Raw genomic sequence first — 105464 nt, 5'->3', positions numbered from 1 at the left:
GGTGGGGGGGGGGGCGGGGGGGGGGGCGGGGGGGCCGGCGACGGCGGGGGGGGGGGGGGGGGGCGGGGGGGGGGCGGGGGGGCCCGGGCGCGCCCCCCGCGCCCGCTCAGTCGCCGACGACGATGCGCGTCGCCTCGGCGACCACCTCGTTGTTGCGGGTCGCGTTCGGATCGTCGGTGCGGGTGAGGATCACCAGGGTCAGCGGCCGCCGCCCCGCACGCCACAGCACGCCCGCGTCGTTGACGACGCCGTAGGAGCCGCCGCCGGTCTTGTCGGCGAGTTCGTACGGCGGTTGCAGCCCGGCCCGCATGCGCGCACCCGAGGTGGTGTTGCGCAGCATCCACTCGCGGAGCCTGGCCCCCGCCAGTACGCCGGCCGCGTCGTCGAGCAGCAGCGCCTCGTAGAGGCGGGCGATGTCGTCGGGCGTCGTGGTGTCGCGCGGGTCGCCGGGCACCGCGGCGTTGAGGTCGGGCTCCCAGCGGTCGAGGCGTGTGCGGTCGGCGCCGAGCGACGCCGCGAACGCCGTGATCGCGCCGGGGCCGCCGAGTTCGCGCAGCAGCAGGTTGCCCGCCGTGTTGTCGCTGAACCGCAGGGCGGCGTCGGCGAGGAACCCCGGCGTCGCCTGCTGCGGATCGAGATCGTCGAGCACGATCGAGTCGGTGACGACGTCGGCGTCGGTGAACGGGATCGGCGTGCTCCAGTAGGTCTCGTCGTAGCCGCGGGCCTGCACGAGCGCCGCGACCGCCAGCGTCTTGAACAGCGAGCACATGGGGAAGACCGAGTCGGCCCGGTAGCGGAACGCCCGTCGGTCACCGTGCTCCCGTGCGACGACCCCGATGGTGACGGATGTCGCGCGCTCGAGCGCGGCGAGCTCGCGCGCCATCCGGGCCGACCCGCCGCCCGAGAACGCGTCCGCCGCCCCAGTCGGCACAGCGAGGGCGGGCGCCGCCGAGAACGCCGCGAGTGCGGCTCCAGCGGTCGTCGCGCCTCCGAGCGCGAGCAGCGAACGACGGGAGATCGAAGTGGATTCAGGTGTTGGAATCATGCATCGCAGTCTTGCGACGCATGACGGATGCAGGCAAAGCACGAAACGCCCCTATTCATGCCAGAATCGCATCCATGCCCCGCAACTTCGACCTGCTGTCGGCCTGCGAGGCCTTCGTTTCCGTGGCCGAGCGCGAGAGCTTCACAGCCGGCGCGATGGGCACCGGAGTGACGCAATCCGTCGCCAGCCGCCGCATCGCCGCCCTCGAGAGCCACCTCGGCGCACGTCTGTTCGAGCGCTCGTCGCGCCGAGTCGCGCTCACCGCATTCGGTCGCAGCGTGCTGCCGGGAGCGACGCGCCTCGTCGTCGCCGCCCAGGAGTTCACCGACGACGCCGACCATGCGCGCGCCCTGCCGGTCACGGTCGCGGTCCCGCGTCATCTCTCCCCCGCCGCCGCCGCTCGGGTGTGCGCGGCCGCGGCCGACCAGGCGCTCACGGTCGAGCTGCTCGAGGGCGCCCCGCGCGAGCGCGCCGAGTGGATGAGCTCGGGCCGCGCGCAGCTCGCGCTCCAGCACGTCGAGCCCGACCGGGCCGACTGGCTGACGCCGCTCGGCGTCGGGTTCGCGCGCGGCGCCGACAGCGGTGACGAGCCGTTCTACCTCGCCGAGCTCCGACCCAGACGCGGCACGCCCGAGCGGCGCCTGCTCTGGCTGCAGCCCGAGGACGACGTGCCGAACGTGCGCGACCGCCTCGAGCGAGTGCGCAACGGCGCGGGGCTCGCCGCCGGGCACCTGCGCCTCGCGACCTCGCTGGTCACGGCGATCGCCAAGGCCATCGGCAACGGCGACCTCGTGCTCTGCACCAGGTCGGAGGCCGACGAGGCGGATCTCGCGTGGCATCCGCTCGGCGACCTGCACCTCATGCGCGGCTACACCCTCGTCTCCCGCGACGGCGACCTCGCCGCGCGGTTCCTCGACACGACCGGCCCGCTGCTGCCCGGCCTGCTCGGCACCGCCCCATCGGCGACCGCGGATTCGCATGCGTCCTGACCGACTCGTGCTGCGCGACGCGGCCGAGACCCTCGAAGACGCGGGGCTGAGCGCGTCGATCACGGTGCGCGATCTCGGCACCGGGCGCGAACTGGCCCTCGAACCGGATGCCGCATTCCCGCTCGCCTCGGTCGTGAAGCTGCCGCTCGCCCTCGCCGTGCTTCGCGCCGCCGCCGCCGGATCGCTCGCGCTCGACGACGCCGTCGACCTGGATCCGTCGACGCGGACGCCGGGGCCCACCGGACTCTGCAGGTTCGAGCATCCGACCCGCGTCGCCGTGGAGGACCTGCTCTCCCTCGCGATGAGCGTGAGCGATGACACCGCCGCAGACGCCCTCTTCGCCCGCTGCCCGCCCGCCGAGGTCACGGCGCTCATGCGCGAGCTCGGCCTCGCCGAGATCACGGTGCGCCACACGATCCAGGACCTGCACGAGACGCTCGCCGCGCGGCTCACGCACGACGAGATGCCGCAGGCGCTCGCCCTCGCCATCCGGGCCTCGACGGATGGCGGCGGTCACCTCGTGCCGCAGCTCGACGTGACGCACGCCAATGCGGGCAGCTCGCGCGCGTTCGTCGACCTGCTCGAGCGGATCTGGACCGATCCTCGGCTCGCCGCCGAGCGGGAGCCCCTCCGCCGCCTGCTCGGGTCGAACCTGATGCGGCACCGCCTCGCACCCGACCTCGAGTCCGACGATGCGGAGTGGTTCTCGAAGACCGGCACGTTCCTGCACCTCCGGCACGAGGTCGGCGTGCTCGAGCACGCCGACGGCGGGGTGTTCGCGATCGCGGTGCTCAGCCGGTCGACGATCCCGGCGCGACGCCAGCCGGGCGCCGAGCAGGCGCTCGGCCACGCCGCCCGCCTGCTGCACGACCAGGTGCGTGCGACCCGCACGCCGCGCTGAGAACGGACGCGGCCCGGTTCAGGCCGTCGACGGCGCGTCGACCGCACCGCCGAAGCGGCGGTTGCGCGACGCGTAGAGCTCGATCGCCTGCCACAGGTCGGTGCGCGAGAAGTCGGGCCAGAGCTGGTCGAGGAACACCATCTCGGCGTACGCCGACTGCCACAGCAGGAAGTTCGACGTGCGCTGCTCGCCCGACGAGCGCACGAACAGGTCGACGTCGGGCATCTCGGGCACGTAGAGCCGCTTGGCGATGAGCTTCTCGCTCACGGCCGACGGCCTGATGCGCCCCGAGGCCACGTCGTCGGCGATCGAGCGCACCGCGTCGGTGATCTCGTTGCGGCCGCCGTAGTTCACGCACATCGTGAGCGTGAGGGTGTCGTTGCCGGCGGTGAGCTTCTCTGCGTACTGCAGCTCGTTGATGACCGAGGCCCAGAGGCGCGGCTTGCGGCCGGCCCAGCGGATGCGCACGCCCCACTCGTTGAGCTGGTCGCGGCGACGGTGCAGCACGTCGCGGTTGTAGCCCATCAGGAAGCGCACCTCGTCGGGCGACCGCTTCCAGTTCTCGGTCGAGAACGCGTACACCGAGAGGTGCTTGACGCCGGCCTGGATCGCGCCGGCGACGACGTCGAGCAGCGCGACCTCGCCGGCCTTGTGGCCCTCGATGCGGGTCAGGCCCCTCCGGTTCGCCCAGCGCCCGTTGCCGTCCATGACGATGGCGACGTGGTTCGGCACGGCGCCCTTCGGGAACGCGGGCGGATACAGGCCCGTCCAGTCGAGCGGCCGGTACGCGACGGCGTCGCGGTGCGTGTAGGGCTTGGGCGTCACGGTGCGGTGGTCTCCCTCGAGACGTGCGGCAGCGAACGGAGTCCCCGTTCGAGGTGCCACTGGGTGTAGGCGGCGACGATGCCGCTGGCCTGGTTGCGGTCGCCGGCGGCCGAGGCGTCGACGAACGCCCAGTCGCCCGCGAGCAGGGCTCCGAGCAGCGCCACCGTCGATCGCGCGATGCGCGGGGTTCCGGGTGGGGCGCACTCCTCGTCGCACACGACGCCGCCGAGCTGCACGACGACCGCGGTGTGCTCGCCGGGGCGCCCGCAGCGCGAGCAGTCGTCGAAGCTCGGCGCCCAGCCCGCGAGGGCGAGGGCGCGCAGCAGGTACGAGTCGAGCGTGAGCGTCGCCCCGTGCTCGCCGCGCGCGAGCGAGCGCAGCGCCCCGACGAGCAGCAGGTACTGCTGCAGCGACCCCTCCGACTCGGTGAGCTTGTCGGCCGCCTCGACCATCGCGCTCGCGGCCGTGTAGGCGGCGTAGTCGGCGCTGATCTCGGCGCCGTACGAGCCGAGCGACTCGGCCTGGGTCACGACGTCGAGGGTGCGGCCCTCGTAGAGCTGCAGATCGGCCACCATGAACGGCTCGAGCCTGGCGCCGAACTTCGAGCCGGTGCGACGCACGCCCTTCGCGACCGCGCGGATCTTGCCGTGCCGTCTCGTGAGGAGCGTGAGGATGCGGTCGGCCTCACCCAGCTTGTGGGTGCGCAGCACGACGGCTTCATCTCGGTAGACGGGCACCCTTCATTCTCCCACCCGCCGCCGACGGCACGGCGCACCGCGCGGATGGCCCGTACGCGGCATCCGTCTGGTTCACTTGCCTCGTGGAAACCCAGTTCTTCATCCCCCTCTGGCTCGATCTCACCGCCGTCGGCCTCGGCGGCGTGCAGGGCGCCCTGTTCGCCTCCGGCTTCCAGGGGCAGCGCCGACTCGACCTGCTCGGCGTCGCCCTCGTGGGCATCGTGATGGGGTTCGGCGGCGGCATGATCCGCGACCTGCTGCTGAACGAGCCGCTGCGCGCGCTGCAGAGCAACTGGTACCTGGTCGTCGCGATCGCGGCCGCGCTCGTCGGCATGCTGCTGGCCGGACCGCTCACGAGGGTCAACGGCGTCATCGTCGGGCTCGATGCGATCGTGATCGGCATGTTCGGCGCGCTCGGCACCTCGAAGGCGCTCGCGCTCGGCCTGCCGTTCCTGCCCGCCGTGTTCGTCGGCGTGGCCGCCGCGGCCGGCGGCGGCGTGCTCCGCGACATGCTGATGGGCCTGCCGATCGCGATCATGCACGTCGGGTCGCTCTACGCGGTCGCCGCCGGAGCCGGATGCATCGTGCTCGCCGTGCTGCACCTGTTCGACGTGCAACTGTTCATCGCCGGCATCGTCTGCGTGGGCGTCACGGCCGTCATCCGCTGGCTCGCGGTGATCTTCGACGTGTCGCTCCCCGAGCAGCGCATGCTCTACCGCCGCAAGGTCGCCACCGAGACGGGCATGCTGCCGATCATCCGCAACTGACCGCGCCGCGCTCGCCTCGAGTGCGACGGTCGTGGCCTGAGAACGGCGGATGCCGCGTGCCGACGTGGGCACGCGGCATCCGCCGTTCGATCGGGTCGGTCAGGTCAGGCGCCGACGACCTCGAGCTCGACGACCTCGACGCGCGAGCGGATCGCGCGGTTGACGGCCGAGACGACGGCCTTGAGCGACGCCGTGGAGATGTCGGCGTCGATGCCCACGCCCCACAGCACCTGGCCCTCGACCTCGAGCTCGACGTAGGCCGCGGCCTGGGCGTCGCCGCTCGCGGTGAGCGCGTGCTCGACGTAGTCGCGGAGCTTCACGTCGACGCCCTCGGCGCCGAGCACCGACAGGAACGCCGAGATCGGGCCGTTGCCGCTCGCGTCGGCGTCGACGCGCTCGTCGCCGTCGCGCAGGCCCACCCGCACGTTGACCACGCCGTCGAGCGCGCTCTCGGTGCGCATCGACAGCAGTTCGAACCGGCCCCACTTGTCGTCGGCGCGGTCGGCGGCGGCCGGCAGGTACTCGTCGGTGAAGATGCGCCAGATCTCGTCGCTCGAGACCTCGCCGCCCTCTTCGTCGGTCTTGGCCTGCACGACGCCCGAGAACTCGATCTGCAGCTTGCGCGGCAGGTCGAGCGCGTGGTCGGTCTTCAGCAGGTAGGCGACGCCGCCCTTGCCCGACTGCGAGTTCACGCGGATCACGGCCTCGTAGCTGCGGCCCAGGTCGCGCGGGTCGACGGGCAGGTAGGGCACGGCCCACTCGAGCTCGTCGACCGTCACACCACGACGCTCGGCCTCGACGGCCATGGCCTCGAAGCCCTTCTTGATCGCGTCTTGGTGAGAGCCCGAGAACGCCGTGTAGACGAGGTCGCCGGCCCACGGGCTGCGCTCGTGCACGGGCAGCTGGTTGCAGTACTCCGCCGTGCGCTTGACCTCGTCGACGTCGCTGAAGTCGATCTGGGGGTCGATGCCCTGGGTGAACAGGTTGATGCCGAGGGCGACCAGGTCGACGTTGCCGGTGCGCTCGCCGTTGCCGAAGAGGCATCCCTCGATGCGGTCGGCGCCGGCCATGTAGCCGAGCTCGGCCGCGGCGATCGCGGTGCCTCGATCGTTGTGAGGGTGCAGCGAGAGGATCACGTTCTCGCGGTGGGCCAGGTGGCGGCTCATCCACTCGATCGAGTCGGCGTAGACGTTGGGCGTGGCCATCTCGACCGTCGCGGGCAGGTTGATGATGACCTTGCGCTCGGGCGTGGGCTCGAAGATCTCGATGACCTGGTTGCACACGTCGACGGCGAACTCGAGCTCGGTGCCCGTGTAGCTCTCGGGCGAGTACTCGTAGTACACCTCGGTGCCCGGAACGGTCGACTCCATCTCGCGGCACTTGCGCGCGCCGTGCAGGGCGATGTCGATGATGCCCTGCCGGTCGGTGCGGAACACGACGTCGCGCTGCAGGATGCTCGTGGAGTTGTAGAGGTGCACGATCGCCTGCTTCGCGCCCCGGATCGACTCGTACGTGCGCTCGATGAGGTGGTCGCGCGCCTGCGTCAGCACCTGGATGGTGACGTCGTCGGGGATCGCGCCCTCCTCGATGAGGCTGCGCACGAAGTCGAAGTCGGTCTGGCTCGCGCTCGGGAACCCGACCTCGATCTCCTTGTAGCCCATCTTCACGAGCAGGTCGAACATGATGCGCTTGCGCTCGGGGCTCATCGGGTCGATGAGGGCCTGGTTGCCGTCGCGCAGGTCGACGGCGCACCAGCGGGGTGCCGACTCGATGCGCTTCGAGGGCCACGTGCGGTCGGGCAGGTCGACGACGATCTGCTCGTGGAACGGGCGGTAGCGGTGCACGGGCATCGCCGAGGGCTTCTGGGTGTTCTTCATGGGGTGCTCTTCTCGCTTCTCGGGGTTTTCAGCCGACGACGAACTCCGCAGCGAGGGAGGCCTGGAAACTAGGACTCGCTGCGGCAGCTAAGAAGAAGCAGGCCGTAAGACACACACCAAGGCTAACACTGCTCGAGCGTCTCGCGCACGAACACGACCTGCGCGACCCGGCTGCGACCCGCACGAGCCGTATGACCGGGCGAGCGCGGCGATGGCACGGGCGACGCCACGGGGCGGCGATGCGGGCGGAGCCTCCCCCGAGGCATCCGCCCGCACCGTTCCCCCGTTCCGCGCCCCCGCGCGGAACGTCGGTACCCCCGGTCTAGTCGATCGCGAGCGCGACGACGGGCGACACGCGGGCCGCCCGCCGCATGGGCGCGACCGAGGCGACGAGCGTCAGCACCGCCGCGGCGCCGACGACGATCGCCACGATCGGCCAGGGGATCACGGGTGCGACGATGCCGGGGCCGCTGCCGACCGAGCCCAGCATCGACTGCGCCCCGACCCAGCCGTACGCGATGCCGAGCACGAGGCCGACGAGCGTCGCCGCGACCGTGAGCGCCGCGGCCTCGACGAGCACCATGACCCGCAGCTGCGTGCGATCGAAGCCGAGCGCACGCAGCAGCCCGAGCTCCCGGGTGCGCTGCATGACGCTGATCGAGAGCGTGTTCACGAGGCCCACCGCCGCGATGACCGCGCTGAAGCCGATGAGCGTCGAGAACACCGCGACCGTTCCGTCGATGACCGGGCCCAGTGCCTCCTGCATCTCGGGGCGGTCGGCGGTCGCGAGCAGCACCATCTCGCGGTAGGTCTGCATGGTGACGGCGAAGGTCGTCACAAGTGTCACGCCGATCACCAGGCCGATCGTCATGCGCGACGAGCGCTCGGGGTGGCGCACGGCGTTCTCGGCCGCGAGGCGGGCCGCCGGGCGGTCGCCGAAGAGGCGGCCCACGAGTCGCAGCACGGGCGGCATCATGCGGTGCGAGGCGAGCACGATCGCCGTGAACGAGAGGATGCCCCCGACGAGGCCGATGACCACGCCCTCGGGGCGCACGAGTCCGACGATCACGCCGAGCGCGAGCAGCCCGACACCGAGCACGCCGAGGATCCAGGCTGCGACCGCGCGGCCGCGGCGCGAGGCGACCTCGTCGAAATCGGCCTCGGTCGCGTTGCCGAGCGCCTGCGCCGGGCGCACCGCGAGCACGCGCCGCGATCCCGTCCACGCGGCCAGCCACGTGGTGAGCACGACGGCCGCCATGGGCGCGAGCAGCACCGCGTCGAAGAGCTCGTAGTCGGCGCGCGGAACGGTGCCCTGCGCCATCCCGAACTCGCCGAGGCCCCAGGCGACGGCCACGCCGACCGCGCCGCCGACCACCGCGCCGACGAGCCCGATGAGCAGCCCCTCGCGGGCGACCGCCGCCCGCTGGGCGCGGGCGCTCGACCCGATGAGCCGCAGCAGGGCGATGAGGCGCGTGCGCCCCGCGACGACGGTCGCGACCGTGTTGGTCGTGACGACTGCGCTCACGTAGACCGCGATCGTGATGAACACGCCGGCGACGAGCGAGAGCATGAGCTGCACCGTGCCGCTGTCCTCGAGCCCGTCCTGCGAGGTGATCACCGCCGTCAGGATGCGCGTGACCTGCAGCAGGGCCACGCCGAAGGCCGAGGCGAGCGTCGCGACGAGCAGCGTCGGCACGAGATCCTTCGCGCGAGTCACGCCGCCGTCTCCATCGAGAGCATGTACGAGCCGATCTCCTCGGCCGTCGACCGCGCGGCGTCGCGCACGATGCGGCCGTCGGCGAGGAACAGGATGCGGTCGGCGTGGCTCGCCGCGACGGGGTCGTGCGTGACCATCGCGATCGACTGGCCGTACCTCGACGACGCCGAGGCGAGCAGCGCGAGCACCTCGCGGCCCGTGCGCGAGTCGAGGTTGCCGGTCGGCTCGTCGGCGAACACGAGATCGGGCCGGGTCGCCAGCGCGCGGGCGATCGCGACGCGCTGCTGCTGTCCGCCGCTCAGCTCGTGCGGGCGGTGGCGCTCGCGGGAGGCGAGGCCCAGCACGTCGAAGAGCTCCTCGATCCACGTCTGCTCCTCGTGCGTCGGGCGACGCCCGTCGAGCTCGAACGGCAGCAGCACGTTGCCGCGCACGTCGAGCGTGGGCACGAGGTTGAACGACTGGAACACGAACCCGATGCGCCGACGACGGAGCAGCGTGAGCTGCGCGTCGGGCAGGTCGGTGATGTCGGTGTCGCCGAGCCACGCCCGACCCGACGTCGGCGAGTCGAGCCCCGCCATGATGTGCATGAGCGTCGACTTGCCGGAGCCCGACGGGCCCATGATCGCGGTGAACTCGCCGCGACGCAGGCCGAGCGACACGTCGTCGAGCGCGGTGACCTGCCCGTCGCCCGAGCCGTAGCGCTTGCCGAGGTTGGTGACGCGGGCGATGAGTCCGAGGTCTGAGGGTTGGATCTGCATGCCTCCGACGCTACGGACGGCAGCGCGCCCGGTCGTCGGGCGCCGGGATGGTCGTGCGTCATCCCGGAGTATGATCAGGCGTCGCCCGGGAGTCCGAGGTCGTGCTCGTACGCGAACACGACGAGCTGCACGCGGTCGCGGAGGCCGAGCTTGGCGAGGATCCGGCTCACGTGCGTCTTCACCGTGGCCTCCGAGAGGAACTCGGACGCCGCGATCTCGGAGTTCGACATGCCGCGGGCCGCGAACCCGAAGATCTCCCGCTCGCGCGGCGTCAGCTCGCCCCACGTCGAGGGCGCCGGTCGCCGGCCGCTCCCCCGGGCCAGGTGCGCGAACAGCTCGCGCGTCGCGCTCGCCGCGATCACCTGATTGCCCTGGTGCACCGTGCGGATCGCCGCGAGCAGGAACTCGGGGTCGGCGTCCTTCAGCACGAACCCGCTCGCCCCCGCCCGGATCGCCTTCGCGGCGTTCTCGTCGAGGTCGAAGGTCGTGAGCACGACGATGCGCGGCGCACGGCGCCCGTCGCGCTCCGCCTCCGCGAGGATCCGCTCGGTCGCCTGGATGCCGTCGAGCAGCGGCATGCGCACGTCCATGAGCACGACGTCGGGCCGCGTCGTGGCGGCGAGGGCCGCGCCCGCGAGCCCGTCGCCCGCCTCCCCCACGACCTCGAGGTCGGGCTGCGACTCGACCAGCATGCGCACGCCCGATCGGAAGAGCGCCTGGTCGTCGATCAGCGCGACGCGGATCGCGGTCATGGGGTGCTCCTCGAGTCGGGGGTCCTGGGCTGCGCGGGAATGCGCGCGACGACGTGGAAGACGCCCTCGGCGCCGGGTTCGGCGCTCAACGCGCCGCCCACGAGCTGCGCGCGCTCGCGCATGCCCGTGATGCCGTGCCTCGTGGCGGGCGGCGGCGACCCGGCGGGAACGGCACCGGTCGCCTGCGGGCCGCCCGCGGCATCCGCCGTCATGCGGTTGGAGATCGCGAGCCCGATGCCGTCGTCGGCCCAGTCGAGCCGGACGTCGACCGGCGCCGACGTGTCACCGTGTCGGAGCGCGTTCGTGAGCGCCTCCTGCACGATGCGGTAGACGGCGATCTGGTGGCCGGTGCCGAGCTCGCGCCGCTCGCCCGTCTCGACGAGCCGCACGTCGAGCCCGGCGTCGACGACGCCCGAGATGAGCCCGCCGAGGTCGTCGAGCACCGGCTGCGGGGCTCCGCCCTCTCGATGGCGGAGCTCCGCGAGCAGCACACGCACATCGCCGAGCGCGCCCCGGGCGACGCCCGAGATGGTCGAGAGCGCCTCCGAGGCCGCTTCGGGACGCGTGCGCGCCGCGAACCTCGCGCCGTCGGCCTGCGCGATCACGACCGCGAGGGAGTGCGCGACCACGTCGTGCATGTCGCGCGCGATGCGGTTGCGCTCCTGCTCGACGGTGTAGCGGTACTCGGCCAGGGCCCGCTCGCGGTTCGCGACCTCCTCGCGTCGGCGCACCTCGCGCCCGTCGCGCACCGACCGGGCGAGGAGCCCGGCGGTCCACGCGAGCACGAGCACCGCGACCGAGGCGACGAAGATGAACGCCGCCGCGAGCAGGTTCTCGGGGCCGAGGCCGCCGCGTCCGTCGAACACCGGCATGACGACCTGCAGGTACAGCGTCGCGATGAGCGCGCCGGCACCGGCCGACACCAGCCCGAGCCACTTGACCAGCCGGCCGCCGTGGGCCGCCGTCGAGTAGAGCACGCCGAGCACGGCGAAGTCGTAGAACTGCAGGTCGCGCAGCGCCGCCATCTGCACCGTCGCGGCGGCCCAGGCGATGCCGAGCGACCACGCCGGGGCGAGCCTGCGCACCGCGAGGGCGCCGACGAACAGCGCCATCGCGGCGAGGTCGGCCCAGTTGCCCATGAGCGCGAACGGCAGCGACATCAGGCCGAACACCAGGGCCAGCACGATGTCGGTCGTCAGCTTCGCGCGGCTGATTCGGTACTCGGGCACCGATCCACCGTACGCGCTGCGTGCTCCGGATGCCGCGTCAGCGCGCCCGAATCATCCTTGAGTCGTACGGGCCGGCGGAGCGGTTCCGCGATCCGCGACGCGGCGAGGCCGGCGCGCCCGCGGCGTCAGAAGCCGAGCCGGCCGAGCAGCTTGGGATCGCGCTGCCAGTCCTTGGCGACCTTGATGTGCAGGGCGAGGTAGACCTTGCGACCGAGCAGGGCCTCGATCTGCGCGCGTGCCGTGGCTCCGACCTCGCGCAGCCGCGAACCGCCCTTGCCGATGATGATGCCCTTCTGGCTGTCGCGCTCGACGTAGAGGTTCGCGTAGATCTCGAGGAGGTCCTTGTCCTCCCGCTCGACCATGTCGTCGACGACGACCGCGATCGAGTGCGGGAGCTCGTCGGTCACGCCCTCGAGCGCTGCCTCGCGGATGAACTCGGCGATGCGCTCCGACGTGTCCTCGTCGGTGAGCGTCTCGGCCGGGTAGAGCGGCTGGTCGGAGGTCGGCAGCAGCTTCAGCAGTTCGTCGACGAGCACGTCGAGCTGTTCGCCGCGCGGGGCGGACACCGGGATCACGGCGTCCCAGTCGCGCAGCTCGGAGACCGCGAGCAGCTGCTCGGCGATCTTCGCCTTGCCCGCGGCATCGGTCTTCGTCACGATCGCGACCTTCTTGGCCCGCGGATACTGGTCGAGTTGCTCGTTGATGAACCGGTCGCCCGGGCCGATCGGCTCGTTGGCGGGCACGCAGAAGGCGATGACGTCGACGTCGCCCAACGTCGACTGCACGAGCGAGTTCAACCGCTCGCCGAGCAGCGTGCGCGGGCGGTGCAGCCCCGGCGTGTCGACGAGGATGAGCTGGCCGTGGTCGCGATGCACGATGCCGCGGATCGCGCGGCGCGTGGTCTGCGGCTTCGAGCTCGTGATCGCCACCTTCTCGCCGACGAGGGCGTTCGTGAGGGTGGACTTGCCGACGTTCGGCCGCCCGACGAACGACACGAATCCTGCGCGGTACTCAGCCACGGTGCTTCCTTCCGTCTGCGTCGCCGGTATCGAACGCCAGCTGGGCGTCGATCAGCGACTGGTCGCGTTCGACGAGGATCGTCGAGATGCGCTTGCGGCGCCCTTCGGTGCGCTCGGCGCGGAGCACGAGCCCCGACACCACGGCCTGCTCCCCGGGCTGCGCGAGCCGCCCGAGCTCCTTCGCGAGCAGGCCACCCGCCGAGTCGACGTCCTCGTCGTCGAGGTCGAGGCCGAACAGCTCGCCGAGCTCGTCGATCGGCAGGCGGGCGTTCACCCGGAAGCGCCCGGCGTCGAGCTCCTCGATCTGCGCGGCCTCGCGGTCGTACTCGTCGGAGATGTCGCCGACCAGTTCCTCGATGACGTCTTCGAGCGTGACGAGGCCGGCGATGCCGCCGTACTCGTCGACGACCATCGCGAGGTGGTTGGACTCGAGCTGCATCTGCCGCAGCAGCGCATCGGCCTTCATGGAGTCGGGCACGAACACGGCGGGGCGGGCGAGCTCGCCGACGGTGAGGTCGGCGGCGTCGATGGGGCGCTCGAACCCGAGGCGCGCCAGGTCGCGCAGGTACAGGATGCCGGCGACGTCGTCGGCATCTTCGCCGATCACCGGGATGCGGGAGTACCCGGCGTTCAGGAACAGCGCCATCGCCTGCGGCAGGTGCGCGGTCGACTCGATCGTGACCATGTCGGTGCGGGGAACCATGACCTCGCGGGCGACCGTGTCGTTGAACTCGAAGATGGAATGGATGAGCTCGCGGTCGCCCTCCTCGAGCACCTCGAGCTCGGTGGCCTCGTCGACCATGCTGAGCAGCTGCTCCTCGCTCGAGACCCCCGCGAACCGGATGCGACCGGGCGTCACGCGGTTGCCGAGCGACACGAGCGCATTGGCGAGCGGCCCGAGCAGCACGCGCAGGAAGTGCACGATCGGCGCGGTCAGCCGCAGCACCGTCGGCGCGTGCGCGCGGCCCACGCTGCGCGGGCTGGCACCGACGAGCACGAACGACACCGCCGTCATGATGAGCGCCGACCAGAGCAGCACCCACCACACGTTGTCGAGGAACGACACGAACGCGAGGGTGACGAGCACGGCGGCTGTCGTCTCGGTGATGATGCGCACGAAGTTCACGGCGTTGACGTGCGCACCCGTGTCGTCGGCGATGGCCAGGAGCGAACGCCGGGCGCGCGACCCGAGCGCGAGCTCGGTGACGTCGGCGCGGCTGGTCGCCCCGAGCGCGGCGTCGACGGCGGCCATGAGACCGCCGAAGGCGACGAACAGGAACGCCGCCATGAGGAAGAGCCAGGGCTGCATGGTCAGCGACGGCGCTCCTGCATGGTGAAGCCGACGAGGAGGTCGCGCTGCAGGCCGAACATCTCCTTCTCGTCTTCGGGCTCGGCGTGGTCGAAGCCGAGCAGGTGCAGCATGCCGTGCGTCGTGAGCAGCAGGAGTTCGTCGATGAGCGGATGCCCGGCCGTGCGGGCCTGGGCCTCGGCGACCTGCGGGCACAGCACGACGTCGCCGAGCAGCCCGGGCGGGGCGGGGTTGTCTTCGCTGCCCGGACGCAGTTCGTCCATCGGGAAGCTCAGCACGTCTGTGGGCCCCGGCTCGTCCATCCACTGCACGTGCAGCTGCTCCATGGCGCCCTCGTCGACCAGGACGATCGCCAGCTCGGCGTCGGCGTGCACGTGCAGCGCGTCGAGCACGTAGACGGCGAGCCGCTGCAGCACCGCCTCGTCGACCTCGACGGCGGATTCGTTGTTGACCTCGATGCTCACGAGTTGGTGCCCCTTCGAGGGAGATGGTCGCGCGGAGCCGAATGCCCGCGTCGTTCGGCACGGTTCGCGAACTCGCGCGCCTGGTCGCGTTCGAACCGCTGCGCCTGGGTGCGCTGGTCGTACTCGGTGTACGCGTCGACGATCTGGCCGACGAGCGTGTGCCGCACGACGTCGGCGCTCGTCATGCGCGCGAAGTGGATGTCGTCGATACGGTCGAGGATGCGGGTCACGAGCCGGAGCCCGCTCGCGCCGCCCGGCAGGTCGACCTGCGTGATGTCGCCCGTGACGACCATCTTCGAGCCGAATCCGAGTCGCGTGAGGAACATCTTCATCTGCTCGGGCGTCGTGTTCTGCGCCTCGTCGAGCACGACGAACGAGTCGTTCAGGGTGCGGCCGCGCATGTACGCGAGCGGGGCGACCTCGACGGTGCCCGACGCGAGGAGCTTCGGCACCATCTCGGGGTCCATCATCTCGTTGAGCGCGTCGTAGAGCGGCCGCAGGTACGGGTCGATCTTGTCGGTGAGCGTGCCCGGCAGGAAGCCGAGGCGCTCGCCCGCCTCGACGGCGGGACGCGTGAGGATGATGCGGCTCACCTCTTTGCGCTGCAGCGCCTGCACGGCCTTGGCCATGGCGAGGTAGGTCTTGCCCGTGCCGGCGGGGCCGATGCCGAAGACGACGGTGTGGTCGTCGATGGCGTCGACGTACGCGCGCTGGCCCTCGGTCTTCGGCCGGATGGTCTTGCCGCGCGCGGAGACGATGACCTGCCCGAGCAGTTCGGACGGTCTGGCGTTGGGATCGGCTTCGAGCATTCGGGCCGAGCTCCTCACTTCGGTGGGTGTCGGATCCTGGCCGGCTCGCACCAGCTCCAGGAGTTCTTCGATCAGGCGACGCACGCGCACGCGCTCGTCGGGGTTGCCGCGGATGCCGATCTCGTTGCCGCGCACGTGCACCTCGACGTCGGGGTACTCGCGCTGGATCGTCGTCAGCAGGCGGTCCTGCGGTCCGAGCAGGCGCACCATGGCGATGCCGTCGATGCTGAGGCGCTCTTCGTCGCCGCGCGAGGCCGGAGCCTCGGCGGTCGGTCGGTCGGTGCGTCGTTCGACGGGTGCATCCGCTGCGGGACGCACGCCGTCGTCGGGGTGGTCGGGGTGCTCGTCGTGCGGGTCAGCCGCCAAGCGATGCCTCCTCGAGGCCGCCGGCGAGCACGTGGGCGTGCACGTGGAACACGGTCTGCCCTGCTCCCGCGCCCGTGTTGAACACGAGGCGGAAGTCGCCGTCGGCCAGGTCGGCGGCGATGCCCCGGGCCACCTCGACGAGTTCGGCGAGCAGTGCGGGGTCGCCCGCGGCGAGTTCGACGACGTCGCGGTAGGCGCCGGACTTCGGCGTCACGACCACGTGCACCGGCGCCTTCGGCGCGATGTCGTGGAACGCGATGACGTTCGCCGTCTCGGCGACGATGCTCGCCGGGATCTCACGCGCGGCGATGCGCTCGAACAGGGTCGGCTCGGCGGTCTCGGTCATGCTTCCATCGTAGCGAGGGATGCCTCACCACCGCCCGAGGCGGGCGTTCAGCACGGCGATTGCGGCCGGCCCGGCCGTCGAGGTGCGCAGCACCGACCCGCCGAGCCGCACGGCCTCGGCGCCGGCGGCGACCAGCCGCTCGATCTCGGCGGGGGCGATGCCGCCCTCGGGCCCGACGACGAGTGCGAGGTCGCGGCCGTCGTCGTCGAGCGATGTGAGCGGGGTCGTGGCCGTCGGCTCGAGCAGCAGCACCCGCTGCCCCTCGAGCAGGGCCGCGAGTCGGGCGGTCGGGGTCAGCGGGCCGACCTCGGGCATCCACGCGCGGATCGACTGCTTGGTCGCCTCGCGCACGATGGTCGCCCAGCGGGCCCGGCCCTTCTCGACCTTCGGCCCCTCCCACCGCGACACCGAGCGGGTCGCGGCCCACGGCACGATGGCGTCGACGCCGAGCTCGGTCGCCGCCTGCACCGCGAGCTCGTCGCGGTCGCCCTTGGCGAGGGCCTGCACGAGCGTGATGCGCGGGCCCGGCGCCGGCGAGGTCACGACCTCGCCGAGCTCGAGCACCAGCTCCCGAGGGGCGGCTTCGATCACGGTCGCCGCGGCGAGCGAGCCACGGCCGTCGCCGACGGAGAGCTGCTCTCCGACGCGCACCCGCGAGACCGTCACGGCGTGACGCGCCTCGTCGCCCGTCAGGCGCACGACGTCGCCCGTGGCGGCGCCCGCCAGGTCGAGCTGCTCGTCGAGGTAGTGATGGCTCATCGCGGCATCCGTCAGCCGAGGAACTTGTCGCGGAGCCGTGCGAACAGGCCCTGCTGGAAGTGCGCGAGCTCGGGCGCGGGCGCCTTCTTCGCCGCAGCGAACTGCTGCACCAGGTCGCGCTCCTTCGTCGAGAGCTTGGTGGGCGTGACGACCTGCACCCCGATGCGGAGGTCGCCGCGCCCGCTGCCGCGGAGCTTGGAGACGCCGCGGTCCTTGACGGTCAGGATCTCGCCGCTCTGCAGGCCCGCCTTGATCTCGACCTCGACGTCGCCATCGAGCGCCTCGATCGTCGCCGTGGTGCCGAGGATCGCGTCGGTCATCGAGACCGAGAGGGTCGCGAGCAGGTCGTCGCCGTTGCGGCTGAACACGTCGTGGTTCTTGACCTTGATCTCGAGGTACAGGTCGCCGTTCGGGCCGCCGGCGGGGCCGGCCTCGCCCGAGCCCGGCATCTGCAGGCGCACGCCGGTGTCGACGCCCGCCGGGATGTCGACGGGAACCGTGCGGCGGGCGCGCACCCGGCCCTGGCCCTGGCAGGTCACGCACGGCGTCGCGATGACGGTGCCGTACCCGCGGCAGGTGCCGCAGGGGCTCGAGGTCATGACGTTGCCGAGCAACGAGCGCACCGCGCGCTGGATCGAGCCCGTGCCGCCGCAGATGTCGCACGTGACGGGCGACGTGCCCGGCTGGCAGCACGATCCGTGGCACGTGCCGCAGACCACCGCGGTGTCGACCTCGATGTCGCGGTGCGTGCCGAAGACGACCTCGTCGAGGCCGACCTCGACGCGGATCAGCGCGTCTTGGCCGCGCTCGCGCCGCGACCTCGGACCGCGGCTCTGCTGGGCGCCGCCGAAGAAGGTCTCGAAGATGTCGCCGAAGCCGCCGAAGCCCTGCCCGCCGCCGAAGCCGCCCTGGTCGCCGAGGTCGTACTGCTGGCGCTGCTTCGGGTCGGAGAGCACGTCGTAGGCGTGCGTCACCGACTTGAACCGCTCGGACGCCTCGGCGCCGGGGTTGACGTCGGGGTGCAGCTCGCGGGCGAGGCGTCGGTACGCCTTCTTGATCTCGTCGGGGGATGCGTCGCGTGCGACGCCGAGGACCTCGTAGTGGTCTGCCACGGAGGGCGTGTCCTTTCGATAGCGGATGCCGGCGGGGGCCGGCTGCTCAGTTCTCGCCGAGCGTGCGGGAGAGGTATCGGGCGACCGCGCGGACGGCGGCCATGCTGTGGGAGTAGTCCATGCGCGTGGGGCCGACGACGCCGAGACGCGAGACGTCGCGCCCGGGGATCTCGAAGGCGCTCGAGAGCACCGAGGTCTCGCCGAGGCCGAACGAGGCGTTCTCGCGGCCGATGCGCACCGCGACGGCGTGCTCGTCGCCGGACATCTCGCCGAACAGGCGGAGCAGGACCACCTGCTCCTCGATGGCCTCGATCACGCCGAGGATGGAGCCCGCGAAGTCCTGCTCGGTGCGCACGAGGTTCGCGGCGCCCGCGACGACCAGGCGGTCCTGACGCTGGGCGCGTGCCTGGTCGGCGAGCGTCGCCGCGAGCGTGTGCAGCACGGCCGCGTCGGCCGGCGGGACGTCGGCGAACCCGGTCGACAGCGACTCCGCGGCATCCGCCATCGCCCGACCGCCGGCGAGCTCGTTGAGGCGGGTGCGGTGCGCGGCGAGCGTGGTCTCGTCGACGGGGAACGGCAGGTCGGCGACCCGCTGCTCGACCTGCCCCGAATCGGTGATCAGGATGCAGATCACGCGCTCGGGTGCGAGCGAGACGAGCTCGATGTGGCGCACGCGCGCGCTGCCGAAGCTCGGGTACTGCACGACCGCGAGCTGCTTGGTGAGCTGCGAGACCAGGCGCACCGTGCGCGCGAGCAGTTCGTCGAGGTCGCTCGACTCGCCGAGGAAGGTCTCGATGGCATGCCGCTGCGCGCGCGTCATGGGGCGCACCTCGGTGAGCTGGTCGACGAAGACGCGGTAGCCCTTGTCGGTCGGGATGCGGCCCGACGACGTGTGCGGCGCGACGATGAGCTCCTCCTCTTCGAGGAGGGCCATGTCGTTGCGGATCGTCGCCGCCGAGACCCCGAACGCGTGCCGTTCGACGATGGCCTTGGAGCCCACCGGTTCGCGCGACGCGACGTAGTCCTGCACGATCGCCCTGAGCACGGCGAGGCTGCGTTCGGAGACCATGTTCCTCGCTTTCGCCGTGCGGTTAGCACTCATCAGACCTGAGTGCCAATCATACCGCGGAACTCAGGGTAATCCCCATTGCCGACACTCCTGCCCGGCGCTACCTTTGGCATGATCCGAGGCATCTCACGCTGCGACCGCCCACCCCTCGCGGCATCGGGTCACGACCCCCGAACCCCGAAAGGCGCGCACCATGTCCGATCCCAACGCAGGCCCCGCTGATCCGAACCTGCCCCCCACGCCGCCGCAGCAGCCGGCCGCACCGCAGCCGGGCGCGCCCGCGGCACCGCTCTCGCACGAGCAGGACGTGCAGTGGGGCTCGTTCGCCCACCTCGGCGGAATCCTCGGCTTCCTGCCGTCGCTCATCATCTGGCTCGTCTTCAAGGACCGCGGGTCCTTCACGGACACCGAGGCGAAGGAGGCGCTGAACTTCCAGATCACGCTGGTGTTCGCGCAGATCGCGATCTTCATCCTCACGTCGATCATCACGATCATCACGTTCGGCCTCGGCAGCGTGCTCGGCCTGCTCTCGTGGGCCGTCTGGATCGTGGGCGTGGTCTTCTCGATCATCGCCTTCCTCCAGGCGAAGGAGGGTCGCAACTACCGCTACCCCTTCGCCATCCGCCTCATCAAGTAGCGCAGCGCACATCGCCCGCCGCGGGAGCGTCACCCTCCCGCGGCGGGCGTTGCTGTGCCAGCATGGTGGCGTCCGCAGTCACCGCGCCGGATCGGCGCATCCGAACAGGAGAAGACGATGTCCGACCTTCCCCCTCCCCCGCCGCCGCCGCAGAGCCCGTACGAGCAGAGCCCGCCCCTGAGCCCGAACGACGAGAAGCTCTGGGCGACGCTCGTGCACATCGGCGGCATCTTCTTCGGCTTCATCCCCGCGCTGATCGGATACCTGGTCCTCAAGGACAAGGGACCGTTCGTGCGCGCGCACACCGCCACGGCGCTGAACTTCCAGATCACGATGACGATCGCCGCGATCGTGAGCAGCATCCTGTGGCTCGTCGTGATCGGCATCTTCCTGTCGATCGCGGTCGCCGTCATCGTGATCGTGTTCAGCATCATCGCCGCGATCAAGGCGAACCAGGGCGAGGCCTACACGTACCCGCTCTCGATCAAGTTCGTGAGCTGAGCTCCACGAGCTGACCGAGGACGTCAGTCCTCGAGCAGGCGCCGCACGACGGCGTCCGCGAGCAGCCGCCCTCGCCTCGTGAGCGTGAGCCCACCGGCGAGGGCGGCTTTCGCGTCGACCAGGCCGTCGGCGATGAGGCCCGCCACGGCATGCCGGCCCCCCGCGTGCAGCGAGGCGATGTCGATGCCCTCGCGGATGCGGGTGAGCAGCAGCACGCGCTCGGTCTCTCGGGTCGGCGCGTCGAGCACCTCGCGACCGACGGCCGGCGAGTGCCCGGCGGCGAGCCGCTCCGCATAGGCTGACGGATGCTTCGCGTTCCACCAGCGGACCCCGCCGACGTGGCTGTGCGCGCCCGGTCCGACGCCCCACCAGTCGTCGCCCCGCCAGTACCCGAGGTTGTGCCTGGAGCGGTGCGCGGCATCCGTCGCCCAGTTGCTGACCTCGTACCACTCGAAGCCCGCGGTGCCGAACGCCTCGTCGGCGAGCTCGTACATGTCGGCCTCGAGGTCGTCGTCGGGCTGCGCGAGCTCGCCTCGACGAATCTGCCTGGCGAGCTTCGTGCCCTCCTCGACGATGAGCGCGTACGCGCTCACGTGGTCGGGCCGCTCGGCGACGACCGCCTCGACGCTGCGCCGCCAGTCGTCGAGCGACTCCCCCGGCGTTCCGTAGATGAGGTCGAGGCTCACGTCGAGGCCGGCGTCGCGCGCCCAGCGCACGACGAGCGGCACCCTGGCCGGGTCGTGAGTGCGGTCGAGCGCGGCGAGCACGTGCGGCACGGCCGACTGCATGCCGAACGAGACGCGGGTGAACCCGCCCTCCGCGAGACGGAGCAGGTCTTCGCGCCCGACCGAGTCGGGGTTCGCCTCCGTCGTGACCTCCGCGCCGCTCGCGAGCCCGAACTCGTCGCGGATCGCCCCGAGCATGCGCACGAGATCGTCGGCCGGTAGGAGCGTCGGCGTGCCGCCGCCGAAGAAGACGGTCTCGGCCACGCGATCCGGGACTCCGGATGTCGCGAGCACGCGCCGCGACATCCGGATCTCATCGATCGCCTGGTCGGCGTAGTCGACCTGGCGGGCACCGCGGAGCTCGCTCGCAGTGTAGGTGTTGAAATCGCAGTACCCGCACCGCACCCGGCAGAACGGCACGTGCACGTAGACGCCGAGCGCGCGGTCGCGGGCGTCGACCGCTGCGGAGGCGGGCAGCAGGCCGTCGAGCGGTGCCGGATCGCCGAGCGGCAGCGCGGAACCCACGCCTACACGCCGCCGGCGGGGTGGAGGGCGCGCAGCTGCAGGCGGGTCAGCTCGCGGCGGCGCCGACGCACCCACGGTGCGAGCACGCGCTTCGCGCCGCCGGCCGTCGCCCGGAACGAGCGGATCGTGAGCCACACCGTGTCGTCGTCGCGACGCTCGAGCACGAACGACTCCTCGCCGCTCTCGAGGCCGTCGCCCGTGGTGCCGAACGCGTAGCCCACGCGGTCGGGTTCGTCGATGACGTAGACGACCAGCACCGGCGTCGCGTGCGAGCGGAACCGCCCGCGGCGCACGAGCGTCGCCTGCATGCCCGACGCGATGTACGCGGTGCCGTCTTCGCCGAAGCGGTCCTCGGTGCGCGGGCCCGGCTGCTCGGCCAGCGGCGCGCCCTCGGCGTCGTACACGATGCCCGGATACTGCGCGCCGGTGCCGGCGGAGACATCCGTCACCTCGTAACCTGCGCCGCGCTGGATGCCCCAGGTCATGAGCGCCTCGGCCGCACGCTGGAAGCGCTCGACGCCGCTGCCGAGCCGAACCGTGTCTTCGGCGGGTCGGTATCCCGTCGGCGGGTAGCGCAGGAGATCGGGCTCGAGCGTCGCCCCGATCGAGCCGTACGTGACGGACTGATCGGTGAAGGTACTGCGTCGGGTCATCGGGAAACCTGCTACTTCTTGTCCTTCTTCTCGACGTCGCCGCTCAGCGCTGCGATGAACGCCTCTTGCGGCACCTCGACGCGGCCGACCATCTTCATGCGCTTCTTGCCCTCCTTCTGCTTCTCGAGGAGCTTGCGCTTGCGGCTGATGTCACCGCCGTAACACTTGGCGAGCACGTCCTTGCGCATGGCGCGGATCGACTCGCGCGCGATGATGCGCGCGCCGATCGCCGCCTGGATCGGGACCTCGAACTGCTGCCGCGGGATGAGCTCGCGCAGGCGACCGGTCATGAGCACGCCGTACGCGTAGGCCTTGTCGCGGTGCACGATGGCGCTGAAGGCGTCGACCTGCTCGCCCTGCAGCAGGATGTCGACCTTCACGAGGTCGGCAGCCTGGTCGCCGACCGGCTCGTAGTCGAGCGACGCGTACCCGGCCGTCTTCGACTTCAGCTGGTCGAAGAAGTCGAACACGATCTCGCCGAGCGGGATGTTGTAGCGGATCTCCACCCGGTCTTCGCCGAGGTACTCCATGCCGAGCAGCGCACCGCGGCGCGACTGGCAGAGCTCCATGATCGTGCCGACGTAGTCCTTCGGCGCGAGGATCGCGGCCTTCACCATGGGCTCGCGCACCTCGGAGATCTTCGCCCCGGTCGGGAACTCGCTCGGGTTCGTGACCGTCACGGTCTTCCTGTCTTCGGTGGTGACCTCGTAGACGACCGACGGTGCGGTGTTGATGATGTCGAGCCCGAACTCGCGGCGCAGGCGCTCGGTGACGATCTCGAGGTGCAGCAGGCCGAGGAACCCGGCGCGGAAGCCGAAGCCCAGCGCCACCGAGGTCTCGGGCTCGTACACGAGCGCCGCGTCGGAGAGCTTGAGCTTGTCGAGCGCCTCGCGGAGCTCGGGATAGTCGCTGCCATCGATCGGGTACAGGCCCGAGTAGACCATGGGCAGCGGCTCGGTGTAGCCCGCGAGCGCCTCGGTCGCGGGCTTCACGGCCGTGGTGACCGTGTCGCCGACCTTCGACTGGCGCACGTCCTTCACGCCCGTGATGAGGTAGCCGACCTCCCCGACCCCGAGGCCCTTGGTGGGCACGGGTTCGGGCGCGCTCACGCCGATCTCGAGGATCTCGTGCGTGGCCTTGGTCGACATCATCTGGATGCGCTCGCGCGGGTTCAACTTGCCGTCGACCATTCGCACGTACGTGACCACGCCGCGGTAGCTGTCGTAGACGGAGTCGAAGATCATCGCGCGCGGCGGTGCGTCGGCGTCGCCGACGGGGGCAGGGATGCGCTCGACGACGCGGTCGAGCAGGTCTTCGACGCCGAGGCCCGTCTTGCCCGAGACCTTGAGCACGTCATCGGGCGAGCCGCCGATGAGGTCGGCGAGCTCTCGGGCGTACTTCTCGGGATCGGCCGCGGGAAGGTCGATCTTGTTCAGCACCGGGATGATCTCGAGGTCGTTCTCGAGCGCGAGGTAGAGGTTCGCGAGCGTCTGGGCCTCGATGCCCTGCGCCGCGTCGACCAGCAGGATCGCGCCCTCGCACGCGGCGAGGGAACGCGAGACCTCGTAGCTGAAGTCGACGTGGCCAGGGGTGTCGATCATGTTCAGGGCGTACGAGGTGCCGCCGACCTGCCACGGCATGCGCACGGCCTGGCTCTTGATGGTGATGCCGCGCTCGCGCTCGATGTCCATGCGGTCGAGGTACTGCGCGCGCATGTCGCGATCGGCGACGACGCCCGTGATACCGAGCATGCGGTCGGCGAGCGTCGACTTGCCGTGGTCGATGTGCGCGATGATGCAGAAGTTGCGGATCAGCGCGGGATCGGTGGCGGCGGGCACCGGCGGGGTAACAGCTCTCGGAGACATCCCGACGATTCTCCCACGAGTTTCCTCCGCGCTCTCGCCTCGCACGTTCGCCTCGCACGTTCGCCTCGCACGTTCGCCTCGCACGTTCGCCGCGAATTCTCGCCTCGCACGTCCGCCTCGCACTTTCGACGGATGCCGCGCGCAGGCGGCCGCGGCTACGCTGACTCGCACCATGACCGCGTCAGCCGCACCCGCACCGCTCCCCGTCGTCGACTTCGGACGGGTGTCGCCCTCGGCACTGCGGCCGGTGTTCGTCACGCTCCGATTCGGGCTGCACGTGCTCGTCATCGGCCTCGCCCTGTTCGTGATGATCCGCGCGCTCCTCGCCGACGGCCCGACCGAGGTGCCCGTCACGATCCTCTCGATCGCGTTCCTCGCCTGCTACGGCGCCGGGATCGCGACCGGGCACCGGAACCTCCCGCAATGGGCGCGAGTGGTGTGGCTGACGGCGCTCCTCGCCCTCTGGGCGGCCATGTCGGCGTTGACCCCGGATGCCGCGTTCCTCGCGTTCCCCCTGTTCTTCCTCGAGCTGCACGTGCTCGCCGCTCCGCTCGCCGTTCCACTCGTGATCGTCACGTTCGGCCTCTCGGTGTGGGGCACGGCGACGCACCTCGGATTCGAGGTCGGCACGATCCTCGGGCCGCTCATCAGCGCGGGCGTCGCGATCGTGATCGGGCTCGGGTACCGCGCCATGGCGCAGGAGACGAAGGACCGCCAGGCGCTCATCCTCGACCTCATCGCCACCCGCGAGGAGCTGGCGACGGCCAGTCGCGAGGCCGGCACGCTCGCCGAGCGCGAGCGCATCGCGCGCGAGATCCACGACACCGTGGCCCAGGGGCTCTCGAGCATCCAGATGCTGCTGCACGCCGCCGAGCGCGACGTCGCCGACGATCGCACGCTCGACAAGCTGCGACTCGCGCGCGAGACCGCCTCCGAGAACCTCGCGGAGACCCGCCGCTTCATCCGCGAGCTCAGTCCCCCGTCGCTCGACGAGCAGACCCTGCCCTCGGCGCTCCGGCGCCTCGCCGCCGCGGTCGACGAGCAGGCCGCCCAGGCCGGGTCGGCGACCCGCGTCTCGTTCGCGACCAGCGGCGAGGCCGTGACCCTGCCCATGTCGATCGATGCGACCCTGCTGCGCATCGCGCAGGGCGCCCTCGCGAACGTGCTGCGACACGCCCGCGCGACCCGCGCCGAGCTCACGCTCAGCTACCTCGGCGACGAGATCGCGCTCGACGTCGTCGACGACGGCATCGGGTTCGACCCCGCCGCGATCGCGCGCGAGCCCGGCTCGGAGCTGAAGTTCGGCCTGCGGGCGATGCGGGAGCGCGCCGAGCGCGAGGGCGGCACGGTCGAGGTCGAGTCCGGCCCCGGCGACGGCACGGCCGTGTCCGTGCGCATCCCCGTGGTGGCGCCGTGAGCGCGCCGGAGGGCTCGCACGGGGAGCCCGCGGGCGGGGCCCTGTCGAACGGGGCCGAGTCGAGCGGGGCTGCGGCCTCGAGCGGGGCTTCGTCGAGCGGGGCGGTCGCCGGCGGTGACGACGTCGCGGGCGTGCGCCGCGGCATCCGCCTGCTGATCGCCGACGATCACCCGGTCGTACGTGCCGGAGTGCGCGCGATGCTCGAGGCCGAGCCCGACCTCGAGGTCGTCGCCGACGTCGATCGGGCGGACTCCGCCGTCCGGCGCGCGGCCGACGGGGGCGTCGACGTCGTGCTCATGGACCTGCAGTTCCCGTCGGACATGCAGGGCGCGGAGGCGACGCGGCACATCCGCTCGCAGTCCGACGCGCCGCGCGTGCTCGTGCTCACGAACTACGACACCGACGCCGACATCCTGAGCGCGATCGAGGCCGGAGCGAGCGGGTACCTGCTGAAGGACGCGCCGCCTGCCGAGCTCGTCGCGGCGATCCGCACCGCCGCGACCGGCGAGCCCGCGTTCGCGCCGGGCGTCTCGTCGCGGCTCGACGCGAACGGCGGCCTCGAGCGCCTGACCGGGCGCGAGGCCGAGGTGCTCGGGCTCGTCGCGAGCGGCCGCACGAACCGCGAGATCGGCAAGGCGCTCTTCCTCAGCGAGGCGACGGTGAAGTCGCATCTCGTGCACATCTTCGCCAAGCTGGAGGTGGGCTCGCGCACCGCGGCGGTCGCACGGGCGCGCGACCTCGGCATCATCCGCTCGAACTGAGCGTCGCCGGTCGCTGGTCGCCGAGTGCCGACCCGCCGACCCGCCGACTGGACCGGATCGGATGCCGCGGCCACCGCATTGGTGCCATGCACGCGTTGCTGGTATCGTTGTCTGTTGGCTTGCGTGTGGGTCCCACCCCGCACGATTCGCCGCGCGAGGCCCCTCTACCTTCGCTCGGCACATCCGGTACCCGCACAAGAACGAAAGACGAACCACGTGGCAAACATCAAGTCGCAGATCAAGCGCATCAAGACGAACCTGAAGGCTCAGGAGCGCAACAAGGCCGTCAAGAGCGAGGTCAAGAGCGCCGTCCGCGCCGCTCGCGAGGCCATCGCCACCGGTGACAAGGACAAGGCCACCGCTGCCGTCCGCGTCGCAGGTCGCAAGCTCGACAAGGCCGCCAGCAAGGGCGTGATCCACAAGAACCAGGCCGCGAACCGCAAGTCGGCCATCGCGAAGCAGGTTGCCGCCCTCTAAGGCGCACCACCTGATCGAACGCCCCGCACGCTCGTCGTGCGGGGCGTTCGTCGTCTGCGCGGCGGGTTCGGCGCCACGGCGGCCTGGCTGCCACCGCAGTCACGGACCCGCCGCCACGGCCCCACCTGCCGGCGACGGCGTTCGGCGCCGCCGACATCGCTGGACTGAGAACACCAGGGCCGCTATTCTCACTTATGCCGCATAACTGAGAACAGGGGAAGAGGTCCTCTCACATGGATGATCGGGCAGGCGACGCCGATCGATCGCAGAGCGAGATCGTCGTCCCGCCGCACGAGCGGCTCGAGGTGCCCTGGCGGCAGACCCACCGCGGCGGCACCGCGCAGGACCGCATGCTCGATCGCATCGAGGTGTCGATCCCGCCCGACCTCGGTGATCTCGACCTCCGCATCCCGAACCCGCTGCTCGCCGAGTGCGATGACGCGCTCCAGGCGATCGCCCGGCTCGATGAGCTGAGCGGCGACCAGCTCTCCCCGCTCGCCACCCTGCTGCTGCGGGCGGAGTCCGTCGCCTCCTCGAAGATCGAGCACGAGGACGCGAGCATCCAGGACTTCGCGCGGGCCATGCACGGGGTCAGGGCCAACTCGTCGGCGACGTCGATGGTCGCCGCCTCCGGTGCGATGGACCGCCTCCTCGACGGGCCGATCACCGCCGAGCGGATCGGCGATGCGCACCGGCTGCTGATGGCGCACGATCCAACGGAGCGCAGCTACGCCGGCCGTTGGCGCGACATGCAGAACTGGATCGGCGGCTCGAACCACTCCCCGCGCATGGCGCTGTACGTGCCCCCGCCGCCCGGCCGGGTGCCGCAGCTCATGGACGACCTCATGTCGTTCACGGGCCGCCGCGACCTTCCGGCCATCGTGCAGGCCGCGATCGCGCACGCGCAGTTCGAGTCGATCCACCCCTTCACCGACGGCAACGGGCGCATCGGACGGGCCCTCGCCGCGGCCGTCATCAGGCAGCGCGGGGTCGCGCGCCGCGTCGTGGTGCCGATCGCGTCGGCGCTGGTCGCGCGTCGGGAGTCGTACTTCGCGACGCTCGACCGGTATCGTGCAGGCGACGCGGGCCCGATCGTGCGGGCGTTCGCCCGATCGGCGGCCGTCGCGTCGGAGGAGGCCCTCGTCACTGGCTCGCGCCTGGCGACGATGCCGGAGCGGTGGGCCGAGGCGACGGGTCGGCCGCGGGCCGCGAGCGCGCCGTCGCGGGTGCTGGCGTCGCTGCCGACGACCCCGGTGTTCACCGCCGACGACCTCGAACGGCGGCTCGGGTTGTCGACGCCCGCGACGTACCGCGCCATCGAGCGCCTGGCCGGCGCGGGCGTCATCGCGCCCCTGACCGACCGCACACGCGACCAGATCTGGGGCGTCACCGACGTGCTCGACGAACTCGAGGACCTCGGGGCGCGCATCGGTTCCCGCGCCTCGCAGGTGATCGGCGACTGACCGTCGCAGACCGCACCCGGCGAAGACCAGGACTCAGGCGCGCCCGCGCGAGGCGATGACGCCGACGAGCCGTTCGAGGGCGAAGACGGGATCGCGCTCGGCGCCCTTGACCGCGGCATCGGTACGCGCGAGCTGCACGATGGCCTGCTGCAGGCCTTCGTCGGTCCAGCCGGCGAGGTCGCGCCTGGCCCGGTCGACCTGCCACGGAGCGAGCCCGAGCGAGCTCGCGACCCCGGCTCCCCCGCCGCGCACGCCGGACACCTTCGCCATCGTGCGGATCTTCATCGCGAAGGCCGCGACCATCGGCACCGGGTCGGCGCCGCTGTCGAGGGCGTGCCGCAATGCGACGAGGGCGTCGCCGTAGCGGCCCGCGATCGCCGCGTCGGCCACTTCGAAGGCGTTCGTCTCGACGCGCCCGCCGTAGTACTTGGCGACGACCGCCTCGGTGATGTCGCCCGGGGTGTCGGCGAGCAGCTGACGGCAGGCGGCGTCGAGCTCGGCCAGGTCGTCGGCGAAGGCCGCGACGAGGGCTCGCAGCGCCCTCGGGGCGATCGAGCGCCCGACCGCCCGGATCTCGGTCTGCACGAAGTCCTGCTTGTCGGCCTCGCGCTTGAGCTCCGCGCACACGATCTCGATCGCCTCGCCCTCGCCGGACCGGATCGCGTCGAGCATCTTCTTGCCGCGCACGCCGCCGCGGTGCCGCACGACGACCGTGACGGCCTCGGTGGGCTGGCCCACGAACTCGACCATGTCGAGGATCAGGTCGTCGGTCGCCTTCTCGGTGCCGTCGATGCGGATGAGCCGCGCCTCGCCGAAGAGCGAGGGGCTGGCGAGGGTGAGCAGCTCGCCGCGCTGGTAGGCGTCGCCCGAGATCTCGCTGACCTCGAGCGCGGGGTCTTCGGCGCGGAGGAGTTCGCGGAGCCGGTTCGACGCACGCTCGGCGAGCACGTCTTCGGGGCCCGAGACGAGCACGATCGGAGCCGGGCGAACCTGGTTGTACGACAGTTGCGGGATCGCCGCAGCCTTGGCCCGCGCGTTGCCGCGCCCACCGCCACCGGTTCGAGCTGCCACGGCACCTCCCTTTCGGCTCAAGTCTACGGGCGGGGTGCGACAGCGCCCGGGCCTCGCTCGGTCCAGAGCGCGAACCCGCCGTCACCGTTCGACGTGAGCAGGGCCGTACCGCTCCGATCGCTGCGCACCGGCACCGTGCCGGCCTGCGCGAGCAGGTCGAGCAGCCCATCGGTCGGGTGCCCGTAGCCGTTCTCGACGCCCACGCCGATGATGCCGATCGTCGCGGAGAGCTCCTCGTAGAGCCGCTCGCTCTGGTCGGCCGAACCGTGGTGCGCGACCTTCACGAGATCGACCGGTCCGATCGGTGCGGCCCTGAGCATGCGGGACTGCGCCTCCTCGCCGAGGTCACCGAGGAGGAGGGCGCGGCCGAAGGGGCCGTCGAGTTCGAGCACGACGCTGGCGTCGTTGCCCGGCATCGTCTCGGGCGGCGGCCAGAGCACCCGCCAGCGCGACGCGCCGAGCGCGCCGCGACGGCCGGACTCGACCTCGACCGCGTCGGCACCGCCGGCCACGAGCGGGTCGAGCACGCGGGCGGATCGCTCGCCGTCGAGCGGGCCGTGCACGACCGTCGACACCATGCCGACGACGGCGGGGCTTCCTGCGACGTGGTCGGCGTCCCAGTGCGTCAGGACCAGCAGGTCGATCGTCTCGACGTCGAGCAGCTCGAGGCACGCCCGCAGCGCCGACGGGTCGGGCCCGGTGTCGAACAGTGCCGTCGCCCCCTCGGAGCGCACGAGCACGGCATCGCCCTGGCCGACGTCGCAGTTCGCGACATCCCACCGGCCCGGATGCGTGGCCCTCGCGACCGCCGACGGACCGAGCACGACGCCGAGCGGCACCGCGACCAGCAGCACGAGGGCCGTGGCGACCGCGCGGCGCACCGCGGGCCTGCGGCGGCGCGAGAGGAGCAGCCAGAGGCCGGCGCAGGTCGCGAGGAGCATGGTGACGGCGCCCACGGCGTCGGGCAGCCACGGCAGGCGCCCTCCGGGCAGCGCCGTTGCGCCGTGCGCGACGAGCGCGATCCACGATGCGGGCACCCAGGCGACCTGCAGGAACGCGAACCCGACCGACGGCAGGAACGGCAGCACGAGGCATCCGAGCATGCCGACGATCGTGCCGACGGGGGCGGCGGGCGCGGCGAGGAGGTTCGCGGGCACGCCGTAGACGGCGACAGCGGGGTCGAGCAGCACGAGCACGGGCTGGCACGCCAGCTGCGCGGCCACCGGAACGGCGAGCGACACGGCGAGCGGAGCGGGCATCACGTCGGCAAGACGCCTGGCGAGCGGACCGGCGAGCAGGAGCAGACCCGCCGTCGCGGCCGCCGACAGCGCGAAGCCGTAGTCGCGCGCGAGCCACGGGTTCTGCGCGAGGACGAGCACCACCGCGAGCGACAGCGCCGACACCCCGCCCGACCGTCGGGAGGACGCGACGCCGACGAGGATCACCACGGCCATCGCCGCGGCCCGCACGACGCTCGCCTGCGGCGTCACCAGCACCACGAAGCCCGCAAGGGCGACCAGCGCGACCACGACCCTCGTGCGCCGACCGAACCCGCACGCGGCCGCGAGCCCGAAAGCCGCCGCCGTCACGATCGCGCAGTTCGCCCCGGAGACCGCGGTGAGGTGCGTGAGGGAGCTCGCCTTCATCGCCGCGTCGAGCTCGGCGCCGACCGCTGACGTGTCTCCGATCGCCAGCCCCGGCACGAGGGCCGCCCCGTCGCCGTCGAGCCCCTTCGCGGCATCCGCGAACCCGTGCCGGAGGGTGGACGCCCAGTCGAGCCACGGCGGCGGACCTCCGACGACCTCGACCCGATCGGGTGCGACGAGGCGGAACGCGTTCGGCTCCTCGGCCGGGAGCGGCTGCACGCGAACCCGGAGCGCGACCCGGGTACCCCACTCGACGCCCGTGGTCTCCGGAACGCCGACGGTGACCGGAACCGGCCCGACGGGCTCCCCGCCGACGCTCACGAGCACTCCGTCGATCTCGACCATCGGTTCGTCGGCCGCCCAGACCGCCGCGCGCATCGGCTGCGGGGCGTTGGTCGCCTCGACCACCACCGCGACCGTGCTCCTCGTCTCGGCGGCCGTCGCGAGCGGCGACCGCGCGCGCTCCGCGAGCTGCGTCGCCGCGCTCGTCGCCGCCATGGCCGAACACGAGAGAGCCACGAGCAGTCCGGCCGCCACGGCTGCGCCCGACACGCGCCGTCGGGCCCGTGCGGGTGGGATGCGGGCGAGAGCCGCATCTGAGCCGGTGGGATCGCACCCGCGCCGGCGACGCCCGAGCACCCGGCCCCCCGCGAGCACGACGAGCACCGCCGCTGCGGCGCCCCAGAGCGACCACGCGACCGCCTGCGCGTCGACGCCCGCCGACGGCAGGGTGATCGCCGCCCATGCGGCGACCCATGCGCTGCACGCGGGCAGCAGCAGGCGGAGGTCGTGCACTCAGAGCGCCACGAGGTCGGAGAGCCCGGAGAATACCGCGTCGCCGATGCCGGTGACGTCCATCAGCTGGTCGACGCTCGTGAAGGGCCCGTTGGCCTCGCGGTAGTCGAGGATGCGCTGCGCGAGCGCGGGCCCGATGCGCGGCAGCGTGTCGAGCTCGGCGACGCCCGCGGTGTTCAGGTGCACGAGTCCATCGGACGCCGCGCCGCCACCGCCCGCGGCACCCGCACCGGCGCCCGCCGCCTCGGCCGCGGGAACCTCGCCGATCGCGAGGACGACCAGCTGCTCGCCGTCGACCACAGGCCGCGCGAGGTTGACGCCGGCAGGATCGGCGTCGGCCGTGAACCCGCCGGCGGCTGCCACGGCGTCGACCACCCGGGCGCCCGCGTCGAGCTCGACCAGGCCCGGTCGTGCGACGGCGCCCAGCACGTGCACGAGCAGCGGCAGCGGCGCATCGACGGTTCCGCCCGGCAGCTCGTCGGCATCGGCACCGCCCGACCGACTCGCGGCGGCCGCACTCCCGGGCGCGTCGGAGCCACCGCCGTCGACCGCGGACGGCCCACCGATGACCTGCTGCACGCCGCCGCCGCCCGAGGAGAACGAGATGACGGCCGCCACCGCGACCGACGCCACGAACAGCACCACCGCCGCACCCACCGCGAGCCGCACCCTCGGCCCCGCGCGGCGGGCCGCGGGGTCGAGCGCGGTGAGGTCGAGCGATGCGACGTCGATCGCGCCGACCGCAGCACTCGGGACGGGCTCGGGCGCGTCTCGCGCGAGGGGTTCAGCGGGCATCCCCGCACGCTACCGACGGCCCGGACAGCACGGCGGCCGGCCGGGCCGGAGCCCGACCGGCCGCCGCCGATCGCCTGCTGGGGAGGAGCGGTCGCCCCTCCGGGGGCACGTCAGCCCTTGATGGCGATGTTCACCAGGTTCGGCGCACGCACGATGACCTTCACGATCTCGCGGTCTCCGATGGTGCGGGCCACCGCCTCCGACGCCCGCGCGAGTGCCTCGAGCTCCTCGCCCGAGATCTTCGGCGACACCTCGATGCGGTCGCGGACCTTGCCGCTGACCTGCACGACGGCCGTCACCGACTCCTCGATGAGGAGCGCGGGGTCGGCCTTGCGCCACGGCACGAGGGCGACCGTCGGCTGGTAGCCGAGCCGCTCCCACATGTCTTCCGCCGTGTACGGCGCGAACAGGTCGAGGATCATCGCCGTGACCTCCGCGGATTCGCGGACCGCCGCGTCGCCCGCACCGACGCCCGAGTCGATCGCCTTGCGGGTCGCGTTCACGAGCTCCATCAGTCGTGCGACGACGACGTTGAACTTGTACGCCTCGATCAGGCCGGGCGCGTCGGCGAGCAGCCGGTGCGTGATGCGGCGGAGCGCCGTGTCTCCGGTCTTCCACTCGACGTCGGGGCTCGAGGTGACCTCGCCGGCGATGCGCCACGCACGGGCCAGGAACTTCGCCGCGCCGGTCGGCGAGACATCCGCCCAGTCGATGTCGTCTTCGGGCGGCCCGGCGAACGCGAGCGTCACGCGCAGCGCGTCGGTGCCGTGGGCGCGCAGCTCGGACGCGAACTCGACGAGGTTGCCCTTCGACTTCGACATCTTCGAGCCGTCCATGAGCACCATGCCCTGGTTGAGCAGCGACGTGAACGGCTCGGTGAACCCCAGGTATCCGGCGTCGAAGAGCACCTTCGTGATGAAGCGCGAGTAGAGCAGGTGCAGGATCGCGTGCTCGACGCCGCCGACGTACTGGTCGACCGGAGCCCACTTCTCGGCCTCGGCCGGGTCGAAGGCGACGCCCTCGTCGGTCGGGTTGAGGTAGCGCAGGTAGTACCAGGAGCTGTCGACGAACGTGTCCATGGTGTCGGAGTCGCGGCGCGCCGCTCCCCCGCAGTTCGGGCACGAGACGTTGACCCAGTCCTCGGCCGCGCCGAGCGGGCTGGAGCCCTTCGGCTTGAGGTCGAGACCGGCGGCGTCGGGCAGCCGCACCGGCAGCTCGCTCTCGGGAACGGGCACCTCGCCGCAGTCGGGGCAGTGGATGATCGGGATCGGGGTGCCCCAGTAGCGCTGGCGGGAGATGAGCCAGTCGCGGAGGCGGAAGTTCTTCGCGGCGCGGCCGAGCTCGCGCTGCTCGAGCAGCTCGATGACGCGGCGGATCGCGTTCGACTTCGAGAGGCCGTCGAGCGGACCCGAGTTGATGAGGCGGCCCTCGCCCGTGAGCGCGACGCCCGTCTCGCCGGGGTTCAGCGGGGGCAGGTCGTCGGGCAGGTAGGGCACGCCGTTCTCGTCGAGCGGGATCACCGGGATCACGCCCGTGACGGGCTGGTTCGTGTCGACGACCACGCGCACCGGCAGGTCGAACGCGCGCGCGAAGTCGAGGTCGCGCTGGTCGTGCGCCGGCACGGCCATGATCGCGCCGTGGCCGTAGTCGGCCAGCACGTAGTCGGCGGCCCAGATCGGCATGCGCTCGCCGTTCACGGGGTTGATCGCGTACCGCTCGAGGAAGATGCCCGTCTTCGGGCGCTCGGTCGAGAGGCGGTCGATGTCGCTCTCGGTGCGCACCGAGTCGAGGTAGCCCTCGAAGCGGGCCTTCACCTCGTCGGATGCCCCGGCGGCGAGTTCTGCGGCCAGCTCGGAGTCGGGCGCGACGACCATGAACGTCGCGCCGAAGAGCGTGTCGGGCCGGGTCGTGAACACGGGGATGCGCTCGTCGCGCCCCTCGATCTCGAACTCGACGTCGGCACCGGCCGAGCGGCCGATCCAGTTGCGCTGCATCGACAGCACCTTCGAGGGCCAGGCGCCCTCGAGCTGGTTCAGGTCGTCGAGCAGGCGGTCGGCGTAGTCGGTGACGCGGAAGTACCACTGCGTGAGGGCCTTCTTCGTGACGACGGCGCCGCAGCGCTCGCAGTGGCCGTCGACGACCTGCTCGTTGGCGAGCACGGTCTGGTCGTTGGGGCACCAGTTGACCTGGCCGGCCTTGCGGTAGGCGATGCCCTTCTCGTAGAGCTTCAGGAAGAGCCACTGGTTCCAGCGGTAGTACTCGGGGTCGCTCGTGTGCAGCTCGCGGCTCCAGTCGAACGACGGCGCGTACTGGCGGAAGGAGCGCTTCTGCTGGTCGATGTTCTCGTAGGTCCAGCCGCGGGGGTCGACGCCGCGCTTGATGGCCGCGTTCTCTGCGGGCAGGCCGAACGAGTCCCAGCCGATGGGGTGCAGCACGTCGAAGCCCTGGTGCCGCCAGTAGCGTGCGACGATGTCGCCGTAGCCGAACGCCTCGGCGTGGCCCATGTGGAGGTCGCCCGAGGGGTACGGGAACATGTCGAGGATGTACTTGCGCGGCTTCGTGTCACCGGGGCGACCGGCCGCGAACGGCTTCGCCTCGTCCCACACCGGCAGCCACTTCTCCTGGATGGCGGCGAAGTCGTATGCTCCGGGGTCGACCTCGTGCTGATCGTGTGCCACGTGACTCTCAATCGTGTCGATATGCGGGCTTCCCGCAGTGCTTTCGGGGTGCGCCAGACGTCGACGCACCGGTCATCAAGCCTACTCACTCGCGATGGGCGCGCGCCCCACGCGAATCGGGCGCACCGCGAGGTGTCCCGACCGGCCCGTCAGCCGTTCGCGGCACCCTCGGCGCCGAGCACCGCGAGCAGCGCCCTGGCCTTGACCCGGGTCTCCTCGACCTCCTCGGCCGCGACCGACAGCGCCGTGATGCCGCCGCCCGTGCCGATCGAGGCGCCGGTCGGGCCCAGCACGATCGACCTGATGACCATCGCGAGGTCGAGCGAGCCGTCGACCGCGAGGTATCCGAAGGCCCCGGAGTAGACGCCGCGCGGGCCACCCTCGAGCTCGTGCAGGATGCGCATCGCGCTGTGCTTGGGCGCCCCCGTCATCGATCCGGCCGGGAACGCCGAGCGCACCGCGTCGACGGCGGTGAGCGGATGCCGGAGCCTGGCGCGCACGGTCGAGACGAGCTGGTGCACGTGCGGGTACTCCTCGACCGCGAGCAGACTCGGCACCTCGACCGTGCCGAGCTCGGCGATGCGCCCGAGGTCGTTGCGCATGAGATCGACGATCATCAGGTTCTCGGCTCGCTCCTTGTCGCTCTCGTGGAGCTCGCGTCGCAGGCGCCGGTCGCGCTCGGGGTCGTCGTGCCGCGGGCGCGTGCCCTTCATGGGCTTCGTCGAGACGACGCCGTCGGGCGTGACGTGGAGGAACAGCTCGGGCGACGCGCTGAGCAGGGCGTGGTCGCCCAGCCGGACGTAGCCGCCGTGGTGGGTCGGGCTGGAGTCGCGCAGCGCCAGGTACGTGCTCGCGGGGTCGGGCCGCACGTCGACGTCGACGCGGTTCGTGAGGCACAGCTGGTAGGCGTCGCCGCGGTGGATCGCCTGCTGGCACTCGCCGATGAGGCGCGCGTACGTCGCCGCGTCGTGGCGCCAGCGCGCGGGCACCGGCGCCGTCGGGCCTGGTCCGGGCACGGGCGACGGGCGCGCGGATGCCTCCGGCTGCACCGCCTCGTCGGCGACGCCGGGTTCGGCGGACGTGCGTGCGAGCCGCTCCCAGACGGCGACCAGCTCGTCGGCCCAAGCCCCGGCCGCAACACCGTCGCCGCCGTCACCGTCGCCGTCGCCGTCGCCGTCGAGCCACACCAGCTCGGCCTCGCGCTCGGCGTGGTCGAACACGACCGCCCGATCGACCCAGAGGAACGCGGCGTCGGGCGTCTCGGCGACGGCCGAGGGAACCCCGACCAGCTCGGCGCCGAGCTCGTAGCCGAACCAGCCGAACCAGCCGAGCGGGCGCACGGCGCCGCCGCCGTCGCGTTCGCCGATCGGGTCACCCGCGCTCGTCGGATGCTCCGCGAGACGCTCGGCGAGGGCCTCGAACAGGTCGCGCACGTCGGCGGGGCGCGTCTGCACGGCGGCGTCGGCCGACACGGGTCGCGACGACGAGATCGTGCCCGCCGCGACATCCGCCGTCAGGAGTTCGCTGCCGGGGTGCGCGACGGCGATGACGCTGATGCCCGAGGTCGCCTCGGCCCCGCCGTCGAGCCAGACGACATGGGTGGCATCGGTGCAGTGCGCGCGGAAGAGCAGGTGCGGATCGAGCCACCCGTCGAGCCGGCGGCGTCGGATTCGGCGCGGCATCCGTTCAGCCTACGTCGTCGAGCGGCCGTCGAGGCGCCCTCCCGTGATGGTGAACGCGCGGTCGACGAGGCGTTCGTCGACCGGCGCGTGCGAGATGACGAGCACGGTGCGGCCCGACTCGCGCGCCGCGGAGACGAGATCGTGCATGAGCGCGTCGGCCTGCGCGGCGTCGACGTTCGCGGTCGGCTCGTCGAGCACGAGCACCGGGAACCCCGCGAGCGTCGCCCGCGCGAGCGCGATGCGCTGCGCCTGCCCGCCCGACACGAGCGATCCCCGCTCGCCGACCTGCGCGTCGAGGCCGCCGCGGTCGGCCACCCACTCGCGCAGGCCGACCCGATCGAGTGCGTCGAGCAGGTCGGCATCGGTCGCGTCGTCGCGTGCGAAGAGCAGGTTCTGGCGCACCGACTCGTCGAAGAGCCACGGCCGTTGCTCGACGAGCCCGACGACCCGACGCAGCTCGTCGGGGTCGAGATGCGACGCCTCGACGTCGCCGATCCGGTACGAGCCCCCGTAGTCGAGGAAGCGCACGAGCACGTGCGCGAGCGTCGTCTTGCCCGCCCCCGACAGGCCGCGGAGCAGTACGCACTCCCCCGGAGCGAGGTCGAGGTCGACGTGCTCGAGCGCGGTTCCGGATGCCGCGTCGGGCCGGTTCGACGCGCCGTCGCCGCCCGTCGGGGCGTCGGGCCGGTCCACGAGCTCGGGCCAGCTCGCGCGGACGCCGCGGAGGCTGATGCCCGGCGGCACGGGGCCGCTCGGTGCGGTCGCGGGTTCGGCCGGCGCCGTCGGGATGCCGGCGGGCACCCCCTGCGGCACGGCCGACTCGACGCGCGCCGCACTCGCGCGGGCCTGGCGCCACGCGGTCGCCGCGAGCGGGATCGCCGCGGCGACCTCGGCGATCGCGAGCGGCACGAGCGCGAGCACCGCGAACTCGGGCCCGCCGAGTCGACCGGCCTCGAGCAACGGGGCGGCGGCGGCGAGGCTCGCGGCCACGGCGAAGCCGCCGATCGCCGTCATCGAGGCGGATGCCGCGCCCGACGCCATGACCCGCGCCCTCGTCGCCCTGGCCAGCCGCTCGCCGAGCCGATCGATGCGGTCACGACTCGCGTCGGCCGCGTCGAACGCGACGAGCACATCGACGGACTGGACGTGCTCGAGCATCGCCGCCTGCAGGTCGCCGCGGAGCGGGGCGAGCTCGCGCTCCGCCCGGATCGCGGCGGCACGCTGCGCCAGCAGGGTGAGCGCGATGCCGACGACGAGGCACACGAGGATCGCGAACGCCGATGCGGGGGCGAGCAGCGCCACGCCCACGATCGCCGCGACGAGCACGATCGCCGCGCTGACGAGCGGCTGCACGACGCGGAGCGGTACGTTCTGGAGTTCGTCGACGTCGTCGACGAACCGCGCGAGCAGGTCGCCGCGCCGTGCGCCTGCAAGCCCGTCAGGGGCGATCGGCAGCATCCGCTCGAAGACGCCGGTGCGGATCACGGCGAGCTGGCGGAACGACGCGTCGTGCCCGGTGAGCCGTTCGAGGTACCGGAACACGGCACGGCCGAGGGCGAAGGCCCGCACGCCGACGACCGCGACCGAGAGGTAGAGCACGGGCGGCTGCTCGGCGGCCCGTGCGATGAGCCATGCCGAGCACGCGAGCAGCGCGATCGCCGACAGGCCCGAGACCATGCCGGTGAGCACCGACGGGGCGAGCCTCGCCGCCGAGGGGATGGCGGCGCGAAGGGTGGCGGTGCCGCGCTCAGACATGCGCACCCGCCAGCTCGAGCGTGCGGTCGGCTGCGGCCGCGAGCGCACCGCGATGGGTCGCCACGACCACGACGCGTCCCTCGGCCGCGAGCTCCCGGAGTCCGGCGGCGATCGCGGTCTCGCGCGCGGGGTCCTGCGCGGAAGTCGGCTCGTCGAGCAGCACGACGCGGGCCCCGGTCGCGAGCGAGCGATGCAGCGCGCGCGCGATCGCGACGCGCTGCGCCTGTCCACCTGAGAGCCCGGTGCCGCCCGGGCCGACGGGGGTCGACGGGTCGAGGTCGACCGCGGCGAGCCGCATCGCCCGCGCGAGCAGCGCCCGGTCGGCGTCGTCGATGTCGGCGTCGTCGGCGCCGTCGGCGCCGTCGGCGCCGTCGGCGCCCAGCCGCACGTTGGAGCCGACCGTGCCGGCGAAGAGCGTGGCGCCCTGCGGCGACCAGGCGATCGAGGCGCGGGCCGTCGGCCCCGGCGGCACGCCGTCGACGAGCACGTCGCCCTCGATCGGCGCGTAGCCGAGCAGGCCGGCGAACAGGCTCGACTTGCCGATGCCGCTCGGACCGGTCACGGCGACCACCTCGCCGGGGGCGGCCGCGAGATCGAGCCCGTCGATGACGACCCGACCGTCGCGCAGCACCCGCGCGCCGGCGAGCCGGAGTCCGACGTGCGGGGCATCCGCGGCCCCGCCCACGCCCGCGTGCGGGGCGGCATCCGGAACCGCGGCCGTGCGGGCACCGCTCGGATCCTTGCGGCCCGACGATGCCGCCCCGCCCGGCGCGCCCGCGGCCCTGAGCAGCTCGAACGCGTCGTCGGACGCGGCGACCCCGGCCGACGACGCGTGGAACGCGGCGCCCACGTTGCGCACAGGCAGGAAGATGTCGGGCGCGAGGATCAGCACGAACAACCCGGGCAGCAGGTCGATCTCGCCCCAGACGAGCCGGAAGCCGATCGACACCGCGACGATCGCGACCGACAGGCTCGCCGCGAACTCGAGCACGAAGCCCGACAGGAACGTCACGCGCAGCACCGCCATCGTGCGCCTGCGGAACTCGTCGGTCACCGCGCGGATGCGCTCGACCTGGCGCCGCGCCCGGCCGAAGACGATGAGCGTCGACAGGCCGCCCACGACTTCGAGGAAGCCGTGCGAGAGCGAGGCGAGCGTGTCGTACTGCCTGCGCTGCACACCGGCGGTGGCCATGCCGATGAGCGCCATGAAGAGCGGGATGAGCGGCAGCACGATCACGAAGACGAGGCCCGACAGGGGGTCGGCGAGCCACGCGACCGCGATGAGGATCGGCGTCGCGACGACCGTCAGCACGAGCTGCGGCAGGTACGAGCCGAAGTAGGCGTCGAGCGCGTCGAGCCCGGGCCCGAGCAGCGTCGCGATGCGCGAGCTCGGGAAGCCGGGCACCCCGGCCGGGCTCGACTCCGTCGCCTCGAGCACGTCGCGCCGCAGCTCCTGCTTCACGCGCATCGCACCCGCCGATCCGACGAGCTCCCACGCCCAGAAGGCGAGGGCTCGGACGGATGCCGCGACGACGAGCACCACGAGCAGCGGCCAGGCCTGCGACATCCGCTCGCCCGCGATGAGGCCGGACACGAGCGAGGCGAGCGCGTAGGCCAGCGCGATCGTCGCGGCCGCCTGCACGAGTGCCAGCAGCGCACCGACGGCGAGGAACCTGCGTGCGGCGCGCGAACGCCGCACGAGTCGAGGATCGAGAGGTTTCACGTTCAGTGCGCGGGGGCGGCCTCGATCGAGGCCCGCGACACGCGCTTGCGGAACACCCAGTACGTCCAGCCCTGGTAGAGCAGCACGATCGGCAGGGTGAAGACCGCGACCCAGGTCATGACCGTGAGCGTGTACTCGGTGCTCGAGGCGTTCTCGATCGTGAGGCTGTTCGCCGGGTCGTTCGAGGCGGGCATCACGTCGGGGAACAGCGCGGAGAACAGCGCGAGCACGGCGGTGGCGATGGTGATCGCGAGCAGCGTGAACGCGATGCCCTCGCTGCCGCGGAGGTTCGCCAGCCACCCGCCGATGAGCGCGAGCGCGGCCACCGCGGCGAAGATCCAGAACCAGAGCGTGCCGAACGCGAGGCCCGTCCACAGCAGGAACGCCGCCGCGACCACGATCGTCACGAGCCCCGAGCGCACGGCGAGCTTCTGCGCACGCTCGCGCAGGTCGCCCTCGGTCTTGAGCGACGCGAACACGACGCCGTGCGTGAAGAAGAGCAGCAGGGTCGTGAGGCCGCCGAGCAGCGCGTACGGGTTCAGCAGCGTGAACAGGTTTCCCGTGAAGTTGTGGTCGGCGTCGAGGGGCACCCCCGCGACGATGTTCGCGAACGCCACGCCCCAGAGCAGCGCGGGCACGGCCGAGCCGACGACGATCATGCCGTCGAACCACGCCTTCCACTTCGAGTCGGGCCGCTTGTGCCGGTACTCGAACGAGACGCCGCGCGCGATGAGCGCGAGCAGGATCAGCAGCAGTGCGAGGTAGAAGCCCGAGAAGAGGGTCGCGTACCACTCGGGGAACGCCGCGAACAGCGCCGCGCCCGCGACGATGACCCAGGTCTCGTTGAGGTCCCACACCGGGCCGATGGTGTTGATGAGCACGCGACGGTCGGTGTCGTCCTTGCCGAGGAACGGCAGCGACATGCCCACGCCGAAGTCGAACCCGTCGAGCACGAAGTACCCGACGAACAGGAACGCGACGATCCAGAACCAGAGAGTTGCGAGATCCATTTCGGGGCCTTCCTCAGTACACTGTCGTGGCGGGTTCGACCTTGCCGGTCTCGGGATCGGGCGCCCCGACCTCGGGCGGCCCCTTGCGGATCGCCTGGATGATCAGGCGCACCTCGACCACCGCGAGGATGCCGTAGATGAGCGTGAACGCCACGAGCGAGATCAGCACGTCGAGCCCGGTCACGTAGGGCGAGACGCCCGACTCGGTCTTCATCAGGCTGAACACGATCCAGGGCTGTCGGCCCATCTCGGTGAAGACCCACCCGACGCTCATGGCGGCGAGCGAGAGCGGGAAGCTCCAGATCGCGACCTTCCAGACCCAGGCCTGCTTCGGCATGCGGCCCTTGCGCGTGAGCCAGAGGCCGACGACGGCGACGAGCACGTGCGCGAGGCCGAGGCCGATCATCCAGCGGAAGGCCCAGTACGTGACCCAGAGGATGGGCGCGTAGTCGCCGGGGCCGAACTGCTGGGTGTACTGCTGCTGCAGGTCGTTGATGCCCTCGACGCAGCCGTCGAACGTGTGCGTCGACAGGAACGAGAGCAGGTACGGGATGCGGATCGAGAACAGTTCGCTCGACCCGTCGGGCGTGCCGAGCGTGAAGATCGAGAACGACGCGTCGGCGCCGCAGACCGTGTCGAACGTGGCCTCGGCGGCGGCCATCTTCATGGGCTGCGTCGCGACCATCGCGAGGCTCAGCTGGTCGCCGAAGAGCGTGGTGAGCACGCCCGAGCCGACCATGAGCCACATGCCGAACTTGAGCGCCGGCCGCATGGTGTCGAGGTGCTGGTTGCGGGCGAGGTGCCAGGCGGCGGCGCTGATGATGAGGCCGGCTGCGACCATGAAGCTGGCCGCGATCGTGTGCGGGAATGCGGCCAGTGCGACCCGGTTGGTGAGCAGCGCCCCGATGTCGACGAGCTCGGCACGCCCGCTCTCGGCGTTCATCTCGTAGCCGACCGGGTTCTGCATGAACGCGTTGGCCGCGATGATGAAGTACGCCGAGAGGATCGTGCCGACGGCCGTCGCCCAGATCGTCGCGAGGTGCACGCCGCGGGGCAGCTTGTCCCAGCCGAAGATCCAGAGGCCGATCATGGTCGCCTCGAAGAAGAACGCGAGCAGGCCCTCCATCGCGAGCGGGGCGCCGAACACGTCGCCGACGAATCGCGAGTACTCCGACCAGTTCATGCCGAACTGGAACTCCTGCACGATGCCGGTCACGACGCCCATGGCGAAGTTGATCAGGAAGATGTTGCCGAAGAACCGCGTGATGCGCAGGTACTCGGTCTTGCCCGTGCGGAACCACGCGGTCTGGAACACGGCGGTGCTCGTCGCGAGGCCGATCGTGATCGGCACGAACAGGAAGTGGTAGACGGTGGTGAGGCCGAACTGCCATCTGGCCAACAGCAGCGGATCGAGCAAGTCGTTCACGGATGCCCCTTTCACGCGTGACAGCGTCGCGAAACGTTCTTCTACAGAGCGTAGAACATTCAGGCAGTCGGCGGTAGCCTTGATGCATGGCGAGTCTTGGCGAGTTGGAGCGCTCCGTGATGGAGGTGCTCTGGAACACCGACGCCGACCTGTCCGCGAACGAACTGCGCGACGCGTTGGCGCTCCGCGACGACGCCTCCGGCCGTGCGGTCGCGACGACGACGGTGCTCACCGTGCTCTCGCGCCTCGAGCGCAAGGGCTTCGTGTCGCGCACGCGCGAGCAGCGCCCGCACCGCTATCGCGCCCTGCTCTCGCGCGAGGAGCACACCGCAGAACTCATGCACGAGGTGCTCGACCGCTCGAGCGACCGCGACGCCGCCCTCGCCCGATTCGTCGGCACGGTCTCGGCGGGCGAGGCGGCGACGCTCCGCCGCCTGCTCGACGAACTCGCGAACCACTGACCATGATCGCCCTCGCGATCGCCCTCGGCGCACTCGCCGTCGCCCTGGCCTGGCCGGTGCCGATGGCCCTCTCGCGCGCCGCGTGGCCCGCCGCCTCGCCCGCGCTCGCGCTCGTGCTCTGGCAGGCCATCGCGCTCGCGGGCGCCGGCTCGATGATCGGCTCGCTGCTCGCCTTCGGCGCGTCGCCCGCCGGCTCGCTCGACGCCGCCATCGGGCACCTGGTGCCGTCGTTGCTGCACGGATCGATCCCGCCCGAGTACGCGGTGGTGCACCTCGCCGCGATCACGCTCGCGATCGGCCTCGCGGTGCACCTGCTGCTCAACCTCGGCCAGACGATGGTGCGGGCCGAACGCGAACGTCGCCGCCAGCACCAGCTCATCGCCCTGCTCGGCGACCCCATGCCCGGCGTCCCGCGCACCCGCGTGCTCGCGCACCCCGAGCCGCTCGCCTACTGCGTGCCGGGCATCCGCACGGCGACCGTGATCACCGACGGACTCGTCGACGCCCTCCGGCCCGACGAGCTCGCGGCGGTCATCGCGCACGAACGGGCGCACCTCGACCAGTTCCACCACCTCGTCCTGCTGTCGTTCCGCGCGTGGCACAGCGCACTGCCCTGGTTCCCGATCGCCAACCGCGCCGAGCGGGCGGTCGCGCTGCTCACCGAGATGCTCGCCGACGACGCCGCCAGGCGCGCGGTCGGCGACCCGACGCTCTACTCGGCGATGGTCCTCGTCGGCACCTCCGGCGAACCGGGCGCCTACGCCGACTCGGGCGGCGTCTCCCCCGATCGCGCCATGCTCGACGCGCGCCTGGCCCGCCTCGGAATCACCCCGTAGTCTGATGCACCGTTCAGCGGCCGCGGTTACGCTCGAACGATGAACGAGATCCTCGACTGGATCCTGAGCACGGTGCAGAGCGTCGACCCGATCGCACGCACGCTGCTCGCCGGCCTGGGCATCATGTTGGAGACCTCGGTGCTCATCGGGCTCGTGGTTCCCGGCGACACCATCGTGCTCGTCGCGTCGACCGCCGTCGAAGGCGTCGGCGAGTACCTCGCACTCACCGTCACGGTCATCATCGGCGCACTCGTCGGCGAGAGCATCGGGTTCGCGCTCGGCCGGTGGTTCGGCCCGCACATCCAGCGGTCGCGGCTCGGCCGCCGCATCGGCGAGCAGAACTGGCATCGCGCGCAGGTCTACCTCGCGCGTCGCGGCGGCCCCGCCGTCTTCGTCTCCAGGTTCCTGCCCGTGCTGCACTCGCTCATCCCGCTCACCGTCGGCATGAGCGACATGCGCTACCGCAAGTTCATGGCGTGGACCGTGCCGGCCTGCGTGATCTGGGCGTTCGCCTACGTCACGGTCGGCTCCGCGGCCGCCGGCGGCTACCGCGAGCTCAGCCGCGACCTGCACTGGGCCGGCTACCTCTTCGTGGCCGTCATCGTGGTGTTCCTCGTCGTCGTGTGGGCGGTCAAGCGCTGGCTGTTCCGCTCCGAGGCCCACCACATGACGGATGCCGCCGACGCCGCCGATTCCGACGCCGGCGCGGCCTCCGGCACCCCGAGCGACGACGAAGGACCGGATGCCACGGCATCCGGCCCCTCGAATCCGACGGTCAGCGCGTAGCGCCTCCCTCGTCGTCGCTCAGAAGAGCGCCTTCTCGGCGAGCCAGTCCGAAGCGATCTGCTCCTCGGACTGCTGCTCGTTCACGCTGAGCCCGTTCAGCGCCACGAGGTCCTCGGGCGTGAGCGCCGCGCTCACGGTGTTGATGATCTCGGCGATCTCATCGGTCACCTTGTCGCTGACGACCGGCACGACGTTCGACGCCAGGAACAGGCCCTTGGGATCGGCGAGCGTCACGAGGTCGTTCGCCCCGATATTCGGGTCGGCGCTGTAGATGTTGACCATCTGCACCTGGTCGTCGACGAGCGCCTTGAGCGTCAGCGGTCCGCCGCTGTCCTCGATCGGCGTGAACGCCACGTCGACGCCGTAGACAGACTTGAGACCCTCGGGCCCGTAGGGTCGCGTGGCGAGCTCGGAGTTGCCGCCGAGCGTGATCGGCGTGGTCACGCCGGCGAGGTCCTCGAGGCTCGTGACGCCGTTCGCGTCGGAGAACGCCTTGGTGACGTTGTACGAGTCCTGGTCGGTCGCGGGCGACTGGTCGAGCACGCGAATGCCGTCGGGGAGGGCATCGGTCAGGGCGGCGTACACGTCGTCGCTCGTCTTCGCCTCGGTGTCGGGCACGTAGTACTGGAGGAGGTTGCCCGTGTACTCGGGGAACAGGTCGATCGACCCGCTCTCGATCTCGGGGATGTAGACCTCGCGCTGGCCGATGCGGAACTGGCGGTCGACCGTGATGTCGTTCGCCTCGAGCGCCTGGGCGTAGATCTCGGCGATGATCGCGTTCGAGTAGTAGTCCTGCGAACCGATCACGATCGTGGGCGAGTCGCTCGAACCGCCCGATCCGCTGTCGAGCGGATCACCGGAAGCACACCCTGCCAGGGCCACTGTCGCCCCGACCGCGACCGCCGCGAGTGCGGCGAGCCGGCCTTTTCCTGCTGTGAACATTGCATTTCCCTTCGGTTCGGGTCACCCCGTGACCGCTCGGGGCCGGGCCGGCCTCGAACGGAGCTCTCTGGATCGCGTCGCCCGCACGCCCTTCGGCACGGCCAGGCGTTGGATCACGGCGAACGTGCCGTCGACCACGAGCGCGAGGGCGATCACCAGAATGGAACCGCCGAGCATCTCGGCGTAATCCCTTGTCTTCAAGCCTTCGAAGATGTAACGGCCCAGACCCTCGTCGGCGATGTAGGCGGCGAGGGTCGCCGTGGCGATGACCTGCACGGAGGCCGAGCGGATGCCTCCCACGAGGATCGGCAGACCGAGCGGCAGTTCGACGCCGCCGACGATCTGGATCTCGCGCATGCCCATCGCACGCGCTGCGTCGACGGTGCGTCGGTCGACCGACTCGAACCCGGCGTAGGCCCCGGCGAGCAGCGGCGGGATCGCGAGGATCACGAGCGCCAGGATCGGCGCCGTCAGCCCGATGCCGATCCACAGCCCGAACAGGGTCAGCACGCCGAGCGTCGGCAACGCCCGCAGCCCGCCGGACACGAGCACCGCGACCTCCCGACCCCGACCGGTGTGTCCGATCACGGCACCGACGGGCAGGGCGATGAGCGCGGCGATGACGAGCACGACGCCCGAGACCGCGAGGTGCTCGGCGAGGCGCTGCGGGATGCTTCCGGGGCCGACCCAGTGGGCGGGGTCGAAGATCCACGCGAAGCCCTCGGCGAAGACGTTCATGCGACGCCACCCGCCCCGGGCGCCCGACCGGGTGCGGCCTGGTCGATCGAGGCGCCGGCACGCGGCATCCGCCCTCGTCGCCGCACCTTGGGGGCTGTGGTCCACGGCAGCAGCAGCCGTCCGAGCAGCACCGCCGCGAGGTCGAGTACGACCGCCAGCACGATGGTCGCGACGATGCCGGTGACGATCTCGGCCTGGATGCCGCGCTGGAACCCGTCGGTGAAGAGGCTGCCGAGGCTCGGCACGCCGATGACCGCGCCGACCGTGGCGAGGCTCACCGTGCTCACGATGACGACGCGGAGGCCCGAGAGCAGCACGGGCCCGGCGAGCGGCAACTCGACGCCCCAGAATCGGCCGGCGGGCGAGTAGCCGAGCGCAGTCGCCGACTGGCGCACGTCGCGCGACACCGAGTCGAAGGCGTCGGCGGCGGTGCGCATCATGACGGCGACGCCGTAGATCGTCAGCGCGATCACGAGGTTGAGCGGCGACCGCACGCCGAACCCGGTGATCGCCGGCAGCGACACGAAGAGCGCCAACGACGGGATCGCGTAGAGCACGGCCGCGACCGACAGCAGCACGCCGCGCGACCAGGCGTACCGGTGCGCGACCCACCCGAGCGGGATCGAGATCACGAAACTCAGCATGATGGCGGGCACCGACAATGCCAGGTGCACGAGCATCAGCTCGCCGACGTGATCGAGGTTCGACCAGAACCAGGTCACGAGGCGAGCACTCCCGCCGGTCGCCCGTCGCCGTCGACGACGACCCGCCGGCCGTCGACCTCGGTCACGTGCAGGGCGCGCTTGCCCCGGTCGGCGCCGACGAAGTCGCTGACGAACGCGTCCGCGGGCGAGGCGAGGATCTCGGCCGGCGACGCCGCCTGCGAGATGCGCCCGCCCTGCTGCATGATCACGACCTGGTCGCCGAGCAGGAACGCCTCGTCGATGTCGTGGGTCACGAAGACGACGGTCTTGCCGAGCTCGGCCTGCAGGCGCAGCAGCTCCTGCTGCAGCTCCGCGCGCACGATGGGGTCGACGGCGCCGAACGGCTCGTCCATGAGCAGGATGTTCGGGTCGACCGCCAGCCCGCGCGCGACGCCGACGCGCTGCTGCTGCCCGCCCGAGAGCTGGGAAGGGTACTTGTCGGCGAGCGACCGATCGAGACCGACGGTATCGAGCAGCTCGAGCGCGCGGGCGCGGGCCGTTCGCCTCGACACGCCCGTCAGCACGGGCACGGTCGCCACGTTCTCGACGACGGTGCGGTGCGGCAGCAGGCCGGAGTTCTGCATCACGTAGCCGATGCCCCGCCGCAGCCGGACGGGGTCGAGCGTGGCGACATCCGTGCCGTCGATGAGCACCTGGCCCGCGGTGGGATCGACCATGCGGTTGATCATGCGCAGGAGCGTCGTCTTGCCCGAACCCGACGACCCGACGAGCACGGTCGTCGTACGGGGCTGGATCACGATGTCGACGTGCTCGATCGCGAGCGTGCCGTCGGGGTACTGCTTCGTGACACCGCGGAACTCGATCATGGCCGCCTCACACCCTGTTCGAACGATCGTTCGAACTGCAAGTCACCAGCCAAGCACCGAATGCGGTGTCAGGCAACGCGGCGGGCGCGCGCGTCGAAAGACGGCGTCACGGATGTCACGGCCGGCGCGTCGGGCGGAGGGCTCCGGGTACCGCGACGCGTCGGTGGGCCGCACGACGCCCCGGCTCACCGACGGCTCGCCGAGGGATCGCCGTCGCCGACCGAGCGTCAGGCGGCGTTGGTCGCCGCTCGCGGAGCCCCGAGGTGCTGGCGGAGGTAGGACTGCACGAGCGAGCGGGCCTCGTCGAGGTACCGCTGCTCGCCGTCGACCGAGCGCTCGAACGCCCGGTTGATGAGCGAGTCGGCGACCTCGAGCGCGATGCCGATGCGGAACCGCAGCTCGTCGGCCTCGAGGTCGATCTCGAACTCGTCGGCGATCAGCTCGGCCATGCGCGCGGCGAACTCGGGCTCGTGGTCGTCGCCGCGGTCGCGTCGACCGGCGTGCACGACTGTGAAGCCGGGCTCGTCGCGGTAGAGCGAGATGCACGCGTCGAGCGAGAGGTCGATGATGTCCCACCAGGTCGCGGGCGACTGCCGCGCGAGCTCGTCGGCGACCCGCTCGCGGAAGCGACGGATCGCCCGCTCGCGCAGGGCGTCGACCACCGCGACGCGGTCGGGGAAGTAGCGGTACACCGTGCCGATCGAGGCGCCGGCGCGCTCGGCGACCATCTGGGTCGTCAGGCGCTCGAAGCCGGACTCGTCGACGATCTCGGCCGCGGCGTCGAGCAGCGCGTCGAGTCGCTGCGAGCTGCGTCGCTGCGTGGGCTCGGTGCGGACTGAGCGTTTCCTGCTCGAATCGGCCCCGAGGATCAGGTCGACATTCGGCACGGAACCTCCTCAGTTTGCGGGCTCAACTCTACCGGCCGTCGAACCCGCCCGATGACCACGCAACCTGTGCGTTTCACGTACGTTCCATTGGGCATGACAGACTGAGGGGATGCCGGCGAATCCCCCAGATCCGGCCGGATCCCCTGAGCTGCAGGTCCGGCACCGCGCCGCGCGCGTCGAAGACTGGATCCACGACCTGCACGTGCGCTGGGCGCGCCGCCGTGGGCAGGTGCCCACGGTGGTTCCGTACACGGGCTACGGGTCGACCGAATGGGTGCGCGTGCTGTGCCGCGTGCTCCTCAGTAAGCCGATCTCGGCCGACGAGACGTCGCCGCGTCGTCGCAAGCGGCGCGAGCAGGGCATCCGCGGCTGGCGCAGCTTCACGAGCGCGCCGGTCGGCGACGTGCCCGTGACGATCGAGGTCGGCGGCCAGCGCATCGAGGTGCGCACCGATCGCGGCGGCGTCGTCGACACGCGGATCCCGGTGTCGTTGGCGCCCGGCTGGCACGAGGCGACGCTCAGCACCCCCGGCTCCGAGCGCGTCGGAGCACCGATCCAGATCCTCGATCCCGAGGTCTCGTTCGGCATCATCTCCGACGTCGACGACACGGTCATGGTCACGGCGCTCCCCCGCCCGTTCGTGGCGTTCTGGAACACGTTCGTGCTCGACGAGCACGCCCGCATGCCCACGCAGGGCATGTCGGTGCTCTACGAGCGCCTGGTGCGCGCCCATCCCGGCGTGCCGGTGCTCTACCTCTCGACCGGCGCCTGGAACGTCGCGCCGACGCTCAACCGGTTCCTCTCCCGCAACCTCTATCCCGCCGGCCCCTTGCTGCTCACCGACTGGGGCCCGACGCACGACCGCTGGTTCCGCAGCGGCCGCGCGCACAAGGAGGAGAACCTGCGTCGTCTCGCGAGCGAGTTCCCTGGCGTCAAGTGGCTGCTCATCGGCGACGACGGCCAGCACGACGAGGTCATCTACGCGGACTTCGCGGCCGAGCATCCCGACAACGTCGCCGCGATCGCGATCCGGCAGCTCTCCAAGGGCGAGGCCGTGCTCGCGGGCGGTCGCGGCAAGGCCTCGCAGGTCGAGGTCAGCGTGCCGTGGGTCTCGGCGAGCGACGGGTCGACCATGGCCGACCAGCTCGCCGAGGCCGGCATCCTCTAGCCGTCGCCGGCGGCCGACCCGCGGCGCGCTTCCGAGCTGCCACGACCCGAGGCTGCGACGGCTCCTAGGCTGCGACGACGGATGCCGCGGCGCCGCGTTCGCGACGGATGCGGGCGAGTCCGCGATTGATCTGGCGGCCCCAGAACGGACCGCGGTAGATGAACGCGGAGTAGCCCTGCACGAGGTCCGCTCCCGCGTCGAGGCGGGCCTGCACGTCGTCGGCCGTCTCGACGCCGCCGACCGAGATCACGCACATCGCGTCGGGCACGTTCGCCCTGACGAGGCGGAGCACCTCGAGCGAGCGCGCCGCCAGCGGTGCTCCGGAGAGCCCGCCCGCGCCGATGCGCTCGACCTCGGCGTCCGACGCGCGGAGCCCCTCGCGCGAGATCGTGGTGTTCGTGGCGATGATGCCGTCGAGGCCGAGGCGCGAGGCGAGCTCGCAGATGCGCACGACCTCGTCGTCGACGAGGTCGGGCGCGATCTTCACGAGCAGCGGAGTCGTCCCCGCTGCGGCACGAACGGCCTCGAGCAGCGGCGCGAGCGCGTCGAGCTCCTGCAGCCCGCGAAGGCCCGGCGTGTTCGGCGAGCTCACGTTCACGACCAGGTAGTCGGCGTACGGGGCGAGCACGCGCGTGCTCCGCTCGTAGTCGCCCACGGCGTCCTCGACGGCCGTGACCCGGCTCTTGCCGATGTTCACGCCGAGCACGGGCCGGTGCCGACGACGAGCCAGCCGCGAGAGGCGGCCGACCGCGGCATCCGCACCGCCGTTGTTGAAGCCCATGCGGTTCACGAGCGCGCGGTCGCCGACGAGGCGGAACAGGCGCGGACGCTCGTTGCCGGGCTGCGCGATCGCCGTGATGGTGCCGACCTCGACATGGCCGAAGCCCAGGTTGCCGAGCCCGCGCACCGCGAAGCCGTCTTTGTCGAAGCCCGCCGCGACGCCGAACGGCGACGGGAAGGTGCGACCGAGCACCTCGACCGCGAGCGCGGGATCGGGCTTCGTGAACTGCTCGACCACCCTTCCGAAGCCGAGCGCGGGCAGTGCGCGGATGACGCGGAACGCGAGGTGGTGCGCGTCTTCGGGGTCCATGCGGGACAGGAAGAGCGAGAAGAGGAGTCGGTACATACCGCCTGACAGGCTATCGGAGTTCGGAGCCCGTCGAACGCGCGCTACTCGACCGGTCGCGCCGGCAGGCGCCCGTGCGCCTCGCGCAGCTGGCCGATCGCGGCCTCGAAGTCGTCGAGCGACTCGAACGCCTGATACACGCTCGCGAACCGCAGGTAGGCCACCTCGTCGAGGTCGCGCAGCGGCGGCAGGATCGCCAGGCCGATGTCGTTCGCGTCGATCTGGGAGGTGCCCGTCGAGCGGATCGTCTCCTCGACCGTCTGCGCGAGCAGCGCGAGGTCGGAGTCGGTCACCGGGCGGCCCTGGCACGCCTTCTTCACGCCGAGCACGACCTTCTCGCGACTGAACGGCTCGGTGACGCCGCTGCGCTTGATGACCGAGAGGCTCGCGGTCTCGGTGGTGGAGAACCGGCCCCCGCACTCGGGACACTGCCGACGACGACGGATCGAGAGACCGTCGTCGCTCGTGCGGGAATCGATGACTCGGGAATCCGGGTGGCGGCAGAACGGACAGTACATGGTGGTTCCAGCCTAGCGGGGCGCGCGCGACCGGAACCCGAGCCGGTTACGCGGGCGGGGTCGTGCCCGTCGGAGCAGGTCGTGCGGTCGGCCCGTCACGCCTCCCGGTCGAACCGGGCCGTGACCGCCTCGCCGTGCGCGGGCAGGTCCTCCTCGGCCGACAACGTCGCGATCACGGGGGCCACCTCGCGGAGCGCGGCCGCGTCGTAGCGCACGACCTGCTGCGGTCGCAGGAAGGTCGCCGCCGACAGACCGGACACGTGCCGGGCGGTGCCGCCCGTGGGCAGCACGTGGTTCGAACCCGCCGCGTAGTCGCCGAGGCTCACGGGCGAGTAGGGGCCGACGAAGATCGCGCCCGCGTTCTCGATGCGCGCGAGGGTCGCGTCGACGTCGGCGACCTGGATCTCGAGGTGCTCGGCGCCGAACGCGTTCGCGAAATCCGCGGCCCGCTCGAGATCGTCGACCAGCACGAGCGCCGACTGCGGGCCCTCGACCGCCGTGCGCACGCGAGCCGAGTGCTTCGTGGCGACGACGCGCGCTTCGAGCCTGGCCAGCACGGCCTCGGCGAAGGCGGGCGAATCGGTCACGAGCACGGATGCCGCGAGCTCGTCGTGCTCGGCCTGGCTCACCAGGTCGGCCGCGACGAAGTCGGCGTCGGCGCTCGCGTCGGCGATCACGAGGATGTCGGTGGGGCCCGCCTCGGCGTCGATGCCGGTGACCCCGGCGACGAGGCGCTTCGCTGCGGCGACGAACACGTTGCCGGGCCCGGTCACGCGCTGCACGGGCAGCAGGCCGAGATCGGGCACCCCGTAGGCGAAGGCGCCGATCGCTCCGGCCCCGCCCATGGCGTAGACCTCGTCGACGCCGAGCAGCGCGGCGACCGCGGCGATGGTCGGGTGGATGCGCCCGCCGTGATCGGCCTGCGCGGGCGAGGCCAGCGCGATCGAGCGGACGCCGGCGACCTGCGCGGGAACCACGTTCATGACCACGCTCGACGGGTACACCGCCTTGCCGCCCGGCACGTAGAGGCCGACCCGCTCGACCGGCTGCCACCGCTGCTCGACGACGGCACCCTGCGCGAGCACGGTCTTGACCGGGGCCGGCACCTGGGCGGCGCTCGCGGCGCGCACCCGTTCGATCGTGGACTCGACCGCGGAGCGCACCTCGGGGTCGAGCGCCTCGAGCGCCGCACGCAGCTCGTCGGCCGGCACGCGGATCGCCTCGGGGCGCACGCCGTCGAAACGCTCGGCCTGCTCGAGCAGTGCCCGCTCTCCGTGCTCGCGGACCTCGTCGATGATGCGCGCAGCCGGTGCCAGCGCTGCGGAGACGTCGGTCTCGGCGCGCGGGACGAGCGCGAGCAGCTCGGCAGTGGTCGGACGGGATCCGCGGAGGTCGATGGTGCGCAGCATGATGCATCCAGCGTACCGATCGGGCCGGGTGGCGCCCGACCCGGGCGTCACAGGAGGCAGCCGGGGCCGAGCAGGCTCTTCAGCTCGCCGTAGAAGTCGGCGGTCACCTTGACGGGGTACTGGCCGACCTCGAAGACGCGGCCGGTGCGACCCTTCGTGAGGGTGATCCGCACCTCGGTGTCGCCCTGATGGCGCACGAGCACCTCGCGCAGCGCCTCGGTGGTCTCGTGCGTCGCACGGTGGTCGGGGATCGTGATCCTCACGATGCCGGTGTCCTCGTCTTGACCGAGCTCGGGGGTGATCACGCTGTACGCGTGCAGGTTCATGCCGTCGTCGCGCATGCTGACCCGACCGCGCACGACCGCGATGGAGTCGGACTGCAGGCCCGGCGCGAACTCCTGGTACGCCTTGCCCATGAACATCACGGTGATCTCGCCCGAGAAGTCCTCGACGGTGATCATGCCGTACTGGTTGCCCGAGGCCTTCGCGATGCGATGCTGCACGCTCGTCACGAGTCCGGCGACCGTGACCGTGTCGCCGTCCTGCGTCGAGTCCGAGCTCGTGAGGTCGAGGATCGTCGTGGAGGCGTGCTTCGCGAGCGGCGCCTCGAGTCCGTCGAGCGGATGCTCGGAGACGTAGAGCCCGAGCATCTCCCGCTCGAAGGCGAGCTTCTGCTTCTTCGGCCACTCGGGGCGATCCGGCACGAGCGACGGTGCGGCGTCGCGCTCGTGGTCCTCGAAGAGGCTGTCGAAGTCGAAGCCGAAGTCGCCGACCTCTTCGGCGCGCTTCTCCTTCACGACCGACTCGACGGCGCCTTCGTGGACCTCGACGAGCGCCCGACGCGTGTGGCCGAGCGAGTCGAACGCGCCCGCCTTGACCAGCGACTCGACCGTCCGCTTGTTGGCGACCTGGAGCGGGGACTTCTTCAGGAAGTCCTGGAACGACTCGAACCGCCCCTTGGCCTCGCGCGCGCCGCGGATGGCGTCGACGACGTTGAAGCCGACGTTGCGCACGGCGCCGAGGCCGAATCGGATGTCCTCGCCGACGGCGGCGAAGTAGCCGATCGATTCGTTCACGTCGGGCGGCAGCACCTTGATGCCCATGCGACGGCACTCGTTCAGGTAGAGCGCGAGCTTGTCGCGGGCGTCGCCGACGCTCGTGAGGAGCGCCGCCATGTACTCGGCCGGGTAGTGCGCCTTGAGGTAGGCGGTCCAGTAGCTCAGCACGCCGTACGCGGCCGAGTGCGCTTTGTTGAACGCGTAGTCCGAGAACGGGAGCAGGATCTCCCAGAGCTTGCCGATCGCCTCCTCGGAGTAGCCGTTGGCCTTCATGCCTCCCGAGAAGCCCTCGTACTGCTTGTCGAGCTCGGACTTCTTCTTCTTGCCCATGGCGCGGCGCAGGATGTCGGCCTGGCCGAGCGAGAATCCGGCGACGCGCTGGGCGATCGCCATGACCTGCTCCTGGTAGATGATCAGGCCGTAGCTGGTGTCGAGGATGTCCTTCAGCGACTCCGCGAACTCGGGGTGGATCGGCGTGATCTCCTGCAGCGCGTTCTTGCGCAGGGCGTAGTTCGTGTGCGAGTTGGCGCCCATCGGGCCGGGACGGTACAGGGCGATGACGGCCGAGATGTCCTCGAAGTTGTCGGGCTTCATGAGCCGCAGCAGCGCTCGCATTGGCCCGCCGTCGAGCTGGAACACGCCGAGGGTGTCGCCTCGCCCGAGCAGTTCGTACGCGCCGGCGTCGTCGAGGTCGAGGTCTTCGAGCACCGGACGGAATCCGCGGTTCGCCTCGATGTTGTCGAGGGCGTCGTCGATGATCGTGAGGTTGCGCAGCCCCAGGAAGTCCATCTTGATGAGGCCGAGCGACTCGCACGCGGGGTAGTCGAACTGCGTGACGATCTGGCCGTCCTGCTCGCGCTTCATGATCGGGATGATGTCGATCAGCGGATCGCTCGACATGATCACGCCCGCCGCGTGCACGCCCCATTGCCGCTTCAGGTTCTCGAGGCCGAGCGCCGTCTCGAAGACCGTCTTCGCCTCGGGGTCGGTCTCGACGATCGCGCGGATGTCGCCGGCCTCCTTGTAGCGCGGATGCTTCGTGTCGAAGATGCCCGTCAACGGGATGTCCTTGCCCATGACCGCCGGCGGCATGGCCTTGGTGAGCTTCTCCCCCATCGAGAACGGGAACCCGAGCACGCGCCCGGAGTCCTTCAGCGCCTGCTTGGCCTTGATGGTGCCGTAGGTGACGATCTGCGCGACGCGCTCGTCGCCGTACTTGTCGGTGACGTAGCGGATGACCTCGCCGCGGCGACGCTCGTCGAAGTCGACGTCGAAGTCTGGCATCGAGACGCGGTCGGGGTTCAGGAACCGCTCGAAGATGAGGCCGTGCTGGAGCGGGTCGAGGTCGGTGATGCGCATGGCGTAGGCGGCCATCGAACCCGCGCCGGAGCCACGGCCCGGACCGACCCGGATGCCGTTGTTCTTCGACCAGTTGATGAAGTCCGCGACGACGAGGAAGTAGCCGGGGAACCCCATCTGCGAGATGACGCCGACCTCGTAGTCGGCCTGCTTGCGCACCGCGTCGGGGATGCCGTTCGGGTAGCGGAAGTGGAGGCCCTTCTCGACCTCCTTCACGAACCAGCTCTGCTCGTCTTCGCCGTCGGGCACCGGGAACCGGGGCATGTAGTTGGCGCTCGTGTTGAACTGCACGTCGCACCGCTCGGCGATCAGCAGCGTGTTGTCGCAGGCCTCGGGGTGGTCGCGGAACACCTGGCGCATCTCGGCCGGGGTCTTCAGGTAGAACTCGTCGGCGTCGAACTTGAACCGGTTCGGGTCGTCGAGCGTCGAGCCCGACTGCACGCAGAGCAGCGCGGCGTGGCTCTTCGCGTCGTGCGCGTGCGTGTAGTGCAGGTCGTTCGTCGCGACCAGCGGCAGGTCGAGCTCCTTCGCGAGCCTGATCAGGTCGCCCATGATGCGGCGCTCGATGCCGAGGCCGTGGTCCATGATCTCGGCGAAGTAGTTCTCCTTGCCGAAGATGTCTCGGTAGTCGGATGCGGCCTTCAACGCCTCGTCGTACTGTCCGAGCCTGAGCCTGGTCTGCACCTCGCCCGACGGGCAGCCGGTCGTCGCGATGAGGCCCGACGAGTACGTCGAGAGCAGCTCGCGGTCCATGCGCGGCTTGAAGTAGTAGCCCTCGATCGAGGCGCGGCTCGAGAGCCGGAACAGGTTGTGCATGCCCTCGGTGCTCTGCGAGAGCAGGGTCATGTGCGTGTAGGCGCCCGAACCCGAGACGTCGTCTCCCCCGCCGTTGCCCCACCGGATGCGGGTCTTGTCGCCGCGGTGCGTGCCGGGGGTGATGTAGGCCTCGGTGCCGATGATCGGCTTCACGCCTGCGTCGGTCGCCTGCTTCCAGAAGTCGTACGCGCCGAACACGTTGCCGTGGTCGGTGACCGCGACGGCCGGCATGCCCTGCTCCGCGGCTGCGGTGACGAGCTCACCGACCCGGGCCGCACCGTCGAGCATCGAGTACTCGCTGTGCACGTGCAGGTGGACGAAGGAATCGGTGGCCACTGGGCTCCTCTTCGGATGCTGCGGGGGTGGTTCAGGGGTGCTTCGAGTCTAGGCCGACCCACCGTCGGCACGGCCGCGTCGAGGCGGCCAGGTCACTCGCCGCGGAGCGTCTCGAGTGCGGCGGCGAGGTCGGCGGGGTACTCGGATTCGAACGTCACCCATTCGCCCGAGCCGGGGTGGGTGAGCGAGAGCCGGTGGGCGTGCAGCCACTGCCGGGTGAGGCCGAGTCTGGCCGAGATCGTCGGGTCGGCGCCGTACATGGCGTCGCCGACGCAGGGGTGCCGCTGCGCCGCCATGTGCACGCGGATCTGGTGCGTGCGCCCGGTCTCGAGGTGCACCTCGAGCAACGACGCGAAGGGGAACGCCTCGAGCGTCTCGTAGTGGGTCACCGCGTGCTTGCCGTCGGCGGTCACCGCGAACTTCCACTCGGAGCGCGGATGCCGGCCGACGGGGGCGTCGATCGTGCCCGCGAGCGGGTCGGGGTGCCCCTGCACGACCGTGTGGTAGACCTTCTCGACTTCGCGATCGTGGAACTGGCGCTTGAGCTCGGTGTACGCCCGCTCGGACTTCGCGACGACCATGAGGCCGCTCGTGCCGGCGTCGAGCCGATGCACGATGCCCTGGCGCTCGGGCGCGCCCGATGTCGAGATGCGGAACCCCGCGGCGGCGAGTGCGCCGACCACGGTCGGGCCCTCCCAGCCGAGCGAGGGATGCGCCGCGACGCCGGCGGGCTTGTCGACGACCACGAGGTCGTCGTCGTCGTGCACGATGCCGAGGTCGGGCACGGGGATCGCGACGACCTCGACGGTGCGCGGCGGCTGCCAGCTCACCTCGAGCCAGCCGCCCGCGCGGAGGCGATCGGACTTGTCGAGCGTGCGGCCGTCGAGCACCACGCCGCCGGCCGCGGCGATCTCGGCCGCCTGCGTGCGCGAGAAGCCGAGCAGCTTCGCGATGCCCTGGTCGACGCGGATGCCCTCGAGCCCGTCGGGAACGGGCACGGAACGGGATTCCATGACGCTCAGGCCTCGCGGACGACGGGTGCGACGCCGCCGGCGGGCGACCCGCCGTCGGTCGCCCCGTCGTCAGGAGCGCCGTCGGCGCGTGCGGCCGACTCGGCCTTCGCGCCGCCCTTGACCTCGCGCGTGCCGTCGAGGCCAACGCCGCGGATCGTGAGGATCATGAACAGCACCATGCTCGACACGATCGCCATGTCGGCGACGTTGTAGATCGCGGGGATGAGCCACGGCGTCGAGATGAAGTCGACGACGTGCCCGAGCCCGAAGCTCGGCTCGCGCAGCAGGCGATCGGTCAGGTTGCCCAGCACTCCGCCGAGCAGGAGCCCGAACACGAGCCCCCACGCCTTCGATCGGATGCGACGGGCGAACCAGATGATGAACGTGATCACCCCAGCGGCGAGGATCGTGAAGATCCACGTCATGCCGCTCGCGAGCGAGAAGGCCGCGCCGGGGTTGCGCACGAAGTGCCATTGGAGCAGGTTGCCGAGCACCGGCACCGTCTCCCCCTCGGTGAGGTTGGAGACGACGAGGAACTTCGTCAGCTGATCGAGCCCGTAGACCGAGAGGGCACCGATGGCGAGAACGACGAGTGCGGTCGAGGTTCCGGCCTTCGTGCCCCGCTCAGACTCCAAAGCCCTGGAAGGTGGGCGTGGGAGCCTGCTCGGCCGAGATGCCCGACGGAGCCTGGAAGCCCTGGTTGTCGGAGACCTGCACCGGAGCCGCCGTGTCGAGGTCGCGGAGCTGACCCTCGATGTAGCTCTTCAGCTTCTGGCGGTACTCGCGCTCGAAGAGGCGGAGGCCGTCGACGCGCTTCTCGAGCGCCTGGCGCTCCTGGTCGAGCACGCCGATCTGCGCGCGCTGCTTGGCCTCGGCCTCGGCGACGACACGTGCGGCGGTCGCGTGGCCCTCGGCGATGAGCGCGTCGCGCTTCTCGATGCCCTCGCGCACGTGCTCCTCGTGGAGACGGCGCGCGAGCTGCAGCAGGTTCGTGGTGCTCGTCTGCTCGTCGATCTCGGACTGCACGACGGGCGCGGGCACCTGCACGGCGACGGTCGCGGGCTGCGGCGCCGGCTCCGTGTACGAGGGTGCGGCGGCGGCCGGCGCGGACGCCGCGGCCTTGGCGGCCTCTGCGGCGCGTGCCTCCGCGGTCGAGACGCGCTGACGCAGCTCCTCGTTCTCCTGATTCAGTCGACGAAGCTCGACGACGACCTCGTCGAGGAAGTCGTCGACCTCATCCTGGTCGTACCCCTCGCGGAATTTCGTCGCCTGGAAGCGCTTGTTGACCACATCTTCCGGAGTTAGCGCCATGGCTTCTCACCCTCACATCTTCGAACTGTTCGTTGCGTTCTGCTAAACGGTAGCAAAGTCCACCCCGTTCCCCCAGTGCCGCCCACAGGCGTTGCACCGGGTTCGCAGGAGATCGTCAGGCGACGGCCGCGAGCCAGGAGACCACGGTCATCGCGACGATGACGACGAGCATCGCGAGCGACCACCCGAGGTCCAGTGCGACCTGCCCGATGCGGATCGGCGGGATCAACCGCCGGAACAGCCGCACGAGCGGGTCGGTCACGGTGTACACGAGCTCGACCACGACCAACCAGCCGCCCTGGGGGCGCCAGGACCGATTGAAGGTGCGGATCAGGTCGAGCACGAAGCGCGCCCACATCACGAAGAAGTAGAGGACGAGCAGGGAGTAGAGGATGTTCCAGACGACGGACAACGCGCCTACCGACGACTACGCGTGCGTGAAGAACGACGCGTCGACGTCGCCTTCGGCCTCACCGGTCTCCCCCGAGACGACCACGTGCGACGGCGAGAGCAGGAACACCTTGCTCGTGACCCGCTCGATCTTGCCGTGCAGCCCCTGCGAGAGGCCGCTGGCGAAGTCGATGAGCCGACGGGCGTCGCCGTCGGACATCTGGGAGAGGTTGATGATGACCGGGACTCCCTCGCGGAAGGACTCGGCGATGACCTGCGCGTCACGGTACTGACGCGGGTGCACGGTGAGGATCTCGTTCATCTCCGCCTGCGGGGTGCTCGGTTGGATGTGGGCCTTGCGGAGCGGCGTGACGGCCGCGCCGGTCTTGGGAGCCGGTGCTGCGTGCACGACCGGCGTCGCCGGTGCCGGCGACTCTCTGGGCTCGGCCTCGAATTCCTCGTCTGCGAGGCCGAGGTAGACCATGGTCTTCTTGAGCGGGTTGGACATCGCTGCCTCCGTCTGTGTTCCGTCTCTTCGAGGCTAACCGGCGATCGGCCGATTGCCGGTGATTGCCGTGCCGATCCGCAGGTGTGTCGCACCTTCGGCGACGGCCTCCTCGAGGTCGTGGCTCATGCCCATCGACAGCGAGGCGGCTTCCGGGGCCGACGGCAGCACGAAGCGCTCGGAGAGCGCTCGGACCCGCGCGAAGGCCGGGCGCGCCGGCTCGTCGAGCGGCGCGACCGCCATGAGGCCCTGCAACCGCAGGCCGGGCGTCGCGAGCACGTGGTCGACCAGGGCGCCGAGGTCGTCGGGGGCCACGCCTCCGCGTCCGGGGTCGTCGGTGAGGTTCACCTGCACGAAGCAGTCGACCGAGGTCTCCTCCGAGCGCAGGGCGTCGACGAGCGCCGGTCGGTCGATGGAGTGGATCGCGGCGGCGTAGGCCCGCACCTGTCGGGCCTTCTTGCTCTGCAGTTGTCCGATGAAGTGCCAGTCGAGGCCGAGGTCGGCGAGCTCGAGGGCCTTCGCCTGGGCCTCCTGGTGCCGGTTCTCGCCGACATCCGTGACGCCGAGCGAGGCGAGGTCCCGGACCAGCGACGCGGGGTGGAACTTGGTCACGACGATCGTGCGGATGCCGGCCGGGTCGCGGCCGGCGAGGCGGGCCGCCTCGTCGACGCGCGACGAGACGGCCTGCAGTCGCGCTCGCAGGTCGTCGACTCCCGCGGAGCGCTCGTCGGTCACTTCAGGAAGTCGGGGATGTCGAGGTCGTCGTCGGCTGCGTCGAACGCCGGGTCGGAGACGATCTGGTCGGCCGTCGAGGTCTCGGCACCGCCCCAGTTCGCGGTCTCCACCAGCTCGTCGATGTCGATCTCGCCGATGACGTCGGCGGAGTCGGCCGTGCCGCCCGCCGAGGAGCCTGCACCGACGCCGACCGAGGCCGCCGCGGGCACCAGTTGCTCGCGACGCACCTCCACCGGCTTGGCGTTGGGCTCGCCGCCGTCGAATCCGGCCGCGATGACGGTGACGCGCACCTCGTCGCCGAGCGTGTCGTCGATGACGGCGCCGAAGATGATGTTGGCCTCGGGGTGCACGGCCTCCTGCACGAGCCGTGCGGCGTCGTTGATCTCGAAGATGCCGAGGTTCGATCCGCCCTGGATGGAGAGGAGCACCCCGTGGGCGCCGTCGATCGAGGCTTCGAGCAGCGGGCTCGCCACGGCGAGTTCGGCCGCCTTGATCGCCCGATCGGCCCCGCGCGACGAGCCGATGCCCATGAGCGCCGAGCCCGCTCCCTGCATGACCGACTTGACGTCGGCGAAGTCGAGGTTGATGAGGCCCGGCGTCGTGATGAGGTCGGTGATGCCCTGCACACCGGCGAGGAGCACCTGGTCGGCGGTCGCGAAGGCCTCGAGCATCGAGATGCCGCGGTCGCTGATCTCGAGCAGGCGGTCGTTCGGCACCACGATGAGGGTGTCGACTTCTTCTTTCAGGCGTGCGACGCCCTGCTCGGCCTGGGTCTGGCGGCGCTTGCCCTCGAAGCCGAACGGCTTGGTGACGACACCGATGGTGAGCGCGCCGATCGACTTGGCGATGCGCGCGACGACGGGCGCGCCGCCCGTGCCGGTGCCGCCGCCCTCTCCGGCGGTGACGAAGACCATGTCGGCGCCGGCCAGCGCCTCTTCGATCTCTTCAGCGTGGTCTTCTGCCGCGCGGCGTCCGACCTCGGGGTCGGCTCCGGCGCCGAGGCCGCGGGTCAGGTCGCGTCCGACGTCGAGCTTGACGTCGGCGTCGCTCATGAGCAGCGCCTGCGCGTCGGTGTTGATCGCGATGAACTCGACGCCGCGAAGGCCGAGCTCGATCATGCGGTTGACGGCGTTGACGCCACCGCCGCCGATGCCGACCACCTTGATGACGGCGAGGTAGTTCTGGTTAGTCGACATCTCCGGCCCTCCGTGCGAACTCTGAACTTTGAACCTCAAGTCGAAGGTTAAAGTCTTGCCGAGTATGCAATTCCTGTGTTCGAAGGTAAGCGGATCGCGCACCTCGTGCGTCAAGGCACGCGGGCGTGTCGCGAAGACCCTCGCTCGATTGGCGCGCTCGACGAAGCAGAAGCCCGATCGAGCCTCCGATCACATCGTGACCGGACTCGTCGGCGCTGAGACATCGTACAGCGACACCGACCCCGGTGGCGCCGCGGCCAGGAGCGCGGCCAGCACGTCGGCCTTGAGGCCCGACTCCTCGGCGCTGCCCCACACGACTCTGGCGTCGCCGATCTGCAGCGTGACGTCGTCTGCCGTCTCAGCCGAGGCCGCAGTGACCTGGGCCCTGACGTCGGCGGGCAGCGCGCGCACGACGCTCGCGACCGCGCGGAACCCGTCGCCCGCTACTCCCCCGTCGACCGTGATGATCGGCTGACCCTCGGGCCTCGTCTCGGGGCGGTCCATGACCACGCCGGCGGCGTCGACGAGTTGCAGGCCGTCGTCGCCCTCGATCACCCCGACCGGCGTGCGCTCGACGATGCGCACCACGAGCGTGCCGGGGGGCACGGCCTCAGTCTGGTAGGTCTCGATGAGCGGGAACCCCGACATCGCCTGCTGCACGCTCGCGCGGTCGACGAGGGCGAGCGGCGTGCCGAGCATGGGCTCGAACGCCGCGGCGACCTCCGTGGCCGGCACCCTCGACGCCCCTTCGACCCGGACGTCGCGCAGCGCCATGATCGGCGAGTAGGCGCCGATCAGCACCACCGCGACGAGCAGCCCCACGGCCCCGAGCGAGACGCCCCAGGCCAGCCTGCGCCGACGGGATCGCACCGTGAAGCGCCGCACCTCGGCACGTTCGTACCGGCGGCGGGCTCGCGTGGCCTTGGCCAGCGCCCGCCGTGCCACCCAGCCGCCCGACGACGCGGCCGATGCAGCGGACCCGTTCGCGCCCGTGTCGGCGATGACGCGATCGCCCTCGGTCGCTCCGGTGATGACGTCATCGGGGTCGGCGACGCCTCCCGGCCCGACGCGAGGCCCGCGGGATGCGGCCTCCGGCATGCGCACCGGCTCGATGCGCTCGGTCGTGGCCGCCGATGAGGCCGGACCCGACGTACGCCGCCCCCCGGCCGCGGACCGGCGCGATGCGGCATCCGCCCGACGACCGGCGGCGGACGCGTCCGCGCCCGGACCGGCCGCCGTCGGTTCGGCGGACGGAGGTGTGCGCGAGGGCGTACGCGAAGCCGCGCCGGGAGCGGCCTGACGAGGTTGCGCCGGCCGTTCGAACCCCTGGGGCCGCTTCACGCGGCGGGAGCCCTCATCCGAGCTCGCGTTCGAGCGAACCGAGCAGCTGCGGCACGATGCGGTAGACGTCTCCGCAGCCGAGCGTGATGACGAAGTCGCCCGAGCGCGCGATGTGCGCGGTGTGGTCGGCCGCGGCCTGCCAGTCGGCGATGAACTCGACGTGCTCGGGGTGCGCGAAGCGCTCGCTGACGAGCGCCCCCGTGACGCCGGGCACCGGGTCCTCCCTGGCGCCGTAGACGTCGAGCACGACGGTCTCGTCGGCGTACTGCTCGAGCACCTCGGCGAACTCCTTCGCGAATGCCTGCGTGCGGCTGTACGTGTGCGGCTGGTGCACGGCGATGATGCGTCCGTCGCCGACGACCGTGCGCGCTGCGGCGAGGGCCGCGGCGACCTCGGTCGGGTGGTGTGCGTAGTCGTCGTAGACGCTCACGCCGCCGACCTGGCCGTGCAGCTCGAACCTGCGACCCGTGCCGGCGAAGCGCGCGATGCCCGCGAGGGCGGCCGCCGGGTCGAATCCGAGGCCGGTGAGCACGGCGAAAGCGCCGGCCGCATTGATCGCGTTGTGGTGCCCGGGGATGGCGAGGCGGGCCTCGTAGGTCGCCCCCTCGTAGTCGACGGCGAACGCGACGGGGCCGTCGGTGACGACCGAGTGCACGCGCACGGTGGCGTCGGCCGCCTCGCCGAACGTGACGACGCGCTCGTGCGACAGTCGTTCGTGCACCCGCACCGCGCCGGCGTCGTCGCTCGAGATGACGACGAGCTCGCGGGCGCGATCGGCGAACTCGACGAACGCCTGCTCGAACGCGTCGCGCGAGCCGTAGTGGTCGAGGTGGTCGGGATCGACGTTCGTGATGAGCGCGACCGAGGTGTCGTAGAGCAGGAACGAGCCGTCGGACTCGTCGGCCTCGACGACGAAGAGCTCGCCCTCGCCCGAGGCGGCGCTCAGCCCGAGGTCGGCCAGCACGCCGCCGTTCACGAAGCTCGGGTCGGCGCCGAGCGCGAGCAGGCCGGTCACGATCATGCCCGTCGAGGTCGTCTTGCCGTGCGCACCCGCCACGGACACGAGCCGCTGCCCGGCGATGAGCGCCGCGAGGGCCTGCGATCGGTGCAGCACGGGCAGTCCCCGCGAGAGCGCGAGCTGGTACTCGGGGTTGTCCTGCCAGAGCGCCCCCGTCACCACGACCGTGTCGATGTCGTCGCCCAGGTTGGCGGCGTCGTGCCCGATCGCGATCTCGGCGCCGAGCTCGCGGAGCGCGCCGATGTTCGCCGAGTCGCGCACGTCGGAACCCGTCACGCGGTGACCCGCCCCGAGGAACAGGCGCGCGATGCCGCTCATGCCCGACCCGCCGATGCCGACGAAGTGCACGGCGCCGAGCTCGGACGGGATCGTGGTGGACAGGTCGGGCTTGATGGTCACGGCGTTGCTTTCTCTGGGCTCTGGGCGGTGTCGCGCCGGCCGGCGTCGTCGGGCTGCGGCCGAGGGTTCGGTGCGACGGATGCCGCGGCACCCGTCGACTCAACGTTACGCGTCTGCGGCGGTGCCGTCGGCATTCGCGCCCGACGCGGCGTCGATGAGGTCGATCATGCGGTCGGTGCCGTCGCGATGGCCGACGGATGCCGCGGCGACCGCCATGCGTGCGACGCGCTCGTCGTCGGCCAGCATCGGGAGCACGGTCTCGCCGACCAGCTCCGGCGTGAAGTCGGCGTCGTCGACCAGGATCGCCCCGCCGGCGGCGACGACGTCGGCCGCGTTGAACCGCTGCTCGCCGTTGCCGACCGGATACGGCACGAGCACCGACGGGATGCCGAGCGCCGCGAGCTCGCTGACGGTCGCGGCGCCCGCCCGTGAGACGGCCGCATCGGCGACCGAGAGCGCAAGGTCCATGCGGTCGGCGTACTCGAGCATGCGGTAGTCGGCGATGCCGGGATCGCTCACGTCGGCGTTCGCGCCCGTGATGTGCAGCACCTGCCATCCGGCCGACGTCAGCGCCTGCGCCGAGGCGGTCATCGTGCGGTTGATGCGGCGCGCGCCGAGCGATCCGCCCGTCGCGAGCAGCACCGGCCGGTCGGAGTCGAGGCCGAAGAACTCCGCCGCGGTGCCCCGGAGGGCGGCGCGGTCGAGCTGCTCGATCTCCCGGCGGAGCGGCATGCCGACGACCTCGGCGTGCCGCAGCGGGGTGTCGCTGAACACGACGCCGACCGTCTCGGCCCATCGCGCCCCGAGCCGGTTCGCGAGGCCGGGCTTGGCGTTGGCCTCGTGGATCGCGATGGGCACGCCGAGCCGACGCGCCGCGAGGTACGCCGGAGTCGACACGTAGCCGCCGAAGCCGACGACCACGTCGACGCCCCGCTGGGAGATGATCTCGCGCACGTCGGCGACCGAGTCGCGGAACCGCTTCGGGAACCGCACGGCCGCCCCGTTCGGGCGTCGGGGGAACGGCACCTTCGCGATCGTCAGGAGCTCGTAGCCGCGCGCGGGCACGAGCCTGGACTCGAGGCCCTCCGCGGTGCCGAGCACCAGCACCTCGGCCTCGGGGTCGCGTTCGCGCAACCGGTCGGCGACCGCGAGCAGGGGGTTCACGTGGCCGGCGGTCCCGCCGCCGGCGAGCAGGTAGACGGTCATCGCGCGCGCCCGGCGCGAGCGGCCGACCTGGCGGCCGACCGGGCCGCGAAACGCTCCGCGGCGCGCGCGGTCGCCGCGGGGTCCCGTGCGACCGAGAGCACGACGCCGATGGCGAACAGCGTCGTGACGAGCGCCGTGCCTCCTGCTGAGACGAGCGGGAGGGGAACGCCGAGAACGGGGAAGACACCAAGCACGACACCGATGTTGACACATGCCTGGCCGATGACCCACACCATGACGGCGGCGGTGACGGTCTTCGCGAACGGCGTCTGCGCCGAACGCAGCACCCGCGCGAACGCGACCGCGAGCAGCACGAACAGCGCGATCACGACGATGGCCCCGATCAGGCCGAGTTCCTCGCCGATGATCGCGAAGATGAAGTCGTTGTCGGCCGCGGGCAGCCACGACCACTTGGCCGTCGAATTGCCGAGTCCGACGCCGAAGATCCCGCCGTTCGCGAGCGCGAACCGGCCGTGCTGGATCTGCCAGCAGTCGTCGCCCGAGCCCTGCTCGCAGTTCTCCTGGAGGAACGCCGTGATGCGGCGCATGCGGTTGTCGCTCGAGACGGCGACGATCACGAACACGGCGGCGCTGATCAGCACCGGCGGCAGCAGCAGGCGGAATCGCACGCCGATGAGGAACAGCGTGCCGAGCAGCATCGCGCCCATGATCATGACGGTGCCGAGGTCGCCGCCGATGAGCACGAGGCCGATGGCGCCGCCGCCGACGAGGAGGATCGGCATGACGCCCTTGCCGAAGTCGCCCAGGTACGCCTGCTTCTTCGTGACGATGAGGCCCAGCCAGATCACGAGGGCGACCTTGATGATCTCGGAGGGCTGGAACTGCACGCCGGCCAGGTCGAGCCAGTTCGTGTTGCCGCCGACCTCGACGCCGAGCGGCGTCGCGACCACGAGCAGCTGGAGCGCGCACGCCCCGATCAGCAGCGGCCAGGCGAGCCGCATCCAGAACCGTTCGGGCATCCGGCTCGCGATCAGCATGACGGGCAGCCCGATGAGGGCGAACATGCCCTGCCTGGTCGCCTGCACGAAGAACCCGCCGTCCTCGAGGCGCGACTCGACGGTCGATGACGAGAGCACCATGACGAGGCCGAAGAGCACGAGGAACACCACCGTGCTGAGCAGCAGGAGGTAGTCCTTGGACTCGACCCTGAGCACCCGGCCGAGGCGGATGCGGGCGGCCACGCCGCCGCGGTCAGCCTCGGGCGTCGGGTTCGCGGGGGTCGTGCGGGGCGGAGTCGGCATCCGCCTCACCATCCAATCGTGCTCGTACCGCCTGCTGGAACCGACGGCCGCGATCGGCGTAGTCGGCGAACTGGTCCATCGAGGCGGCTGCCGGTGCCAGGAGCACCGTGTCCCCGTCTTCGGCGATCGACTCGGCGAAGCCGACGGCCAGTGCCATGACCGTTCCAGTGTCATCGGCATCGACCTCGAAGAGCGGCACGTCGCTCGCGTGTCGGGCGAACGCGGCGACGAGCGCCGCCCGATCGACGCCGATCACGACCGCAGCCCGCAGGCGACGCGCATGCGCGGCGACGAGCGCATCGACGTCGACGCCCTTGAGCAGGCCCCCGACGATCCAGACCACTCGCGGGAACGCACGGAGGGAGGCCTCGGCGGCGTGCGGGTTGGTCGCCTTCGAGTCGTCGACCCAGCGGATGCCTCCGGAGAGCGCCACGGTCTGGATGCGGTGCGCGTCGAGCGCGAACTCGCCGAGCGCGTCGTGGATGACGCCGACGGGCACGCCGGCCGCACGCACGAGCGCCGACGCGGCGAGGATGTTGGCCACGATGTGGGGCGCGGCGAGCCCGCGCGGCTCGAGCTCGTCGACCGTGATGATCTCGAGCGCCGACGAGTGCCGTTCCTCGAGGAACGCGCGGTCGCAGAGGATGCCCTCCACCACGCCGAAGTCGCTCGGCCCCGGCACGTCGAGGCCGAACCCGATGGCACGGGCGCCCTCCTCGACGTCGGCCTCCTCGACCATGCGCCTGGTCGCCTCGTCGGCGCGGTTGTACACGCACGCGACACGGGCGTTCGCGTACACCTTCGCCTTGGCCGCGCGGTACGCCTCGGCCGACCCGTGCCAGTCGAGATGGTCGTCGGCGACGTTCAGGCACACGCTCGCGAGCGGATGCAGCGCGCCGGGCCCCTCGAGCGGCAGTGCGTGCAGCTGGTAGCTCGACAGCTCGACGACGAGCACGTCGAAGCCGCCGGGATCACGGACGGCGTCGAGCACCGGCACGCCGATGTTGCCGCACGGCGCCGCGCGCAGCCCGTTCGCCGCGAGCAGGGTCGCGGCGAGCTGCGTGGTCGTGGTCTTGCCGTTGGTGCCGGTGACGAGGATCCAGTCGGCCGTGCTCACCTTGTCGCGCACGCGCCAGGCGAGTTCGATGTCGCCCCACACCGGCACGCCGGAGGCCGCGGCCCACTCGAGCACCGCGTTGTCGGGGTGGAACCCTGGCGACGCGACGACGAGCTCCGGCCCGAACCCGGCGACCTCGTCGGGCACGGCGTCGAGCGGATGCCGAAGCACCCCGACGCCGATGACGTCGAGGATCCGCGCGCGATCGTCGTCGACGGTCGTCGCGGCGAGCAGCACGTCGGCGCCGAGCTCGGCGAGCGTGTCGGCGACCGCGAACCCGGTGACGCCCGCACCGAGCACGAGCACCCGCAGGCCGCTCCAGTCGGCGTGCCAGCTCGTCAGCGAGTCGAGGCGGCCGCCCGCGGCATCCGCTCCGCTCATCGCTGGAGCCACTCGAAGTAGAAGGCACCGACGCCCGCGGCGACGAACATGCCCGCGATGAGCCAGAAGCGCACGACGATCGTGACCTCGGCCCAGCCCTTCAACTCGAAGTGGTGGTGGATCGGACTCATCAGGAAGATGCGTTTGCCGCCCGTGAGCTTGAAGTACGCGCGCTGCACGATCACCGAGCCGGTCTCGATGACGAAGATGCCGCCGATGAGCACGAGCAGGAGCTCGGTCTGGCTGACGATCGCGAGCGCCGCGAGGGCGCCGCCGAGGGCGAGCGAACCGGTGTCGCCCATGTAGATCTTCGCCGGATTCGTGTTCCACCACAGGAAGCCGATGAGGCCGCCGACGATCGCCGAGGCGACGATCGCGATGTCGAGGGGGTCGCGCACGTCGTAGGCGCGGTACGCGTCGCTCGGGTTCAGGCTCTCGCCGAACCGCGACTGGTTGAACTGCCAGAACCCGATGATGATGAACGACCCGATCGCGAGCACCGAGGCGCCGCCGGCGAGACCGTCGAGGCCGTCGGTCACGTTGACGCCGTTCGAGGCTGCGGCGGTGATCAGGCAGATCCAGACGACGTAGATGATCGTGCCGGCGATCGTGCCGAACACCATGAAGTCGAGCGGGAGGTCGCGGATGAACGAGATGCTCGTGCTCGCGGGCGTGACGCCCTCGGGGTTCGGGAAGTTGATCGCGAGCAGGGCGAACGCCGCGGCCACGGCCGTCTGCCCGGCCACCTTCGCCCAGCCGCCGAGCCCGAGGCTCTGCTTCTTGCGCGTCTTGAGGAAGTCGTCGAGGAACCCGACGAACCCGAGCCCGACCATCATGAACAGCACGAGCAGACCGGTGGCCGTCGGCTTCTCGTTGCTGAGCAGCAGCGTGGCGACGAAGTAGCCGAACAGCGTGCCCAGGATGAAGACGATGCCGCCCATGGTGGGCGTGCCGCGCTTGACGTGGTGGCTCTGCGGCCCGTCGTCGCGGATGAACTGGCCCCACCCGAGCTTCACGAAGAGGCGGATGAACAGGGGGGTCAGAAACAGCGTGAAGGCGAGCGACAAGGCGCCGGCGCTCAGAAGTGCTCTCACGAGAACCATTCTCCCAGTCGGTCGCCGAGGTGGCGGAGGCCCGCCGAGTTCGACGATTTCACCAGCACGGTGTCACCGGGCCGGGCGGATGCCACGACGAGGTCGTAGGCCTCGTCGGCCGTCTCGACGTAGGCCGACTCGCCGTCCCACGACCCCTCGTTGATGGCCGTGATGTGCAGGCGGCGCGCGCCCGGACCGACGACGACGAGCTGCGAGACGCCGAGCCGGACGGCCAGCAGCCCGATGCGGTCGTGCTCCTCTCCGGAGAACTCCCCCAGTTCGCTCATCTCGCCGAGCACGGCGATCGTGCGCGTGCCGGGCGCCTTGACCTGGGCGAGCGTCTTGATCGCCGCGCTCATCGAGTCGGGGCTCGCGTTGTACGCGTCGTTGATCACGGTGATGCCGTCGCGGCCGCCCATGACCTGCATGCGCCACCGCTCGGCGAGCGTCACCGACTCGAGCGCGTCGACGACGCCGGCGAGCGGCACGCCCAGTTCGACGGATGCCACGACGGCCGCCAGCGCATTCATCACGTGGTGCTCGCCGAGCACGCCGAACCGCACGCGTGCGGACGCTCCGCCGGGCACGTGGACCGTGAACTCGGTGCCGCGCGCGTGCACGACGACGTCGGTGGCGCGCACGTCGGCCGCGGCGCCGAGGCCGAAGGTCACGACGCGCGCGCGGGTGAGCCCGGCCATCGGGGCCACGCGCGGATCGTCGAGGTTCAGCACCGCGACATCCGTCGGAAGCAGGTCGGTGACCATCTCGGACTTCGCGCGGACGGTCTGCTCGATGCCGCCGAACTCGCCCGCGTGGGCGAGGCCGACCTTCAGCACGATGCCGATGTCGGGACGGGCCATGCGGATCAGGCGGGCGATCTCGCCCACGCCCGACGCGCCCATCTCGGCGACGAGGTACTTCGTGTCGGCTTCGAGCGCGAGCATCGTGATGGGTCCGCCGACCTCGTTGTTGTACGAGGCTCGTGCCGCGACCGTCGGACCGACGCGTTCGAGCACGGCGCGCAGCAGGTTCTTCGTGGTGGTCTTGCCGTTCGACCCCGTGACGCCGACGATCTTCAGGTCGCCGCCTGCGCGGACCCGCGCGACGACCTCGGTGGCGAGGGCGCCGAGCGCGACGACGGAATCGTCGACGACGATCTGCGGCACCTCGAGGTCGAGCTCCTGCTCGACGACGAGCAGCGCCGCGCCCTGCTCAGCGGCAGCAGGAGCGAAGCGGTGTCCGTCGTCGAACTCGCCGCGCTTGGCGAAGAAGACGTCTCCGGGCTGGATCTCGCGGGAGTCTGTGGTCACGGTGCCGTCGACGTGCGTCTCGGGCGTGGCCGTCGTGGAGCGCAGTCGGAGCGACCCGTCGATCGCCGCGGCGATCTCGTGCAGGCTGAGTGAGATCATGCGGGCCATCCGGCTTCGCGCAGGGCCGCGCGTGCATCGTCTCGTGCTGAGTAGGGGATCTTGACGCCTTTCACTTCGTGGTAGTCCTCGTGGCCCGGGCCGGCGTAGAGGATCGCATCGCCGTCGCCCGCGAGGGCGAGCGCCGCGCGGAACGCGGCGCGGGGGTCGGCGATCTCGTGGAGCTCGCGGTCGGGTACCGCGGCTCGCGCGCCCTCGATGAGTGCCGCGCGGATCGCCGCGGGGTCCTCCCATCTCGGGTGGAAGTCGGTGATCACCACGGCGTCGGCCCCGCGTGCGGCGATGGCGCCCATGTCGGCGCGCTTCGTCGTGTCGCGGTCGCCATCGGCGCCGAACACCATGATGACGCGCCCCGTGGTGGTGCGGCGGATCGCGTCGAGCGTCTGTAGGAACGCGTCGGGGCTGTGGCCGTAGTCGATGTAGACGATCGGGCCCCGCTCGCCCGAGATGCGCTCGGCGCGACCCGGGATGTACGCGTCGATGCCGTCGGCTCCGAGCGCCGCGGCGATGCGGTCGAGGTCGTGGCCGGCCTCGACGAGCATCACGATCGCGAGCGCCGCGTTGGCCGCCATGTACCAGCCGAGCAGCGGCACGCGAGTCTCGAGGCTGCGACCGTCGGGCCCGTCGAGGCGGAAGGCCGTGAACGACGGCTGCTCGTCGAGCACCGTGATGCGCCAGTCGGCCTCGACGTCGGGCATCGTCGTGAGCGTGGTGACCGGCACGCGTGCGTCCTGCACCAGCCTGCGGCCCCATTCGGAGTCGACGGTGACGACGCCGCGGCGGGATCGATCGGGCTGGAACAGGTCGCGCTTGGCCTCGTAGTAGACCTCCATCGACGCGTAGTCGTCGAGGTGGTCGTGCGTGAGGTTCGTGAACCCCGCGACGTCGAAGACGAGTCCGTCGACGCGGTGGCGCGAGAGCGCCTGCGCCGAGACCTCGACGCCGACGGCGCGGACGTCGACCTCGCGCATGCGGGCGAGCAGGGCGTGCAGCTCGCTCGCCTCGGGCGTGGTGAGGGAGCTCGTGACCGCCTCGTCGCCGATGCGGCGCTCGGCGGTGGAGGTGAGGCCGGCGACGACGCCGAGCTGGCGCAGGATGCCGTAGAGCAGGTAGACGACGCTCGTCTTGCCGTTCGTGCCGGTGACCGCGAAGAGCGTCGCCGGGTTCTCGTCGGTGCGGTGGATCCACGCCGCGACGTCGCCGAGCGCGGCACGCGCATCGTCGGCGACGAGGATGGGCAGACCCGAGCCGGCGGCGAGCTCGACGCCCGCGGCATCCGTCAGCACTGCGACGGCGCCCGCATCGCGCGCGGCGGCCGCGTACTGCGCCCCGTGCGCGTTGCGCCCGGGCACGCCGACGTACAGGTCGCCGGGGCGGACCGTGTTCGACGACAGCACGACGCCCGTGACCTCGAGATCGCCGAGGTCACCGACGGCCCGGAGCCCGAAGGTCTCGGCGAGGCCTCGCAGTGAACGCGGGGCGGGGTGCTGCGGCCGGAGGGCCGTGGGAGGCGATCCGGTCACGAACCCAACTTTCTCACCAGGTTGCTGGCAGGTCAGGCGCCGCGGCGCCGGATGGAATGGTCCGATACTTCTTCAGCACCTGACTCATGACCTGTTGGAACACGGGAGCCGATGCGGCGGACGAATTCATCTTAACGGGATCCATGTAGCTCACCGAAACGACGAACTCGGGATCGTCGGCCGGAGCGAAGCCCGAGACCGAGACGAGGTAGCCCGGCAGGTAGACCCCGTCGGGGCCGGCGACCTGCGCGGTTCCGGTCTTCGCGGCGACCCGGTAGCCGGGGATGTTCCACGTGTCGGCGAGCCAGCCCTTGGTGTAGACGTTCTCGAGCATCTGGCCGGTCTCGCTCGCGGCCTGCTCGCTGATCACCCGGGTGCCGTCGGTCGACGGCGAGGTGACCTCGCCGTCGGCGTCGGTGCAGCTCTCGACGAGCTGCACGGGCATGCGCACGCCCCCGTTGGCGATGGTCTGGTAGGCGCTCGCGATCTGCACCGCGGTCGTCGTCAGGCCCTGGCCGAACATCGTCGTGTACGTCGTCTGGTTGTCCCACTCGTCGGGCCCGCCGTTGAGGTCGCCCGACTCCTCGGCCGGGAACCCCACCTCGCTGGTGCGCCCGAAGCCGAACTTCTGCATGTACTCGAACCGGGCCTGGTCGCTCATCTGCTCGCCGAACTTCGCCGTGGCGGTGTTCGACGAGTCGATGAGCGCACCGGTCAGCGTGTAGGGCGTGTCGTCGTGGTAGAAGCTGTCCTGGAAGTTCGCGCCGTTCGGCGCGTCGTAGGAGTACCCCGCCATGACCTGGCTGAGCGGGTTTGCCTTGCCCGCGTCGATGAGCGATGCGGCCGTGACGGCCTTGAAGGTCGAGCCGGGTTCGAACGGTGCCGTGAACGTGCGCGAGCCCCGGTCGGCGGCGTCCGTCTCGGACGGGGCGTTGGGGTCGACGGTCGGCACGTCGGCGACGGCGAGCAGCTTGCCGGTCTTCGCCTCCATGACCGTGACGGTGGCCCACTGCGCGCCGACCGCGAGCCGCTGCGCCTCGGCGATGCGCTGCACCTCCCACTGCAGGTCGGCGTCGATCGTGAGCTTGAGCGTGCCGCCGTCCTTCGCCTGCTTGTGCACGACCTCGGTGCCGGGGATCTCGACCCAGTCCTGCAGGCTCGGGATGTAGGTGACCTCGCCGTCCTCTCCGGCGAGGCAGGAGTCCTGGCCGAGTTCGAGCCCGGCCTGCGCCTTGCCGTCTTCGCCGACGAAGCCGAGCAGGTTTCCGGCGACCGCCCCGTTCGGGTAGCTGCGGCTCGGGTGCCGCGACTGCACGACCCACGGGATATCGAGCGCCTCGATCTTCTCGTAGGTGTCGACGTCGACGAGCTTGGCGACGTACGCGAAGTCGGAGTCGGGGTCGTCTGCGAGCGCGGCGGCGATGATGCCGAGCACCTGGTCGCCGGTGAGCCCGACGACCCCGCCGAGCTCAGCCGCGATCTGCTCGAGCGGCACCTCGACGCGCACCGTCTTCGACGGGTCGGCGGGGTCGGGCTCCTCGCGCACGACTGGGCCCTTCTTCGCGTTCTTCGGCGAGAGCGCGACGTCGTAGCGCATGACGCTGTCGGCGAGCACGGCGCCGTTGCGATCGAGGATGTCGCCGCGGGCGCCGTAGACCGCGATCGGCTCGGTCGATCGCACCTCGTCGGCCTGCTCGTTCAGCGCGGACGCGCGCAGCACCTGGATGTCGACGAGCCGCACGACGAACAGCACGACGAGCACGACGAGCACCACCCCCGCCGCGAGGATCCTCCGCATCGGATGACGGCTGATGCGGTTCACCTGGATCCCCCTCCGGTGGTTCGGTTCTTCACGTCTCGGTACGTCGGTTCGTCGGGGTGCGGGCTCGGTGGGCCGGTCAGTGGGTCGTCGGGGTCGGAAGGGCGTCGGTGACGGCCGGCGTCGCGGGTTCGACCGGGTCGACCGCCACGGCTCCGCCCACTCCGGCCCCCTGACCTCCCACGGGTGCAGTCTCCCCCGCCTGTTCCTCGGTCACGAGCGGCACGCCGCCGATCAGCGAATTCGGAACCAGGGCGGCGGATGCCACGGCTCCCCCGGCTGCGGCGGTCGGCTGCCCGAGCACCGCGCCGTCGCTGAGCCTCAGGAACACCGGATTGGAGTTCGGCACCATGCCGAGGGCCTCGGCGTTCTGCGCGAGGTACTGCGGGGACTGCACGCGGTCGAGGTCCTCGGCGAGCGTCTGCTGCTGCCGGGAGAGCTTCGCCTGGCTGAGCTGATACCCGTCGATCTCGTAGGCGCCCTGGGTGACCGCGATCGACAGCATGAGCTGCGCGAGTGCGATGACCGCGACGCCGCCCACGGCGATGATCGCGTAGGCGAGCCGGGGCCGCGACCGGGCGACCCGGTCGGGAGCGGGGCGCAGGATCGCGGGGATCCGGACGCGCCGCCGGATCGGGCTCGGCTGGCTCTGCGCGGGAAGCGCGCTCATGTCGCACTCCTCACTCGTTCGGCGGCACGCAGGCGCACCGGCTTGGCGCGCGGGTTCTCGGCCTGTTCGGCCTCGCTCGCGAGCTCGGCACCGCGCACGAGCAGCTTGAACTGCGGCCGGTGCTCGGGCAGCTCCATCGGCAGGTCGGCGGGGGCCGACGAGGTCGACGCCGTCTGGAGCACGCGCTTGACGATGCGGTCCTCGAGCGACTGGTACGCGAGCACGACGATGCGACCGCCGACGTTCAGCATGTCGAGGGCGGCGGGCATCGCGCGCTGGAGCACCGAGAGCTCCTCGTTGACCTCGATGCGCAGCGCCTGGAACACGCGCTTGGCCGGGTGCCCCTGCCGCTGCACGGCCACCGGGGTCGCGTCGTGGATGATCGACACGAGCTCGGCCGAGCGCAGGATCGGCTCGGTCTCCCTGGCCTTCACGATGGCCTTGGCGTAGCGCCCGGCGAGCTTCTCCTCGCCGAAGTCCTGGAAGATGTGCCGGAGTTCCGTCTCGCTGTACGTCGCGATGATGTCGGCCGCCGTGCGACCGCGCGTGCCGTCCATGCGCATGTCGAGCGGTGCGTCCTTCGAGTAGGCGAAGCCGCGCTCGGCCCGGTCGAGCTGCAGCGAGGAGACGCCGAGGTCGAACAGCACGGCGTCGACCTCGCGGAAGCCCTCCGACCGGATCGCCTCGGCGATGCCGTCGTAGACGGTGTGCACGAAACGGGCGCGGTCGCCGAAGGGTGCGAGGCGTTCGCGGGCGATCGCCAGTGCGTCGGTGTCGCGGTCGAGGCCGATGACCGTGAGCGACGGGAACCGCTCGAGCATCGCGGCCGTGTGGCCGCCCATGCCGAGCGTCGCGTCGACCACGACCGCACCGTCGCGGCCCAGCGCCGGCGAGAGGAGCTCGAGCGTGCGCTCGAGCATGACGGGTGTGTGGATGCGTTCGATGTCCATGATGCCTCCGGGGATCGTCTCCGACGGATTCCGATGCCCATCCGTTCGTCCTGTTGCGGGGAAGTGCAGCAGGCGCGTACGGCTGGGAGTCGCAACCCGCCGGGCTAGAAGAGCCCGGGAATCACCTCCTCCGCCGTCTCTGCGAAGGCCGCCTCCTGTTCGGCGAGGTATGTCTGCCACGCCGTGGCATCCCAGATCTCGACCCTGCTGCCCGCGCCGATGACCGCGAGGTCTCGGCCGAGGCCCGCATAGCTGCGGAGCGTTGCGGGGACGGTGATCCGGTGCTGCTTGTCGGGGGTCTCCGCTGAGGCTCCCGACAGGAAGACGCGCATGTAGTCGCGCGCCTGCTTGCTGGTGACGGGGGCTTGGCGGATCTTCTCGTTCATCTGCTCGAACTCCCGGGCGCTGAACACGTAGATGCAGCGCTCCTGTCCGCGCGTGAGCACGAGACCGGTCGAGAGTTCGTCCCGGAATTTGGCCGGAAGAATGACGCGGCCCTTCTCGTCGAGCTTCGGCTCGTAGGTCCCGAGGAACACCGCACCACCCCCTTTCCTCCGACCAGGATCCAGGTGCCCCCACTTTACTCCACTCCCATCCCCCTGACAACGACACGCGGACGATCGAGACGGAATCGGTGCGACAGAGGCCCGGAATCACGCGGATTCGGGGAGTGGAGCGCGGTGGAGGGATTCGTGCACCTCGAGGAGGGAAACGGGGTGTCGGTCCACGCCGGCGGGCGCTGGCGCGGCGCTGACGGGCCCATCGCACGACCGATGCCGCCCCGCGGTGATCAGGCGGAATCGCCGATCAGCGGCGAGATCTCGCACGGCGCACGAAAAAACGGGCCGACCCGATGGATCGACCCGTTCGACGGTGGAGGAACGTGGAGGACTTAGTCGCCGCGCTCCTGTCGGCGATCCCAGCGCTCGTTGAGGCGGTCCATGAACCCGGCGGACTGGCCGCCCTGGGACTTGCCCGAATTCGGCGAGGCCTCCTCGGGCGCAGGAGCGGCAGCGCCGCGCTTGCCCGGCGTGATGGCGACGAGCACGCCGGCGAACATCATGGCGAAGCCGATGATGCCGACGATGAGCATCTGCAACGCGACTCCGGCGATCAGCGCGCCTGCGCCGACGACCGCGAGCAGAACACCGAGCACGATCGCCCGGTAGTTCGGGCGGCGCCCACGGCCACCCCCGACCGCATGCACGAAGTCCGCATCATTGCGGTAGAGGTTCCGCTCCATCTCCTCGAGAAGACGTTGCTCCTGCTCTGAAAGCGGCATCTCTTTCCCCTCAGGCTCGGGACCGACGCATCCGTGCTCATTCTAGCGCCGCGCGGCCTCGGTAGGCTAGGCGCGTGGCCCAAGGTTCTCGTCTCGTCGATCTGGTTCAAGCACGCATCGATGGGTTCCTCGATGAGCGCAGCACCATTCTCCGCTCGATCACACCCGAGCTGGAGCCGCTCGACGTGTTCTCAAGGCGCTTTCTCAGCGGAGGCAAACGCTTCCGCGCGCTGTTCTGCTACTGGGGCTGGGAGGCCGTGGTCGGCCGCGGCTTCGACCCGTTCGGCGACGACGCCGAGCGCGACGCGTTCCCGGTGGTCTCGGCGGCCTCGGCGCTCGAGGTGTTCCACGCCGCCGCCCTCGTGCACGACGACCTCATCGACAACTCCGACACCCGCAGGGGCGCACCGGCCGCGCACCGGCTCTTCGAGGCGCAGCACGCCCAGGCCGGGTGGCTCCGCAGCAGCGACGAGTTCGGACGCGCCTCGGCGATCCTGCTGGGCGACCTCCTGCTCGGATGGAGCGACGAGCTCCTCGACGAGGGCCTCGACGCCCTCGGCGACCGCGCTGCCGCGCGAGCCGCCCGCAGCGAGTTCGTCCGCATGCGGACCGAGGTGACCGCTGGCCAGTACCTCGACATCCTCGCCGAGCAGTCGTGGCACACCCGCTCCGACGAAGCGCAGCGCGCGACCGCCGAGCGCGTCATCACCTACAAGGCCGCGAAGTACTCGGTCGAGTCGCCGCTCGCGCTCGGCGGCTTCATCGGCGGAGGCACCACGGAGCAGATCGACGCACTGCGCGCCTTCGGACTGCCCCTCGGCATGGCCTACCAGCTGCGCGACGACCTCCTGGGCGTCTTCGGCGACCCGGAGGTCACCGGCAAGCCGAGCGGTGACGACCTCCGCGAAGGCAAGCGCACCATGCTCGTCGCGATCGCGCGCGAGCGCCTCGCCCCCGGCCCGCGCAACCTGCTCGACGAACTGCTCGGCGATCCCGACCTGACCGAGGCCCAGATCCGGATGCTGCAGCGCACGATCGCCGACACCGGCGCGGTCGACGAGATCGAGTCCCTCATCGCCGCGGAGGTCGGGCGCTCGCGCGCCGCCCTCGAGGACGCCCCGCTGAGCGGTGCGGCTCGCACGGAGCTCGCCTCGCTCGCGACGACCGTCAGTCGCCGCAGCAGCTGATCGGGCGGGCGTCGGGCGACGATCGGCTCAGGCGAGGGCCTGGGCGACGCGTCGCACCTCGGCCTTGCGCCCGGCGAGCAACGCGGCGATCGGCGAGACGCCCAGGCTGTCGTCTTCGTTCAGCAGCCAGTCGAGCGCCTCGGCGTCGCTGAACCCGCCGTCGCCGAGGACCATGATCGTGCCGTGCAGTTCGGGCAGCGGGTGCCCGTCGCGGATGAACACCGCGGGCACCTTGAGCACGCCGTCGATGCGGGCGGCGAGCAGGTGTCGGTCGTCGATGAGCCGGCGGACACGGCTCGGCGTCGAGTCGAAGAGCTCGACGAGGTCGGGCACGGTCAGCCACTCGGTCGCGGTCGAATCGGGCGAAGTCGCATCGGTCACCGCTCCAGCCTAGCCAGAGCGCGGATCCGGGCGATACCCACCGCACCGGCGCCCACGGCGCCTCCCGTGTCCTCGCACGGCTCCTGCGGACACGCGCGCATGTCGTTGACACGTCACCGCTGCTGTGGAACGGTGTCGCCAAGCCGATGGGGGTCGGACGAGGGGGCGACATGACGAACCGCGACGCAGCGGCCGACGGGCAACCGGAGGGCGCGCGCGCACCCGCCACCAGGCGGGAGCTCTCCCGTGCGCGCCGACCGCGCGGCATCCGCCGGCTGACGACGTTGCCGGTCGCCATCGTGGGCACGATCGCGGTCTCGCTCGGCATCGTGCAGCCCGCGGAGGCCGCACCGCAGACGCCGAAGCGCCTGGCGAAGGACCGGGCCGCGGGTGTCGACACGCGTCGCACGGCGGTCGTCGCCGCCTCCGCACCCCCGGCCGAGGTCGTCGTGGCCGAGGGTGACACGGTGAGCGGCATCGCCGAGCGCTACGGGCTCGCGACCGCCGAGGTGCTCGCCGCCAACGGACTCGGCTGGTCGAGCCTCATCTTCCCCGGCCAACGGCTCGCGCTGCCCGGCGCATCGGCCCCGGTCGCGCCGAAGCCGACGGCACCGCCCGACATCCGTCGCCACACGGTCGCCTCGGGCGACACCATCAGCGGGATCGCCGCGCGGTACGGGCTCGACACGGCCCAGGTGCTGAGCGCGAACGGGCTGAGCGGGTCGAGCCTCATCTTCCCGGGCGAGCAGATCGTGCTCCCGAGCGCGTTGGAGACGGCGGATGCCCCGGCTCCGCCCGCTGCGCCCGCGCCCGCGCCGGCGCCGGCGGAACCCGTCGCGGCCGAGCCCGTCGCGCAGGTGCAGCCGGAGCCCGACCGTCCGGCCACGCTCACCGACGAGATGCGCACGAACGCGCAGCTCGTGATCGACGTGGGCCGCTCGCTCGGCGTCCCCGACGCGGGAATCGTCGTGGCGCTGGTCGCCGCCGCCCAGGAGTCGGGCATGCGCGACGTCGACTCGGGCGACCGTGATTCGCTCGGCCTGTTCCAGCAGCGCCCGAGCCAGGGCTGGGGCACGGTCGAGGAGGTCTCGGATCCGGCCCACGCCGCCCGATCGTTCTACGGCGGCCCCGACGGGCCGAACGTCGGGCGCGCACCCGGACTGCTCGACCTCGACGACTGGGAGGGCATGTCCGTCGCCGACGCGGCCCAGGCGGTGCAGAAGTCGGCCCACCCCGAGAAGTACGCCAAGTGGGAGCGGGCCGCGCGGGCCTGGCTCGCCGAGCTCGGCTGACCCGCCCGCATCCGGCATGGCCGGGTGCGGCCCGAGGTCGGCTCCTCGCGGCCGTGCTGCGCATCACGAAGCGGTTTCGATCATCGGGCACTCGGTGTGTAGTCAGCGAGAGGCATGTACGAGTTCGTACACTCGTCTGGTGACCACTGCGCCCGCCGACCCCATGATCGGACGTCTCATCGACGGCCGGTATCAGGTGCGCTCGCGCATCGCGCGCGGCGGCATGGCCACGGTGTACCTCGCGACCGACCTCCGACTCGAGCGTCGGGTCGCGATCAAGATCATGCACGGGCACCTCGCCGACGACAACACGTTCAAGACCCGGTTCGTGCAGGAGGCCCGCTCGGCGGCCCGGCTCGCGCACCCCAATGTCGTCAACGTGTTCGACCAGGGCCAGGACTCCGACATGGCGTACCTCGTCATGGAGTACCTGCCGGGCATCACCCTGCGCGACCTGCTGAAGGACTACAAGAAGCTGACCCCCGAGCAGACCGTCGACATCCTCGACGCCGTGCTCGCCGGGCTCGCCGCAGCGCACAAGGCCGGCATCGTGCACCGCGACCTCAAGCCCGAGAACGTGCTGCTCGCCGATGACGGCCGCATCAAGCTCGGCGACTTCGGACTCGCGCGGGCCGCGAGCGCCAACACCGCCACCGGGCAGGCGCTGCTCGGCACGATCGCCTACCTCTCCCCCGAACTCGTCACCCGCGGCATCGCCGATGCCCGCAGCGACATCTACGCCGTCGGCATCATGGTCTACGAGATGCTCACGGGCGAGCAGCCGTACGTGGGCGAGGCGCCCATGCAGATCGCGTACCAGCACGCCAACGACCAGGTGCCGATGCCGAGCGCCAAGAACCCGTCGGTGCCCGTCGAGCTCGACGAGCTCGTGCTCTGGTCGACCTCGCGCGATCCCGAGGCCCGGCCCCGCGACGCCAAGGACATGCTCGATCGGCTCCGGCAGATCGAAGCCGGCATCCGCGGCGGATCGCACGCGACGCAGGCCACCGCGGTGCTCTCCGGCGTGGGTCTCGCGGCGTCGACCTCCGGCGCGACGACCGCCGCGACGACCGTGCTCACCGGTGCGATGTCGCCGCCGAGCCCGCTCGCACCACCCGAGTTCCCGCCGTCCGATGCCGACGGAGACGGGCCCGACGCCGGTGCGCTGACCGCCGCGGTGTCGCGCCGGCGTCGACGCGGCTACTGGCTGCTCGCGCTCGTGCTGCTGATCGCCGGAGTCGCCGGCGGCGCCGGTTGGTACTTCGGCGCAGGCCCCGGCTCGTACGCGACGGTGCCGACCGACATCGTGAACGCGGCACCCGCCGACGCCGAGGCGGCGCTCGTCGACGCCGGCTTCACGGTCGAGCAGGCCGAACGCAGCGATCCGGAGGTCGCCGACGGCAAGGTCTCCGGCAGCGACCCCGAGCCCGGCACGCAGGCGCAACGCGGGTCGAAGGTCACGATGTACGTCTCCACCGGGCCGGCGATCATCGCGGTTCCCGACGTGGTCGGCGCGGAGGAGGCCGACGCCAGGACGCAGCTCGCAGCCTTCTCGGTCGCCGAGAAACCGATCGAGCAGTTCTCGGGCGATGTCGCGGCCGGACTCGTGATCGCCGTGCTCACCGACGAGGGCGAGCCCGTGCCCGGCGAGTACGCCGAGCGCGGCAAGCTGAGCCTCGTGGTCTCGGTCGGCGCCGTGCCGCCGGTCGAGGGCCAGCCGGCCGACGAGGCCGAGGCGAAGCTCACCGCCGCGGGCCTCACCGTGGAGTACAACGACCCCGTCTTCGACAACGAGGTCCCGAAAGACCACGTGAAGACCGCCGACTGGACCGAAGACCCCATGGTCCCCGGATCGAAGGTCGTGCTCACGGTGTCGAAGGGTCCCGACCTCGTCGCCGTTCCCGATGTCGTCGGCAAGACCGTCGCCGAGGCGAAGGACGAACTCGAGGCCGCGGGATTCGCGGTGAGCTACAGCCTTCCCGACGTGTTCCTCGAGTTCGCGAAGGTCACGTCGTCGGACCCCGCCGCGGGCGAGCAGGCCCCGCGCGGCTCCACGATCACCATCGTGGGCCAGCTCACGCTCTGACGCGCTCGCAAGCGGGAGCGGGAGTGCGTTCACGCGACCGACATCTCGCGCAGCACTGCATCCCGCGCCCGGCGCCGGACCCCCGAACGCCGCGCAGGGCGTGAGGGCCCGACCGACACCTCCGACGGTCGGCCCGTCGCACGCAGCGCATCACGCCGCAGAACGCGAATGCGCGGCATCCGCTCAAATGGAACGCATGCCGCGCACGCGGGTGGATCAGCGGGCCGAGAGCTCCTCGGCCACGAGGAACGCGAGCTCCAGCGACTGCATGTGGTTCAGGCGAGGGTCGCACAGCGACTCGTAGCGCGTCGCGAGGGTCGCCTCGTCGATGTGCTCGGAGCCGCCCAGGCACTCGGTGACGTCGTCGCCCGTGAGCTCCACGTGGATGCCGCCCGGGAACGTGCCCGCCGCACGGTGCGCCTCGAAGAAGCCCTTGACCTCGTCGACGACGTCGTCGAACCGACGCGTCTTGTAGCCGTTCGGCGTCGTGATGCCGTTGCCGTGCATGGGGTCGGTGACCCAGAGCGGCGTGGCGTCGCTCGACTTGACGGCCTCGAGCAGCGGCGGCAGTCCCTCGCGGATCTTCGAGGCGCCCATGCGCGTGATGAAGGTGAGGCGGCCGGGCTCGCGGTTCGGGTCGAGCTTGTCGATGAGTTCGAGCATGGTCTCGGGCGACGTGGTCGGGCCGAGCTTCACGCCGATCGGATTGCGCACCCGCGACAGGAAGTCGACGTGCGCGCCGTCGAGCTCGCGCGTGCGCTCGCCGATCCAGATGAAGTGCGCCGACGTGTCGTACGGGGTGCCCGTGCGAGAGTCGATGCGCGTCATCGGGCGCTCGTAGTCCATGAGCAGGCCCTCGTGGCCGGTGAAGAACTCGGTGTGCTTCAGCGCGTCGAAGTCGGCGCCGCAGGCGTCCATGAACTTCACGGCGCGGTCGATCTCGCGCGCCATGGTCTCGTAGCGCGCGTTCGCCGGGTTCGAGGCGAAGCCCTGGTTCCAGGCGTGCACCTGACGTAGGTCGGCGAACCCGCCCTGCGTGAACGCGCGGATGAGGTTCAGCGTCGACGCGGCCATGTGGTAGCCGCGCACGAGTCGCGACGGGTCGGCCTGGCGCGACTCGGGCGTGAAGTCGTAGCCGTTCACGATGTCGCCGCGGTAGGCGGGCAGCGTCACATCGCCGCGGGTCTCGGTGTCGCTCGAGCGGGGCTTGGCGAACTGGCCCGCCATGCGACCCATCTTCACCACGGGCATCGAGGCGCCGTAGGTCAGGACGACCGCCATCTGCAGCACGGTCTTCACGCGGTTGCGGATCTGGTCTGCCGTGGCCCCGGCGAAGGTCTCGGCGCAGTCGCCGCCCTGCAGCAGGAACGCCTCGCCGCGCGAGGCCGCGGCCAGGCGGTCGCGGAGGTTGTCGACCTCGCCGGCGAACACCAGCGGCGGCAGCGAGGCGAGCTCGGCCGACGCCGCGGCCGCGGCGGCCGCGTCGGGCCACTGCGGCTGCTGCTTGATCGGCAGCGTGCGCCAATAGTCGAGGCCGTCGATCACGGAGGGATCTGCATTGACGACGGGCTCGACGAGCTGTACCACGGGTATGTCCTGAGGGGTTCGGGGCGCTGTGCGCCGGAGATGACGATCGGCGACGCGAACGCGTCACCGCAGATCGAGCCTACCCCGATTGCGCGGCCCGCTGCTCCCGCACCGAACTCGCGTAGACGTCGACGTACTCCTGCCCGCTCAAAGCCCGGAGCGAGTGCACGAGCTCGTCGGTCACGGACCGCAACACGAAGCGGTCGCCCTCGAGTCCCTCGAAGCGCGTGAAGTCGATCGGCGGACCGATGATGATGCCGATGCGCCGCACCTTCGGCAGGCGCGTGCCGATGGGCATGACCTTCTCGGTGTCGATCATCGCGACCGGGATCACCGGCACGCCCGCCTCGAGCACCATGCGCGCGACACCCGTGCGCCCACGGTACAGCCTGGCGTCGGGGCTGCGGGTGCCCTCGGGGTAGATGCCGAGGATGCCGCCGCCGCCGAGCACCCGGAGGCCGGTCTCGAGCGACGCCTCGGAGGCCTTGCCGCCCGAACGGTCGATCGGCAGCTGACCTGCCGCCTGGAAGAACATCTTCGTCGCCCAGCCCTTGAGGCCCTTGCCGGTGAAGTACTCGCTCTTCGCGAGGAACACGACCGGTCGGTCGACCACGAGCGGCAGGAAGATCGAGTCGATGAACGACAGGTGGTTGCTGGCGAGCACCACGGGGCCGTCCTTCGGCACGTGCTCGAGTCCGACGACCCACGGGCGGAAGATCGCGAGGAGGATCGGTCCGACCACGATGTGCTTCATGATCCAGTAGAACACCGCGCCGCGTCTCCTTCCGTTCGACCGCTCAACCCTACCGCCGCAGCGGTTCAGGCGTGCTCGGCCGCCCAGACGCGCGCGAGATCGGCCGCACCGACGACGCCGGCGTCGTTCACGAGCTCGGCGATCACGAAGTCGGGCTCCGGGTGATAGCCCCGCGCCGGGAGGTGCTCGAGGAACGCCTCGCGGATCGGCCCGAGCAGCAGGTCGCCCGCTGCGGCGACGCCGCCGCCGAACACGAAGCGCTGCGGGTCGAGCACGGCGGAGATCGACGCCGCGGCCTCGCCGAGCCAGTGCCCGAGCTGGCGCAGTGCGGCGATCGCACCCGGGTCTTCGGCCTGGATCATCTCGCCCACGATGCGGCCGTCGAGCGCGCCGTTCGCCTCGCGAGCGCGCGCCAGCTGCAGGCCGATGCCACCGGCATCCGCGATCTCGTTGGCCATGCGGAGCAGCGCCCGACCGGAGCCGTACATCTCGATGCAGCCGCGCTGCCCGCACCCGCAGGGCAGGCCGCCGGGCACGACCCGCAGGTGGCCGAGCTCGGCGCCCGCGCCGAATCCGCCGCGGAACAGGCGGTCGCCCGCCACGATCGCGCCGCCCACGCCCGTGCCGATCGTGAGCATGACCATGTCGCTGACCATGCGACCGGCGCCGAAGCGGAACTCCGCCCAGCCGGCGGCGTTCGCGTCGTTGTCGACGACGACCGTCGCGCCCACGCGCGCCTCGAGCTTCGCCCGGAACGGCTCGTTGCGCCAGTCGATGTTCGGCGCGTAGTAGACGGTCGACTGGGCGGCGTCGATGAACCCGGCGGCCGCGACGCCGACGACGACCGGCTCGGTCGCGCCCTCGGCGAGCGTGCGGATCATCTCGACGACCGCGTCTTCGAGGAGCTGCGCGTCGCCAGCGGGCGTCGGCACGCGTTCGCTGCGGACGATGCCGCCGGCCTCGTCGACGACCGCTCCCGCGATCTTGGTTCCGCCGATGTCGATGCCGATCGCGTGCACGGTGGAACGCCCTTCCGTTTGGCTGCCGTGGGGAATCGCCCCACGGCCGCTGAGCTCCGAGGGCAAGGACTAGAGTAGTAGACCCGGACGTGTCCCCTACCCGCGCTCGGACGCCCCCCGCTCGACCCCGGTGCCGAAGGAGCTACCGTGATTCAGTTCGATACCCCCGTCCTGGTCCCCGCCGATCCCGAAGCGAATGCGACAGACCTCCTGGTCCAGCGCGTCGCGGCGACCCCGGACTCCGTCCTCTTCAGCCTCCCGACCGCCGACGGCGGTTGGTCGCCCGTGACCACGCGCGAGTTCTACGACCAGGTCATCGCCCTCGCGAAGGGGTTCGTCGCCGCCGGCATCCAGCCCGGTGACAAGGTCGGCCTCATGAGCAAGGTGCGCTACGAGTGGACCCTCATCGACTTCGCGATGTGGTTCGCCGGCGGCATCCTCGTTCCCGTCTACGAGACGAACTCCCCGGCTCAGGTGCGCTGGAGCCTCAGCGACTCCGGCGCCGTCGCCGCGATCCTCGAGACGCCCGACCACTTCACCCGCTTCGACGAGGTCCACCCCGACCTGCCCGACATCCGCAACACGTGGCAGATCGACCTCGGCGACCTCGACAAGCTCGTCGCCGCCGGCGTCGACGTGCCCGACGAGGAGATCGAGCGGCGCCGCAACCTCGCGGTCGGCTCCGACATCGCGACGCTCATCTACACCTCCGGCTCGACCGGCAAGCCCAAGGGCTGCGTGCTGACGCACTCCAACTTCGTCGAACTCTCCCGCAACGCCGGCGTCGCGCTCTCCGACGTCGTCGCCGACCCGAACGGCGCGTCGACGCTGCTGTTCATCACGACCGCGCACGTGTTCGCCCGCTTCATCGCGGTGCTGTGCGTGCACGCCGGCGTGCGCGTCGGCCACCAGGCCGACACGAAGCAGCTCCTGCCCTCGCTCGCGAGCTTCAAGCCGACGTTCCTGCTCGCGGTCCCCCGCGTGTTCGAGAAGGTCTACAACGTCTCCGAGCAGAAGGCCGAGGCCGGCGGCAAGGGCAAGATCTTCCGCGCCGCGGCCGAGACGGCCGTCGCATACTCGACCGCGAAGGAGGCCGGCACCGGCATCCCGCTCGGCCTCAAGCTCAAGTTCAAGCTCTTCGATGCGCTCGTGTTCTCGAAGCTCCGCGAGGCGATGGGCGGCAACGTCAAGTACGCCGTCTCGGGCTCCGCTCCGCTCGGCCCCCGACTCGGGCACTTCTACCACGCGCTCGGCATCACGATCCTCGAGGGCTACGGCCTGACCGAGACCACCGCGCCGGCGACCGTGAACCTCACGACCCGTTCGAAGATCGGCACTGTCGGCCCCGCGCTGCCCGGTGTCTCGATCCGACTGGCCGACGACGGAGAGATCCAGGTCAAGGGCATCGACGTGTTCAAGGAGTACTGGAACAACCCCGAGGCGACCGCCGAGGCGTTCGACGGCGAGTGGTTCAAGACGGGCGACCTCGGCTCGTTCGACGACGAGGGCTTCCTCACGATCACGGGCCGCAAGAAGGAGATCATCGTCACCGCGGGCGGCAAGAACGTCTCCCCCGCGATGCTCGAGGACCCCATCCGCGCGAACCCGCTCATCGGGCAGGTCGTCGTCGTCGGCGACCAGAAGCCGTTCATCTCGGCGCTGATCACGCTCGACCCCGAGATGCTGCCCGTGTGGCTCAACAACAACGGAGAAGACGCCACGATGTCGGTCGAGGAGGCCGCGACGAACCCGGCCGTGCTCGCCGAGGTGCAGCGCGCGATCGATGTGGCGAACGACCACGTGTCGCGCGCCGAGTCGATCCGCAAGTTCGCGATCCTGCCGGGCGAGCTCACCGAGGCGAGCGGTCACCTGACGCCGAAGCTCAGCATCAAGCGCAACGTGATCCTCGAGGACTTCTCGAGCCAGATCGAGGGCATGTACGCCGGCGCCCCCGCGACCGAGGGGCACTCGATCATCCGCTGATCGGGCACGACACGAGAAGGGGCCTCGCGGAGACATCCGCGAGGCCCCTTCTTCGCTTCGAGCGCGCCGGTCGCTCAGAACCAGTCGGACTCGCGCACCGCCCGCATCGCGGCGCGACGCTCGTCTTTCTCGAGGCGATCGAGGTAGAGCAGCCCGTCGAGGTGGTCGCACTCGTGCTGCAGCGCCTGCGCCATGAGCCCCTCGCCCGACAGCTCGATCTCGTGGCCGTCGAGGTCGGTGCCGCGCACCCGGGCGAACGGGTAGCGAGGGGTCTTCTGCCAGAGACCCGGAACCGACAGGCATCCCTCGTCGATGAGCTCGAGATCACCGGATGTCTCGACGACGACGGGATTGATGATGTACCCGACCTCGCCGTCGACGTTGTAGCTGAACACCCGCAGGTTGACCCCGATCTGCGACGCGGCGACACCCGCACGCCCGGGAACCCGGACGCTGTCGAGCAGGTCGGTCACGAGCGAGCGCACGCGATCATCGACCTGTTCGACGGGTGCTGAGACGGTCTTCAATACGGGGTCGCCGAACAGGCGAATGGGTCGTTCCGGCAATGCCGCTCCGTTCAATGGCCGCCGCGGTCGACCGGCAGCCCCTCCACGACGAGCGCGGCGAGCTCGCGTGCGGCGTGGCGCGTGACGGGACGGAGTTCGTCCCAGTGCACCACGGATCCGGCGGCCAGTTGGGGGTCGTACGGGATGCGCACGATCTCGCGGACCCTCGACTGGAAGTGGGCCTCGATCTCGTCGACCTTGACCAGGTGCGTTCCCTGGGTCGCGAGGTTGATCGCGACGATGGCGTTGCGCACGAGTTCGCCGAAGCCGTTCGCCTCGAGCCACGTGAGGGTCTCGGATGCGAGCCTGGCTTCGTCGACGCTGCCGCCCGAGACGATCACGATCGAATCGGCCCGCTGGAGGGTGGCGCGCATGACGGAGTGGACGATGCCGGTGCCGCAGTCGGTGAGCACGAGCGAGTAGTAGCGGGCAGCAAGCCCGGCGACGACGTTGTAGTCGTCGTCGTTGAACGCCTCCGACAGCGTGGGATCCGTGTCGGAGGCGAGGATGTCGAGCCGCGTCTCGTCGCGCGAGACGAACGCCGAGAAATCGGTGTATCCGCCGATCGAGGAGGCGCGGGTCACGACGTCGCGCACGGTCTCGCGGGTCTGGCGGTCGACGCGTTCGGCGAGCGTGCCGCGGTCGGGGTTCGCGTCGATCGCGATGACGCGGTCGTCGCGGGCGTCAGCGAGGGCCATGCCGAGCAGGGCCGTGATCGTCGTCTTGCCGACGCCGCCCTTGCGCGTGAGCACCGGCACGAACCTCGCTCCACCGTCGAATCGGCGCTGGATGCGGGCGCTCAGCTCCTTGTAGGCACGGGCCTTGGCCGAGTCGCCGAGGTTGACGAGGTGCAGCGACGCCTCGTAGATGAAGCGGTTGAACCCGCCGTGGGGCGCTGGCCGTGTCGTGCGGTTGAGGTCGATGAGGCGGTCGGCGGTGAGGGACTCCGAGGTCTCGGGCACTTCGGCCGGCGTCGCGGCGTCTGCCGGCACGTCGACGATGGCGACGTGGCTGCCGGTGTCGGTGCTGACCCGCTCGCGCCGCAGGCGAGAGGCGTCGGCGGCGAGCAGCGCGCCGTAGGGCGAGGGGTCGGCGTGGGCGCCGGAGCGCGCCGCGGCGCCGGCCAGCGCAGGGGTGATCACCTCGACCGAGGTCGTGGTCGGGCCCGCGACGAGGCCGCCGGGGTCGACCGCGACGTCGTCGATGGCCACGGCCACCTCGTCGTCGGGCATGACGGGGCGCGGCGTCGGCGGCAGGTCGACCCTGATGTTCAGGCTGTCGGGAATGGCCGACGCCGCGTGGGCGCCGCCCGCCGCGTCGACGGCCGATCGATCCATCGCCGTCGTGCGACCGCGGTCGCCCCTCGACCCCGCGAGATCTTCTCCCCTGTTGTCAGCCACCGATAACCCCTCCTCAGTGCGAACGTGAGCTCACGTTACCGTGAGCTCACGCTCAGCCTACAGCGGACGGACCACCGCGAGGAGGTCGCCGGCCTCGACCTGCTGGGTCTTCGGGATGGCGACGCGCTCGACCACACCCGCGATCGGCGACGTGATGGCGGCCTCCATCTTCATGGCCTCGATCGACGCGATGCTCTGGCCGACGGCGATCTCGGCGCCCGGCTCGACCTGCAGGGTCACCACGCCGGAGAACGGCGCGGCGATGTGCCCGGGCTGCGACGCGTCGGCCTTCTCGGCCGCACGCGAGTCGACCTCGATGCCGCGATCGCGCACGAAGACGGGCCGGAGTTGGCCGTTCAGGATCGTCATGACCGTGCGCATGCCCTTGTCGTCGGCCTCGCCTATCGCCTCGAGGCCCGCGTAGAGCCGAACGCCGCGGTCGATCTCGACCACGTGCTCGGAGCCCTGGCGGAGCCCGTAGAGGTAGTCGAGCGTGTCGACGGCGGACAGGTCGCCGAAGAGCTCGCGGATCTGCTCGAACTGACGCGTCGGCGCCGGGAAGAGCAGGTTGTTCAGCATCGAGCGGCGCGTGGCGCTGTCGGCGCCGAGCGCCTCGGCCTGCTCGGCGGTGAGCTCGGTGACGCCGATGCGCACGTCGCGGCCCGCGAGCACCTTCGTGCGGAAGGGCTCCGGCCACCCGCCGGGCAGGTCGCCCAGCTCGCCGGCCATGAACCCGATCACGGAGTCGGGCACGTCGTACTTCTCGGGGTTCGCGGCGAAGTCGGCCGGGTCGGCGCGCACCGCGGCGAGGTGGAGCGCGAGGTCGCCGACGACCTTCGACGACGGCGTGACCTTCGGCACGCGGCCGAGGATCTCGTTCGCGGCCGCGTACATGTCCTCGATGAGCTCGAAGTCGTCGGCGAGGCCGAGCGCGATCGCCTGCTGGCGCAGGTTCGAGAGCTGCCCGCCGGGGATTTCGTGGTGGTAGACCCGGCCCGTGGGCCCCGGCAGTCCGGACTCGAACGGCCGGTAGACCCGACGGACGGCCTCCCAGTAGGGCTCGAGGTCGGAGACCGCCTGCAGCGAGATGCCGGTGTCGCGCTCGGTGTGGGCGAGCGCCGCGACCAGCGAGGAGGCCGAGGGCTGGCTCGTCGTGCCGGCCATCGGAGCGCTCGCGACGTCGACCGCGTCGACGCCTGCGCGGCTCGCGGCGAGCAGGGTCGCGAGCTGTCCGCCGGCGGTGTCGTGCGTGTGCAGGTGCACGGGCAGGTCGAAGCGTTCGCGCAGTGCGGTCACGAGCTTCTCGGCCGCGGCCGGGCGCAGCAGGCCCGCCATGTCCTTGATGGCGAGGATGTGGGCGCCGGCGGCGACGATCTCGTCGGCCAGGCCCAGGTAGTAGTCGAGCGTGTACAGGTCTTCTGCGGGGTCGAGCAGGTCGCCCGTGTAGCACATGGCCACCTCGGCGACCGCGGTGCCGGTCGCGAGCACCGACTCGATCGCGGGGCGCATCTGGGCGACGTCGTTCAGCGCGTCGAAGATGCGGAAGATGTCGACGCCGGTCGCGGCGGCCTCGCGGATGAACGCGTCGGTGACCTCGGTGGGGTACGGCGTGTAGCCGACCGTGTTGCGACCGCGCAGCAGCATCTGGATGTTCACGTTCGGCAGCGCCTCACGCAGGGCGGCGAGGCGCTCCCACGGGTCTTCGCCGAGGAAGCGGAGCGCGACGTCGTAGGTCGCCCCGCCCCACGCCTCGACCGAGAGCAGCTCGGGGGTCATGCGTGCGACGTAGGGCGCCACGGCGACGAGGTCCTTCGTGCGCACCCGCGTCGCCAGCAGCGACTGGTGGGCGTCGCGGAAGGTCGTGTCGGTCACGGCGAGCGGCGTCTGCGCGCGCAGTTCGGCCGCGAACCCGACCGGGCCGAGTTCGAGGAGCCGCTGCCGCGAACCCGCCGGGGCCGGGGTCGAGAGGTCGATCGAGGGCAGCTTCTCGGCGGGGCTCACCGTCGTGGGCGCCGGCCCGTTGGGCTGGTTGACCGTCACGTCGGCGAGCCAGTTGAGGATCTTCGTGCCGCGGTCCTTCGACACGCGCCCGCGCAGCAGCTGCGGGCGCTCGTCGATGAACGACGTGCTGAGGTCGCCGGCGAGGAACGCCGGGTCGTCGAGCACGCCCTGCAGGAAGGGGATGTTCGTCGAGACGCCGCGGATGCGGAACTCGGCGAGGGCGCGGCGCGCGCGGGCGACGGCGGCCGGGTAGTCGCGGCCTCGGCACGTGAGCTTCGCCAGCATCGAGTCGAAGTGCGGGCTGATCTGGGCGCCGGGGTTCACGGTGCCGCCGTCGAGGCGGATGCCCGCGCCGCCCGGCGAGCGGTACGTCGTGATCTTGCCCGTGTCGGGGCGGAACCCGGCGGTCGGGTCCTCGGTCGTGATGCGCGACTGGAGCGCGGCGCCGCGGAGTCGGATGTCGCCCTGCTCGAGCCCGAGCTCGGCGAGCGTCTCGCCGGCCGCGATGCGGATCTGCGACTGCACGAGGTCGACGTCGGTGACCTCCTCGGTCACGGTGTGCTCGACCTGGATGCGCGGGTTCATCTCGATGAAGACGTGCTGGCCGGCGCGCTCGCCCGCGGTGTCGAGCAGGAACTCGACCGTGCCGGCGTTGACGTAGCCGATGGAGCGGGCGAAGGCGATCGCGTCGCGGTAGAGCGACTGGCGGACGTCGTCGGAGAGGTTCGGCGCCGGCGCGATCTCGATGACCTTCTGGTGGCGGCGCTGCACCGAGCAGTCGCGCTCGAACAGGTGCACGGTCTCGCCCGAGGCGTCCGCCAGCACCTGGACCTCGATGTGGCGGGGACGGAGCACCGCCTGCTCGAGGAACATCGTGGAGTCGCCGAACGCGCTGTCGGCCTCGCGCATGGCCTCTTCGAGCGCAGCCCGGAGGTCGTCCTTCGCGTTGACCCGGCGCATGCCGCGTCCGCCGCCGCCTGCGACGGCCTTGGCGAAGATCGGGAAGCCGATCTCGTCGGACTGGGCGATGAGCGCCTCGATGTCGCGCGACGGCGGAGTGGACTTCAGCACGGGCACGCCGGCGGCGATCGCGTGCTCCTTCGCCGTGACCTTGTTGCCGGCCATCTCGAGGACCTGCTTCGGCGGCCCGATGAAGGTGATGCCCGCCTCGGCCGCGGCCTGGGCGAGCTCGGGGTTCTCGGACAGGAACCCGTAGCCGGGGTAGATCGCGTCGGCGCCGGACTCGCGGGCCACGCGGATGATCTCGGAGACGTCGAGGTAGGCGCGCACCGGGTGGCCGGGCTCGCCGATCTGGTAGGCCTCGTCGGCCTTCAGCCGATGGAGGGAGTTGCGGTCCTCGAACGGGTACACCGCCACCGTCTTCGCACCGAGTTCGACGGCGGCCCGGAACGCCCGAATGGCGATCTCTCCGCGGTTGGCTACCAGGATCTTCGAGAACATGCAGGCCTTTCGGTGGGGGGTTTCCGCACAGCGAACGTTTAGGTTTCGCGCAAGCAATAGAGGTAGCGTATCTGTTCGTGCACGTACTCAGCGTCAGTTCCCTCAAGGGCGGTGTCGGCAAGACGACCGTCACCCTCGGACTGGCGTCGGCGGCGTTCGCCCGCGGCGTCCGGACCCTCGTCGTCGACCTCGATCCGCAGTCCGACGTGTCGACCGGCATGGACATCCAGGTCGCCGGACACCTCAACGTCGCCGACGTGCTCGCGTCTCCGAAGGAGAAGATCGTCCGCTCGGCGATCGCCCCGAGCGGGTGGGCGCGGTCGAACCCGCAGTCCACGATCGACGTCATGATCGGCAGCCCGTCGGCCATCAACTTCGACGGGCCGCACCCCTCGATCCGCGACATCTGGAAGCTCGAAGAGGCCCTCGCGAACGTCGAGTCCGACTACGAGCTCGTGCTCATCGACTGCGCGCCCTCGCTGAACGCGCTCACGCGCACCGCCTGGGCGGCGAGCGACCGCGTCGCCGTCGTCACCGAGCCCGGCCTCTTCTCCGTGGCCGCCGCCGACCGCGCCCTTCGCGCGATCGAGGAGATCCGCCGCGGCCTCTCCCCCAGGCTCCAGCCGCTCGGCATCATCGTGAACCGCGCTCGCGTGCAGTCGCTCGAGCACCAGTTCCGCATCAAGGAGCTGCGCGACATGTTCGGACCGCTCGTGCTCTCGCCGCAGCTGCCCGAGCGCACGTCGCTGCAGCAGGCGCAGGGCGCTGCGAAGCCCCTGCACATGTGGCCCGGCGAGTCGGCTGAAGAGATGTCGGCCAACTTCGACCAGTTGCTCGAGCGCGTGCTGCGCACGGCCCGCATCGGCGAGTTCGCGTCGGCACCGCCCTACGAGCTCGAGTCGCCGAGCCTCTGAGCCGCACGCGCGGCGAAGCGACCGTCGACCTGCCGAGGCGAGCCTCAGCAGACCGGCCGACGCCCGACGGCCGTCAGGAGATGCGACGGGACTTCGCGCCGCGGCGGGCGGCGAGCTCGTCCATGGCGTCGACGGGCTGCGTGTCGAGTTCGACGAGCGAGTTCTCGACCTCGCGGAGCACCTTGCCCACCGCGATGCCGAAGACGCCCTGACCGCGGTTGACGAGGTCGATCACCTCATCGTCGGACGTGCAGAGGTAGACGCTCGCGCCGTCGCTCATGAGCGTCGTCTGCGCCAGGTCTTCGACGCCGGATTCGCGCAGCTGCGTCACGGCGGTGCGGATCTGCTGCAGCGAGATGCCGGTGTCGAGCAGTCGCTTGACCAGCTTCAGCACGAGGATGTCGCGGAATCCGTAGAGTCGCTGCGATCCGGAGCCGGCAGCTCCCCGCACGGTTGGCTCGACGAGCTGCGTGCGAGCCCAGTAGTCGAGCTGGCGGTAGCTGATGCCCGCCGCACCGGCAGCGACCGCACCGCGGTAGCCGGTGCCGTCTTCGTGCTCGGGCATGCCGTCGGTGAACAGCAGGCCGAGGTCGTATCGATCGCGCGCGCTCCGGTCGAGCTCACTCATGCGATCCCCTCACTCTCGGCCTCTTCACCCTGACGGGCATCGTCCACGCTATCGAGCGGAGCGGGTGCGACCAAACACATCCGGCCGAACGTCTCGGCGTGTCGCGATCGTGCACAGGCGACGCACAGCGGGCGTTCAGCGTGCGAGTCGCGCGAGCGCCGCGCGCACGACCTCGGCGCGCACGACCTCGAGTCGGGCGGCGAGCTCGGCGGCGTGCTCGGAGACGCGCGCTTTGCCCGCGGCATCCGTTCGCCTCGACGGCGCGAGCGCGCGCTCGATGAGGGCGGCGTCGCGCTCGGCCGCGGCCCGGAACGCGCGCAGGTGCCGCGGCTCGATGCCGACCTCGCGAAGGGCGACGAGGGATTCGAGCACACCCAGGTCTTCGGCGTCGTACGGCTCGGACGCCGTCATGAGCGAGGCGGAGACCGCCTCGTCGATCAGGCCCCTCGGCGCCTTCGCCGTCGCCACGAGCTCGTCGCGCGAGTACCGCCTCGCGCCGAGGAAGCCGCTCGCGTCGGTGGCGCCCGGCAGGGCGGGCGTCTCGCCGGCGTCGACCGACTCGAGGTGGGCCCTGATGACCTTGAGCGGCAGGTAGTGGTCTCGCTGCATCGACAGCACGAGCGTGAGCCGTTCGACGTCGCCCGTCGAGAACTTGCGGTATCCGGCGGCGGTGCGCGCCGGGGAGACCAGTCGCTGCTCTTCGAGGAACCGCAGCTTGGAGGGCGTGAGGTCGGGGAACTCGGGCTGCAGGCGCGCGAGAACCTGACCGATGCCGAGCAGGGGGGCCGAGCCGCTCGCGTGCGTGGAGGCGGCGTGGCCCGACACTAGCTGCTCGCCAGCGGTGCCAGGTCGCGACGCGATGCGTAGAACGTGAGCCGGAACTTGCCGATCTGCACCTCGGCTCCGTCGCTCAGGAGCGCGGTCTCGATGCGCACGCCGTCGAAGTACGTGCCGTTCAGCGACGAGAGGTCTTTCACCTCGAACGCCGTGCGGTGCCGGAGGAACTCGGCGTGCCGGCGCGAGACCGTGACGTCGTCGAGAAAGATGTCGGCGTCGGGGTGACGGCCGACCGTGGTGACGTCGGTGTCGAGCAGGAACCGCGCCCCGCTGTTCGGCCCTCGGCGGACCACGAGCAGTGCGGAACCGGACGGCAGTGCCGCGATCGCCTCCTGCTCCTCGGCCGTGATGTCGGAATCGACGATCGACAGCTGCGCAGCGGCTTCACGGCTGAAGCCGATCGTCGTTCCCGCCGTGTTGCTGTCGCCGAACTCGCCGCTCGACGTGCTGCGGTCGCCCTCAGCGCCGCCAGCCTGTGAAAAATCGGTATCCGCCACGCTAGCCTCCCTGCTCAAGCGTATCGGATCGAGCCTCATCCGCCACCCGCGGAATGCGGATGACCCGCGCGGTCTCGATCGCGTAGATCACGCCGGCCCACCAGTAGAGGAAGGCGCCCCAGATCGTGATGGCCCAGCCGATGGGAGCGCTCACCGGTTCGACGGCCGGGAAGGCGAGTCCGAGCATGATCACGGGCAGCCCGAAGAAGAGCGCGAACGTCGCGACCTTGCCGAGCTGATGCACGGGCAGCGGGCCGTATCCGTGGTTCGCGAGCACGACCCCCAGGATGAGCAGGAACACGTCGCGCGCGACGATGACGATGACGATCCACCAGGGCACGAGCGCGTTCGCGGCGAGCCCGACGAGGGCGGCGAAGATGTAGAGCCGGTCGGCGGCCGGGTCGAGCAGCTGCCCGAGTCGGGTGATCTGGTTCAGGCGCCTCGCGAGGAATCCGTCGAGCAGGTCGGTGAGGCTCGCGGCGACGAGCACCACCAGCGCGGTGACGTACTCGCCGACCACGACGGCCCAGAGGAAGAGCGGCACGAGCAGGAGTCGGAGCATGCTGAGGACGTTCGGAATCGTCCATACCTGCGTTCCGACCGCCCCCGCGCTCCGCCCAGCCACAGGCCGATCCTATCGAGCCGTAGAATCCAGCCATGACTGCCCTCGCCGTGTGTCTGGCCCTCTGCGCCCTGATCACCGCCGCCACGTGGATCCTGTCGCTCGTGACGAACGAGCACTCGTGGGTCGACCGCATCTGGTCCATCGCGCCGGTGGCATACGTCTGGGTCTTCGCGGTCGACGGCGGACTCGATCCCCGGCTCGTGCTCATGGCCGTGCTCGTGACCGCCTGGGGCGCCCGCCTGACGTTCAACTTCGCCCGCAAGGGCGGCTACCGACCCGGCGGCGAGGACTACCGGTGGGCGATCCTGCGGGGGCGGATGCCGCGGCTCGGCTTCGAGGCCTTCAACCTGTTCTTCATCTCGATCTACCAGAACGCGCTGATCCTGCTCATCACGCTCCCGGCGTTGACGGCCTCCGATTCGGCGAGCATGCCCCTCGGAGCATGGGACGCGCTGCTCGCCGTGGCCTTCGTCGCCTTCCTCATCGGCGAGACGGTCGCCGACGAGCAGCAGTGGCGGTTCCATCAGTGGAAGGCGGCCGAGCGCGCCGCCGGGCGCACGCCCACCCCGGGCTTCATGCAGTCGGGCCTGTTCGCCGTGTCGAGGCATCCGAACTTCTTCTTCGAGCAGGCCCAGTGGTGGGTGTTCTACGGCTTCGCGATCGCGGCGACCGGCGTCTGGCTGCACTGGACGGTCGCCGGCGCGCTGCTGCTCACGGTGCTGTTCATCGGGTCGACGGTGTTCACGGAGTCGATCTCCCGCGGCCGGTATGCCGAATACGACGCGTACCGTGCGCGGGTCTCGCCGATCGTGCCGTGGTTCCCGAAGCCGGTTCGCGAGGGCGCCGCGGTCGCGACGGATCGGTAGCGGCGTCAGAGGCGGGCGCGGAGCCCCGGCCAGGCCTCGGCGAACCGCGGATGCAGCGGCAGCGCGTCGACCTCGTCGATGGGCGTCCAGGCGATCGTGATCGACTCGGGGTCGCCGATGACGGGCTCGAACCGGCGCTCGGCGTCGGCGACGACGGTCGTGTACGACCAGTACCCGAGGTCGAGCACGCTCGAGAACCGCACCTCGAGCGCATCGGCCGGGACTCCGGCCTCCTCGCCCGCCTCGCGGAACGCGGCCTCGCGCGCGCTCTCGTGCTCGTGACGGGCTCCCCCGGGCATGCCCCAGGTTCCGCCGAAGTGGCTCCACTCGGCGCGGTGCTGCAGCAGCACCTCCCGCCCGGGGCTCACGACCAGGAGCCCGGCGGCGCCGAAGCGCCCCCAGTACCTGGTGCCGTCGGGGCCCTCGACCCAGCCGTCCCCGCTCGCTCCGCTCATGCCTTCAAGCATGGCCCACGGCGCGACCTGCCGCGTGCTGCGTGACGCCCGGTGGCAGGGCCGATCGGGTCGCGCCGGCTCAGCGGGCGGCCTCAGGCTCGATCGGCGGGGCGATGGCGGCGGCGAGTTCGTCGAGGAACCGGATGAGCACCCGCTGCTCGCGCGGGTCGAAGGACTCCGCGACGCGCCGCATGCGATCGTGCATCTCGCCGAGGGTGCGGCGCAGCCTCACGTGCGCCTCCGGCAGCGTGCGCAGCAGGAGCACCCGCCGGTCGGTGGGATGCGGTTCGCGCACGAGATCCCCGCTCGCGATGAGCCTCGCCACGATCTTCACGGTGGCGGCGGTCGTGACGCCCAGCTCGCGGGCGAGGCCGGCGCTCGTCGGGCTGCGGTCGGCGCGCTCCTCGGCGACGATCCAGCGCAGTGCCGCGGCATCCGTGTCGCCCATGTCCATGTCGACGCGCAGGCGCCGACGCATCTCGGCCTCAGCGGCGCGGTGGCGGCGCACGGCCTCGAGGAGCGCCACCGTGCGGTCGTCGTCGTCGCCGTCGTACCAGTAGCGCTCGGGAGTCGAACTTTCGATTGTTCCGTCGGGCACCCTGCAATGGTAACGTCAGATTCACTAACCGAGTTAGTGATTAATGGCCGCGACTCCCGGGAGGCCCGATGACCACCGCGATCGACCTGATCGACGACCACGTCGTCCTGCTCGACGACCACGGCACGCCGATCGGCACGGCGCCGAAGACCGCGGCCCACGGGCCCGACACGGCCCTGCACCTCGCCTTCTCGTGCCACGTGCTGAACACCGACGGCGAGGTGCTCGTCACCCGTCGTGCGCTCACGAAGCAGGCCTGGCCCGGCGTGTGGACGAACTCGTTCTGCGGTCACCCCCGCCCCTCCGAGCCGCTCACGGCCGCCGTGCGGCGCCGGGCGGACTTCGAGCTCGGGCTCGAACCCGTCGCGCTCGAGCTCGCGCTGCCGACGTTCCGGTACCGTGCCGTCGACGCCGACGGCACGGTCGAGAACGAGATCTGCCCGGTCTACCTCGCGACCGTCGACGGCGAGCCCGACCCCAACCCCCGCGAGGTCGCCGAGTACCGTTGGGTGCGGCCCGGCGACCTCAGACTGGCGATCGCCGCCGCGCCCTGGGCGTTCAGTCCGTGGCTCACCCTGCAGGTCGGCCTGCTGGAGCTCTACCGTGACTGACGTCGTCGACACCGGCATCGAGCACGAGCTCGGCGCCCTGTTCGCCGACGCCCGTCGGCGGGCCGGCGATCTCGACCCGCACTACGGGGCGCTCTGGAACTCCCTCGCGAGGCAGAGCTCGGGCGGCAAGCGCATCCGCCCGCAGCTCGTGCGCCTCGCGTACGAGGGCCTCGGCGGCACCGACACGGCCCTGGTCACCCGGGTCGCCGTCGCGTTCGAACTGCTGCACACCGCGTTCCTGATCCACGACGACGTCATCGACCGCGACACCGTGCGCCGCGGCGACCCGAACATCGCCGCGCGATTCGCCGCCCGCGCGCTCCGCAACGGCACCGACGAGCGCACGAGCGCCGTCTGGGGCGAGACCGCCGCCGTGCTGGCGGGCGACCTCGCACTGAGCCTCGCCCACCGCGAGATCGCCCTGCTCCCGGTCGAGCCCCGCCGCCGCGAACGGCTGCTCGACATCCTCGACCGCGCCGTGTTCGTGTCGGCCGCGGGCGAGCTGGCCGACGTCGTGAACGCCGGAGCGACCGAGCCGACGACCATGCCGAGGGTGCTCGCCACGCTCGAGCAGAAGACGGCGGTCTACTCGTTCGAGTGCCCGCTCGCCGCGGGCGCCGTGCTCGCGGGGGCCGACGAATCCTCGATCGCCGCGCTCGAGCGCTTCGGACGCCTCATCGGCATCGCGTTCCAGATCACCGACGACGTGCTCGGCGTCTTCGGCGACCCCGCCGTCACCGGCAAGTCCGCGGCATCCGACCTGCGCGAGGGCAAGCGCACGGCCCTCATCGCGCACGCCGCGACGACCGCCGAATGGCCGCGGATCGCCGCCGGACTCGGCGACCCGACGCTCGACGACGCCGAGGCCGACGAGCTCCGCGAGGCGCTGCGGGCGTGCGGGGCGCTCGACGCGTCGCTCGCCCTCGCCGACGAGCACGTCACGCTCGCCCGCTACGAACTCGACAACGCCGACCTGCCCGACGAGCTCGCGGCCGGCCTCGGCGCGATCGCACGGCGCGCCGTGGAGCGGGCACGATGAGCCGCGCGACCCGCCTGCCGGGCCGGTCGGTGCTGCTCGCGCGCTACGACGACGCGGCCGCGGCGAGCGCTGCGAAGGTCATCAGCCGCTACTCGACCTCGTTCGGCGCCGCGGCGCGCCTGCTCGATCCGCCGACTCGGCGCGGCATCCGCTCGATCTACGCGCTCGTGCGGGTCGCCGACGAGCTGGTCGATGGCACAGCGGAGGACGCCGGCCTGTCGCGGCCGGAGCTCCGCCGCCTGCTCGACGACCTCGAGGCCGAGACCGAGACGGCCATGTCGCGGGGGTTCTCGACGAACCTGGTGGTGCACGCCTTCGCCGACACGGCGACGGCAGCCGGCATCGACACGAGCCTCACGCGCCCGTTCTTCGCGTCGATGCGGCGCGACCTCGACCCGAGCCCGATCCTGGCCGAGGAGGTGGGCCCGTACATCCACGGGTCGGCCGAGGTCGTCGGGCTCATGTGCCTGGCGGTGTTCCTCGCCGAGGAGGCCGCGGCCAACGGCTCGGCGCCGGCCGACGGGTCGACGGCCGCCGACAGCACGGCGCCCGGCTCCGAGTCGGCGGCCGCCGACCGGCGGAGGCGCCTCGAGGTCGGCGCGACCCACCTCGGCGCGGCGTTCCAGAAGATCAACTTCCTGCGCGACCTCGAGACCGACTGGCGCACCCTGGGCCGCAACTACTTCCCGTGGTGCGACCCCGAGGCCTTCACCGAGGCCGACAAGGCGCGCATCCTCGACGACATCGACCACGACCTCGAATTGGCGGGCCGGTCGATCCCCGAGCTGCCGCGGCGCGCGCGCGGCGCGGTGCTCGCGGCGCACGGGCTCTTCGCCGGGCTCGCGGCGCGGTGCCGGGCGACTCCGGCCGAGCGGCTCATGACGACGCGCATCCGGGTTCCGGATGCCGCGAAGCTCGCCATCGTGGCGAGGTCCATGCTCGCCGCGGCGGGGCAGGGCGGCGGCGCGGCGTGATCGACGGCTCAGAGCGCATCGCCGTCATCGGCGGCGGCATCGCAGGCCTCGCGACCGCGGCCCTGCTCGCGCGCGACGGTCACCGGGTGACCCTCCTCGAAGCCTCGCCGACCGTGGGCGGGCGCGCGGGCACGTGGAGCCGCGACGGGTTCCGCTTCGACACCGGTCCGTCGTGGTACCTCATGCCCGAGGTGTTCGACCACTTCTTCCGCCTCTTCGGCACGAGCGCGGAGCAGGTGCTCGAGCTCGAGCGGCTCGATCCCGGCTACCGCGTGTACGCCGACGGCTACGACGACGCCATCGACATCCGCGCCACGCGGGCCGAGAACGTCGCGCTGTTCGAATCGATCGAGCCGGGCGCCGGTGCGGCGCTCGAGCGCTACCTCGACTCCGCGGCCTCGACGTACGACATCGCGCGCCGCCGGTTCCTCTACACGAACTTCGACGGGCTGCGGGGCATCCTCTCGCCCGAGGTGCTGCGTGGCTCTGCACGGCTCGCCGGGCTGCTGACGACCCCGCTCGACCGGTTCGCGGCGCGCGCCGTGCACGATCGTCGCCTGCGCCAGGTGCTCGGCTACCCGGCCGTGTTCCTCGGCTCGTCGCCGTCGATGACGCCCGCGATGTACCACCTCATGAGCCACATGGACCTCGAGCAGGGCGTGTTCTACCCGCAGGGCGGGTTCTCGGCGCTCATCTCGGCCATCGCCGCCATCGCCGCCGACGCCGGGGTCGAGATCGTCTGCAACGCCAGGGTCGAGCAGATCGAGCTGACGGGCGAGGCCGACGCCATGGTCACGGGGGTGCGGTTCCGCGAGGAGTCGGGGGCCGTTCGTCGCGTGCCGGCCCACCGCGTGGTCTCGGCCGCCGACCTGCACCACACCGAGACCGAGTTGCTGCCGCCGCATGCGCGGACCTACCCCGAGCGGTGGTGGGAGCGCCGCACGTCCGGACCGGGCGCGGTGCTCGCGATGCTCGGCGTGCGCGGCGAGGTGCCGGGTCTCGCGCACCACACCCTCTTCTTCACCGAGGACTGGCGCGAGAACTTCGGCCGCATCTTCGGCGCCGATCCGTCGGTGCCCGACCCCGCGTCGTTCTACGTGTGCATGCCGAGTGCGACGGATGCCTCGGTCGCGCCGCCCGGTGACACGAACCTGTTCGTGCTGGTGCCCGTGCCCGCCGACGTCTCGATCGGCAGGGGCGGCGAGGACGGCCGTGGGGATCGGCTCGTCGAGGCGGCCGCCGATCGGGCGATCGCGCGCATCGCGGATGCCGCGGGCGCACCCGATCTCGCCTCGCGCGTCGTGGTGCGGCGCACCGTCGGCCCCGCCGACTTCGCGACGGATCTCAACTCGTGGCGCGGCGGAGCGCTCGGGCCGGCGCACACGCTCAGGCAGAGCGCGTTCCTGCGCGGCTCGAACCGGTCCCGCCGGGTGGCCGGCCTCCTGTACGCGGGCGGCTCGAGCGTGCCGGGCATCGGACTGCCGATGTGCCTGATCAGCGCCGAGAACGTGGTCAAGCGAGTGCGCGGCGACCGGTCGAGCGGACCTCTGGCCGAGCCGGAGGCGACCGGAGCGAGCGCGCCCCGGCCGGCGCGACTCGCCGGTCGGACGGGAGCCGCGCGATGACCGGGCTGGTGTACCTCGGCGCGCTGCTGGCCTCGATCGGGGCGATGGCGCTCATCGACGCCAGGTGGCGGCTCGCCTTCTGGCGTCATCCGCTCGCCGCGACGGCGGCGGTCGGCACGGGCACCGCGATGCTGCTGCTGTGGGACCTCGTCGGCATCGGCTTCGGCGTGTTCTTCCGCGGCGAGTCGATCTGGGCCACAGGGCTGCTGCTCGCGCCAGAGCTGCCCGTCGAGGAGCCGGTCTTCCTCGCCTTCCTCTGCTACCTGTCGCTCGTCGTCGTGCTCGGGGTCGAGCGCGTGCTCGCGGCCCGCTCGCGCACGGGGGCCGCTGCCGACGCGGTCGGCGACGCGTCGCCCCGCAACGCCGATGCCGCGCCGGAGGTGCGCGCATGACCTACCTGTTCATCTGCGTGCCGTTCCTGGTGGTCGCCCTCATCGCCGCGATCGTCGCGCCCCGACGGATGCCGCGGGCCGAGCGCCCGCGGCGGATCGCGGCCGTGGCGATCGCGGCGGCCGTGCTGCTCGTGCTCACCGCCGTGTTCGACTCCCTCATGATCGCGGCGGGCCTGTTCGGCTACGCCGACGGCACGAGGCTCGGTCCGACGATCGGCCTCGCCCCGATCGAGGACTTCGCGTACCCGCTCGCGGCGGTGCTGCTCGTGCCTGCGGTGTGGACGCTCGCCGTGTCGCGGGAACGCCGATCGGCGCGGGCGCCGCGGGCCGCGTCGGGCCGCAAGGCGGCGTCGTGAGTGCCGCGGCCGGCGCGTCGGCCTCCGGCGCCCCCGCACTCCGCACCCGCGCCGTGCAGGTGCTGCTCTCCTCACGCCCGATCAGCTGGATCAACACCGGGTTCCCGTTCGCCGCCGCCTACCTGCTCACGACGGGCGCGGTCGATGCGACGTTCGTCGCCGGCACCCTCTTCTTCCTCGTGCCCTACAACCTGCTGATGTACGGCGTGAACGACGTGTACGACTACGAGTCCGACCTGCGCAACCCGCGCAAGGGCGGAGCCGAAGGCGCGCTGCTCGACCCGTCGCTGCACCGCACCGTGGTCTGGGCCGGCATCGTGACGGCGACCCCGTGCCTGGTCGTGATGCTGTGGTCGGCCGGCACGGGGCATCCGTGGTCCTGGCCCGTGCTCGCGCTCAGCCTGTTCGCGGTCTTCGCGTACTCGGTGCCCGGCCTGCGCTTCAAGGAGCGACCGGTGCTCGACTCGATCACCTCGAGCTTCCACTTCGTGAGCCCGGCGCTCTACGGCCTCGCGGTCGCCGGCGCGACGCCGACCCCGCAGCTCGCGGCGCTGCTGACCGCGTTCTTCTGCTGGGGCATGGCCAGCCACGCGTTCGGCGCGGTGCAGGACGTCGAGCCCGACCGCGAGGCCGGCATCGCGTCGATCGCGACGGCCCTCGGCGCCAGGGCGACCGTGCGGATCGCACTCGCGCTCTGGGCCTTCGCGGGTGTACTCATGCTCGCCACGTCGTGGCCCGGGCCGCTCGCGAGCCTGCTGGTGCTGCCCTACCTCGTCGTCGTGTGGCCGTTCCGCTCGGTCGACGACGCGCACTCGGGCGAGGCCAACCGCGGCTGGCGCAGGTTCATCGCCCTGAACTACGCCGTCGGGTTCCTCGTGACGATGCTCCTCATCTGGTGGGCCGCCGTGCGCGCGTAGGCTTGCCGCATGCCCACCCCGCCCTCCGACGCCCCCGTGCGCATCGACGCGTGGCTCTGGGCCGTGCGGCAGTACAAGACGCGGTCGGCGGCGACCGCCGCGTGCCGGGCCGGGCATGTGCGCGTGAACGGCGAGCGGGCGAAGGCCGCGCAATCGGTGCGGCCGGGCGACGAGGTGCGCGTCAGGGTCGACGGCTTCGACCGGCAGCTCATCGTGCGCCAGACGCTCGTGAAGCGCGTGTCGGCCACGATCGCGGCGACCGCGGTCGAGGACCGCACTCCCCCGCCGCCGCCGCGCGAGTCGGTCGCGATCCTGCCGGTCCGCGACCGCGGCGCCGGTCGCCCGACGAAGCGCGAGCGCCGCGACCTCGAACGGCTGCGCGGGCGCGATGCCTGAGCGCCGAGGCTCCGACCGGGCGTAGCCTGAACCGATGCAGAAGGAGTTCAGCCACGAGCCCGACGCCGGCCGCTACGTGCTGCGCCTCGGCGACGAGGTCGCGAGCGTGCTCGACTACCGCGTGCTCGGCGACGCGATCGCGATGACGCGCGCGTTCACGAATCCCCGCCATCGCGGATCCGGCCTCGCGGGCGAGCTCGTCGCCTTCGCCGTCGACGACGTCGAGTCGACGACGTCGCGGCACGTGGTGCCGAGCTGCTGGTACGTGGCCGAGTGGTTCGACCGGCATCCGGAGCGAACGGGGCTGCTCCACCCGCGCACCGCCTGAGCCGACGGACAGGCGGCCGGCGGCGCGGTGCGAAGGGCGGTGCGAGGCGCCGAGCCCCGCGAGGGTGACCGCCAGCCCGCACCGCAGGCATGGATCGGGCCGGCCGCCGAAGCGACCGGCCCGGGTCGGCCGATCAGTACCAGTTGACCGACTGGGAGTGCGACCAGGCGCTGCACGGCGAGCCGTACGACCCGGCGATGTAGCCGAGTCCCCACTTGATCTGGGTCGCGGCGTTGGTCTCCCAGTCCGCGCCGGCGGTGGCCATCTTGCTGCCGGGCAGCGACTGCGGGATGCCGGTGGCACCGCTCGAGCCGTTGTAGGCGGTGTACGACCAGCCGGACTCCTTCGCCCAGAGGCTGTCGAGGCACTGGAACTGGTCGTCGCCCCAGCCGTACATCGACGCGGCGAGGGATCGCGCGGTGGCGCGGGCGCCGTCGGGCGTGTTCGCGTTCGCGAGCGCCTGCGCGGCCTCGGCTGCGGCCTGCTCGGCCGCGATGCGCTGCTGCTCGTCGTAGGCCTTCGTCGCGGCGTCGGTCTTCGCGGCCTCGGCCTTGGTCTGCTTGGTGAGGTCGACGAGGTCGGACGTCGGGATGACCTCGTAGTCGCTGAGCGAGGCGACCGAGG

The 105464-nt window shown here is 71.4% G+C and carries 98 protein-coding genes and 1 pseudogene (1 of these 99 only partly in view); 28 read left to right on the top strand and 71 right to left on the bottom strand.

Translation table 11 applies throughout. The features are described 5' to 3' along the window. Positions 1-106: 106 nt before the first annotated feature. Positions 107-1045 carry a class A beta-lactamase gene (gene bla, locus ACFVS8_RS00785; protein ID WP_387056694.1) on the bottom strand — a complete coding sequence of 313 codons (939 nt, stop codon included), beginning with the start codon at positions 1043-1045 and terminating at the stop codon, positions 107-109. Positions 1046-1119: 74 nt separating this feature from the next. On the opposite strand from bla, the gene ACFVS8_RS00780 reads away from it, so the two are divergent. Together ACFVS8_RS00780 and ACFVS8_RS00775 are read left to right on the top strand one after the other, a co-directional pair. Next, positions 1120-2034, top strand: a complete 915-nt coding sequence (locus ACFVS8_RS00780) for a LysR family transcriptional regulator (RefSeq protein WP_387056693.1) — start codon at positions 1120-1122, stop codon at positions 2032-2034. Beyond that, positions 2024-2935: a serine hydrolase gene (locus tag ACFVS8_RS00775; RefSeq protein WP_387056692.1), complete on the top strand. Its 912-nt coding sequence runs from the start codon at positions 2024-2026 to the stop codon at positions 2933-2935. Before ACFVS8_RS00780 ends, ACFVS8_RS00775 begins: the two co-directional genes overlap by 11 nt. A gap of 18 nt (positions 2936-2953) precedes the next feature. Here the strand turns inward: ACFVS8_RS00775 and ACFVS8_RS00770 are convergent, their stop codons facing one another. Both ACFVS8_RS00770 and recO read right to left on the bottom strand, forming a co-directional pair. Continuing rightward, positions 2954-3760, bottom strand: coding sequence for an isoprenyl transferase (locus ACFVS8_RS00770; protein WP_387056691.1), 807 nt, complete (start codon positions 3758-3760; stop codon positions 2954-2956). Continuing rightward, positions 3757-4497: a DNA repair protein RecO gene (gene recO / locus ACFVS8_RS00765; protein ID WP_387056690.1), complete on the bottom strand. Its 741-nt coding sequence runs from the start codon at positions 4495-4497 to the stop codon at positions 3757-3759. The genes ACFVS8_RS00770 and recO overlap by 4 nt, the downstream gene beginning before the upstream one ends. Before the next feature lie 83 nt (positions 4498-4580). Here recO and ACFVS8_RS00760 point away from each other — a divergent pair, with 83 nt between their 5' ends. Then, the gene (locus ACFVS8_RS00760; RefSeq protein WP_387056689.1) at positions 4581-5264 is read left to right on the top strand and encodes a trimeric intracellular cation channel family protein; all 684 of its coding nucleotides are present in this window, start codon (positions 4581-4583) and stop codon (positions 5262-5264) included. Between the two features lie 104 nt (positions 5265-5368). On the opposite strand, the gene leuA is transcribed toward ACFVS8_RS00760, so the two are convergent. The 13 genes from leuA to hrcA all read right to left on the bottom strand — a co-directional run bounded on the left by leuA (position 5369) and on the right by hrcA (position 18850). Continuing rightward, positions 5369-7141: a 2-isopropylmalate synthase gene (leuA, locus tag ACFVS8_RS00755; RefSeq protein ID WP_387056688.1), complete on the bottom strand. Its 1773-nt coding sequence runs from the start codon at positions 7139-7141 to the stop codon at positions 5369-5371. Positions 7142-7463: 322 nt separating this feature from the next. Beyond that, positions 7464-8858 (bottom strand): FtsX-like permease family protein, encoded by a 1395-nt coding sequence (locus tag ACFVS8_RS00750; RefSeq protein ID WP_387056687.1) that lies wholly within the window; start codon positions 8856-8858, stop codon positions 7464-7466. Beyond that, positions 8855-9616: an ABC transporter ATP-binding protein gene (locus tag ACFVS8_RS00745; RefSeq protein WP_387056686.1), complete on the bottom strand. Its 762-nt coding sequence runs from the start codon at positions 9614-9616 to the stop codon at positions 8855-8857. Before ACFVS8_RS00745 ends, ACFVS8_RS00750 begins: the two co-directional genes overlap by 4 nt. Before the next feature lie 74 nt (positions 9617-9690). Further along, positions 9691-10368: a response regulator gene (locus ACFVS8_RS00740; protein WP_387056685.1), complete on the bottom strand. Its 678-nt coding sequence runs from the start codon at positions 10366-10368 to the stop codon at positions 9691-9693. After that, positions 10365-11597 (bottom strand): sensor histidine kinase, encoded by a 1233-nt coding sequence (locus ACFVS8_RS00735; RefSeq protein WP_387056684.1) that lies wholly within the window; start codon positions 11595-11597, stop codon positions 10365-10367. Before ACFVS8_RS00735 ends, ACFVS8_RS00740 begins: the two co-directional genes overlap by 4 nt. Positions 11598-11722: 125 nt before the next feature. Further along, positions 11723-12616, bottom strand: a complete 894-nt coding sequence (gene era, locus ACFVS8_RS00730) for a GTPase Era (RefSeq protein ID WP_387056683.1) — start codon at positions 12614-12616, stop codon at positions 11723-11725. Continuing rightward, positions 12609-13925, bottom strand: coding sequence for a hemolysin family protein (locus ACFVS8_RS00725; RefSeq protein ID WP_387056682.1), 1317 nt, complete (start codon positions 13923-13925; stop codon positions 12609-12611). The genes era and ACFVS8_RS00725 overlap by 8 nt, the downstream gene beginning before the upstream one ends. A gap of 2 nt (positions 13926-13927) precedes the next feature. Then, positions 13928-14389, bottom strand: a complete 462-nt coding sequence (ybeY, locus tag ACFVS8_RS00720; protein WP_387056681.1) for an rRNA maturation RNase YbeY — start codon at positions 14387-14389, stop codon at positions 13928-13930. Then, on the bottom strand, positions 14386-15408 hold the full coding sequence (locus ACFVS8_RS00715) for a PhoH family protein (protein WP_387058123.1): 1023 nt from the start codon (positions 15406-15408) through the stop codon (positions 14386-14388). The genes ybeY and ACFVS8_RS00715 overlap by 4 nt, the downstream gene beginning before the upstream one ends. Before the next feature lie 145 nt (positions 15409-15553). Next, on the bottom strand, positions 15554-15910 hold the full coding sequence (locus tag ACFVS8_RS00710; RefSeq protein WP_387056680.1) for an HIT domain-containing protein: 357 nt from the start codon (positions 15908-15910) through the stop codon (positions 15554-15556). A 24-nt stretch (positions 15911-15934) separates the two neighbouring features. Beyond that, positions 15935-16669: a 16S rRNA (uracil(1498)-N(3))-methyltransferase gene (locus ACFVS8_RS00705; protein ID WP_387056679.1), complete on the bottom strand. Its 735-nt coding sequence runs from the start codon at positions 16667-16669 to the stop codon at positions 15935-15937. An 11-nt stretch (positions 16670-16680) separates the two neighbouring features. Continuing rightward, positions 16681-17781 (bottom strand): molecular chaperone DnaJ, encoded by a 1101-nt coding sequence (gene dnaJ / locus ACFVS8_RS00700; protein WP_387056678.1) that lies wholly within the window; start codon positions 17779-17781, stop codon positions 16681-16683. A 46-nt stretch (positions 17782-17827) separates the two neighbouring features. Beyond that, complete coding sequence (hrcA, locus tag ACFVS8_RS00695) at positions 17828-18850, bottom strand: heat-inducible transcriptional repressor HrcA (protein WP_387056677.1); 1023 nt, start codon at positions 18848-18850, stop codon at positions 17828-17830. A 193-nt stretch (positions 18851-19043) separates the two neighbouring features. Here hrcA and ACFVS8_RS00690 point away from each other — a divergent pair, with 193 nt between their 5' ends. Then, entirely contained in the window at positions 19044-19487 is a 444-nt protein-coding gene (locus tag ACFVS8_RS00690) for a DUF4870 domain-containing protein (RefSeq protein ID WP_387056676.1), read from the top strand. 117 nt (positions 19488-19604) lie between these two features. Next, complete coding sequence (locus ACFVS8_RS00685; protein WP_387056675.1) at positions 19605-19988, top strand: DUF4870 domain-containing protein; 384 nt, start codon at positions 19605-19607, stop codon at positions 19986-19988. 23 nt (positions 19989-20011) lie between these two features. Here ACFVS8_RS00685 and hemW read toward each other — a convergent pair whose 3' ends face one another. Genes hemW through lepA form a run of 3 tightly spaced genes read right to left on the bottom strand, consistent with a single transcriptional unit; the run spans position 20012 to position 23756 of the window. After that, positions 20012-21238, bottom strand: a complete 1227-nt coding sequence (gene hemW / locus ACFVS8_RS00680) for a radical SAM family heme chaperone HemW (protein WP_387056674.1) — start codon at positions 21236-21238, stop codon at positions 20012-20014. 2 nt (positions 21239-21240) lie between these two features. Continuing rightward, positions 21241-21891 (bottom strand): DUF1990 family protein, encoded by a 651-nt coding sequence (locus ACFVS8_RS00675; RefSeq protein WP_387056673.1) that lies wholly within the window; start codon positions 21889-21891, stop codon positions 21241-21243. 11 nt (positions 21892-21902) lie between these two features. Continuing rightward, positions 21903-23756, bottom strand: coding sequence for a translation elongation factor 4 (lepA, locus tag ACFVS8_RS00670; protein WP_387056672.1), 1854 nt, complete (start codon positions 23754-23756; stop codon positions 21903-21905). Positions 23757-23928: 172 nt separating this feature from the next. On the opposite strand from lepA, the gene ACFVS8_RS00665 reads away from it, so the two are divergent. From ACFVS8_RS00665 to ACFVS8_RS00650, 4 genes are all read left to right on the top strand, one after another. Beyond that, positions 23929-25173, top strand: coding sequence for a sensor histidine kinase (locus tag ACFVS8_RS00665; protein ID WP_387056671.1), 1245 nt, complete (start codon positions 23929-23931; stop codon positions 25171-25173). 131 nt (positions 25174-25304) lie between these two features. Further along, complete coding sequence (locus ACFVS8_RS00660) at positions 25305-25934, top strand: response regulator (protein WP_387058121.1); 630 nt, start codon at positions 25305-25307, stop codon at positions 25932-25934. Positions 25935-26150: 216 nt separating this feature from the next. Beyond that, entirely contained in the window at positions 26151-26411 is a 261-nt protein-coding gene (gene rpsT / locus ACFVS8_RS00655) for a 30S ribosomal protein S20 (RefSeq protein WP_092966030.1), read from the top strand. A 233-nt stretch (positions 26412-26644) separates the two neighbouring features. Continuing rightward, positions 26645-27874: a Fic family protein gene (locus tag ACFVS8_RS00650; RefSeq protein WP_387056670.1), complete on the top strand. Its 1230-nt coding sequence runs from the start codon at positions 26645-26647 to the stop codon at positions 27872-27874. A 33-nt stretch (positions 27875-27907) separates the two neighbouring features. Here ACFVS8_RS00650 and holA read toward each other — a convergent pair whose 3' ends face one another. The 9 genes from holA to ACFVS8_RS00605 all read right to left on the bottom strand — a co-directional run bounded on the left by holA (position 27908) and on the right by ACFVS8_RS00605 (position 42455). Then, positions 27908-28945, bottom strand: a complete 1038-nt coding sequence (gene holA / locus ACFVS8_RS00645) for a DNA polymerase III subunit delta (RefSeq protein ID WP_387056669.1) — start codon at positions 28943-28945, stop codon at positions 27908-27910. Positions 28946-28968: 23 nt separating this feature from the next. Further along, on the bottom strand, positions 28969-31386 hold the full coding sequence (locus ACFVS8_RS00640) for a ComEC/Rec2 family competence protein (protein WP_387056668.1): 2418 nt from the start codon (positions 31384-31386) through the stop codon (positions 28969-28971). Further along, complete coding sequence (locus tag ACFVS8_RS00635) at positions 31387-32181, bottom strand: ComEA family DNA-binding protein (protein ID WP_387056667.1); 795 nt, start codon at positions 32179-32181, stop codon at positions 31387-31389. It abuts the gene before it with no gap. Between the two features lie 110 nt (positions 32182-32291). After that, positions 32292-34859 (bottom strand): leucine--tRNA ligase, encoded by a 2568-nt coding sequence (leuS, locus tag ACFVS8_RS00630; RefSeq protein WP_387056666.1) that lies wholly within the window; start codon positions 34857-34859, stop codon positions 32292-32294. 149 nt (positions 34860-35008) lie between these two features. After that, positions 35009-36541, bottom strand: coding sequence for an aminodeoxychorismate synthase component I (gene pabB, locus ACFVS8_RS00625; protein WP_387056665.1), 1533 nt, complete (start codon positions 36539-36541; stop codon positions 35009-35011). Positions 36542-36550: 9 nt separating this feature from the next. Next, positions 36551-38296 carry an amino acid ABC transporter ATP-binding/permease protein gene (locus tag ACFVS8_RS00620; RefSeq protein ID WP_387056664.1) on the bottom strand — a complete coding sequence of 582 codons (1746 nt, stop codon included), beginning with the start codon at positions 38294-38296 and terminating at the stop codon, positions 36551-36553. Further along, positions 38289-39995: a thiol reductant ABC exporter subunit CydD gene (gene cydD / locus ACFVS8_RS00615; RefSeq protein ID WP_387056663.1), complete on the bottom strand. Its 1707-nt coding sequence runs from the start codon at positions 39993-39995 to the stop codon at positions 38289-38291. The genes ACFVS8_RS00620 and cydD overlap by 8 nt, the downstream gene beginning before the upstream one ends. Positions 39996-40021: 26 nt before the next feature. Further along, positions 40022-41029 (bottom strand): cytochrome d ubiquinol oxidase subunit II, encoded by a 1008-nt coding sequence (cydB, locus tag ACFVS8_RS00610; RefSeq protein WP_387056662.1) that lies wholly within the window; start codon positions 41027-41029, stop codon positions 40022-40024. A 13-nt stretch (positions 41030-41042) separates the two neighbouring features. Next, positions 41043-42455 (bottom strand): cytochrome ubiquinol oxidase subunit I, encoded by a 1413-nt coding sequence (locus tag ACFVS8_RS00605; RefSeq protein ID WP_387056661.1) that lies wholly within the window; start codon positions 42453-42455, stop codon positions 41043-41045. Between the two features lie 86 nt (positions 42456-42541). On the opposite strand from ACFVS8_RS00605, the gene ACFVS8_RS00600 reads away from it, so the two are divergent. Genes ACFVS8_RS00600 through ACFVS8_RS00590 form a run of 3 tightly spaced genes read left to right on the top strand, consistent with a single transcriptional unit; the run spans position 42542 to position 44538 of the window. After that, positions 42542-42916: a BlaI/MecI/CopY family transcriptional regulator gene (locus ACFVS8_RS00600; RefSeq protein WP_387056660.1), complete on the top strand. Its 375-nt coding sequence runs from the start codon at positions 42542-42544 to the stop codon at positions 42914-42916. Between the two features lie 2 nt (positions 42917-42918). After that, complete coding sequence (locus tag ACFVS8_RS00595; RefSeq protein ID WP_387056659.1) at positions 42919-43752, top strand: M56 family metallopeptidase; 834 nt, start codon at positions 42919-42921, stop codon at positions 43750-43752. 39 nt (positions 43753-43791) lie between these two features. Beyond that, positions 43792-44538 carry a DedA family protein gene (locus tag ACFVS8_RS00590; RefSeq protein ID WP_387056658.1) on the top strand — a complete coding sequence of 249 codons (747 nt, stop codon included), beginning with the start codon at positions 43792-43794 and terminating at the stop codon, positions 44536-44538. A gap of 18 nt (positions 44539-44556) precedes the next feature. Here the strand turns inward: ACFVS8_RS00590 and ACFVS8_RS00585 are convergent, their stop codons facing one another. The 5 genes from ACFVS8_RS00585 to ACFVS8_RS00565 all read right to left on the bottom strand — a co-directional run bounded on the left by ACFVS8_RS00585 (position 44557) and on the right by ACFVS8_RS00565 (position 48636). Beyond that, positions 44557-45480 carry an ABC transporter substrate-binding protein gene (locus ACFVS8_RS00585; RefSeq protein ID WP_387056657.1) on the bottom strand — a complete coding sequence of 308 codons (924 nt, stop codon included), beginning with the start codon at positions 45478-45480 and terminating at the stop codon, positions 44557-44559. Positions 45481-45501: 21 nt separating this feature from the next. Next, the gene (locus ACFVS8_RS00580) at positions 45502-46218 is read right to left on the bottom strand and encodes an ABC transporter permease (RefSeq protein WP_387056656.1); all 717 of its coding nucleotides are present in this window, start codon (positions 46216-46218) and stop codon (positions 45502-45504) included. Then, on the bottom strand, positions 46215-46940 hold the full coding sequence (locus tag ACFVS8_RS00575; protein WP_387056655.1) for an ABC transporter permease: 726 nt from the start codon (positions 46938-46940) through the stop codon (positions 46215-46217). Before ACFVS8_RS00575 ends, ACFVS8_RS00580 begins: the two co-directional genes overlap by 4 nt. Beyond that, the gene (locus ACFVS8_RS00570; protein ID WP_387056654.1) at positions 46937-47749 is read right to left on the bottom strand and encodes an ABC transporter ATP-binding protein; all 813 of its coding nucleotides are present in this window, start codon (positions 47747-47749) and stop codon (positions 46937-46939) included. Before ACFVS8_RS00570 ends, ACFVS8_RS00575 begins: the two co-directional genes overlap by 4 nt. A 227-nt stretch (positions 47750-47976) precedes the next feature. Beyond that, positions 47977-48636 carry a TetR/AcrR family transcriptional regulator gene (locus ACFVS8_RS00565; RefSeq protein WP_387056653.1) on the bottom strand — a complete coding sequence of 220 codons (660 nt, stop codon included), beginning with the start codon at positions 48634-48636 and terminating at the stop codon, positions 47977-47979. Positions 48637-48745: 109 nt separating this feature from the next. On the opposite strand from ACFVS8_RS00565, the gene ACFVS8_RS00560 reads away from it, so the two are divergent. Further along, positions 48746-49804 (top strand): App1 family protein, encoded by a 1059-nt coding sequence (locus ACFVS8_RS00560; protein WP_387056652.1) that lies wholly within the window; start codon positions 48746-48748, stop codon positions 49802-49804. 64 nt (positions 49805-49868) lie between these two features. Here the strand turns inward: ACFVS8_RS00560 and ACFVS8_RS00555 are convergent, their stop codons facing one another. The 24 genes from ACFVS8_RS00555 to ACFVS8_RS00440 form a co-directional block, all read right to left on the bottom strand. Beyond that, on the bottom strand, positions 49869-50930 hold the full coding sequence (locus tag ACFVS8_RS00555) for a quinone-dependent dihydroorotate dehydrogenase (protein WP_387056651.1): 1062 nt from the start codon (positions 50928-50930) through the stop codon (positions 49869-49871). A 44-nt stretch (positions 50931-50974) separates the two neighbouring features. Next, entirely contained in the window at positions 50975-51448 is a 474-nt protein-coding gene (gene nrdR / locus ACFVS8_RS00550; RefSeq protein ID WP_387056650.1) for a transcriptional regulator NrdR, read from the bottom strand. A 95-nt stretch (positions 51449-51543) separates the two neighbouring features. Then, complete coding sequence (gene hisD, locus ACFVS8_RS00545; RefSeq protein WP_387056649.1) at positions 51544-52857, bottom strand: histidinol dehydrogenase; 1314 nt, start codon at positions 52855-52857, stop codon at positions 51544-51546. 47 nt (positions 52858-52904) lie between these two features. Next, positions 52905-56378, bottom strand: coding sequence for a DNA polymerase III subunit alpha (dnaE, locus tag ACFVS8_RS00540; protein ID WP_387058118.1), 3474 nt, complete (start codon positions 56376-56378; stop codon positions 52905-52907). A gap of 140 nt (positions 56379-56518) precedes the next feature. After that, entirely contained in the window at positions 56519-57439 is a 921-nt protein-coding gene (locus ACFVS8_RS00535; protein ID WP_387056648.1) for an RluA family pseudouridine synthase, read from the bottom strand. Positions 57440-57444: 5 nt separating this feature from the next. Beyond that, a complete protein-coding gene (gene lspA / locus ACFVS8_RS00530) occupies positions 57445-58074 on the bottom strand; it encodes a signal peptidase II (RefSeq protein ID WP_387056647.1) in 630 nt (209 codons plus the stop codon). Continuing rightward, positions 58064-58750 carry a DivIVA domain-containing protein gene (locus ACFVS8_RS00525; protein WP_387056646.1) on the bottom strand — a complete coding sequence of 229 codons (687 nt, stop codon included), beginning with the start codon at positions 58748-58750 and terminating at the stop codon, positions 58064-58066. Before ACFVS8_RS00525 ends, lspA begins: the two co-directional genes overlap by 11 nt. 115 nt (positions 58751-58865) lie before the next feature. After that, a complete protein-coding gene (locus ACFVS8_RS00520; protein WP_255368717.1) occupies positions 58866-59162 on the bottom strand; it encodes a YggT family protein in 297 nt (98 codons plus the stop codon). Between the two features lie 15 nt (positions 59163-59177). Continuing rightward, positions 59178-59648, bottom strand: a complete 471-nt coding sequence (locus ACFVS8_RS00515) for a cell division protein SepF (protein WP_092966077.1) — start codon at positions 59646-59648, stop codon at positions 59178-59180. Between the two features lie 33 nt (positions 59649-59681). Next, positions 59682-60380 (bottom strand): YggS family pyridoxal phosphate-dependent enzyme, encoded by a 699-nt coding sequence (locus tag ACFVS8_RS00510; RefSeq protein WP_387056645.1) that lies wholly within the window; start codon positions 60378-60380, stop codon positions 59682-59684. Then, a complete protein-coding gene (ftsZ, locus tag ACFVS8_RS00505) occupies positions 60377-61576 on the bottom strand; it encodes a cell division protein FtsZ (RefSeq protein WP_387056644.1) in 1200 nt (399 codons plus the stop codon). The genes ACFVS8_RS00510 and ftsZ overlap by 4 nt, the downstream gene beginning before the upstream one ends. A gap of 189 nt (positions 61577-61765) precedes the next feature. Next, a complete protein-coding gene (locus tag ACFVS8_RS00500; RefSeq protein WP_387056643.1) occupies positions 61766-62674 on the bottom strand; it encodes an FtsQ-type POTRA domain-containing protein in 909 nt (302 codons plus the stop codon). 256 nt (positions 62675-62930) lie between these two features. Further along, on the bottom strand, positions 62931-64334 hold the full coding sequence (gene murC, locus ACFVS8_RS00495) for a UDP-N-acetylmuramate--L-alanine ligase (RefSeq protein WP_387056642.1): 1404 nt from the start codon (positions 64332-64334) through the stop codon (positions 62931-62933). Positions 64335-64439: 105 nt separating this feature from the next. Then, entirely contained in the window at positions 64440-65540 is a 1101-nt protein-coding gene (gene murG, locus ACFVS8_RS00490) for an undecaprenyldiphospho-muramoylpentapeptide beta-N-acetylglucosaminyltransferase (protein ID WP_387056641.1), read from the bottom strand. Beyond that, positions 65537-66802, bottom strand: a complete 1266-nt coding sequence (gene ftsW / locus ACFVS8_RS00485; RefSeq protein WP_387056640.1) for a putative lipid II flippase FtsW — start codon at positions 66800-66802, stop codon at positions 65537-65539. The genes murG and ftsW overlap by 4 nt, the downstream gene beginning before the upstream one ends. Continuing rightward, the gene (gene murD / locus ACFVS8_RS00480; protein WP_387056639.1) at positions 66753-68300 is read right to left on the bottom strand and encodes a UDP-N-acetylmuramoyl-L-alanine--D-glutamate ligase; all 1548 of its coding nucleotides are present in this window, start codon (positions 68298-68300) and stop codon (positions 66753-66755) included. The genes ftsW and murD overlap by 50 nt, the downstream gene beginning before the upstream one ends. Next, on the bottom strand, positions 68297-69394 hold the full coding sequence (gene mraY, locus ACFVS8_RS00475; protein WP_387056638.1) for a phospho-N-acetylmuramoyl-pentapeptide-transferase: 1098 nt from the start codon (positions 69392-69394) through the stop codon (positions 68297-68299). Before mraY ends, murD begins: the two co-directional genes overlap by 4 nt. Continuing rightward, the gene (gene murF, locus ACFVS8_RS00470; protein WP_387056637.1) at positions 69391-70803 is read right to left on the bottom strand and encodes a UDP-N-acetylmuramoyl-tripeptide--D-alanyl-D-alanine ligase; all 1413 of its coding nucleotides are present in this window, start codon (positions 70801-70803) and stop codon (positions 69391-69393) included. The genes mraY and murF overlap by 4 nt, the downstream gene beginning before the upstream one ends. Further along, positions 70800-72344 carry a Mur ligase family protein gene (locus ACFVS8_RS00465; RefSeq protein ID WP_387056636.1) on the bottom strand — a complete coding sequence of 515 codons (1545 nt, stop codon included), beginning with the start codon at positions 72342-72344 and terminating at the stop codon, positions 70800-70802. The genes murF and ACFVS8_RS00465 overlap by 4 nt, the downstream gene beginning before the upstream one ends. Before the next feature lie 13 nt (positions 72345-72357). Continuing rightward, on the bottom strand, positions 72358-74166 hold the full coding sequence (locus ACFVS8_RS00460) for a peptidoglycan D,D-transpeptidase FtsI family protein (RefSeq protein ID WP_387056635.1): 1809 nt from the start codon (positions 74164-74166) through the stop codon (positions 72358-72360). Between the two features lie 76 nt (positions 74167-74242). Further along, a complete protein-coding gene (locus ACFVS8_RS00455) occupies positions 74243-74833 on the bottom strand; it encodes a hypothetical protein (protein ID WP_387056634.1) in 591 nt (196 codons plus the stop codon). Then, positions 74830-75783, bottom strand: a complete 954-nt coding sequence (gene rsmH / locus ACFVS8_RS00450; protein WP_387056633.1) for a 16S rRNA (cytosine(1402)-N(4))-methyltransferase RsmH — start codon at positions 75781-75783, stop codon at positions 74830-74832. The genes ACFVS8_RS00455 and rsmH overlap by 4 nt, the downstream gene beginning before the upstream one ends. 104 nt (positions 75784-75887) lie before the next feature. Next, positions 75888-76319: a division/cell wall cluster transcriptional repressor MraZ gene (mraZ, locus tag ACFVS8_RS00445; RefSeq protein ID WP_387056632.1), complete on the bottom strand. Its 432-nt coding sequence runs from the start codon at positions 76317-76319 to the stop codon at positions 75888-75890. A gap of 356 nt (positions 76320-76675) precedes the next feature. Then, the gene (locus ACFVS8_RS00440; protein ID WP_387056631.1) at positions 76676-77065 is read right to left on the bottom strand and encodes a DUF3040 domain-containing protein; all 390 of its coding nucleotides are present in this window, start codon (positions 77063-77065) and stop codon (positions 76676-76678) included. Between the two features lie 74 nt (positions 77066-77139). On the opposite strand from ACFVS8_RS00440, the gene ACFVS8_RS00435 reads away from it, so the two are divergent. Continuing rightward, a complete protein-coding gene (locus ACFVS8_RS00435) occupies positions 77140-78252 on the top strand; it encodes a polyprenyl synthetase family protein (protein ID WP_387056630.1) in 1113 nt (370 codons plus the stop codon). Positions 78253-78279: 27 nt separating this feature from the next. Here ACFVS8_RS00435 and ACFVS8_RS00430 read toward each other — a convergent pair whose 3' ends face one another. Further along, positions 78280-78633: an Rv2175c family DNA-binding protein gene (locus ACFVS8_RS00430; protein ID WP_387056629.1), complete on the bottom strand. Its 354-nt coding sequence runs from the start codon at positions 78631-78633 to the stop codon at positions 78280-78282. A 170-nt stretch (positions 78634-78803) separates the two neighbouring features. On the opposite strand from ACFVS8_RS00430, the gene ACFVS8_RS00425 reads away from it, so the two are divergent. Continuing rightward, complete coding sequence (locus ACFVS8_RS00425) at positions 78804-79925, top strand: LysM peptidoglycan-binding domain-containing protein (RefSeq protein WP_387056628.1); 1122 nt, start codon at positions 78804-78806, stop codon at positions 79923-79925. A gap of 139 nt (positions 79926-80064) precedes the next feature. Then, a complete protein-coding gene (pknB, locus tag ACFVS8_RS00420) occupies positions 80065-82011 on the top strand; it encodes a Stk1 family PASTA domain-containing Ser/Thr kinase (protein ID WP_387056627.1) in 1947 nt (648 codons plus the stop codon). 216 nt (positions 82012-82227) lie between these two features. Here the strand turns inward: pknB and ACFVS8_RS00415 are convergent, their stop codons facing one another. From ACFVS8_RS00415 to ACFVS8_RS00405, 3 genes are all read right to left on the bottom strand, one after another. Next, positions 82228-83598, bottom strand: a complete 1371-nt coding sequence (locus ACFVS8_RS00415) for a class II 3-deoxy-7-phosphoheptulonate synthase (protein ID WP_387056626.1) — start codon at positions 83596-83598, stop codon at positions 82228-82230. Between the two features lie 79 nt (positions 83599-83677). Then, entirely contained in the window at positions 83678-84367 is a 690-nt protein-coding gene (locus ACFVS8_RS00410) for a lysophospholipid acyltransferase family protein (protein WP_387056625.1), read from the bottom strand. 50 nt (positions 84368-84417) lie between these two features. Next, complete coding sequence (locus ACFVS8_RS00405) at positions 84418-85371, bottom strand: ROK family glucokinase (RefSeq protein WP_387056624.1); 954 nt, start codon at positions 85369-85371, stop codon at positions 84418-84420. Between the two features lie 147 nt (positions 85372-85518). Here ACFVS8_RS00405 and ACFVS8_RS00400 point away from each other — a divergent pair, with 147 nt between their 5' ends. After that, positions 85519-87354 carry an AMP-dependent synthetase/ligase gene (locus tag ACFVS8_RS00400; RefSeq protein ID WP_387056623.1) on the top strand — a complete coding sequence of 612 codons (1836 nt, stop codon included), beginning with the start codon at positions 85519-85521 and terminating at the stop codon, positions 87352-87354. A 74-nt stretch (positions 87355-87428) separates the two neighbouring features. On the opposite strand, the gene def is transcribed toward ACFVS8_RS00400, so the two are convergent. From def to ACFVS8_RS00385, 3 genes are all read right to left on the bottom strand, one after another. Then, a complete protein-coding gene (def, locus tag ACFVS8_RS00395; RefSeq protein WP_387056622.1) occupies positions 87429-87920 on the bottom strand; it encodes a peptide deformylase in 492 nt (163 codons plus the stop codon). Between the two features lie 11 nt (positions 87921-87931). Then, positions 87932-89257 (bottom strand): MinD/ParA family protein, encoded by a 1326-nt coding sequence (locus ACFVS8_RS00390; RefSeq protein ID WP_387058115.1) that lies wholly within the window; start codon positions 89255-89257, stop codon positions 87932-87934. A 120-nt stretch (positions 89258-89377) separates the two neighbouring features. Then, positions 89378-92782 (bottom strand): pyruvate carboxylase, encoded by a 3405-nt coding sequence (locus tag ACFVS8_RS00385; protein ID WP_387056621.1) that lies wholly within the window; start codon positions 92780-92782, stop codon positions 89378-89380. A 77-nt stretch (positions 92783-92859) separates the two neighbouring features. On the opposite strand from ACFVS8_RS00385, the gene ACFVS8_RS00380 reads away from it, so the two are divergent. Continuing rightward, complete coding sequence (locus ACFVS8_RS00380; RefSeq protein ID WP_387056620.1) at positions 92860-93696, top strand: ParA family protein; 837 nt, start codon at positions 92860-92862, stop codon at positions 93694-93696. A 73-nt stretch (positions 93697-93769) separates the two neighbouring features. On the opposite strand, the gene ACFVS8_RS00375 is transcribed toward ACFVS8_RS00380, so the two are convergent. The 4 genes from ACFVS8_RS00375 to ACFVS8_RS00360 all read right to left on the bottom strand — a co-directional run bounded on the left by ACFVS8_RS00375 (position 93770) and on the right by ACFVS8_RS00360 (position 96283). After that, complete coding sequence (locus ACFVS8_RS00375; protein ID WP_387056619.1) at positions 93770-94324, bottom strand: MerR family transcriptional regulator; 555 nt, start codon at positions 94322-94324, stop codon at positions 93770-93772. Positions 94325-94459: 135 nt separating this feature from the next. Beyond that, on the bottom strand, positions 94460-95149 hold the full coding sequence (locus ACFVS8_RS00370) for a MerR family transcriptional regulator (protein ID WP_387056618.1): 690 nt from the start codon (positions 95147-95149) through the stop codon (positions 94460-94462). Then, a complete protein-coding gene (locus ACFVS8_RS00365) occupies positions 95149-95562 on the bottom strand; it encodes an FHA domain-containing protein (RefSeq protein ID WP_255368781.1) in 414 nt (137 codons plus the stop codon). Before ACFVS8_RS00365 ends, ACFVS8_RS00370 begins: the two co-directional genes overlap by 1 nt. A gap of 97 nt (positions 95563-95659) precedes the next feature. Then, positions 95660-96283, bottom strand: coding sequence for a CDP-alcohol phosphatidyltransferase family protein (locus tag ACFVS8_RS00360; protein ID WP_387056617.1), 624 nt, complete (start codon positions 96281-96283; stop codon positions 95660-95662). Positions 96284-96315: 32 nt separating this feature from the next. On the opposite strand from ACFVS8_RS00360, the gene ACFVS8_RS00355 reads away from it, so the two are divergent. After that, entirely contained in the window at positions 96316-97149 is an 834-nt protein-coding gene (locus ACFVS8_RS00355; RefSeq protein ID WP_387056616.1) for a DUF1295 domain-containing protein, read from the top strand. An 8-nt stretch (positions 97150-97157) separates the two neighbouring features. On the opposite strand, the pseudogene ACFVS8_RS00350 reads toward ACFVS8_RS00355, so the two are convergent. Then, positions 97158-97616 (bottom strand): annotated as a pseudogene (locus ACFVS8_RS00350) (NUDIX domain-containing protein); the annotation flags it as partial. A gap of 67 nt (positions 97617-97683) precedes the next feature. Beyond that, positions 97684-98202: a MarR family winged helix-turn-helix transcriptional regulator gene (locus tag ACFVS8_RS00345; RefSeq protein ID WP_387056615.1), complete on the bottom strand. Its 519-nt coding sequence runs from the start codon at positions 98200-98202 to the stop codon at positions 97684-97686. A 68-nt stretch (positions 98203-98270) separates the two neighbouring features. Here ACFVS8_RS00345 and idi point away from each other — a divergent pair, with 68 nt between their 5' ends. From idi to ACFVS8_RS00300, 9 genes are read left to right on the top strand one after another with little or no spacing between them, the layout of a single operon-like run. Beyond that, positions 98271-98813 carry an isopentenyl-diphosphate Delta-isomerase gene (idi, locus tag ACFVS8_RS00340; RefSeq protein ID WP_387056614.1) on the top strand — a complete coding sequence of 181 codons (543 nt, stop codon included), beginning with the start codon at positions 98271-98273 and terminating at the stop codon, positions 98811-98813. Further along, complete coding sequence (locus tag ACFVS8_RS00335; protein ID WP_387056613.1) at positions 98806-99852, top strand: polyprenyl synthetase family protein; 1047 nt, start codon at positions 98806-98808, stop codon at positions 99850-99852. Before idi ends, ACFVS8_RS00335 begins: the two co-directional genes overlap by 8 nt. Further along, a complete protein-coding gene (locus ACFVS8_RS00330) occupies positions 99849-100826 on the top strand; it encodes a phytoene/squalene synthase family protein (RefSeq protein ID WP_387056612.1) in 978 nt (325 codons plus the stop codon). The genes ACFVS8_RS00335 and ACFVS8_RS00330 overlap by 4 nt, the downstream gene beginning before the upstream one ends. Further along, a complete protein-coding gene (gene crtI / locus ACFVS8_RS00325; RefSeq protein WP_387056611.1) occupies positions 100823-102451 on the top strand; it encodes a phytoene desaturase family protein in 1629 nt (542 codons plus the stop codon). Before ACFVS8_RS00330 ends, crtI begins: the two co-directional genes overlap by 4 nt. Further along, positions 102448-102843: a lycopene cyclase domain-containing protein gene (locus ACFVS8_RS00320; RefSeq protein WP_387056610.1), complete on the top strand. Its 396-nt coding sequence runs from the start codon at positions 102448-102450 to the stop codon at positions 102841-102843. Before crtI ends, ACFVS8_RS00320 begins: the two co-directional genes overlap by 4 nt. Beyond that, positions 102840-103199, top strand: coding sequence for a lycopene cyclase domain-containing protein (locus ACFVS8_RS00315; protein ID WP_387056609.1), 360 nt, complete (start codon positions 102840-102842; stop codon positions 103197-103199). Before ACFVS8_RS00320 ends, ACFVS8_RS00315 begins: the two co-directional genes overlap by 4 nt. Beyond that, on the top strand, positions 103196-104116 hold the full coding sequence (locus ACFVS8_RS00310) for a prenyltransferase (protein WP_387056608.1): 921 nt from the start codon (positions 103196-103198) through the stop codon (positions 104114-104116). Before ACFVS8_RS00315 ends, ACFVS8_RS00310 begins: the two co-directional genes overlap by 4 nt. A 9-nt stretch (positions 104117-104125) precedes the next feature. Beyond that, positions 104126-104512: an RNA-binding S4 domain-containing protein gene (locus ACFVS8_RS00305; RefSeq protein ID WP_387056607.1), complete on the top strand. Its 387-nt coding sequence runs from the start codon at positions 104126-104128 to the stop codon at positions 104510-104512. A gap of 34 nt (positions 104513-104546) precedes the next feature. Then, positions 104547-104840, top strand: a complete 294-nt coding sequence (locus ACFVS8_RS00300; RefSeq protein ID WP_387056606.1) for a GNAT family N-acetyltransferase — start codon at positions 104547-104549, stop codon at positions 104838-104840. Between the two features lie 133 nt (positions 104841-104973). On the opposite strand, the gene ACFVS8_RS00295 is transcribed toward ACFVS8_RS00300, so the two are convergent. Next, positions 104974-105464, bottom strand: the 3' portion of a protein-coding gene (locus tag ACFVS8_RS00295; protein ID WP_387056605.1) for a hypothetical protein. The gene runs 358 nt beyond the window's last position; only the last 491 of its 849 coding nucleotides appear in the window; its start codon lies off the right edge, out of view; its stop codon occupies positions 104974-104976.

Origin of the sequence: Agromyces sp. NPDC058110 (assembly GCF_042884735.1) — a bacterium.
Classification (GTDB): domain Bacteria; phylum Actinomycetota; class Actinomycetes; order Actinomycetales; family Microbacteriaceae; genus Agromyces.
The sequence above is the reverse complement of the archived record's forward strand: the minus strand, read 5'-3'. Positions and strand labels throughout refer to the sequence as shown.

Coding starts and splice junctions, on each gene's coding strand:
- ACFVS8_RS00585 (WP_387056657.1), bottom strand. CDS start 45,480: ATGTTCACAGCAGGAAAAGGCCGGCTCGCCGCACTCGCGGCGGTCGCG.
- ACFVS8_RS00390 (WP_387058115.1), bottom strand. CDS start 89,257: ATGGATCGATCGGCCGTCGACGCGGCGGGCGGCGCCCACGCGGCGTCG.
- ACFVS8_RS00500 (WP_387056643.1), bottom strand. CDS start 62,674: ATGCCGGAGGCCGCATCCCGCGGGCCTCGCGTCGGGCCGGGAGGCGTC.
- ACFVS8_RS00440 (WP_387056631.1), bottom strand. CDS start 77,065: ATGCCGCTTTCAGAGCAGGAGCAACGTCTTCTCGAGGAGATGGAGCGG.
- ACFVS8_RS00455 (WP_387056634.1), bottom strand. CDS start 74,833: ATGAGCGCGCTTCCCGCGCAGAGCCAGCCGAGCCCGATCCGGCGGCGC.
- ACFVS8_RS00375 (WP_387056619.1), bottom strand. CDS start 94,324: ATGAGTGAGCTCGACCGGAGCGCGCGCGATCGATACGACCTCGGCCTG.
- ACFVS8_RS00425 (WP_387056628.1), top strand. CDS start 78,804: ATGACGAACCGCGACGCAGCGGCCGACGGGCAACCGGAGGGCGCGCGC.
- ACFVS8_RS00725 (WP_387056682.1), bottom strand. CDS start 13,925: ATGCAGCCCTGGCTCTTCCTCATGGCGGCGTTCCTGTTCGTCGCCTTC.
- murD (WP_387056639.1), bottom strand. CDS start 68,300: ATGAGCGGAGCGGATGCCGCGGGCGGCCGCCTCGACTCGCTGACGAGC.
- ACFVS8_RS00515 (WP_092966077.1), bottom strand. CDS start 59,648: ATGTCCAACCCGCTCAAGAAGACCATGGTCTACCTCGGCCTCGCAGAC.
- lepA (WP_387056672.1), bottom strand. CDS start 23,756: ATGTCTCCGAGAGCTGTTACCCCGCCGGTGCCCGCCGCCACCGATCCC.
- bla (WP_387056694.1), bottom strand. CDS start 1,045: ATGATTCCAACACCTGAATCCACTTCGATCTCCCGTCGTTCGCTGCTC.
- ACFVS8_RS00665 (WP_387056671.1), top strand. CDS start 23,929: ATGACCGCGTCAGCCGCACCCGCACCGCTCCCCGTCGTCGACTTCGGA.
- ftsZ (WP_387056644.1), bottom strand. CDS start 61,576: ATGTCGACTAACCAGAACTACCTCGCCGTCATCAAGGTGGTCGGCATC.
- hisD (WP_387056649.1), bottom strand. CDS start 52,857: ATGCTGCGCACCATCGACCTCCGCGGATCCCGTCCGACCACTGCCGAG.
- ACFVS8_RS00300 (WP_387056606.1), top strand. CDS start 104,547: ATGCAGAAGGAGTTCAGCCACGAGCCCGACGCCGGCCGCTACGTGCTG.
- ftsW (WP_387056640.1), bottom strand. CDS start 66,802: ATGCCGACTCCGCCCCGCACGACCCCCGCGAACCCGACGCCCGAGGCT.
- ACFVS8_RS00595 (WP_387056659.1), top strand. CDS start 42,919: ATGATCGCCCTCGCGATCGCCCTCGGCGCACTCGCCGTCGCCCTGGCC.
- ACFVS8_RS00685 (WP_387056675.1), top strand. CDS start 19,605: ATGTCCGACCTTCCCCCTCCCCCGCCGCCGCCGCAGAGCCCGTACGAG.
- ACFVS8_RS00555 (WP_387056651.1), bottom strand. CDS start 50,930: ATGTACCGACTCCTCTTCTCGCTCTTCCTGTCCCGCATGGACCCCGAA.
- murG (WP_387056641.1), bottom strand. CDS start 65,540: ATGACCGTCTACCTGCTCGCCGGCGGCGGGACCGCCGGCCACGTGAAC.
- pabB (WP_387056665.1), bottom strand. CDS start 36,541: ATGCCGCGCCGAATCCGACGCCGCCGGCTCGACGGGTGGCTCGATCCG.
- ACFVS8_RS00780 (WP_387056693.1), top strand. CDS start 1,120: ATGCCCCGCAACTTCGACCTGCTGTCGGCCTGCGAGGCCTTCGTTTCC.
- ACFVS8_RS00580 (WP_387056656.1), bottom strand. CDS start 46,218: ATGAACGTCTTCGCCGAGGGCTTCGCGTGGATCTTCGACCCCGCCCAC.
- ACFVS8_RS00745 (WP_387056686.1), bottom strand. CDS start 9,616: ATGCAGATCCAACCCTCAGACCTCGGACTCATCGCCCGCGTCACCAAC.
- ACFVS8_RS00600 (WP_387056660.1), top strand. CDS start 42,542: ATGGCGAGTCTTGGCGAGTTGGAGCGCTCCGTGATGGAGGTGCTCTGG.
- ACFVS8_RS00710 (WP_387056680.1), bottom strand. CDS start 15,910: ATGACCGAGACCGCCGAGCCGACCCTGTTCGAGCGCATCGCCGCGCGT.
- ACFVS8_RS00560 (WP_387056652.1), top strand. CDS start 48,746: ATGCCGGCGAATCCCCCAGATCCGGCCGGATCCCCTGAGCTGCAGGTC.
- cydB (WP_387056662.1), bottom strand. CDS start 41,029: ATGGATCTCGCAACTCTCTGGTTCTGGATCGTCGCGTTCCTGTTCGTC.
- dnaE (WP_387058118.1), bottom strand. CDS start 56,378: ATGCTCGACGGTGCGGCCCGGGTCGGTGAGCTCGTCACCGCAGCCGCG.
- ACFVS8_RS00320 (WP_387056610.1), top strand. CDS start 102,448: ATGACCGGGCTGGTGTACCTCGGCGCGCTGCTGGCCTCGATCGGGGCG.
- ACFVS8_RS00525 (WP_387056646.1), bottom strand. CDS start 58,750: ATGGCGCTAACTCCGGAAGATGTGGTCAACAAGCGCTTCCAGGCGACG.
- ACFVS8_RS00305 (WP_387056607.1), top strand. CDS start 104,126: ATGCCCACCCCGCCCTCCGACGCCCCCGTGCGCATCGACGCGTGGCTC.
- rsmH (WP_387056633.1), bottom strand. CDS start 75,783: ATGGACATCGAACGCATCCACACACCCGTCATGCTCGAGCGCACGCTC.
- ACFVS8_RS00715 (WP_387058123.1), bottom strand. CDS start 15,408: ATGGTGCGCCTGCTCGGACCGCAGGACCGCCTGCTGACGACGATCCAG.
- ACFVS8_RS00315 (WP_387056609.1), top strand. CDS start 102,840: ATGACCTACCTGTTCATCTGCGTGCCGTTCCTGGTGGTCGCCCTCATC.
- hrcA (WP_387056677.1), bottom strand. CDS start 18,850: ATGGTCTCCGAACGCAGCCTCGCCGTGCTCAGGGCGATCGTGCAGGAC.
- ACFVS8_RS00690 (WP_387056676.1), top strand. CDS start 19,044: ATGTCCGATCCCAACGCAGGCCCCGCTGATCCGAACCTGCCCCCCACG.
- ACFVS8_RS00385 (WP_387056621.1), bottom strand. CDS start 92,782: ATGTTCTCGAAGATCCTGGTAGCCAACCGCGGAGAGATCGCCATTCGG.
- ACFVS8_RS00620 (WP_387056664.1), bottom strand. CDS start 38,296: ATGTCTGAGCGCGGCACCGCCACCCTTCGCGCCGCCATCCCCTCGGCG.
- murF (WP_387056637.1), bottom strand. CDS start 70,803: ATGATCTCACTCAGCCTGCACGAGATCGCCGCGGCGATCGACGGGTCG.
- ACFVS8_RS00590 (WP_387056658.1), top strand. CDS start 43,792: ATGAACGAGATCCTCGACTGGATCCTGAGCACGGTGCAGAGCGTCGAC.
- ACFVS8_RS00570 (WP_387056654.1), bottom strand. CDS start 47,749: ATGATCGAGTTCCGCGGTGTCACGAAGCAGTACCCCGACGGCACGCTC.
- ACFVS8_RS00535 (WP_387056648.1), bottom strand. CDS start 57,439: ATGGAATCCCGTTCCGTGCCCGTTCCCGACGGGCTCGAGGGCATCCGC.
- ACFVS8_RS00650 (WP_387056670.1), top strand. CDS start 26,645: ATGGATGATCGGGCAGGCGACGCCGATCGATCGCAGAGCGAGATCGTC.
- idi (WP_387056614.1), top strand. CDS start 98,271: ATGACCACCGCGATCGACCTGATCGACGACCACGTCGTCCTGCTCGAC.
- ACFVS8_RS00355 (WP_387056616.1), top strand. CDS start 96,316: ATGACTGCCCTCGCCGTGTGTCTGGCCCTCTGCGCCCTGATCACCGCC.
- ACFVS8_RS00775 (WP_387056692.1), top strand. CDS start 2,024: ATGCGTCCTGACCGACTCGTGCTGCGCGACGCGGCCGAGACCCTCGAA.
- ACFVS8_RS00705 (WP_387056679.1), bottom strand. CDS start 16,669: ATGAGCCATCACTACCTCGACGAGCAGCTCGACCTGGCGGGCGCCGCC.
- nrdR (WP_387056650.1), bottom strand. CDS start 51,448: ATGTACTGTCCGTTCTGCCGCCACCCGGATTCCCGAGTCATCGATTCC.
- ACFVS8_RS00330 (WP_387056612.1), top strand. CDS start 99,849: ATGAGCCGCGCGACCCGCCTGCCGGGCCGGTCGGTGCTGCTCGCGCGC.
- ACFVS8_RS00675 (WP_387056673.1), bottom strand. CDS start 21,891: ATGACCCGACGCAGTACCTTCACCGATCAGTCCGTCACGTACGGCTCG.
- ACFVS8_RS00740 (WP_387056685.1), bottom strand. CDS start 10,368: ATGACCGCGATCCGCGTCGCGCTGATCGACGACCAGGCGCTCTTCCGA.
- ACFVS8_RS00635 (WP_387056667.1), bottom strand. CDS start 32,181: ATGCCCGCTGAACCCCTCGCGCGAGACGCGCCCGAGCCCGTCCCGAGT.
- leuA (WP_387056688.1), bottom strand. CDS start 7,141: ATGAAGAACACCCAGAAGCCCTCGGCGATGCCCGTGCACCGCTACCGC.